General features: G+C 38.6%; 114 protein-coding genes and 7 riboswitches (2 of these 121 running past the window's edge). Of the genes, 77 read left to right on the plus strand and 37 right to left on the minus strand.

What is annotated here, in order from left to right:
* Nucleotides 1-308: the 5' portion of an iron-sulfur cluster biosynthesis family protein gene (locus tag NST66_RS04545; protein ID WP_013055888.1), read on the minus strand. It extends 10 nt beyond the left edge of the window; the window shows 308 of its 318 coding nt (coding positions 1-308); it begins with the start codon at nucleotides 306-308; its stop codon lies off the left edge, out of view.
* 507 nt (nucleotides 309-815) lie between these two features.
* Between NST66_RS04545 and NST66_RS04550 the strand changes: the two genes are divergently transcribed.
* The 4 genes from NST66_RS04550 to NST66_RS04565 are packed head-to-tail and all read left to right on the plus strand — an operon-like array spanning nucleotide 816 to nucleotide 5,597.
* Nucleotides 816-2,510: a DUF6583 family protein gene (locus NST66_RS04550; protein WP_033578334.1), complete on the plus strand. Its 1,695-nt coding sequence runs from the start codon at nucleotides 816-818 to the stop codon at nucleotides 2,508-2,510.
* A 14-nt stretch (nucleotides 2,511-2,524) separates the two neighbouring features.
* Nucleotides 2,525-3,748, plus strand: a complete 1,224-nt coding sequence (locus tag NST66_RS04555; protein ID WP_340843155.1) for an ABC transporter permease — start codon at nucleotides 2,525-2,527, stop codon at nucleotides 3,746-3,748.
* Nucleotides 3,745-4,890, plus strand: a complete 1,146-nt coding sequence (locus NST66_RS04560; RefSeq protein ID WP_340843156.1) for an ABC transporter permease — start codon at nucleotides 3,745-3,747, stop codon at nucleotides 4,888-4,890. Before NST66_RS04555 ends, NST66_RS04560 begins: the two co-directional genes overlap by 4 nt.
* Nucleotides 4,887-5,597 (plus strand): ABC transporter ATP-binding protein, encoded by a 711-nt coding sequence (locus tag NST66_RS04565; RefSeq protein ID WP_340843157.1) that lies wholly within the window; start codon nucleotides 4,887-4,889, stop codon nucleotides 5,595-5,597. The genes NST66_RS04560 and NST66_RS04565 overlap by 4 nt, the downstream gene beginning before the upstream one ends.
* A 52-nt stretch (nucleotides 5,598-5,649) precedes the next feature.
* Here NST66_RS04565 and NST66_RS04570 read toward each other — a convergent pair whose 3' ends face one another.
* The 3 genes from NST66_RS04570 to NST66_RS04580 form a co-directional block, all read right to left on the minus strand.
* Nucleotides 5,650-7,005 carry a hemolysin family protein gene (locus NST66_RS04570; protein WP_028414214.1) on the minus strand — a complete coding sequence of 452 codons (1,356 nt, stop codon included), beginning with the start codon at nucleotides 7,003-7,005 and terminating at the stop codon, nucleotides 5,650-5,652.
* Between the two features lie 59 nt (nucleotides 7,006-7,064).
* Nucleotides 7,065-7,430: a MerR family transcriptional regulator gene (locus NST66_RS04575; RefSeq protein WP_033578339.1), complete on the minus strand. Its 366-nt coding sequence runs from the start codon at nucleotides 7,428-7,430 to the stop codon at nucleotides 7,065-7,067.
* A 227-nt stretch (nucleotides 7,431-7,657) separates the two neighbouring features.
* A complete protein-coding gene (locus tag NST66_RS04580; RefSeq protein ID WP_028414212.1) occupies nucleotides 7,658-7,858 on the minus strand; it encodes a hypothetical protein in 201 nt (66 codons plus the stop codon).
* 147 nt (nucleotides 7,859-8,005) lie between these two features.
* Here NST66_RS04580 and gloA2 point away from each other — a divergent pair, with 147 nt between their 5' ends.
* Both gloA2 and NST66_RS04590 read left to right on the plus strand, forming a co-directional pair.
* Complete coding sequence (gene gloA2, locus NST66_RS04585) at nucleotides 8,006-8,404, plus strand: SMU1112c/YaeR family gloxylase I-like metalloprotein (RefSeq protein ID WP_340843159.1); 399 nt, start codon at nucleotides 8,006-8,008, stop codon at nucleotides 8,402-8,404.
* Between the two features lie 5 nt (nucleotides 8,405-8,409).
* Complete coding sequence (locus NST66_RS04590; protein WP_140450289.1) at nucleotides 8,410-9,276, plus strand: gamma-glutamylcyclotransferase; 867 nt, start codon at nucleotides 8,410-8,412, stop codon at nucleotides 9,274-9,276.
* 156 nt (nucleotides 9,277-9,432) lie between these two features.
* Here the strand turns inward: NST66_RS04590 and NST66_RS04595 are convergent, their stop codons facing one another.
* Nucleotides 9,433-10,308: an aldose 1-epimerase family protein gene (locus NST66_RS04595; protein ID WP_098627410.1), complete on the minus strand. Its 876-nt coding sequence runs from the start codon at nucleotides 10,306-10,308 to the stop codon at nucleotides 9,433-9,435.
* A gap of 141 nt (nucleotides 10,309-10,449) precedes the next feature.
* On the opposite strand from NST66_RS04595, the gene NST66_RS04600 reads away from it, so the two are divergent.
* A complete protein-coding gene (locus NST66_RS04600) occupies nucleotides 10,450-10,896 on the plus strand; it encodes a YndM family protein (RefSeq protein WP_016763336.1) in 447 nt (148 codons plus the stop codon).
* 35 nt (nucleotides 10,897-10,931) lie between these two features.
* Here the strand turns inward: NST66_RS04600 and lepB are convergent, their stop codons facing one another.
* The 3 genes from lepB to NST66_RS04615 all read right to left on the minus strand — a co-directional run bounded on the left by lepB (nucleotide 10,932) and on the right by NST66_RS04615 (nucleotide 13,052).
* Nucleotides 10,932-11,483 carry a signal peptidase I gene (gene lepB / locus NST66_RS04605; protein ID WP_028407847.1) on the minus strand — a complete coding sequence of 184 codons (552 nt, stop codon included), beginning with the start codon at nucleotides 11,481-11,483 and terminating at the stop codon, nucleotides 10,932-10,934.
* A gap of 190 nt (nucleotides 11,484-11,673) precedes the next feature.
* Nucleotides 11,674-12,009 (minus strand): LapA family protein, encoded by a 336-nt coding sequence (locus NST66_RS04610; RefSeq protein WP_033578342.1) that lies wholly within the window; start codon nucleotides 12,007-12,009, stop codon nucleotides 11,674-11,676.
* A gap of 290 nt (nucleotides 12,010-12,299) precedes the next feature.
* Nucleotides 12,300-13,052: a M48 family metallopeptidase gene (locus tag NST66_RS04615; protein ID WP_028414208.1), complete on the minus strand. Its 753-nt coding sequence runs from the start codon at nucleotides 13,050-13,052 to the stop codon at nucleotides 12,300-12,302.
* 261 nt (nucleotides 13,053-13,313) lie between these two features.
* Between NST66_RS04615 and NST66_RS04620 the strand changes: the two genes are divergently transcribed.
* From NST66_RS04620 to NST66_RS04640, 5 genes are all read left to right on the plus strand, one after another.
* A complete protein-coding gene (locus tag NST66_RS04620) occupies nucleotides 13,314-14,558 on the plus strand; it encodes a methyl-accepting chemotaxis protein (protein ID WP_194273203.1) in 1,245 nt (414 codons plus the stop codon).
* 207 nt (nucleotides 14,559-14,765) lie between these two features.
* The gene (locus NST66_RS04625) at nucleotides 14,766-15,272 is read left to right on the plus strand and encodes a GNAT family N-acetyltransferase (RefSeq protein WP_048020280.1); all 507 of its coding nucleotides are present in this window, start codon (nucleotides 14,766-14,768) and stop codon (nucleotides 15,270-15,272) included.
* Between the two features lie 47 nt (nucleotides 15,273-15,319).
* Complete coding sequence (locus tag NST66_RS04630; RefSeq protein WP_028414205.1) at nucleotides 15,320-16,474, plus strand: amidohydrolase; 1,155 nt, start codon at nucleotides 15,320-15,322, stop codon at nucleotides 16,472-16,474.
* A gap of 63 nt (nucleotides 16,475-16,537) precedes the next feature.
* Nucleotides 16,538-16,639: riboswitch (SAM riboswitch) on the plus strand.
* Nucleotides 16,640-16,707: 68 nt separating this feature from the next.
* Entirely contained in the window at nucleotides 16,708-16,950 is a 243-nt protein-coding gene (locus tag NST66_RS04635; RefSeq protein WP_028414204.1) for a hypothetical protein, read from the plus strand.
* A 465-nt stretch (nucleotides 16,951-17,415) separates the two neighbouring features.
* Nucleotides 17,416-19,029, plus strand: coding sequence for a M20/M25/M40 family metallo-hydrolase (locus NST66_RS04640; protein WP_155017121.1), 1,614 nt, complete (start codon nucleotides 17,416-17,418; stop codon nucleotides 19,027-19,029).
* Between the two features lie 18 nt (nucleotides 19,030-19,047).
* Here NST66_RS04640 and NST66_RS04645 read toward each other — a convergent pair whose 3' ends face one another.
* Both NST66_RS04645 and NST66_RS04650 read right to left on the minus strand, forming a co-directional pair.
* A complete protein-coding gene (locus NST66_RS04645; protein ID WP_049163510.1) occupies nucleotides 19,048-19,845 on the minus strand; it encodes a VOC family protein in 798 nt (265 codons plus the stop codon).
* A 147-nt stretch (nucleotides 19,846-19,992) separates the two neighbouring features.
* Nucleotides 19,993-20,340: a CotG/ExsB N-terminal domain-containing protein gene (locus NST66_RS04650; protein ID WP_340843160.1), complete on the minus strand. Its 348-nt coding sequence runs from the start codon at nucleotides 20,338-20,340 to the stop codon at nucleotides 19,993-19,995.
* 113 nt (nucleotides 20,341-20,453) lie between these two features.
* On the opposite strand from NST66_RS04650, the gene NST66_RS04655 reads away from it, so the two are divergent.
* Complete coding sequence (locus NST66_RS04655; protein WP_033578349.1) at nucleotides 20,454-20,900, plus strand: GNAT family N-acetyltransferase; 447 nt, start codon at nucleotides 20,454-20,456, stop codon at nucleotides 20,898-20,900.
* A 256-nt stretch (nucleotides 20,901-21,156) separates the two neighbouring features.
* Here the strand turns inward: NST66_RS04655 and NST66_RS04660 are convergent, their stop codons facing one another.
* Nucleotides 21,157-22,326 (minus strand): MFS transporter, encoded by a 1,170-nt coding sequence (locus NST66_RS04660; RefSeq protein WP_048020291.1) that lies wholly within the window; start codon nucleotides 22,324-22,326, stop codon nucleotides 21,157-21,159.
* Between the two features lie 175 nt (nucleotides 22,327-22,501).
* Here NST66_RS04660 and NST66_RS04665 point away from each other — a divergent pair, with 175 nt between their 5' ends.
* Nucleotides 22,502-22,696: a hypothetical protein gene (locus NST66_RS04665; RefSeq protein WP_033578351.1), complete on the plus strand. Its 195-nt coding sequence runs from the start codon at nucleotides 22,502-22,504 to the stop codon at nucleotides 22,694-22,696.
* Between the two features lie 32 nt (nucleotides 22,697-22,728).
* Here NST66_RS04665 and NST66_RS04670 read toward each other — a convergent pair whose 3' ends face one another.
* The 3 genes from NST66_RS04670 to NST66_RS04680 all read right to left on the minus strand — a co-directional run bounded on the left by NST66_RS04670 (nucleotide 22,729) and on the right by NST66_RS04680 (nucleotide 25,916).
* Complete coding sequence (locus tag NST66_RS04670) at nucleotides 22,729-24,030, minus strand: NCS2 family permease (RefSeq protein WP_013055916.1); 1,302 nt, start codon at nucleotides 24,028-24,030, stop codon at nucleotides 22,729-22,731.
* A 219-nt stretch (nucleotides 24,031-24,249) separates the two neighbouring features.
* A complete protein-coding gene (locus NST66_RS04675) occupies nucleotides 24,250-25,200 on the minus strand; it encodes a sensor histidine kinase (protein ID WP_098627233.1) in 951 nt (316 codons plus the stop codon).
* A gap of 17 nt (nucleotides 25,201-25,217) precedes the next feature.
* Complete coding sequence (locus NST66_RS04680; RefSeq protein WP_176344405.1) at nucleotides 25,218-25,916, minus strand: LytR/AlgR family response regulator transcription factor; 699 nt, start codon at nucleotides 25,914-25,916, stop codon at nucleotides 25,218-25,220.
* A 175-nt stretch (nucleotides 25,917-26,091) separates the two neighbouring features.
* On the opposite strand from NST66_RS04680, the gene NST66_RS04685 reads away from it, so the two are divergent.
* The 7 genes from NST66_RS04685 to msrA all read left to right on the plus strand — a co-directional run bounded on the left by NST66_RS04685 (nucleotide 26,092) and on the right by msrA (nucleotide 31,542).
* Nucleotides 26,092-26,829: an ABC transporter ATP-binding protein gene (locus NST66_RS04685; protein WP_340843161.1), complete on the plus strand. Its 738-nt coding sequence runs from the start codon at nucleotides 26,092-26,094 to the stop codon at nucleotides 26,827-26,829.
* 1 nt (nucleotide 26,830) lies between these two features.
* Nucleotides 26,831-27,997: an ABC transporter permease gene (locus tag NST66_RS04690; protein WP_257041127.1), complete on the plus strand. Its 1,167-nt coding sequence runs from the start codon at nucleotides 26,831-26,833 to the stop codon at nucleotides 27,995-27,997.
* Between the two features lie 114 nt (nucleotides 27,998-28,111).
* Complete coding sequence (locus NST66_RS04695) at nucleotides 28,112-28,300, plus strand: hypothetical protein (protein ID WP_080754392.1); 189 nt, start codon at nucleotides 28,112-28,114, stop codon at nucleotides 28,298-28,300.
* Nucleotides 28,301-28,375: 75 nt separating this feature from the next.
* Nucleotides 28,376-29,008 carry an aminoglycoside phosphotransferase family protein gene (locus tag NST66_RS04700; RefSeq protein WP_340843162.1) on the plus strand — a complete coding sequence of 211 codons (633 nt, stop codon included), beginning with the start codon at nucleotides 28,376-28,378 and terminating at the stop codon, nucleotides 29,006-29,008.
* 286 nt (nucleotides 29,009-29,294) lie between these two features.
* Nucleotides 29,295-29,795, plus strand: a complete 501-nt coding sequence (locus NST66_RS04705) for a MerR family transcriptional regulator (protein WP_033578357.1) — start codon at nucleotides 29,295-29,297, stop codon at nucleotides 29,793-29,795.
* 202 nt (nucleotides 29,796-29,997) lie between these two features.
* Nucleotides 29,998-30,426 carry a MarR family winged helix-turn-helix transcriptional regulator gene (locus tag NST66_RS04710; RefSeq protein WP_028414193.1) on the plus strand — a complete coding sequence of 143 codons (429 nt, stop codon included), beginning with the start codon at nucleotides 29,998-30,000 and terminating at the stop codon, nucleotides 30,424-30,426.
* Nucleotides 30,427-30,579: 153 nt separating this feature from the next.
* Nucleotides 30,580-31,542: a peptide-methionine (S)-S-oxide reductase MsrA gene (gene msrA / locus NST66_RS04715; protein ID WP_340843163.1), complete on the plus strand. Its 963-nt coding sequence runs from the start codon at nucleotides 30,580-30,582 to the stop codon at nucleotides 31,540-31,542.
* A gap of 24 nt (nucleotides 31,543-31,566) precedes the next feature.
* Here msrA and NST66_RS04720 read toward each other — a convergent pair whose 3' ends face one another.
* The 3 genes from NST66_RS04720 to NST66_RS04730 are packed head-to-tail and all read right to left on the minus strand — an operon-like array spanning nucleotide 31,567 to nucleotide 35,324.
* Nucleotides 31,567-32,691: a GerAB/ArcD/ProY family transporter gene (locus tag NST66_RS04720; protein WP_340843164.1), complete on the minus strand. Its 1,125-nt coding sequence runs from the start codon at nucleotides 32,689-32,691 to the stop codon at nucleotides 31,567-31,569.
* 12 nt (nucleotides 32,692-32,703) lie between these two features.
* The gene (locus NST66_RS04725; protein ID WP_221832899.1) at nucleotides 32,704-33,789 is read right to left on the minus strand and encodes a Ger(x)C family spore germination protein; all 1,086 of its coding nucleotides are present in this window, start codon (nucleotides 33,787-33,789) and stop codon (nucleotides 32,704-32,706) included.
* Between the two features lie 14 nt (nucleotides 33,790-33,803).
* Complete coding sequence (locus NST66_RS04730) at nucleotides 33,804-35,324, minus strand: spore germination protein (protein ID WP_221832901.1); 1,521 nt, start codon at nucleotides 35,322-35,324, stop codon at nucleotides 33,804-33,806.
* Between the two features lie 202 nt (nucleotides 35,325-35,526).
* Here NST66_RS04730 and NST66_RS04735 point away from each other — a divergent pair, with 202 nt between their 5' ends.
* The 5 genes from NST66_RS04735 to sigI all read left to right on the plus strand — a co-directional run bounded on the left by NST66_RS04735 (nucleotide 35,527) and on the right by sigI (nucleotide 44,015).
* The gene (locus tag NST66_RS04735; RefSeq protein ID WP_340843165.1) at nucleotides 35,527-37,182 is read left to right on the plus strand and encodes an alkaline phosphatase; all 1,656 of its coding nucleotides are present in this window, start codon (nucleotides 35,527-35,529) and stop codon (nucleotides 37,180-37,182) included.
* Between the two features lie 750 nt (nucleotides 37,183-37,932).
* Nucleotides 37,933-38,676, plus strand: a complete 744-nt coding sequence (locus tag NST66_RS04740; RefSeq protein ID WP_028414187.1) for a LytR/AlgR family response regulator transcription factor — start codon at nucleotides 37,933-37,935, stop codon at nucleotides 38,674-38,676.
* Between the two features lie 144 nt (nucleotides 38,677-38,820).
* A complete protein-coding gene (locus NST66_RS04745; protein ID WP_340843166.1) occupies nucleotides 38,821-41,859 on the plus strand; it encodes a PAS domain S-box protein in 3,039 nt (1,012 codons plus the stop codon).
* Between the two features lie 76 nt (nucleotides 41,860-41,935).
* Nucleotides 41,936-42,031: riboswitch (yybP-ykoY riboswitch) on the plus strand.
* A gap of 96 nt (nucleotides 42,032-42,127) precedes the next feature.
* Nucleotides 42,128-42,943, plus strand: a complete 816-nt coding sequence (locus NST66_RS04750; RefSeq protein WP_340843168.1) for a TerC family protein — start codon at nucleotides 42,128-42,130, stop codon at nucleotides 42,941-42,943.
* 361 nt (nucleotides 42,944-43,304) lie between these two features.
* Nucleotides 43,305-44,015, plus strand: a complete 711-nt coding sequence (sigI, locus tag NST66_RS04755; protein ID WP_335563657.1) for an RNA polymerase sigma factor SigI — start codon at nucleotides 43,305-43,307, stop codon at nucleotides 44,013-44,015.
* Between the two features lie 51 nt (nucleotides 44,016-44,066).
* Here sigI and NST66_RS04760 read toward each other — a convergent pair whose 3' ends face one another.
* The 3 genes from NST66_RS04760 to phaQ form a co-directional block, all read right to left on the minus strand.
* Nucleotides 44,067-44,264, minus strand: a complete 198-nt coding sequence (locus NST66_RS04760; protein WP_013055933.1) for an alpha/beta-type small acid-soluble spore protein — start codon at nucleotides 44,262-44,264, stop codon at nucleotides 44,067-44,069.
* Between the two features lie 143 nt (nucleotides 44,265-44,407).
* Nucleotides 44,408-44,920, minus strand: coding sequence for a polyhydroxyalkanoic acid inclusion protein PhaP (phaP, locus tag NST66_RS04765; protein WP_014461097.1), 513 nt, complete (start codon nucleotides 44,918-44,920; stop codon nucleotides 44,408-44,410).
* A 172-nt stretch (nucleotides 44,921-45,092) separates the two neighbouring features.
* Nucleotides 45,093-45,533 carry a poly-beta-hydroxybutyrate-responsive repressor gene (phaQ, locus tag NST66_RS04770; RefSeq protein ID WP_013055935.1) on the minus strand — a complete coding sequence of 147 codons (441 nt, stop codon included), beginning with the start codon at nucleotides 45,531-45,533 and terminating at the stop codon, nucleotides 45,093-45,095.
* 392 nt (nucleotides 45,534-45,925) lie between these two features.
* Between phaQ and phaR the strand changes: the two genes are divergently transcribed.
* The 6 genes from phaR to NST66_RS04800 all read left to right on the plus strand — a co-directional run bounded on the left by phaR (nucleotide 45,926) and on the right by NST66_RS04800 (nucleotide 50,966).
* Nucleotides 45,926-46,525 carry a polyhydroxyalkanoic acid synthase subunit PhaR gene (gene phaR, locus NST66_RS04775; RefSeq protein WP_340843170.1) on the plus strand — a complete coding sequence of 200 codons (600 nt, stop codon included), beginning with the start codon at nucleotides 45,926-45,928 and terminating at the stop codon, nucleotides 46,523-46,525.
* An 81-nt stretch (nucleotides 46,526-46,606) separates the two neighbouring features.
* The gene (gene phbB / locus NST66_RS04780; protein ID WP_014461095.1) at nucleotides 46,607-47,350 is read left to right on the plus strand and encodes an acetoacetyl-CoA reductase; all 744 of its coding nucleotides are present in this window, start codon (nucleotides 46,607-46,609) and stop codon (nucleotides 47,348-47,350) included.
* A gap of 76 nt (nucleotides 47,351-47,426) precedes the next feature.
* A complete protein-coding gene (locus NST66_RS04785) occupies nucleotides 47,427-48,515 on the plus strand; it encodes a class III poly(R)-hydroxyalkanoic acid synthase subunit PhaC (protein WP_013055939.1) in 1,089 nt (362 codons plus the stop codon).
* A gap of 369 nt (nucleotides 48,516-48,884) precedes the next feature.
* Nucleotides 48,885-50,264, plus strand: coding sequence for a TrkH family potassium uptake protein (locus NST66_RS04790; protein WP_255256020.1), 1,380 nt, complete (start codon nucleotides 48,885-48,887; stop codon nucleotides 50,262-50,264).
* Between the two features lie 367 nt (nucleotides 50,265-50,631).
* Nucleotides 50,632-50,790 carry a hypothetical protein gene (locus NST66_RS04795; protein WP_025749458.1) on the plus strand — a complete coding sequence of 53 codons (159 nt, stop codon included), beginning with the start codon at nucleotides 50,632-50,634 and terminating at the stop codon, nucleotides 50,788-50,790.
* A 2-nt stretch (nucleotides 50,791-50,792) separates the two neighbouring features.
* Entirely contained in the window at nucleotides 50,793-50,966 is a 174-nt protein-coding gene (locus NST66_RS04800) for a hypothetical protein (protein WP_014461091.1), read from the plus strand.
* Between the two features lie 27 nt (nucleotides 50,967-50,993).
* Here NST66_RS04800 and NST66_RS04805 read toward each other — a convergent pair whose 3' ends face one another.
* Nucleotides 50,994-52,763 (minus strand): B12-binding domain-containing radical SAM protein, encoded by a 1,770-nt coding sequence (locus NST66_RS04805; RefSeq protein WP_340843171.1) that lies wholly within the window; start codon nucleotides 52,761-52,763, stop codon nucleotides 50,994-50,996.
* Nucleotides 52,764-52,956: 193 nt separating this feature from the next.
* On the opposite strand from NST66_RS04805, the gene NST66_RS04810 reads away from it, so the two are divergent.
* The 8 genes from NST66_RS04810 to NST66_RS04845 all read left to right on the plus strand — a co-directional run bounded on the left by NST66_RS04810 (nucleotide 52,957) and on the right by NST66_RS04845 (nucleotide 62,316).
* Nucleotides 52,957-53,676 carry a FadR/GntR family transcriptional regulator gene (locus tag NST66_RS04810; protein ID WP_340843172.1) on the plus strand — a complete coding sequence of 240 codons (720 nt, stop codon included), beginning with the start codon at nucleotides 52,957-52,959 and terminating at the stop codon, nucleotides 53,674-53,676.
* Between the two features lie 138 nt (nucleotides 53,677-53,814).
* Nucleotides 53,815-55,335: a nicotinate phosphoribosyltransferase gene (locus NST66_RS04815; protein WP_033578365.1), complete on the plus strand. Its 1,521-nt coding sequence runs from the start codon at nucleotides 53,815-53,817 to the stop codon at nucleotides 55,333-55,335.
* 35 nt (nucleotides 55,336-55,370) lie between these two features.
* On the plus strand, nucleotides 55,371-56,201 hold the full coding sequence (gene nadE, locus NST66_RS04820) for an ammonia-dependent NAD(+) synthetase (protein ID WP_098627241.1): 831 nt from the start codon (nucleotides 55,371-55,373) through the stop codon (nucleotides 56,199-56,201).
* Between the two features lie 282 nt (nucleotides 56,202-56,483).
* Nucleotides 56,484-57,203 carry a (Fe-S)-binding protein gene (locus NST66_RS04825; protein WP_028414177.1) on the plus strand — a complete coding sequence of 240 codons (720 nt, stop codon included), beginning with the start codon at nucleotides 56,484-56,486 and terminating at the stop codon, nucleotides 57,201-57,203.
* A 17-nt stretch (nucleotides 57,204-57,220) separates the two neighbouring features.
* On the plus strand, nucleotides 57,221-58,660 hold the full coding sequence (locus NST66_RS04830) for a LutB/LldF family L-lactate oxidation iron-sulfur protein (protein WP_014461085.1): 1,440 nt from the start codon (nucleotides 57,221-57,223) through the stop codon (nucleotides 58,658-58,660).
* Entirely contained in the window at nucleotides 58,638-59,351 is a 714-nt protein-coding gene (locus NST66_RS04835; RefSeq protein ID WP_034264005.1) for a LutC/YkgG family protein, read from the plus strand. The genes NST66_RS04830 and NST66_RS04835 overlap by 23 nt, the downstream gene beginning before the upstream one ends.
* A 285-nt stretch (nucleotides 59,352-59,636) precedes the next feature.
* Nucleotides 59,637-61,793: a PAS domain S-box protein gene (locus NST66_RS04840; protein ID WP_340843173.1), complete on the plus strand. Its 2,157-nt coding sequence runs from the start codon at nucleotides 59,637-59,639 to the stop codon at nucleotides 61,791-61,793.
* 19 nt (nucleotides 61,794-61,812) lie between these two features.
* Nucleotides 61,813-62,316: a methylated-DNA--[protein]-cysteine S-methyltransferase gene (locus NST66_RS04845; RefSeq protein WP_028414173.1), complete on the plus strand. Its 504-nt coding sequence runs from the start codon at nucleotides 61,813-61,815 to the stop codon at nucleotides 62,314-62,316.
* Here the strand turns inward: NST66_RS04845 and NST66_RS04850 are convergent, their stop codons facing one another.
* From NST66_RS04850 to NST66_RS04870, 5 genes are all read right to left on the minus strand, one after another.
* Complete coding sequence (locus tag NST66_RS04850) at nucleotides 62,317-62,481, minus strand: hypothetical protein (protein WP_014461081.1); 165 nt, start codon at nucleotides 62,479-62,481, stop codon at nucleotides 62,317-62,319.
* Nucleotides 62,482-62,555: 74 nt separating this feature from the next.
* A complete protein-coding gene (locus NST66_RS04855; RefSeq protein ID WP_154991552.1) occupies nucleotides 62,556-62,795 on the minus strand; it encodes a hypothetical protein in 240 nt (79 codons plus the stop codon).
* A gap of 124 nt (nucleotides 62,796-62,919) precedes the next feature.
* Complete coding sequence (gene mtnA, locus NST66_RS04860; protein WP_033578368.1) at nucleotides 62,920-63,978, minus strand: S-methyl-5-thioribose-1-phosphate isomerase; 1,059 nt, start codon at nucleotides 63,976-63,978, stop codon at nucleotides 62,920-62,922.
* A gap of 35 nt (nucleotides 63,979-64,013) precedes the next feature.
* Entirely contained in the window at nucleotides 64,014-65,186 is a 1,173-nt protein-coding gene (gene mtnK / locus NST66_RS04865; RefSeq protein WP_028414171.1) for an S-methyl-5-thioribose kinase, read from the minus strand.
* A 135-nt stretch (nucleotides 65,187-65,321) separates the two neighbouring features.
* Nucleotides 65,322-65,473: riboswitch (SAM riboswitch) on the minus strand.
* A gap of 91 nt (nucleotides 65,474-65,564) precedes the next feature.
* Complete coding sequence (locus NST66_RS04870; RefSeq protein ID WP_340843174.1) at nucleotides 65,565-66,347, minus strand: carbon-nitrogen family hydrolase; 783 nt, start codon at nucleotides 66,345-66,347, stop codon at nucleotides 65,565-65,567.
* Nucleotides 66,348-66,459: 112 nt separating this feature from the next.
* Between NST66_RS04870 and NST66_RS04875 the strand changes: the two genes are divergently transcribed.
* From NST66_RS04875 to NST66_RS04920, 10 genes are all read left to right on the plus strand, one after another.
* Nucleotides 66,460-67,632, plus strand: a complete 1,173-nt coding sequence (locus tag NST66_RS04875) for a pyridoxal phosphate-dependent aminotransferase (protein ID WP_028414169.1) — start codon at nucleotides 66,460-66,462, stop codon at nucleotides 67,630-67,632.
* 130 nt (nucleotides 67,633-67,762) lie between these two features.
* Nucleotides 67,763-67,869, plus strand: a riboswitch (SAM riboswitch).
* An 81-nt stretch (nucleotides 67,870-67,950) separates the two neighbouring features.
* Complete coding sequence (gene mtnW, locus NST66_RS04880) at nucleotides 67,951-69,195, plus strand: 2,3-diketo-5-methylthiopentyl-1-phosphate enolase (RefSeq protein ID WP_033578371.1); 1,245 nt, start codon at nucleotides 67,951-67,953, stop codon at nucleotides 69,193-69,195.
* A complete protein-coding gene (locus NST66_RS04885) occupies nucleotides 69,192-69,857 on the plus strand; it encodes a 2-hydroxy-3-keto-5-methylthiopentenyl-1-phosphate phosphatase (protein ID WP_033578372.1) in 666 nt (221 codons plus the stop codon). Before mtnW ends, NST66_RS04885 begins: the two co-directional genes overlap by 4 nt.
* Complete coding sequence (locus NST66_RS04890; RefSeq protein ID WP_028414166.1) at nucleotides 69,854-70,492, plus strand: methylthioribulose 1-phosphate dehydratase; 639 nt, start codon at nucleotides 69,854-69,856, stop codon at nucleotides 70,490-70,492. Before NST66_RS04885 ends, NST66_RS04890 begins: the two co-directional genes overlap by 4 nt.
* Nucleotides 70,493-70,507: 15 nt before the next feature.
* The gene (locus tag NST66_RS04895) at nucleotides 70,508-71,023 is read left to right on the plus strand and encodes a 1,2-dihydroxy-3-keto-5-methylthiopentene dioxygenase (RefSeq protein WP_013055961.1); all 516 of its coding nucleotides are present in this window, start codon (nucleotides 70,508-70,510) and stop codon (nucleotides 71,021-71,023) included.
* Between the two features lie 122 nt (nucleotides 71,024-71,145).
* On the plus strand, nucleotides 71,146-72,222 hold the full coding sequence (locus tag NST66_RS04900) for a sugar ABC transporter substrate-binding protein (RefSeq protein ID WP_028414165.1): 1,077 nt from the start codon (nucleotides 71,146-71,148) through the stop codon (nucleotides 72,220-72,222).
* A 16-nt stretch (nucleotides 72,223-72,238) separates the two neighbouring features.
* A complete protein-coding gene (locus tag NST66_RS04905; RefSeq protein WP_028414164.1) occupies nucleotides 72,239-73,744 on the plus strand; it encodes a sugar ABC transporter ATP-binding protein in 1,506 nt (501 codons plus the stop codon).
* On the plus strand, nucleotides 73,741-74,775 hold the full coding sequence (locus tag NST66_RS04910) for an ABC transporter permease (protein ID WP_028414163.1): 1,035 nt from the start codon (nucleotides 73,741-73,743) through the stop codon (nucleotides 74,773-74,775). Before NST66_RS04905 ends, NST66_RS04910 begins: the two co-directional genes overlap by 4 nt.
* An 86-nt stretch (nucleotides 74,776-74,861) precedes the next feature.
* A complete protein-coding gene (locus tag NST66_RS04915) occupies nucleotides 74,862-76,202 on the plus strand; it encodes a CoA-disulfide reductase (protein WP_340843175.1) in 1,341 nt (446 codons plus the stop codon).
* 476 nt (nucleotides 76,203-76,678) lie between these two features.
* Nucleotides 76,679-76,918 carry an aspartyl-phosphate phosphatase Spo0E family protein gene (locus NST66_RS04920; protein ID WP_013082228.1) on the plus strand — a complete coding sequence of 80 codons (240 nt, stop codon included), beginning with the start codon at nucleotides 76,679-76,681 and terminating at the stop codon, nucleotides 76,916-76,918.
* A 64-nt stretch (nucleotides 76,919-76,982) separates the two neighbouring features.
* On the opposite strand, the gene NST66_RS04925 is transcribed toward NST66_RS04920, so the two are convergent.
* Nucleotides 76,983-77,714 carry a ZIP family metal transporter gene (locus tag NST66_RS04925; protein ID WP_028414161.1) on the minus strand — a complete coding sequence of 244 codons (732 nt, stop codon included), beginning with the start codon at nucleotides 77,712-77,714 and terminating at the stop codon, nucleotides 76,983-76,985.
* 156 nt (nucleotides 77,715-77,870) lie between these two features.
* Nucleotides 77,871-78,638: a DUF4931 domain-containing protein gene (locus NST66_RS04930; RefSeq protein WP_028414160.1), complete on the minus strand. Its 768-nt coding sequence runs from the start codon at nucleotides 78,636-78,638 to the stop codon at nucleotides 77,871-77,873.
* A 199-nt stretch (nucleotides 78,639-78,837) separates the two neighbouring features.
* Between NST66_RS04930 and NST66_RS04935 the strand changes: the two genes are divergently transcribed.
* Complete coding sequence (locus NST66_RS04935) at nucleotides 78,838-79,308, plus strand: MarR family winged helix-turn-helix transcriptional regulator (protein ID WP_013082231.1); 471 nt, start codon at nucleotides 78,838-78,840, stop codon at nucleotides 79,306-79,308.
* A 171-nt stretch (nucleotides 79,309-79,479) separates the two neighbouring features.
* The gene (locus NST66_RS04940; protein ID WP_033578376.1) at nucleotides 79,480-81,174 is read left to right on the plus strand and encodes a M3 family oligoendopeptidase; all 1,695 of its coding nucleotides are present in this window, start codon (nucleotides 79,480-79,482) and stop codon (nucleotides 81,172-81,174) included.
* Between the two features lie 25 nt (nucleotides 81,175-81,199).
* On the opposite strand, the gene NST66_RS04945 is transcribed toward NST66_RS04940, so the two are convergent.
* Nucleotides 81,200-82,783 (minus strand): PAS domain S-box protein, encoded by a 1,584-nt coding sequence (locus NST66_RS04945; protein WP_340843176.1) that lies wholly within the window; start codon nucleotides 82,781-82,783, stop codon nucleotides 81,200-81,202.
* 340 nt (nucleotides 82,784-83,123) lie between these two features.
* Here NST66_RS04945 and NST66_RS04950 point away from each other — a divergent pair, with 340 nt between their 5' ends.
* Nucleotides 83,124-83,402 (plus strand): hypothetical protein, encoded by a 279-nt coding sequence (locus tag NST66_RS04950; protein ID WP_033578378.1) that lies wholly within the window; start codon nucleotides 83,124-83,126, stop codon nucleotides 83,400-83,402.
* 50 nt (nucleotides 83,403-83,452) lie between these two features.
* Here NST66_RS04950 and NST66_RS04955 read toward each other — a convergent pair whose 3' ends face one another.
* Complete coding sequence (locus NST66_RS04955; protein WP_034268219.1) at nucleotides 83,453-85,567, minus strand: ATP-dependent Clp protease ATP-binding subunit; 2,115 nt, start codon at nucleotides 85,565-85,567, stop codon at nucleotides 83,453-83,455.
* Nucleotides 85,568-85,986: 419 nt separating this feature from the next.
* Between NST66_RS04955 and nhaC the strand changes: the two genes are divergently transcribed.
* The 3 genes from nhaC (at nucleotide 85,987) to NST66_RS04970 (ending at nucleotide 88,757) form a co-directional block, all read left to right on the plus strand.
* Entirely contained in the window at nucleotides 85,987-87,369 is a 1,383-nt protein-coding gene (gene nhaC, locus NST66_RS04960; protein WP_154973291.1) for a Na+/H+ antiporter NhaC, read from the plus strand.
* A 293-nt stretch (nucleotides 87,370-87,662) separates the two neighbouring features.
* A complete protein-coding gene (locus NST66_RS04965; RefSeq protein WP_014461062.1) occupies nucleotides 87,663-88,544 on the plus strand; it encodes an alpha/beta hydrolase family protein in 882 nt (293 codons plus the stop codon).
* An 87-nt stretch (nucleotides 88,545-88,631) separates the two neighbouring features.
* On the plus strand, nucleotides 88,632-88,757 hold the full coding sequence (locus NST66_RS04970; RefSeq protein WP_013082238.1) for a DUF6254 family protein: 126 nt from the start codon (nucleotides 88,632-88,634) through the stop codon (nucleotides 88,755-88,757).
* Nucleotides 88,758-88,822: 65 nt separating this feature from the next.
* Here the strand turns inward: NST66_RS04970 and NST66_RS04975 are convergent, their stop codons facing one another.
* A complete protein-coding gene (locus NST66_RS04975; RefSeq protein ID WP_028414153.1) occupies nucleotides 88,823-89,542 on the minus strand; it encodes a 3-ketoacyl-ACP reductase in 720 nt (239 codons plus the stop codon).
* A gap of 207 nt (nucleotides 89,543-89,749) precedes the next feature.
* Here NST66_RS04975 and NST66_RS04980 point away from each other — a divergent pair, with 207 nt between their 5' ends.
* The 9 genes from NST66_RS04980 (at nucleotide 89,750) to NST66_RS05020 (ending at nucleotide 97,506) form a co-directional block, all read left to right on the plus strand.
* Nucleotides 89,750-91,348, plus strand: a complete 1,599-nt coding sequence (locus tag NST66_RS04980; RefSeq protein WP_028414152.1) for a spore germination protein — start codon at nucleotides 89,750-89,752, stop codon at nucleotides 91,346-91,348.
* Between the two features lie 24 nt (nucleotides 91,349-91,372).
* Nucleotides 91,373-92,572, plus strand: coding sequence for a Ger(x)C family spore germination protein (locus NST66_RS04985; RefSeq protein ID WP_028414151.1), 1,200 nt, complete (start codon nucleotides 91,373-91,375; stop codon nucleotides 92,570-92,572).
* Nucleotides 92,573-92,583: 11 nt separating this feature from the next.
* Nucleotides 92,584-92,820 carry a hypothetical protein gene (locus NST66_RS04990; protein WP_033578382.1) on the plus strand — a complete coding sequence of 79 codons (237 nt, stop codon included), beginning with the start codon at nucleotides 92,584-92,586 and terminating at the stop codon, nucleotides 92,818-92,820.
* 22 nt (nucleotides 92,821-92,842) lie between these two features.
* A complete protein-coding gene (locus tag NST66_RS04995; protein ID WP_028414149.1) occupies nucleotides 92,843-93,964 on the plus strand; it encodes a GerAB/ArcD/ProY family transporter in 1,122 nt (373 codons plus the stop codon).
* A gap of 72 nt (nucleotides 93,965-94,036) precedes the next feature.
* Nucleotides 94,037-94,080, plus strand: a riboswitch (PreQ1 riboswitch).
* 230 nt (nucleotides 94,081-94,310) lie between these two features.
* Nucleotides 94,311-94,976, plus strand: a complete 666-nt coding sequence (gene queC, locus NST66_RS05000) for a 7-cyano-7-deazaguanine synthase QueC (protein ID WP_028414148.1) — start codon at nucleotides 94,311-94,313, stop codon at nucleotides 94,974-94,976.
* Nucleotides 94,976-95,416, plus strand: coding sequence for a 6-carboxytetrahydropterin synthase QueD (gene queD / locus NST66_RS05005; protein WP_340843178.1), 441 nt, complete (start codon nucleotides 94,976-94,978; stop codon nucleotides 95,414-95,416). The genes queC and queD overlap by 1 nt, the downstream gene beginning before the upstream one ends.
* The gene (gene queE / locus NST66_RS05010; RefSeq protein WP_025749424.1) at nucleotides 95,409-96,140 is read left to right on the plus strand and encodes a 7-carboxy-7-deazaguanine synthase QueE; all 732 of its coding nucleotides are present in this window, start codon (nucleotides 95,409-95,411) and stop codon (nucleotides 96,138-96,140) included. Before queD ends, queE begins: the two co-directional genes overlap by 8 nt.
* Before the next feature lie 98 nt (nucleotides 96,141-96,238).
* Nucleotides 96,239-96,736 carry a preQ(1) synthase gene (gene queF / locus NST66_RS05015; protein WP_013055985.1) on the plus strand — a complete coding sequence of 166 codons (498 nt, stop codon included), beginning with the start codon at nucleotides 96,239-96,241 and terminating at the stop codon, nucleotides 96,734-96,736.
* A gap of 68 nt (nucleotides 96,737-96,804) precedes the next feature.
* Nucleotides 96,805-97,506: an NAD(P)H-binding protein gene (locus NST66_RS05020; protein ID WP_028414147.1), complete on the plus strand. Its 702-nt coding sequence runs from the start codon at nucleotides 96,805-96,807 to the stop codon at nucleotides 97,504-97,506.
* A gap of 31 nt (nucleotides 97,507-97,537) precedes the next feature.
* Here the strand turns inward: NST66_RS05020 and NST66_RS05025 are convergent, their stop codons facing one another.
* Entirely contained in the window at nucleotides 97,538-97,759 is a 222-nt protein-coding gene (locus NST66_RS05025; protein WP_047751404.1) for a hypothetical protein, read from the minus strand.
* A gap of 316 nt (nucleotides 97,760-98,075) precedes the next feature.
* Nucleotides 98,076-98,261 (minus strand): YkvS family protein, encoded by a 186-nt coding sequence (locus tag NST66_RS05030; protein WP_013055988.1) that lies wholly within the window; start codon nucleotides 98,259-98,261, stop codon nucleotides 98,076-98,078.
* Between the two features lie 308 nt (nucleotides 98,262-98,569).
* Between NST66_RS05030 and NST66_RS05035 the strand changes: the two genes are divergently transcribed.
* From NST66_RS05035 to NST66_RS05050, 4 genes are all read left to right on the plus strand, one after another.
* A complete protein-coding gene (locus NST66_RS05035; RefSeq protein ID WP_340843179.1) occupies nucleotides 98,570-99,415 on the plus strand; it encodes a patatin-like phospholipase family protein in 846 nt (281 codons plus the stop codon).
* 17 nt (nucleotides 99,416-99,432) lie between these two features.
* Nucleotides 99,433-99,627 carry a hypothetical protein gene (locus NST66_RS05040; RefSeq protein ID WP_033578384.1) on the plus strand — a complete coding sequence of 65 codons (195 nt, stop codon included), beginning with the start codon at nucleotides 99,433-99,435 and terminating at the stop codon, nucleotides 99,625-99,627.
* A gap of 147 nt (nucleotides 99,628-99,774) precedes the next feature.
* Entirely contained in the window at nucleotides 99,775-100,101 is a 327-nt protein-coding gene (locus NST66_RS05045; RefSeq protein ID WP_013082248.1) for a hypothetical protein, read from the plus strand.
* A 312-nt stretch (nucleotides 100,102-100,413) separates the two neighbouring features.
* The gene (locus tag NST66_RS05050; RefSeq protein WP_033578385.1) at nucleotides 100,414-101,127 is read left to right on the plus strand and encodes a cell wall hydrolase; all 714 of its coding nucleotides are present in this window, start codon (nucleotides 100,414-100,416) and stop codon (nucleotides 101,125-101,127) included.
* 161 nt (nucleotides 101,128-101,288) lie between these two features.
* Here NST66_RS05050 and NST66_RS05055 read toward each other — a convergent pair whose 3' ends face one another.
* Entirely contained in the window at nucleotides 101,289-101,648 is a 360-nt protein-coding gene (locus NST66_RS05055) for a YueI family protein (RefSeq protein WP_014461047.1), read from the minus strand.
* Nucleotides 101,649-102,323: 675 nt separating this feature from the next.
* Between NST66_RS05055 and NST66_RS05060 the strand changes: the two genes are divergently transcribed.
* The 5 genes from NST66_RS05060 (at nucleotide 102,324) to NST66_RS05080 (ending at nucleotide 105,405) form a co-directional block, all read left to right on the plus strand.
* Nucleotides 102,324-102,605: a hypothetical protein gene (locus NST66_RS05060; protein ID WP_033578387.1), complete on the plus strand. Its 282-nt coding sequence runs from the start codon at nucleotides 102,324-102,326 to the stop codon at nucleotides 102,603-102,605.
* A gap of 230 nt (nucleotides 102,606-102,835) precedes the next feature.
* On the plus strand, nucleotides 102,836-104,134 hold the full coding sequence (locus NST66_RS05065) for an NCS2 family permease (RefSeq protein ID WP_340843180.1): 1,299 nt from the start codon (nucleotides 102,836-102,838) through the stop codon (nucleotides 104,132-104,134).
* A 173-nt stretch (nucleotides 104,135-104,307) separates the two neighbouring features.
* Complete coding sequence (locus NST66_RS05070; RefSeq protein WP_328141369.1) at nucleotides 104,308-104,682, plus strand: cytochrome-c oxidase; 375 nt, start codon at nucleotides 104,308-104,310, stop codon at nucleotides 104,680-104,682.
* Between the two features lie 204 nt (nucleotides 104,683-104,886).
* A complete protein-coding gene (locus NST66_RS05075; RefSeq protein WP_013055998.1) occupies nucleotides 104,887-105,150 on the plus strand; it encodes a hypothetical protein in 264 nt (87 codons plus the stop codon).
* A gap of 48 nt (nucleotides 105,151-105,198) precedes the next feature.
* A complete protein-coding gene (locus NST66_RS05080) occupies nucleotides 105,199-105,405 on the plus strand; it encodes a hypothetical protein (RefSeq protein WP_013055999.1) in 207 nt (68 codons plus the stop codon).
* Between the two features lie 57 nt (nucleotides 105,406-105,462).
* On the opposite strand, the gene NST66_RS05085 is transcribed toward NST66_RS05080, so the two are convergent.
* The 3 genes from NST66_RS05085 to NST66_RS05095 all read right to left on the minus strand — a co-directional run bounded on the left by NST66_RS05085 (nucleotide 105,463) and on the right by NST66_RS05095 (nucleotide 111,909).
* Nucleotides 105,463-106,260: a Cof-type HAD-IIB family hydrolase gene (locus NST66_RS05085; protein WP_028414140.1), complete on the minus strand. Its 798-nt coding sequence runs from the start codon at nucleotides 106,258-106,260 to the stop codon at nucleotides 105,463-105,465.
* A 366-nt stretch (nucleotides 106,261-106,626) separates the two neighbouring features.
* Nucleotides 106,627-110,070: a methionine synthase gene (gene metH / locus NST66_RS05090; protein ID WP_328141370.1), complete on the minus strand. Its 3,444-nt coding sequence runs from the start codon at nucleotides 110,068-110,070 to the stop codon at nucleotides 106,627-106,629.
* Nucleotides 110,071-111,909 (minus strand): bifunctional homocysteine S-methyltransferase/methylenetetrahydrofolate reductase, encoded by a 1,839-nt coding sequence (locus NST66_RS05095; protein WP_328141372.1) that lies wholly within the window; start codon nucleotides 111,907-111,909, stop codon nucleotides 110,071-110,073.
* 107 nt (nucleotides 111,910-112,016) lie between these two features.
* Nucleotides 112,017-112,123, minus strand: a riboswitch (SAM riboswitch).
* A gap of 332 nt (nucleotides 112,124-112,455) precedes the next feature.
* On the opposite strand from NST66_RS05095, the gene NST66_RS05100 reads away from it, so the two are divergent.
* The 3 genes from NST66_RS05100 to NST66_RS05110 form a co-directional block, all read left to right on the plus strand.
* A complete protein-coding gene (locus tag NST66_RS05100; RefSeq protein ID WP_318282993.1) occupies nucleotides 112,456-113,490 on the plus strand; it encodes a YkvI family membrane protein in 1,035 nt (344 codons plus the stop codon).
* 107 nt (nucleotides 113,491-113,597) lie between these two features.
* A riboswitch (FMN riboswitch) is annotated at nucleotides 113,598-113,748 on the plus strand.
* A 278-nt stretch (nucleotides 113,749-114,026) separates the two neighbouring features.
* Nucleotides 114,027-114,686 (plus strand): riboflavin synthase, encoded by a 660-nt coding sequence (ribE, locus tag NST66_RS05105; RefSeq protein WP_028414136.1) that lies wholly within the window; start codon nucleotides 114,027-114,029, stop codon nucleotides 114,684-114,686.
* Nucleotides 114,687-114,702: 16 nt separating this feature from the next.
* A protein-coding gene (locus tag NST66_RS05110; RefSeq protein ID WP_028414135.1) for a bifunctional 3,4-dihydroxy-2-butanone-4-phosphate synthase/GTP cyclohydrolase II crosses the window boundary here: on the plus strand, nucleotides 114,703-115,343 show its 5' portion. The gene runs 553 nt beyond the window's last position; only the first 641 of its 1,194 coding nucleotides appear in the window; its start codon is at nucleotides 114,703-114,705; its stop codon lies beyond the right edge, outside the window.

The raw sequence follows: 115,343 nt of genomic DNA on the forward strand, positions 1-115,343 counted from the left end.
ATATAGCGTAGTCCTACGCGGTTATTAAAAATTTGGTTATGATTTTTGAAGACAAAAGCACCTGCTGCGTGATCAATCACCAGCTCATTGTCGTACACTTCTTCCATGTCATCATCAACAATAAATTCTAGGTCTTCAACCGTTACAACTTTTTCATAGGGTTGAAGGCTGCGCTTTGAGATGATCTTCATTTCATAAATCGTATTAACAATATCGCAGCTTCCCCGATCAAAAGAAAGCTGAATCATTTGATTTTGTTCCACGTTCTGCAACGCTTCTTTTGCAGAAGGAGTGACGCGTATATTCATAAATGATATCCTCCTTTTTCTATCCTCAAATTAAATTGTGTGAAATGTATTTAGGAATACTTTATTCGATTTTTATGTCACGGGCAAGAAAAAAGCTTTCTCACTATTATTATTTCCCTTTCAAAACAGAACAAAACGCTGATGTTTTTATCATGTTTTCATAAAGACGTACATAGATATCACCTGTATGTGATGAAAGGAAAGAGGAAAAAACTGCGCTTTGTAATTCTTAGGTGTAAATACTTAATTATAGGAATATATTGTAAAAATACAAGAAGATAAGTCATTTACGTATTTTAATAGTTATTGAGATAGTTTTGAATAATTGGTTTTATTTTCAATATATTGGGTACTTAAGTAGAGTACTTTGCACACGATATTGCACCGAAAGACATCGGTTTATCGGACTAATTATTGTCTTATTTTGTCGAAGTAGTAGAATTTATGGAAACCATTCCTTATCATGTACAAAGTGACTAACAAAATACATAGGAGGTTCTGGTGTAGATGAGTGAGAAAGATCAAAACAGAACAACAGACGAAACAGCGGCTTCGCTAGAAACAGCGCCCGCTCCCAAAAAAGCGCCAGCTAAATGGATTATCATTTTGGCAGCTTTAATTGTGATTATTGGAGGAGTAATTACATTTGCTACGGTATTTAAAAAATCTCCTAAGCAGTTATATTTAATTTCTGAAGTAAATACGTATCAAAAAGCAGCAGATGAATTAGAAACGAAGTACAGTGAAACGATGGCTTATCAGGAAAAAGCGATGAAGCAGCCTTCTACCACAAATGCTACTGTCAAAGGCGGCTTTAACATGGATTCACTTTCGTATGATCCAAGCTTTAAAATGATTCAAGATCTTATCAGTAAAGCTGAAATTAAAATTAAAGCGGAACAAGATCCGAAAAAAAGTGAAGCATACGGTTCACTGGCTCTTAATATCGGCGGTTCAAAAGCGCTTGACCTAGAAGGTTTTCAAACGAAAGAAAGAATAGGCTTTAAAGCCCCGATTCTAGCAAATGAATATTTCTATTTAAACTTAGATGAATATGGACAGGTAGCGCGTAAGTTCGATCCTTCGTATTCAGGTCCTGAAACGCTTGATATTAACACGAGTAACGTAAGTTTAGAAGACTTAAAGTTAACGGAAAAAGAAAAAACCTACATTGCAAAAGAGTACGGAACGTTCATTTATGATCAGCTAGACAGCGATTATTTTACAAAAGAAAAAAATGTGGATTATAAAACAAATGGCAAAACGCTTCAGTTAACAAGCGTGACGCTTAACATGTCTGACAAAGAAACAAAACAATTTATGGATAAGCTTATTGCAAAGGTAGCAAAAGATGACAAGCTTCATACTATCTATGCAAATCACGTGTCTAAGCTGTTTAAATCTTCGGCAGCAACGAATCCAGAATTAAAAGATATGGCAGATCCAAAAGAATTGAAAAAATCAGTAAAAGAAAGTCTTCAAGACTTCCAAAAAGAAGCAAAAGATACGACTTACCCTGGCGGTGTTAAATCAACCGTGTACGTTCAAGATGATGTTGTTGTAGCTCGCGATATGAACATGGGCGTAAAAAATGCTTCTAACGATAAAGGAAAACTTAACGTCGTAACTAAAAATATTCCGTATGAAGATAACAAAACGGCTAAGCAGTTCAAAGCAGTCCTAACCGATAGCACTACCGATGATGCATTTACGTTTGATATGAAAAATGACGTAACAACGGAAAGTGAAAAGAGAAAAGAAAACATGTCTATTCATTTGTTAACAAAAGATTCAAAAGATGAAGACACGAATATGACGTTTAAAATGAATTCAGTAATCAACGGTAAAACCGATGCAAAACAGACGGCTGACCGTACTTTCTCTTTAGACTTAGGTGATCAAGAAGATCTAGTAGTAAACGGAGAAGTAAAGCAGAATCAAGCAATAAGTGCTTCAAAAGGAAAAGCAGATTATTCGTTTGATATTCGTACAAAAATAGGACCAAAAGCAGATCCTGCAAACGTTACGTTAAAAATTGACTCTGCTTCTCAATTAAAAAAATCAGCCTCTATTCCAGAGCTTGACGCATCTAATGCGACAAACGTAAAAGATGTAACGCCTGAAGATATGCTGTCGATTCAAGAAAATTTTGCTAAAAATGTTCAAGGTCTCATGATGAATATGGGAACCGCTGGTTACTAAAAGGTGCAAAGCAGATGAAGATATATTTCTCTTTGACTCTTTTTACATGTAAAGCTCTATTGAAAAATATAAAATCTCTCATACTGCTAATAATGATCCCTGCTCTGTTTTTACTTGGAGCAGGGATCATTATTAGTCAGACCATGCAAGGTGAGGAGAAAGTCAATCGGTTTCCCGTGGCCATTGTGGATAAAGATGATACTGCACAGACGAAGTACGTCATCGAACAGCTGACTGAAGGTAAGCTTCGCAAGATCATGAAGCCGCTTTACACGAATGAAGAGAAAGCTAAACAGCTGCTGCGAGAAAATAAAGTGGCAGCCATTGTAACACTGCCAAAAGGTTTTAGTCACGATATTGCTCATGGGAAAAATCAGCCTTTACACGTCATTGGAAACAGCAATAAGCCGCTTCAGTCACAGCTGTTTCGCTACGTGATGGAAAGTGCAGCCGACTACACGTCAGCTGCTCAAAGCGGTATTAATACGGTTGATGCTTTTTTAGAAAAAGAAAATGTTTCCGATGAAAAGAGACGCGCAGAATTTAAGAAGAGCTTAGTAACGTTTGGGCTTCATGTATTAGATAGAGGAAGTTTATTTGATGAACAAGTAGAAACGAGTTTCTTTCAACAGGATATGAAGCAATATTATGTGCTGTCTTTTGCTGCTTTGCTGCTTATGATTTGGAGCTACGGCGGATGGCTGCTTGCTAGTGAAACGCAGACTTCTCCCGTGCTGGATCGAATGAAAACAAGAGGTGTATCGTTTCTTCGCATTTATTTAGCGCAGCTGACGGCTCTGTTTGTTCTTTTGCTACCGGTATCTGTCGTATTGTTTGGAAGCCTCATTAAAGGACTGAAACTGCCTGTAACCGGTACGTACGGAGAGCTTTTTCTAGGGATAAGCGGAAGTTTGTTTGCTTTTTTATGTTTGTTTTTACTTCTTCGGGTTCTTTTTTTATCACAAAAAGCTTATCAACTAACCGGCATGCTGTTTATTTTGCTGAGTGCGATTTTAAGCGGACATGTTGTGCCGGTCGTCTATTTACCAGACTGGGCGAGTGGTTTTCAGAAATGGTCACTCAACACCCGTGTCTTGGAGCTGTTATTTTATGAATTTGATGGATATAACACAAACGAAGCTTTTCTTTACCTTAAGTCTATTCTCATTACGGCAGCAGGAAGTTTTGTTTTTGCTGTTGGCTACGTGATGACTTTGCAAAGGCGGTGGAGAAAATGATCAGTGAAAAAATAAAGCAGCTGCTGAAGCGTCCTATGCTTATTGTCATGATCTTCTTTTTACCTTTAATAGGAACGGTCATCAGCAGCTCATTTTTAGCAAAAGTACAAAGTGATTCAAAAATACCCGTTGCTCTTGTCGATCAAGACCACAGCAACATGTCTAAACAAGTGATGGATCGACTGCGGAAAACAACAGAAATTCAGTTTCTTTCTATGAATGAAGAACAAGCGAGAAAGCAGCTGGCAAAAAATAAAATTGACAGCATTTTTGTGTTTCCTAACGGATTTCAGCAAGGAGTAGAAGCGGGGAATTATCAAGGAGTCATTGATTTGCTTAGGCTGCCTTCTTCTGTTGCGACAGAAGCGGTTCGAGAAGTCGTGGCCAGTGAAGTGACACGGTTAACGACAAATGTTAAAGCCGCAAATGAAGTGCGTTTTTTATATAAAGTTTATAACATTCATGCAGGACCGGATTTATGGAAAGAAGCGTATCACTATACCGATAACCAGTGGAAACCGAAGCCGCTGATGACAATTGATTACGAGGCGCAAGGAACGAAGAAGCATAAGAAGCAAGGGAGCGTTCAAATGACCGGATACGTGCCGCTATGGGGATTTTTTACGCTTTTACTTTGCTGCATTACATCAGATTGGATGATTAGAGAGCGGAGGCACCTTTTCAAACGAATGAAAACGATGCAAAAAGGACTTTACGGTTATATTCGAAGCGTCAGCGCCGCTTATGCTGTGCTATACGTGCTTCAAGCTTTCATCAGTTTTGCTCTATTTAAATGGCTGTATGGAGCAGAGTCTTACGGTGTGCTGCTGTATATGTGTATCTATGTGATCACATGCGTTGCTTTTAGCACGTGGCTTGCAAGTGAAAGTCAGCGAGTTGGCTCTTATTATATGATCAGCGTCGTCACAGTCACAGGACTCAGCATAATAGGAGGGAGCTTTTTCCCGGTAGGAGAGCTTTCTGCAACGATTGAAAGAATAAGTCAGTGGCTTCCGCAGCATCTGCTTCTGTATCAGCATGCACTGCCGCTTACGTTCATTTGGAAAGAGATAGCTGTTTCCATTGGATGCATATGTTTGTGCACGTTTAAAATAGTGTGGAATGTGAGGAGCATTAAATGATTGAAATTAACAATGTTAGCAAAACATACGGAAAAAAACAATCGTTAGCAAATGTTACGCTGACCGTAGAAAGTGGAGAAGTCATTGGTCTTTTAGGACCAAACGGCGCTGGTAAGTCAACGCTTCTGTCTATTTTGTCTACCATTACGGCTCCTTCAAGCGGGAATGTCACGATTGGAGGCTTATCGCTTAAGAAAAATCAAAAAGCGATACGAGAAGTCATTGGCTACGTTCCACAAGACATAGCGCTGTGGGAAGAGCTTAGCGTAAAAGAAAACATGAAAATGTGGAGCAAAATGACTTCACGCTCTCTGTCGAATGAACAGCTTCAGTCTCTTTGCTCAGCTGTGCAGCTCGAAGGAAGATGGAAGGAAAAAGTGAAAAATTTATCAGGAGGCATGAAGCGAAAGCTGAATATAGCCGTTTCACTTATTCATGAACCGTCCGTTTTGTTAATGGACGAGCCGACAGTCGGAATTGATTTGCAGTCCAAGCTTGAGATCATTCGTTATATTAAACAGCTGGCGGCAAAAGGAAAGACGATTATCTATATCACCCATGATTTGAATGAAATTTTAGGCGTGTGTGATCGGTTTGCCGTCTTAAAGAAAGGAAAGCTGGAGTTTGTCGGCACGATGGACCAAGCGAAGGAAAAGACTGGGGAAGACGCAGAAGAGAACGTTGTGTATAAGCTGCTGCATGATTAAGTGTAAGCAATCATAAAAAAAGAGCCGCTTCGTGAAGAAGTGGCTCTTTCTATTATGCTTGTGTAACTTCTTGTTCTGGTGAATGGCTTTCAGGCTGCACGCGTTCTTCCTCAGGAAGGGCACGTACTTCCACTTCTTTCATTTGGTGACCGTCCATTTCTTTTGCAATAAACTCGTATCCAAAAAGTTTGAACGATTCGCCTTCTTGAATATCGATATTTTGCATCAGCATCCAGCCGCCGATTGTATCGATATCATCGTTTTCAATTTCGATATGAAGCACTTCGTTGACTTCTTCAAGCAGTACTTTTGAGTTAAAGACAAAGTGCTGATCGTTGATTTTTTGAACAAGCGGCTTTTCATCTGTATCAAACTCATCTCGAATTTCTCCAACGATTTCTTCTAAAATATCTTCAACGGTAACGATACCAGCCGTACCGCCGTACTCGTCAATCAACACGGCCATATGCGTACGTTTCTTCTGCATCGAGCGCAGTAGGTCTTGAATCGCTACGGTTTCAATTACTTGAATAATAGGATTCATATAAAGCTTCACGCTTTGCTTTTTTAACGCATCGTTAATTACGACATCGTTTAGAATCTCTTTGACGTTGACTAAGCCGATAATGTTATCTTTGTCTCCGTCAACGGTAACAGGGTAACGGGTGTAGCGGTCTTCTACAGCAAGCTTTAAGAAATCTTCAATGCTGTCGTCTTCAGAAACAGCTGAAATTTCTGTTCTTGGTACCATGATTTCGCGAGCAACACGGTTATCGAATTCAAAAATGTTGTTCACGTACTTATATTCAGACTGGTTAATTTCCCCGCCTTTAAAACTTTCTGATAAAATAATGCGCAGCTCTTCTTCACTGTGCGCAAGTTCATGCTCTGAAGCTGGCTTTAATCCAAACATGCCAGTTAACAAACGGGCAGAACCATTTAGTAACCAAATGAAAGGGAACATGATTTTATAGAATAAAATTAACGGACGAGCAAACAATAACGTAACTGTTTCAGCTTTTTGAATCGCAAATGTTTTTGGCGCTAATTCACCAACGACTACGTGAACAAACGTTACAAGCGCAAATGCGATAATGAATGAAAGAATATGTGTTAAAGATGCAGCAACACCAAGTTCTTCAAACAGAGGTTCCAAAATCTTCGCAACAGTCGGTTCTCCTAACCAACCGAGTCCTAAAGCAGTAATCGTAATACCAAGCTGACACGCAGATAAATACTCATCTAAGTGTGTCGTTACGGTTTTAACCGCATTCGCTCCTTTTTTGCCTTCAGCAACAAGTTGATCTACCCGTGAACTACGAAGCTTCACAATTGCAAACTCTGAAGCAACGAAAAAAGCAGTGAGTACAATTAAAATCGCAAAAATAATTAAGTTAATGGTTATCAATGAATATACTTACTTTATAGTGCTATAAAGTAAGTAAACACCTCCTGTAAATAATAAATTTACGACAGCAGCAGCAGTAAAGAGTGCAAAAGAGTGACGCTTTCTGGTGAAAGCCGATTCATCATTACTTTTCGATCTTCTTCATTCAGCTTTTCCATAAGCGGTGCAACTTCTTTTAAACTGTCGTTTAGTACGTAAAATTTGGATGCTAATTCGTCTTTGGAGTGGCTATTCTCGGATTGCTCTACAGAAAAGAGAGAAGAAATCTCTTCAAGAGAACGGCCTTCGCTTTTTAATTTTTCAATTAAGTAAAGACGTTTCAGCGCTTCTTCGTTATAAAAGCGATAGTTAGAAGCAGAGCGTTCTGCTTTTAACAACCCAATGTTAGTATAATAGTCAACCGTGCGCTTCGTTACATGTGCCATCTCTGCAAGTTCGCCAATTTTGTATGTCGCAACCCCATCAGAATACCACCTCCTTTAACTATGTCAACCATCACGTGATGGTTTTTATCTACGCAACTATTTATCTTTTATCCTATCGTAATTAAGTATACGCGCGTAAGATCAAAAAGTTTCATTTTTTTATTAGCATTCAGTATATCTCAAAATAAGGTAGTTTGACAAAGATTTTATAAAAAAACTCGCTTATATTAAGCGAGTTTTTTAGTAGGATGACGTACGATAATGTGCATGCGTTCATACACATATTGAATACGTTCAGTATATTCTATGAACTCAGAGCTCATTGGAGATAGCTGATCAGCAATACGGTGCATAATAGCAGCTTCTTCTTTTAACGAATCTAAATTTTGAGTTCTGTCAATTCTAGATTTAAATGTTAACGAAATCATGTTATTCACCTCGTTGTTATATTACTTGTTATGAGACACTATGTCCGTGACTTTTATCACTCTAGTCAAAGGTGATAACGTAATTATTTGATGTTTGCCGGCATTTTGTGTAGGATGATTAGAAAAGGGTTTTTATGGGAGAATGAAATGAATTTAAAACGAATGCACCACGTAGCCATTATAGGAAGTAATTATGAACGTTCAAAAGCTTTTTATGTAAATGTGTTAGGATGCAAGATTATAGAAGAAACATATAGAAAAGAAAGAGATTCATATAAGCTAGATTTAGAAGTAGCTCCTGGCTATCAAATTGAGTTGTTCTCGTTTCCAAATCCGACACAGCGTCCTTCAAGACCTGAAGCGTGCGGCTTACGCCATTTAGCTTTTGCGGTTGAAAGCGTAGAGGATTCCAAGCGTGAACTAGAGCAGCAAGGGATTGATGTGGAACCTATTAGGGTAGATGAACTAACGGGAAAAAAATTCACATTTTTTGCTGATCCGGACGGGTTGCCGCTAGAGCTTTATGAAGAGAAAGAGGGGGAATAAGGAGTATGTGCAATTATTTATTCGTATACGGAACGCTTCTTGAAGGAGAAGGTAATCACGGGTTGCTGCATCATGCGCGCTCAATTGCCAAGCAGGCAAAAACGAAAGGGAAATTATATGATACTAAGCAAGGCTATCCGATGCTTGATATCGACAGTGAACACATTGTATACGGAGAAGTATATGAAGTGACCGATCAGCTTATGTGGAAGGCGCTTGATGAATTAGAAGGGTACATTCATGAAGGTCATAAAGACAATGAATATGATAAAGTTGTGCAAACGGTTGAAACGGACCAAGGTGAATTTGAAGCCGTTGTATATGTAGCAAGAGACCGTTCTCTGCTGCAAGAATTTATTCCAGGCGGAAACTGGCGCGTATGGAAAGAAGATTTATTAGAAGGCATGCTGTATTTTGCTTACGGTTCATGTATGGATAACGATCGTTTTATTAAGCACGGCGTTGATCAGCATTTCCAAGACTGTCTTGGCAGAGCTGTTTTTAAAGGCTATACGCTTCGATATAACCACGTTATTCATGACGGAGGACGTGCAGACATGGTTGAAGAAGGCGGAGTTGTTGAAGGCAAACTGTACCGCGTACCGCCTGAAGCGATTACGTACCTTTACGGCAGAGAAGGGGTAGATAATAACGGCTATCGTCCTGCTATTATTTCTGTCGAGCATGAAGGTAAGATGGTGGATCATGTTCTTACTTTTTTTGTGTTAAATAAAGAAAAAGAAGTTGCACCTCCGGATCACTATTCGACTGAAATTATTCGAGGAGCAACAGGTGTACTCAGCGAAGAATACGTTCAGAAGCTAATAGAGCAAGTACATGCGCTAAAAAATAGCGATGTTGTAAATAATTAATATAAAAAGACGCAGAGACAAAAGTAGTTTAGCTGAAGAAAGCTCCGAACGAGTAATCGTTCGGAGCTTTTCATTGTTATGGTGAACGCAGTCCAGATCATTGACCCCATTTGTTCGTCTCAAGGTTGGATTGATTTTGTTATGTTCTCTGTTGCATTAGCTAAAGGAAACAGAGAATTCTGTTTGAAATACACCGTCTTTTGATAAACGGTTGATGCCTAATTTTTCTTTGAAATTTCCGTTGTGGTCATGCGTATCTGCAATTCCAAACCAAGGTTCGATGCAAAGAAAAGGAGCGATTGTATGATTTTCTGCATCATATTTTGACCAAATACCGACATAAGGGAAATCATTAAACTGAACGTTAATTTGATTTTCATTAACCGGTGATTTAATTGTAATTCCGTCAATATGGCTAAAAATTAACGCGTCATTTGCAAATAAATCTGCGCTTAGCGGCAGCTTGTGCAAGTTTTCTGCAGCCCCTTTTTCATGAATAAGAGCGTCTTTTAATACAAATTCCTTCGGCGTAGTTTCAGAAGGCTCTATTTCTAAAAAGTAATCAGAAATCTGCTCGTTTTCACGTAGCGGAATACGAAAAGCAGGGTGGGCTCCAATTGAAAAATACATATCCTCTTTATCTTCATTTACTACTTTCCACTGAAACGTTAATCGATTGTTTTCCAGACGGTAGCTAATTTCAACTGAACATTCAAATGGATATACGTCTTTAAACCGGCCGTTTGTGGCAAATTTCAGCCGTGCTGTTTCGTTTGTTTGCTCAATCACGCTGAAAGTAGAATCACGTAAAAAGCCGTGCTGAGGCAAAGAGTATTCGCGCTGATCAACGGTATACTGATCATTTTTTAATCGGCCTACGATTGGAAACAATACGGGCGATACTCGTCCCCAATAAGCGGGGTCTCCGCTCCACATAAACTGCAGGCCTTTTTCTTTATGAAATACTTCTACAACTTCCGCTCCTTTTTCTTCAATGCTGACTTTCATTTCGCTATTTTCTAGTACAATCATTACAACATCTCCCAAATCGTTGTTGTACGCTAGAGCTGTCTCAAACGTACTGGCTTTGCTTATATTATACCCTTCTTGGCAAAAAAGGTATTAATTTCCCTATTTTTGTTCAAATTAATATAGAAAAAGGAGGGTTCAAATATGAATCATGCAACATTATTGCTCATTAAATTTGCAGCGGCACTTATTGCGTTTGGTATAGGCCTTGATTTGTTTTTTGATGCAACCATCGGAGACATTATTTCTTTTAGCTTGTTAACGACAGTTGTGACATATCTAGTAGTGGATCGAATTGTACTGCCTCGAGTGGGAAATCGCGATGCCATTATTGTTGAATTTGTTCTAACGTATATGAGCGTATGGATTTTTGGAACATTGTTATTAGACAGTTACGTTCAAATTGCTTGGGGAAGTATTATTTCTGCAGCTATTATTACATTTGCTGAAGTTTTTGTTCACCGCTACTTATTCAACCATATTGAAACGAAACATACAGCGAGAACGCGTCCGGCTTTTAAGCGAAAACTAGCGTATGACACAGAATTTGCAGAAGAACAGCATGTAGAAAACAAAGAAAATCCAAAATAAAAAGAAAGCTCAATTTTGAGCTTTCTTTTTATGTGTTAATGCATAAAAGTCATTTCTTTTAAAGGCCAGTATTTCATGTTGACTTCTCCCATGATTGAAGAGATAGGAGTAAGGCCAAAATGCCTTCCATCTCGGCTGATACGTCTGTTGTCACCTAGCACTAATACGTATCCATCGGGTATCGTGCCGTCTGGAGACAGTTCGTACGTTGAAAAATTTTCGGTGAATCGCTCGTAAACGGGCACTTTGGACAAGTATTTATGAAGATGCGGCTCTTTTTTGACCTTGTTATTTATATACAGAACATCATCTTTGTATTCGACCGTTTCTCCAGGTAAGCCCACAATCCGCTTTACTAGAAAATCACTGCTATAGGGAGCTTGTAACACGACAATATCAAAGCGCTCCAGCTTGCTGTGTTTGTTAATAATAATTCGATTGCCTTCGTGCAAAATAGGCTTCATAGAATCGCCTTTTACAGTGTAGGGCTGAAACCAATAGTGCTGAACGACAACAGAAAGCAAAACGGTGCCGAGGATGACGCTTGTGTATGTAAGAATTTCACGCTTTATTTTTTTATTGATCATAATGGATGAACACCTTCTTAACGGTAAGACTATCAATTTAGGTTTTTCATAGAGATATAACAGTGTTGATTGTACCATTCAGAACTAAAGTTTTCCATATCTATCTGTTTATGCGTGTATCCCGAAAATATGCTTGGCGGAACAAAAAATGAAAAAAGCCGTTATTCTTTAAAATAACGACTTTTCTTTATTATAACTGAGCGCGCTCAGTTCGAGTAGCTGGTTGATTTGGTTCTTCTTCTATAACAGGCTCAACAGGCTTATGCTGCTTGATTTCTTCTTCTAGTTCAGCAATTCGCTTGTTTTTCTGTTTCACTTGTCCTCTTAGTTGAACAATTTTTACAAAGCTCAATGAAGCAGCAACAACTCCTCCAAACACAGCCGTTGTTAAGATGATTAAAATAAGAGGCCATTTTTGTGAACCAAATACATAGTTAAATTGTACAGGATCGTTGTTAATTACAGCTAAAACAGCAATGATAAGAGCAAATATAAGTCCTAAAATAAAAAAGCTCTGTCCTTTCATAAGCTGCACTTCCTTTCTTTACATGGTCATTACAACTTTTATAGCGTAACCACTCATCTTAAGTGTTTGCTATCTTGCTTATAGGTATACGTATCCACATTTAAACAAAATCAAACATTTTCTTGATTATATATATCTTTCTTTTAAAACACAATATATCAATTGGTGTAGAAGCTTTGACATGTCCAAAGACCTGATAGAGGGGGATTTTTGAGGGAAGGGAGTAGGTATAAGGCTTCATTGTCATAAAAAAAGCACGCGTTCGCCGCGTGCTTTTTTTATGTATAAACTTAAAATGCGTTTAGGGTGTTATCGCTTAACCACTGTTTGCGTTCAGCTGCATCTTCGAATAACTCATCTGCATTTGTAAATTGAGAAGCAATGACATATTCAATTGTTGCAAGAGGAGCTGTTAGCAAACGCCAGTTTAATACGATTGTATTATCTTGAGTCGTAGCGTATTCTTCACCTAACTCGTCCCACTTAACAGATTCAGGAGCATTGTCAGCTGCTTTTTTAACAGATTTCAAAGCTTCTTGGAATTTTTCACCTGCGCGGCCTTGGTACCATTCTGTTAATAGTTGTCCAATACCTTCATTTGTTTGCTGCTCGTTCCAGCTTTCAGGTACTGTAGCAATGAATTTTGCACGGAATGTCATTTCAGCTTTTGCTACATCTCCACGAACGATGTTTAAGCGGTATTGACGCCCTAGGTAAGGGAATTTGTCTCCTTCTTCAAAAGAACCAGTTTTAGCTGCAGAAGCTGCTGCTTTAGGAGCCTCTTTTTTAGCTGTTTCTTTTTTTACTGCTTCTTTCTTTGGAGCAGCTGGCTTTTCCTCAGCTGGTTGTGAACCGTTTAGTTGTTTTAAAATCCATGTTGCTTTGCGTGCGATGATTGAACGCACATTGTTTTCATTAAGACCTCTTGGGATAATAACTTTTACCCCTTCTTTGTCACAAATTTGCACCGTGATATCGGTTCTATTTGGAACGACTTCAATTTTGTAGTCAATTGTTTGATTGCCTGTTTGATACGTATACATAAAATTTTTCGTACTCCTTTCTACAAATCTTCATTTTATAAGCAAAGGTAGAGTTTGGTCAAATGAAAGAATAATCAGACAGTTATCAACTGCTGTTGCAGCGCCTTGCAGGAAGATATGTATTCCAATATTTAGTGGAAAAGCGCCAATAATAATTGTTTCAATTCTTCTTTAGTTTTTACAAAAAAATATAAAAATATGCCGATACTACTAATATAGATTAGACATTCTATGTCTTTAGATTGTATAGGGGATGAAAAAATGAAAAAAGCTTTTCAAAGTTTACGCATGAAAATGCTATGTATGATTGCAGCCATGATGGCCATAACATCTACTGTAATTGAAGTAACCAATTATTATCTTATTGTGAAACAAGAGCAAGCAGCTTCGATTACGCTAGTGATTACATTTCTGTTTGTTTCTTTTACAACTACCGTGTTCTATTTTATCATACGTCGCTACATAATTGCGGTTGAAAATTTGTCAAAAACAATGAAAGGGATTTCAAACGGCGATTTATCTGTAGATGTTGTTCCTTTGAAAGGGAAAAATGAGATTAGTACACTCATATCTTCACTTAATGAAATGATGACTCACATGAGAATACTGCGTCAGAAAATAAGTAAAACAAAGAGCACGGTCAGTCATTCCTCAGAGCAATTGCTTGTAAGCATGGAGGAAACAAAAACAGCTGTGACAGAAGTTACGATGTCTATTCAAGAAATTGCTGCGGGTTCTGATAAGCAGTTGCTAAGTGTGGTTGAAACCGAGCAGGCTATGGTGGATATGGCCAAGCTGCTTCAGAAAATGACTGATCATTCTTCAAAGGTACAACAATCGATGAACAGAGCCTCTGAACATGCTTCTACCGGAAATGTTGCGGTGAAAGATGTGACGAATCAAATGAATAAAATCTATGAAACCGTTAAGATATCGACCAGTGAAGTAAAGGGACTCGAAGATCGTTCCGCAGAGATTGGCCGCATTATTAATACGATTACAAGAATTGCTGAACAAACAAATCTTCTTGCACTTAATGCTGCTATTGAAGCTGCAAGGGCTGGAGAACATGGAAAAGGTTTTGCTGTAGTGGCAGGGGAAGTACGTAAGCTAGCGGAAGAATCTAAAACGTCCGCTATACAAATCAGTCATTTGTTAAAAGAAATTGAAGTACAGGCAAAGCGGGCTTATCGAAACATGGAAGTGAATACGGAAGAAGTCACGCTTGGTATTGCCACTGTCGAAGATGTAACGCAACAGTTTTCCATAATTATGGAAGATGTCTTTGCCGCTCAAGAACAAATGAACAAAATGACAAAAGCAACAGGAGAGATTGATGGGTATTCGTTTAAGGTAATGGAGTCTGTCATGGCCCTTTCGGAGGTTGCTAAACAAGCAGCTGCTTACGCTGAAGAAGTAGCTGCGGCTTCACAAGAGGAGTTAGCATCTATAGAAGAACTTGTGATGTTGGCAGCTAATTTAAAATCTACGGTAAGTGAGTCCTGAAGTCTATCTTGATATGTACGTAATACGCGCAGTTTTCTGCGTGTATTTGTTTTATTTATATCTTTTATAGAAAACGATAAATAGAATTGACACGTTATCAAAGCAGTTGTATAGTGAGTACGCAAGGCGGCAGTCTGCCTTTTTTTAATTCTTAGTAAACTTATAAGTTAAATAAAATATTTAAGTACTATATAAGGAGACAAAGAGATGAAAAATGAATTCCGTTTGGCAACAAATGACGACGCGGATAACTTATTGAACTTAACTCTACAAGCATATAAGCCTATTCGAGAGCTAGGCATTCCTTTCTTAGCAGCTACTGCTGATCTTGCCCTCGTTAAGAAAAATATTTCTCAAAACCTTTGCTATGTATATGAAGAAGATAAAAGAATCGCTGCCACTGTATCTATACGAATGCCTTGGGGAGAACATCCAGGTCCGTTTGCTGTTCCGCATTTTTGGTGGTTTGCAGTGGACCCGTCGCTTGCCAGGAAAGGCGTTGGATCTAAGCTGCTGCATCTAGTAGAGGAAGAGGTAATAAAGAATACGTTTAAATCGCCAGGTGTGTCTTTAGGAACAGCAAAAGAACATCCTTGGTTAGTTGAGATGTATGAACGAAAAGGATATGTTCAAGCTAAAGAAAAGCACCTTGCACAAGGCTATACGACCGTATTTCTTTATAAAAAATTCAATGAGGTACACTCTTTGTCGTAAAAGATAGAGAAGTGGTCTAAATTAAGAAATGTGAAAGAGTGATAAATATGACAGATCAATTACTACTAAATACGCTAATAGACATACGCCGTGAGCTGCACCGGTTTCCAGAGCTTTCAATGAAAGAATATGAAACAACTAAACGTATTAAAAAGTGGTTAAAGCACTACGATATTTCTATAGCGGATGCATTCCATTTAGACGTGGGAGCAGTAGCGGAAATTGTGGGAGGAAAGCCGGGACCTACTATCGCTATTCGAGCTGATATTGATGCGCTGCCAATTGAAGAAAAAACCAATCTGCCATTTGCTTCTGAAGTGAACGGTGTTATGCACGCATGCGGACATGATTTTCATACGGCTTCTATAATCGGAGCAGCCATTCTTCTCAAAGAGCGTCAGCAGGAGCTTTGCGGTACGGTTCGATTTATCTTTCAACCGGCCGAAGAAACGGCTTCTGGGGCAAAAATGCTCGTTGAAAAAGGTGTGCTCGAAGGAGTAGAAGCGATATTTGGAATGCATAACAAACCGAATCTTCCTGTAGGAACCATTGGTGTCAAATCGGGACCTTTAATGGCAAGCGTTGATCGTTTTGAAATTGACGTCAAAGGAGTAGGCGGTCACGCAGGTATTCCAGAAAAAACAGTAGATCCGATTGCTGCTGCTGGTCAAATTGTTACTAGTTTACAAACCATTGTCAGCCGTAATCTCAGCCCATTTCAAAATGTTGTTGTCAGCATAACTCAAATCCACGGAGGGAGCTCGTGGAACGTCATTCCTGACAAAGTAACGCTTGAAGGAACGGTGCGTACCTTTCAAGAAGAAGCGAGAGAAAAAATACCGGCTCTTATGAAACGAACTGCTGAAGGGATTGGAGCAGCTTTCGGGGCTTCAGTAGACGTTAAATGGTATCCGTATCTTCCTGTAGTAAACAATGATGATACGCTGGAAAAATTGGTTATTAACGCTGCAGAGAATCTTAGTTATCAAGTCGTAGAAGCTGAACAATCGCCTGGAGGAGAAGATTTTGCCGTATATCAGCAGCGTGTACCAGGATTTTTTGTATGGATGGGTACGGCTGGAGAATATGAATGGCACCATCCTTCTTTTTCATTAAATGAAGAGGCATTACTTGTAGCAGCTTCTTATTTTGCTAATCTAAGCTTTGACTTTTTGAATTCATTCCATTACCAAAAAAATTAAAATATTTTTATTTTTCTATTTACGCGGATGGAATTGTTTGATAAAATAAATTTTAAATTAAAAAAGTTATCACGAGTGGACGAGAGATCTGGCTCTTTGACTCCACAGCAACCTACGAATGTAAGGTGCTCCTACCAGCAAAGCATGTGCTTTGGGTGATAAAACGGGTGAAAAACTCATTTTGCATCAAAGCAAAATGAGTTTTTTTTATTTTTCTAAAAGGAGAGGGTTTTATGAGTCATACAGCAGTTGCAGCACATACAGGAGAGAAAGCATTAAAGGAAGCCGTAAAATTATTAGGAAAGCATTATCAAGTAGCTTATCGTGAATTAGAAACATTTTATGAAATTGTGGTCGAAAACCATGTTCGTACATATGCTGTAGGCATAGATATTAAAGATGTACAAAAAGCAAATGAACTAGAAATTTATTCATCATGCTGTTCCAAGCTTGAGCGAGTAGGCTGTCTTTTATAGAAGTCTGCTCGCGCCTCTATTTTTAAAGTGTTTTTAAATAGAAAGCATGTTTTTTGACAATTGAAGAATCTGGTGGGTATAATCATTACTCACTAGGTTTTAAAATTAATCATAAATTGTCGAAATTTTTACACAAATTAAAGGTTACATTCGAAATGAATTGTGGTATGTTATAAAACAAGAATATTTTATGAAAGGAGCATTGAAATGGAAATGTCTCTTGAACATGGAAACGATGCAGGAAGCGAACAGCTTATTGATCGTATCCTAGACTTTTTAGAAGATGACGAAAAGTAAAAAAAGAGTGTGCGGTGCTAGCCCTAGCCGCGCACTCTTTTTTTATCATGTGCGTCAAGGAAGCGCATACTATGATACATAGGGATAGAATGAAAGGGTCTCTGTCAAAGGGATTGACGAATCGTTTTGTTTGATGGAAAATTTAGAAAAAGGAAAGAGATGAAGGGTATGTCGAACAAAACATCTTTGTATCAAACAAAAGAACAGTTAAAGAAGCTTGTAAGCGAATTGGTTTCTATACCTAGCGTGACAGGAACGATGGCAGAAGTGGAAATGGCTGAATCGATAGCGGCGTATTTATTGAAGCTGCCTTACTTTCAAAAAAACGAGCAAGTTGAGCTTCATTCAACAGGAGACGGGCGATCGATTGTCACAGCTTTTGTTGAAGGGAAAAATACGAATAAAACAGTTGTATTAGTCAGTCATTACGACGTAGTGGATGTACAAGATTATGGACAGTGGAAAAAGGATGCTTTTCACGCTGATACGTTAACGAGTACTTTTTATAATGATATGGAACAAGTTCCGGCGCACGTACAAAAAGATATGATAAAAGGAGACTGGCTTTTTGGCCGAGGAACGATGGACATGAAAGCAGGTATTGCTCTGCATATCAGTATGATTGAACGAGCATGCAACGGAGAGTTTGACGGAAACATCCTGCTTCTGTCGGTACCGGATGAAGAAGTAAATTCGCTCGGAATGAGAAAAGCAGTGCCTGTTCTTTTAGAACTTGCGTGCAAACATCAGCTGGATTTTTCTCTCATGCTAAATGCAGAACCAGTGTTCAGCCGCTATCCTGGTGATCAAACGAACTATGTGTACTCAGGATCGATTGGCAAGATCATGCCAAGCTTTTTGTGTTATGGAAAAGAAACTCATGTAGGGGAACCGCTAGCTGGTTTGAATGCTAATTTACTAGCTTCTTATTTAACAACAGAAATAGAACTAAACGTTGATTTTTGCGAAAAAGTAAGAGATGAAACGAGTCCACCTCCTACTGTGCTGATACAAAAAGATTTAAAAGAAGAGTATTCCGTTCAAGTTCCGCACTCTGCCGTTGTATTATTTAATTTATTTATGTTAAACCGCTCTCTTAAAGAAGTAACAGATCTGCTGTTGAAATCGGCTGACAAAGCGGCTTTGAATGTAAAAAAACATTATAATAAAGCTGCTCGGCAGTACGCTGTGGGAATGGAGGGTTCATCCCTTGACGTGAACGTATGGACGTATGAAGAACTTTATACTCATGCAGTCAAACAGCATGGTGAAAAATATGTGCAAGAAATGGAAGCGGCACTTTTGGCACAAGAAGATGATGACAGAAATAAAACCATTAAATTAGTAAACTCTTTAGCTGGTTTATGTAAAGAAGCAGCTCCGATGATAGTCTTATTTTTTACGCCGCCTTTTTACCCGGCCGTTTGTTCACATGATGATCTCTTTGTACAAAAGATTTTGTCAAACGTACAGGCAACTGCCAAAGAGCAATTCCAAGTGGAGCTAGTTGAACAAAGTTATTTTGGCGGAATTTCGGATTTAAGCTATGCCAGCCTGCAGCACCCGCTTCATACATTTAACACGTTAGTAGCCAATATGCCTCTATGGAATAAAGGATATCATATCCCGCTAGAAGAGCTAGAGGAGCTGAAGATGCCGGTGCTGAACATTGGACCGCTGGGAAGAGATGCGCATCAATGGACCGAAAGATTAGACGTTCAGTATTCCTTTGAGATTTTGCCTCACTTCATTTATCAAGCTATAAAAGAAGCACAGAAATAAACATCCGCCCGCGGATGTTTATTTGTTGAATTTAAAAGAAGCTCCTTGTACGGTAATTTGTTGCGGTGTTAGAGCGTGATCCAATTCAACCAAAAATGGACGCTCTCCAACTTTTTTTAATGTATCGTGGACAACACCTTGTGTTCCGCTGCAAAAAATAAGGTTTCCTTTATTGACATATAGTTTTTGACAACGTGCATCAAGTAAAGAGTCTTTGTAGCTTTCGCCAGCCTGAACGTCCAGCAGTTTTGTCCATTTGCTGATGGATTCTTCAAGGTTATGTACAGCACAGTAAATGTTTTTTAGCTGCAGCTGACCGGCTTGATGGGAAGAAAGAGCAGCTAGCTTTGGCTTGCGTTTTTCTTCTGGTTCACCCCACTCAATAAAGAAAGGAAAAGGGAGGGCATCATGGTCATCTTCAATAAAACACATTTGCCATTGAAGTCTTTCTCCATCATTAGTTTGACGAGACCCCGCTACAGGGCCTTTTACAGTGTAGCCCTTGTCTTTCAGCTCGGTTATGAGCAAATCCATATCATCTGTACGAAGGGCAAATCGCCCAAAATGACCAAACGGCGTATGTTCGTTAACAAGCTGCTGAATAAGATCATTATCTGTAACTGTTTGAGCTAATGCGATATCTGTAAGCCCAAGCCACTCAATATAGCTCAGGTGAAAATAAGCCAACGTGTTAAAAGTGCCCCATTTTTCATGGGTACCGCCTTTAATAACATTGATTCCGTATTCGTTTAGTTCTTTCTGAGCTTTAATAGGATCAGGTGAAAAATGAACAAGATGATCAAAAGATAAGTGCATGGGTAGGCCTCCTTTTAAGAGAGATTCTTTCCCACTATTATACTTTGTTTTCTTTTTTAAGAAGAGTAAAACGAATGATTATGTAAAATAAAAATCTTGAAAAAAGCAAGCCGCGTATGTTTTAGACTCGGCTTGCTTTAGAGTTAGTTAGCGACGGCAGCCATGCCCTTTAAAGCAGCAGCCAAATGATTTATTAAACCATGGATATGAGCAGCAAGGTGAACCGCAGCGACAGCGGCGACGGCTAGAACGGCGAGTAGAACGGCGAGTAGTGCGACGAGTAGAACGGCGAGTAGTGCGACGAGTAGTGCGGCGAGTAGTGCGACGAGTAGTGCGACGAGTAGTGCGGCGAGTAGAACGGCGAGTAGAACGACGAGTAGAACGACGACGAGAACGTCTGTGAAGAGCAGTTGGCTCTTGGTACATAAATGTTTCAAGCTCAGTAGAAGCAAGTGCTTCTGTTGCTTCTCTAATTCTTTCAGCAGTGATATGCATATAAACACCTCCTGGCTAATTCGGTACATAATACAATATGTACAAGGAAGGTGTTTGGATATAGTGAAAACATGGAATTTGTCTAAATTTGTGAAAGAAATGGAGTGGTTTTCATGCTTCAAATCCTCGAACATCAAAGAGTGGATATCGCTCTTCAAATAGTAGCTGTGCAAGTAGAAGCTTATCAAGAAGAAGCAAGGCTCATTAGCTTTTCAGATATTCCTCAGCTTACAGAAAGCAAAGAAGATGTTATGAAAAGCAAGGAAGTGTTTATCGGAGAAATAATTGAAGGTAAGCTAGCAGGCGTGCTGTCGTTTGAAAAAGAAAATGAGCGATTAACGATTTGCCGCCTTGTTGTGCGTCCTCGTTACTTTCGAAAAGGAATCGGAAGCCGTCTTTTAACATATGTACTTCAAAGATATTCAGAATGTGAGTGTATGGTTTCCACAGCCGAAAAAAATACACCTGCGATTAAGCTATACGAAGCTCATCGGTTTTCAATTATAAAACACACTGCAGCTGCGGATAATCTTGTGTTAGTAACGATGAAAAGAGATTGAGACATAGCTAGATTAATCCAAAGACTAACAAATTGGCTACATGAGCTAGTAGGAATCGGCTGTTGATTTCCCTACAAGGCTTCGCTTTCCGCAGGAGTCTTCGCCTTGCCCTCCAATCACCAGCTAGAAGTACCTACATACATGAAACTTACGTTTACCATAGCAATAAAAAAATCCGAACGCGTTGGATTCTCCATCAAGAATCTCGATTCATCGTTCGGATCTTCCTTCAGCTAAAATACTTTTGTTTCAGCCTCTATGATGATAGTGTTTGCTCAGAATAATCTAGAGCTGTATGACGCTGAATCAGCAGTAAAGCAGCTAAAGTGACAACTGCTCCGATAATAAAAGGCAGCGTCATATTGAGTTTAAAGGCAAATGCACCAAGCAGAGGGCCAAAAATACGCCCTAAGCTATCCATTGAGGCAGTTAACCCTGAAGCAGAGCCATATCCTACTTTGGTTCTCATCGTAATTAATGAGAGGACACAAGGACGAATAAGGGCATTTCCTGCTGTAAATATGCACAGAAATAAGGTAGCATTAACGGCACTAGAAGATAACAAAATAGACGTAAATCCTATTGCTGAAACCAATAAGCCAATAGCCATCAGTTTTTTTTCATTTCCTTTTTTAAATCGCTGCAGTACACCGCCTTGAATCAGGGCTTGAGTTAAACCGCTCGCCATAAACATCCATCCGATTGTCGTGGGAGTAGCATTGATTTTCGCTATTTGAAAAAATTGAAAAGTAGCTTCTAAACCAGCGAGCGTAAAAGTAGCTAAAAATGAAAGAACATATAAATACTTCATAGCTCCTTGAAAATCTGACGTGAAGTCATGCCATCTGGATGTCTGTATTTTGGCAGGAGGTTCTTTTCGTAACGATTCTTTTAACGTAAAGAATGAGAACGCTGTCATAATCAGTGACAAGATACCAGAGATAACGAAGGGAACAAACAAGCCGAAAGACGAAAGGACACCGCCTAATGCCGGTCCAAAAATAAAGCCTAAGCCAATTGACATCCCTAACAGTCCCATTGCTTTCGTGCGGTTTTCTTCATCTGTACTATCAGAAGCGTATGCAAAAGCACAAGGAATAACAGCTCCTGCAAACAAACCTCCGATGATGCGTGACGTATACATCAGAGTCAGAGAGTTTTCTGCCACCGAAAAAAGAAAAAAGCTTGCGCTAAAGCCAAGTAAGCCCCAAAGTAAGATGGGACGGCGGCCTTTTATATCGGAAAGCTTCCCCCAAAAAGGTGCGGTAATAAAAGATGCGATCGAATAGCTAGCCATTAGTATCCCTAAATTGACCGTGCTTGCACCCGTGGCACGAATAACTTCAGGTACGATGGGGATGATCACGCCAAAGCCGACAAATACCATAAAAATAACAAACATTAACGTTCCAAGCTGTTTGTTCATATGCAATTAAGCCCCTTTCTCTGTAGAACATGCCGTGAGTTTAGTATACCAAATACAAAGACGTTTTTTACGTATATTTGGTAAAAAGCGCTTTATTTATAAGTGAAGAAAACATGTTAATATTTACCTGTTGCGCTGAAACTGATACAATTAAAAGAAAAGGGACGTGAAGCAATTGCCAATATGGATTGTATTTGCTGGGATTATAGGCGGTCTTTTAGGATTTGGGGCGCTAGTGGATTATATAGCTAAAAAGAGAAGTGTCGAGCTAAATCCAGAAGAAGGGATAAAGAATGCTTCTGATGCAGAACAAATCTATGTGGAAAATTACCTTTATCAAACAAAAGAAAATAACAATCACTTTCAATAAAAAAAAGCTTGGAGAGAAATCTCCAAGCTTTTTTAATGCGGTAAAAAGATGAGCTGATAGAGAAATAAAACAGCAAAGACATACACAAGCGGATGAACTTGTTTGCCTTTTCCTTTTACCAGCTTCATTAACGGATAAGAAATGAAGCCAAGCGCAATTCCTGTTGCAATACTTGATGTAAGAGGCATCGCTAGAACAACTAAAAAGGCAGGGAACGCTTCATCAAAGTCATTCCAATTAATTTTAGCTACAGCACCCATCATCAAGCTTCCGACAATAATTAATGCAGGTGAAGTAATAGCTGCTACGCCAGAAACCGAGCTTACAACCGGGCTAAAGAATGCTGCCACGATAAATAGAATGGCTACCGTCACGCCCGTTAGACCTGTACGTCCGCCTGCTGCTACACCAGATGAAGATTCAACGTAAGCGGTTGTTGGGCTTGTACCAAATAAAGCGCCAATCGTTGTACCAAAGGAGTCAGCAAGCAATGCTTGACGCACGCGAGGCATCTTATTACCTTTCATAAGACCGGCCTGTTGAGCTACGCCTACCATTGTACCTGTTGTATCAAAAATCGTCACAAGTAAGAAAGAAAAAACAACTGTGTACAAATCATGATGAATAACATCTCCAAAAGCAGCAAAAGGATTTGAAATCATTAAGCCATCTGGAAGGTGAGGGGAAGCAAACAAACCTTTATCAAATGAAAGCTGTCCTCTAAAGAAAGCAATTAATCCGGTAATAATCATACCGAAGAATAAAGCGCCGTTTACATTTAGCGTATATAAAATGATTGTAATCGCAAGTCCAATCAGTGTTAAAACTACTTTCTCAGACTGCAAATCACCAAGTCCAATTAAATTTGATTTATTTGCAACAATAATACCGGCTGAACGAAGCCCGATAAAAGCAATAAATAAACCGATACCAGCACTGATCGCGTGCTTTAAATTGTTTGGAATAGCTTCAATTAATTTTTCACGAAACGATGTTAACGATAGGATGATAAAGATAATACCCGCTACGAATACAGCTGAAAAAGCAGTAGCATAGTCGATACTTCCATTTGAACCAACAACTAAAGCAGCAAAGTATGCATTCATTCCCATACCGGGAGCAATAGCGATTGGATAGTTAGCTGCAAGAGCCATCCATAGCGTAGCTACGACTGCTGAAATAATAGTAGCTGTAAATACTTGATCAAAAGGAACGCCGGCGCTGGACAAAATAACTGGGTTCACAATGACGATATAAATCATGGTTAAAAACGTTGTAATACCAGCTAAAATCTCCGTTTTAGCATCCGTGTTATATTCTTTTAACTTAAACATAAGTAACCTCCAAAAATAACGAACATTAAAAGCAACATGATATATAATATTCGTTTTTTACTTGAAATGCAATAGATATGCATATAAAAAATCAAAAACTAAAAAAGTGACGATAAAAGAGCTAAAATAAGTGTGAAATATTTCTTTTTTTCGGTGCTTTTTATAGTGTGCGCGTATAGAAGAGGCTCATACGAAAAAAAGCCGCTTAGGCTATAGCGGCTATGTTGCTTGTTTTGAGGAAACGACTATCGGAAATTTTATTTTAATGGAAAGAGTTAAATCGTGATAGGTATATTCCAAGCGTCCGTGGTAGTTGGAAACAAGTTCAGAAATGATCCACGTGCCAAGGCCTTCGTGGCGTTCTTTCTTTTCTGTCACATGAAAAGAAGTAAACAAGTGATCTTGACGCTCTCGTGATAAAGGAGCGGTAGAATTGCTGACTTCTAAAATGTAAATGCCACTTCGAATCATACTCGAAACGGTTATCTCTTTTTTCTCAGAAGAATGAGCGGCTTCTAAAGCATTATGCAGTAAATTCATGATGAGATTCATTTGGTCAAGGTGCTTTAAAGGCAGCTGTGATAACGGTGAATCTAATTGAACATTCATATGTATTCCCCACGTATGTGCTTGATTCTTGCTTTGATGTACAACAGAAGCAACGTGCGAATGTTCACCTTGAATATATGAATGGGTATCATTCAAAGCTTCAACGTAATCTTGAATATACTCTTGTGCCTGCTGTCTTTGGTTTGTTTCTAGAAGATAGGATACGGCGCTGACATGTTTAATAAAATCATGTCTTTCAGCTCTTAACGCTTGAAAAAGCTCATTGTTTTTTTGAATTTCACGTGAAGCACTGCTTTCCCGGTTGGTTACGAATATGTATTGTTGATAAGACGAAAACATGTCGGTCATGTAACCAATCATTGCGATAACGGTTAGGCCAATACTAAGAGGTGAAGATAGGCTAAATAAAAGCAGGAAAAAAGACGTCAGCACGATTGCTTTTTTTATCGTTAGTGAAGGAGCCGTTTGATATTTCTTTCTCCATATAAAAAATGAACCAATTATAAAAGAACTAAGTAGGAGATGTAAACTAACAGGCAGGTCTTTAAAAAAGAGGAGCACGAAAACAGTTAGTAAAACTAGTGTGTAAAATAGTTTCATTTTAAATAGTGCCTCCTTTAAAAGTACTCTTTTTGCAAGATGTCTAAATTTGTTTTCGTGATTAAAGCTGTTTTTTCGGTGCTTTGAAACATCACGGAGTAGGAGTGCTTAGTATACAGGGAGAAATTTTGAATATAGGAAATGTTGATAATAAAAGCTCGATGCGACCTTAGAAAATGACTCGCTGTTAATTCTTTTTCAATTTCGTTTAATGATTGATAGGTACTAAATTCTCCATTTGTCGTTATGATGGTGGTAGAGCGACCCGTTCGCTCTGCAAATATAATATCTTGTTTGTTCAGCACTTGCATTTCGGTTTTTTGTTTTAAAATAAGCTTATCTCTTGTATGAGTTGATTGTTTTTTTTGATGAAAACGCTGAATGCCTTTTAACAGACGCTCTTTAGAATAAGGCTTCATAATGTAGTCTAAAACGTTGAGTTCAAATGCATGAACGGCAAAGCCGCTGTGCCCAGTGACAAAGATGACTTGAATATCAAGCGCGTAAGCATTGATAAAGTCTGCAAGCTCATAACCTGATAGCTTTGGCATTTCAATATCTGTAATTAATAAATCAATTTCATTTTTTTTAATTTCGTTATAAGCTTCCTCCGCGCTGCTAGTCGAAAAAAGTATGTCTATATCATCTTCTCTTTCTAAAGAAATCCTCAATTTTTCTAAATCATATGAATGATCATCCACTAATCCTACCTTCATAAATAAAAACCCTCTTTGTTTCATTCTATTGGATATTACCACACTATTTTACCATGATTTACAAGATGGAAAGGACGTTTCGCGACATAAAAAACCCTCTTTATGACAAGATGGAAGATGCTGTATAAAAAATAAGCTAAGATATAGTCAATCACAGTAAAAGGGGAGAGCGGATATGATTGAAATCAAAGGTGTTACGAAATATTTTAAAGAGAAAAAGCAAACAATTGCAGCTGTTCAAGATATTCATGTAACCATCGCACAAGGAGAAATTGTAGGACTATTAGGGGAAAATGGAGCGGGGAAAACAACTCTTTTACGTATGCTGTCGACTGTACTTGAACCATCGGAAGGCCATATGTTCATTCACGGAATTAACATTCATAAACAGCCCGATAAAATAAAGCAAAAAATCGGCGTGCTTTTTGGCGGTGAAACAGGTTTATACGACCGTTTGACAGCGCGTGAAAACTTAGCTTATTTTGCTAAGTTTTATGGAATGAGCAAACATGAAACAAAGATAAGGATTGAGGAACTGGCCAAACGTTTTGGAATGAAAGACTACTTGGATCGCCGCGTCGGAGGCTTTTCAAAAGGAATGCGTCAAAAAGTAGCCATTGCACGCACTATTCTTCATAACCCAGACGTTATCCTATTTGATGAACCGACTACAGGATTAGACATTACATCAGCAAACATGTTTCGCGAGCTTATTAAAAGTCTGCAAAGAGAAGGAAAAACGATTGTTTTTTCCAGTCACATTATGGAAGAAGTGGAGATGCTGTGTCAGTCTATCATCATGATTCATAAAGGAAAAATGATTTATCGAGGAACAAATGAACAGCTGTATAAAGAAGAAGAAAGTACAGACTTAAACTACATCTTTATGTCGCGTATCGTGAGGGGGGCTTAATATGATTTGGCATATTTATAAAAAAGAGTTGATTGATTGTTTGCGAGATCGCAAAACGATTATCTTTAGCGTGTTGATTCCTATTTTGTTAAATGTAGGGATTATCTTTTTTGCAGACAAAATGATGGCTAGTGATCAAACAGATTCCATGTCTGTAGCTGTTACAAAAGATTCTGATGCCAGTGTGATCGACTGGTTAAAAAACGATGACAATATTAAAGTAATTGAAAGCAGAAATCCACTCAGTGCTGTAGAACAAGGGAAAGCGTTAGCGGCGTTAAAGCTACCAGACGATTTTTCTTCAGAAGTGCGTAAGATGAAATCGCCAGAAGTCACTGTTTATACGGATTCAGCGAGCATGAACTCAGGTGCTACCGCAGAGTATATACAAAATATACTGAATAAACATCGAGAAGCTATAGTTAGCGAACGCTTAGACCAACTAAATGTGAATAGTCAAACGATAGCTCCGTTTAATGTGGTTGAAAAAGGAGTGTCTAAAGAAGATGACGGCTCTTTAACAATGATTGCGATGTTTGCGCCAATGATTATCATTATGGGCGTTTTAGGTGGCATTCTTCCTTCTGCCAATGATATTTTTGCAGGTGAAAAAGAACGGAAGACGATGGAAGCTCTATTGATGGCTCCTGTCAAACGAACGCAATTACTGGTTGGAAAATGGCTTACGATCTCTACATTCGGTATCGTAAGCGGCCTTTTGTCTACATTGGCATTTGTTTTCTCTGTACGTTATTTAACAACTATATTAAATGATGCACTGCAGCTTAAGGGTCATGTTACAACCTTTATCTTCTCGTTTTTAGTCACCCTTACCCTGCTAGCGCTGCTAGGAGCCATAGTATTATGTATCCTTAGCCTTTTAGCAAATTCGGTTAAAGAAGCGCAGAGCTATACATCTCAAATTATGATGGTAGCGATACTTCCATACTTTTTACTGATGGGAAAATCCGTACACGAACTGCAACCAAGCGGATTTTTAATTCCTATTTATAACGTATTTGCACTTATGAAACAGCTTCTCTACGGTGTCTACGACATGCAGAGTCTCGTCTATACAATAGGAAGCTTGTCGGTTTGTACGGTTGTTTTATTTACGATTGGTTATACGATGTTTACGAAAAGCCGCTGGGTGCTTGGTAAAGGGTAAGAGACTGGGCAAAAGTAGTTTAGTTGAAGGAAGGTCCGAACGAGTAATCGTTCGGATTTTTTTACTGGAATAGTGAACGTAGGTTTCAAGTATGCAGTTAGTTGCTTTTAGCTGTTGATTGGAGGGAAAGACGGAGACTGCTGCGGGGAAAGCGGAATAGGTGAGACCGAGCAGGAGCGGAAGCGACGAGGAGGCTCACCCGCCGCCCGCGGAAAGCGAAGTCTTGCACGGAAATCAACAGCGGTGTCACAAGCGCTTCATAATAGCTCACTTACTCCATTTGTTTGTATTAAATTGAAGTGATTTCGTTATGTCTCAACTTTTTTGTAGGGAAAGAGCAACAAAAAGAGAATGTAGAAAGAAAGGGGAGTGGAACAATTGCATCCTATTATAGTAGAAGAAATTCCTCATTCGATAAAAGAGTATGTAAAGCAAATCGAAAAAGTGACGTTTCCGAAGCAAGGGTGTACATCGGATGTCGGTATTCTTCATACCGCTAAAGGGAGATATGTTTTAAAACGGGCAAAAAGGGAAAAGTACAGAAAATGGTTATATAAGGAATATTATGTATTAAAAAATATACGCGCTCTGGAAGAATGTCAAAGCCCGATCGCTTACAAATTCGTTCAAACAGCAGAAGAGAGCTGGATGCTGCTAGAATTTCTTGAAGGAAAGACGGTAAGAGAGTATTTAGAGAAGGAAGATAATGAAAAAAAGCGTGAGCACGTTGTCTATGAAATGGGGCGTCTTCTTGCTCGTATTCACAATGCTGAGTGTCCAGAACGATTAGTGAGTAAGCAGCCGTGGATCCACCGAATGCTGCAAGAGGCAGAGTACAATTTAACTCACTATGAGGTAGACGGAAATCAACGGCTGCTAAAACAACTGCAGAAGCAAAACATGATATGCAAACAAGAGGTACTTATTCACGGAGACTACACGATTGATAATGTACTTGTACACGACGGTCAGATAACAGCTGTTATTGACTGGAGCGGAGGAACTTTATGAGACGCTCGTTATGATATGGCGCTGGCTGTTCGTTTTGAAGACGGAATCTTTACAGGTAAAGAGCGCGCGTCTTTTTTTAAGGGATACGGCAAGGGGATTTCACAGAGCGAATTTTGTTATTTTGCAGAAGGTTTATACGAGTTTTTCTAGGGAATAATGACATCATTTTCTTCATTTGTTGAACGTCCACTTTCTTTGACGAATTCATACTAGTTTTGTCACGTATGAAGGGATTTAAAGATTTCTCTCGAAATGGCTAGTAAATGAAAAAATGGAGGGATGGAACATGACGATGAAAACGGTGGATGTGGCAAAGTCGCTGGGAATACATCCAAGTACGGTATTAAAATGGGTTAAAATGGCGGATATCGAGCTAGAGAGAAATGAATCGGGACACTGTGAGTTTACAGAAGAAAATATTGAAGCACTTAGAGACTTTCAAAAAAACCGCAATCGTCAAGCCGTCGTCAAAGTGGTAGAAAAAGTAGTAGAAAAAGAGGAAGTCGTTATATCTGATGAACGTGCACAAGATATGCAAAAGCAGCTTGATCAGCTTTTTTTAAGACTGATTGAAAATGAAAAGCGTACAGAAGAAAAAGCGGGAGAAGTAGTGACCTTTCAAATTTTAGAGCATCGTTCAGAAATCGATCGATTAAATAAAGTTATTACGAAATTAGAAAATCGAGTAGCGGAACTTGAAAGTCAGTTGAAAAGTGAAGACAGCTTAAAAGGTAAAAAGCCTGTTCCGAGATGGAGAAGCTTTTTAACCGGTATTTTTAGCTATTAGCAGCGATTTACCATAACGGTAAATCGCTTTTTTTATGGAATTTTACGAAAAATACATCAATTCGTACAGACTTGTGGAAAAAAATCTCAATAATAGTTGACGAAACGCTTAGTAATTTGATAAAACTAATTAAGTTAAGAAAGTGAAATACTTTCGTAAATACATATTCGTTATCATGCGATAGCGTTAAGGAGAGTGACAAGTGAAAAAAAGAGAAGAGCTCGTTCAAGAAATGGAGACGCTGTTTCGCTTTGTGTTCAGACAGCTTCGCCAAGAAATTAATGAAGTATACAATTCAGAGCTATCAACAAATGAATTTATGGTGCTTCGTATGCTGGTTGATTCCGGCAGGCAGCGATCAACTGATTTATCTAAGTATCTTCAAGTGTCAGCAAGCCACATTACGGCGGTAACCGACTTGCTTTTGTCAAAAGGCTACATTGCACGCAAACGGTCTGAAAATGATCGACGTATTATCGATATTGAACTGACCAAAGAAGGGCAAGATATTTTTAATGTGATTCAAGAAAAAAAACGAGCGTATTTCCTTGAGCGGTTTGAGCACTTTACAGATAAAGAAATTGAAACGATGAATAAACTGTTTCACAAAATTAAAGGTGATCAAAAATAAAGCGCTTTAAATGCGGAAGAATAATCAGTGAAGATGAGCTTCACTGATTATTTTTTTGTCTTAAAACGGAAAGAGTACAAGAAGCAAGTTAGTTGGTGAGAACATCAAATCAGCGTATAATAATAGAAAGAATACATGAAGGAGGTCATCTTTTTGACAGAACAATATGAAGTAGCAACTTTTGCTGGAGGCTGTTTTTGGTGTATGGTGAAGCCCTTTGATGAACAGCCAGGCATTATAAAAGTTGTATCTGGCTATACAGGCGGTCACAAAGAGAACCCGACGTACAAAGAAGTATGCTCAGAAACAACGGGCCACTATGAAGCGGTCCAAATTACATTTGACCCAGAAGTTTTTCCATATGAAAAGCTTTTAGAACTATACTGGCCTCAAATTGACCCAACGGATGCAGGCGGACAATTTGCGGATCGAGGCGATTCATATCGAACAGCTATCTTTTATCACAATGAGCACCAAAAGGCACTAGCTGAAGAATCCAAGCAACAATTAGAAGCAAGCGGTCGTTTTTCTGAACCAATTGCCACACAAATTCTACCGGCAAAACCGTTTTATGAAGCGGAAGAATACCATCAAGGTTATTATAAGAAAAATAAATTCCGCTATGCTATGTATCGACGAGGATCTGGACGTGATCGTTTTATTAAAGAAAACTGGAAAGACTTTGGCCGCGACGAGCAGCTAAAATCGACATTAACGCCTATTCAATATGAAGTTACTCAAAATGACGCAACGGAACCCCCGTTTCGCAATGAATTTTGGGATCATACAAAAGATGGTATTTATGTAGATATCGTATCAGGAGAGCCATTGTTTAGTTCAACGGATAAATATGATGCCGGATGCGGATGGCCGTCTTTCACAAAAGCGATTAATAAAGATGAAGTAAAAGAAAACATGGACGTTAGTCATAATATGGTTCGTACAGAAGTACGAAGCAAAACGGCTAACTCTCATTTAGGTCATTTATTTGATGATGGTCCGCAAGATGCAGGCGGCTTGCGTTATTGCATCAACTCAGCAGCTCTTCGCTTTGTTCCGAAAGAAGATTTAGAAAAAGAAGGATACGGGGAATACGCTGTTTTATTTAACAAATAAAATAATATGAAAAAAGAGCGTGATTCAACTTAAAGTTGGCTCACGCTCTTCTTTTTGTGTTTTCTTTTGTTTTACTTTGGCTCGAATGAAGCTATATAGAAAAAGGAAAGGAATATAGCCATAAATAAAGTAAAAGCCGGTCATAGATAGTCGTGTATTAAGTTGATCAATCGTTTCTCGGTCATCAAAGAAAATAGAAAAGCCAAGGAGCGCAATTAAGGCTAATATGAGAAAAATAGTAGGCGGTTTATTAAATGTTTTACTAAATCCGCGAATTGTACACCACAAGCTAACAGCAATAGTAGGCAGAACAACTAAGAGCCACAGAGCAATTAAAATATATTCAAAACGCTGTAAAAATGGAATTTCAATAATTTTGGCCATCGTTAAAGTTGGCCATATGGTATGAGCTAACTGTCCTTGACTAAAGTAAGCAAATGACACTAATGCTGTGCAAAAATATAAAAAAGTGCTGAACAAAATGCCAAGTTGCCCCCACTTCTGACTAGTAGCGCCATTTTTTATAAAAGGATAGAAAAAAAGCACGGATTCAAATCCCAAATTCTCAAAAGTCATCATTTTAGTTGAAATTAAAAATTCCCATATCGTGTGGTCAAATAAAGGAAATAAATTATTAAGGTGCCCGTATTTCAGCGGGTAAATCAATGCAAGTGCGAGCGGTAAGGGAAGCATAACCCCAAAAAAAGCAATTCCAGTAATCACACGAAACCCACCGGAAACTGTATAGTAAATAATAGGTAAGTAAACAAGGGATACAATCCATGTTTCCAGCTGTGGAAACATCCATATTTGTAAAATTTCTACGTACGTTCGGTAAATGGTTAACGCAAAAATAAAATAATAAGCCGATGCCGCAAGAGTTAAAGCTCCTCCAAGGTATTTACCGAAATATAACCGGTGAATATCAACAATATCGCTGTTTTCACGAGTTAAGATATTAAAAATCATCGCTAATAAAATACAGACGCTGACTGCAGCAAGGAAGATAGATATCCACGCTTCATATCCAGCTCCTTTAATAATGTAACGCTGAAACCCTAGTATTCCAACGCCAATCTGAGTAGAGTGAACTAAGAAAAAAAGAAAAGAAGGGGAAACTTGATTTTCTTCTTTAATTGTATTGTGCATCTTTTCTTCCTCCTAGTTGCTAATACCGGTTTGAATAAGATGAACGCGAGCTTTTACTTCAATATTCATATCCGGATATTGCGCTTTGAATTTTCCACTGTTAAACCCTCGCGTTTTACTTCGAACATAATCTGTAAAACAAATGGGGTCGATTTTGTGCCGCTGAAGCTTCTTAATAAAGGCATCCCCGTCTTTTTCAATATCTTTTTGAAGCGTTTTTTCAACCATTTTAATACGAGTCGGGTCTGTTAAATCTATCCATCCAGGAAATTCTTTTACAAGGCCGTCAACAGTTAAGTGCGCAACAATACTTGGATGCTGATGATTTCCTTTAATTTCATACTTTGTTTTGGTGCGCAAGTTTTGCAGTATAATTTCGCCTTTACGGTCACTTTCTTTAATTTTTACTGAGTAGCGGCCGTGCTTTGTTCCGCTCGTTAGCAGCTTAAATAAAAATGTTTCTTTCATTCCGATGGTTGTAACGACTTTTTGTTCTTTAAAAAGCGCCAGCCCCTTTAATTTAATAGCATCCTTTTCTTGGGATAAAACAGGAAGATAAGGGTCGCGGTCGTCGCTAAAAAAACTGAATAAAAAAATTTGTAAATTGGTGTTAGGCAAGTTTTCTGTTCGGATATTTTGTTCAATCAAATTAGAAATAAACTGATAGTCTTTAATTTTCTTTTTTGTAACGGAGCTCAATAATTCATGTGCGTTGCCATCTGCAATGCTTAATTTAATATTACGTCCAAGGTCTGGATTTCTAGCAATTGTATTTACTAATTCATCCACGCCGTGTGTTGCAAATTCTTTTCCCATGACGATGCTCCGTAGCTGCCCAAAAGCAACTGGAAGAGATGATTTATTGTTTAAGCGAAGTGGAATATCAAATGATGAATTAGCAGTAGCCGCAATAATACTAGGTTCTTCCGTTGGTCCGTACTTATAGATAGGGTATAAAATGGTTCCTCTGACTTTATTGCTTTGAGGAATATAATCATATCCTATGGAGTTAACTACTTGAATTTCGTCAATTGTTTCACGGTCTGCACAGCTCGTTAAGAAAGTAAGGCAAGTGCATAAAATAAGTATTCTCTTCATAACGTTTCCCCGCTTTACTCATTATCTAAATTACTTTTTCGTTTAGTCTTATTCGCTTTATTAGGGTTATAGCGAAAGCGTTCTAAAGGACGCAAGTAGCTTGGACGCTTTGCTGTATGACTATAGGGCAATCGCAGAAAGGTATCCCTATACTCTGTTGGACGAAACGGAAAAAGCGGAACAAGATAAGGCATGCCCAAAGATTTTAAACGAAGCAAATGAACCAGTAAAAAACAAAAACCAAAGGTGATGCCGACTAAACCGAACGCAGTGGCAAACAAAATAAACGGAAAACGTAATAACCGGATGGTATTAGACATTTTAAAAATAGGCGTTGTAAAAGAAGCTAAAGCTGTCAGTGAAACAATAATAAGCAAAATATTGCTTGTTAACGCCGCTTCGACTGTTGCTTGCCCAATAACAATCCCGCCTACGATTCCCAGTGTTTGACCTACTTTTGTTGGAAGCCTGGCTCCGGCCTCTCGAAGCAGTTCAATGGTGATTTCTAAAAAAAGTACTTCAATGACCGGTGGAAAAGGAACGTTGGTCCTTGAAAAGATAATAGGTCCGAGCAAATCTTTTGGAAGCATCTCATAATGATACGTAACAATGGCTACATAAAGAGGTGTAGCAAAAATAGAGAAAAAGACGCCTAAAATACGAATAACTCGGAAAAATGACCCTAGAACCCACGGTAAATAGTAGTCCTCAGGTGAAATAAAGAAGTCAAGCAGCGTTGACGGTCCCGTAACTGCGTAGGGTGAACCGCTCGAAAAGAAGGCAGCTTGCCCGTTTAACAGACTAAACAGAACTCGATCAATCCGCTCTGTTGTTAAAAAAAGCGGAAACGCCGTAGAAGAATTATCGGAAATTAATTGATCAAGCATTGTACTATCAAAAATGACGTCGAAATCTATATCTTCCAGGCGCTGCGTCATAGTGTCCACGTGCTGAGGGTTCGTTACGCCTTCTAAATAAACAAGAACGACGCGCGTTTTCGATTTATTTCCTACGGTGAGTTCTTTAAAAATAAGGTTTTCGGAAATGACCGTTTTTCTCATTAAATAGAGATTGACATCTAAATCCTCTACAAAACCAATTTTAGGACCAACGACGCTGAACTCATTTTCCGTTTCATTTTCTTTTCGAAACCCCGTATCAAAGCTTTGAACTTTAATAAGCGCTACTAGCTTATCGTCTTTATGCAATTGAAACATCACATAGCCGCGCAGCATCTTTTCTAAAATTTCTTTTGTATCTTTTGTAACAGAAATATCTTCAATCGGCAGAACGTTTTCAACTTCATATACACTGCTTAACGTGAAGTCTAGTTTTTGAAAAGGCTCAAGTATTTTATCTTCAACACTTTGCATGTTTACAAGTTGCTTAAAATACGTAATGATGTATTTTCGATGCTGCGAGCCAATAGCTAATGTTGTAAAATCACTTGATTTTTTAAATTGTTTAATCAGTTCGTCCAATGTTTTTTTGGGCTGATCGTCTGCATTCTTTTTTTTAAATAAATGTTTAAACATAACCGTGCCCCTCGCATGACTTTCTATTACTGGTAGTTTGTTCATGTACTTCCTTTTTATTCGACTATTTTTTCTCAAGAAGAAAGGAAGAATATAAAGACAAACTTTACACTCTTTTACAGTAGATAAACAGTAGATTTACGTTTGAATGGTAACTTTAGACATGTCGAAGATAATGAAATAAAGGAGCGGGTACATTTATATGAAGAGAAAATTAGCAGGTATTACACTGGCAGGAGCAGTAGCATTGGCCTCGTTTGGTGTAGGAAACTCTCTTATTCAAACGGAAGCAAAAGTGGAGCATAAGTCAGCTAAGAAACCTCAAAATGTCATTATGATGGTAATGGACGGGACGAGCTCAAATGCTACTACACTTGCAAGATGGTACAAAGGAAAACCGTTACATATGGATCAGCTGATGGCCGGGGGAGTACGTGCGTATTCGGCAGAATCTGCTATTACAGATTCCGCTCCGGCAGCTACTGCTTTAGCAACAGGAAATAAATCAAATTCTGGTTATGTAGGTGTGCTCCCTTCAGTAGTGAATACACCTGGGGTTAAACCCGTAGAAAAAGAAGATCAGTTTCGTCCCGTAGCAAACGTTCTAGAAGGAGCAAAGCTTTCGGGGCGCGCGACAGGAATTGTGGCTACTTCTGAAATCCAGCACGCCACACCAGCTGGTTTTTCAGCCCACAACTACAGCCGTGATGATTTTCAAACGCTAGCGGAGCAGCAAGTGTATCAAAACATTGATGTAGTACTTGGAGGAGGTAAGCAATCTCTTCTGCCAGGAAAAGAGGAAAAAAGCCGAAAAGACGGTGAAAACTTAGTCAATGTATTAAACAAAAGAGGATATGACTTTGTAGAAAATAAAAAGGAATTAGAGCAGTCGCGCGCCAAAAAAATCTGGGGGAGCTTCGCCGACCGAGACTTAGCGTATGATATGGACCGACCGCAGACAAAAGCAGAACAGCCGAAGCTGTCTCAGATGACAAATAAAGCAATAACAACACTCTCCAAAGATAAAGACGGTTTTTTCTTATTTGTTGAAGGAAGCAAAACGGATTGGGCAGCTCATGCAAATGATCCAATAGGCATGATTAGCGATGTATTAGCGTTTGATGAAGCAGTGGGCAAAGCAGTAGAGTTCGCTAAAAAAGATGGAAATACGATGGTTATTGCGATTGCCGATCACGGAAACAGCGGTCTTTCAATCGGTAATGCAAATACAACAAAAGGATACGATACCACACCTGTTTCTGCTTATATTGATCCATTAAAAAAAGCAAAAATGACGTTAGAAGGTGCTACGTCTAACTTAAAAGAAGATTTATCAAACAAAGAAGAAGTAGCTGCTTTGTACGGTTTATCAAATCTAACTTCAGAGGAAAAAGCGCAGCTGACTAAAGCAAGAGATAAAAAAGAAATCAGTGCTACACTATCGAAGCTATTAGCCAACCGAGCAAACCTTGGATTCACAACGGGCGGTCATACGGGTGAGGATGTATTTCTGTATTCATACGGCGTCAATCGACCAACGGGGCACTTTGATAATACGGATATTGCTAAACATATGGCTAAGTCAATGAATATTAACTTAAACGAGTTAACAAATGAATTATTTATTGAAGCAAATAAAGCTTTTAAAGGCTCAAATGTAGCGGTGGACTCAAAAGATAAAAACAACCCTGTGCTCGTTGTTACAAACAATAAGCGAACGGTACGTTTTCCGGTAAATAAAAATATTGCAATTGTAAATGGAAAAGAGATGCAGATGGACAGCGTGGTGGTACAGGATAAAAAAGGTCGCTTCTTTGTATCTAAACAGGCACAGCAAATTGTAAAAAATGCAAAATAAGAAATGAAAGTAAAACAGGCCGAAGTATAACTTTAGGCCTGTTTTTTTACAGATAATAGATGGATAATTAGATGTATTAGCCTTTAGAGAGGAATGAATTGATTTATTTTACAAATAAATAGCTTTGAACTCTTAAAGGAATGGAAAGTCTTCACCTTTAAATATATGTGATTTATACTATGAAATGGTATAATAATCATAGTTCTAAAAGGAACTAGTTCGGAATACATATGTAAGTTCATAACGTTATATGCTAGAATTTTTATAATAAAATGAATAAAAAATACATAAATTTCTTCAAGTGAAATTACAAATACAGGGTTATTAAGGGTTGTATGTAAGTAATTACCTTGAATAAAAAGTAAAAAATGAATAAAAGTATGGGTGGAAGAACGTAGAACATGTTTTAATAGTAAGAGAAGACAAAATGATTGAAAATAGCGTGTCGCCTTTATTAAAAATATTAAATAAAGATTGTGGCATGCTGATTTACAGATTATAAAAAGGGTATTAAATCATTGTTAGGAAAATAAATGATAATAGATAAACGGTTTTATTTCTTCTTCTAGAAAACCTACAATTATTGCAATATTCCCCATGAACAATCGTTGTGCGTTCCATTAACGATTAGCGTCCGTGTAGATCATTCATCTCAACATAAAAACACTATAAAGATGTGTAGACATGCATAAAACAGAATGGGCAATAGTTCGTACTATACTTTAACATTGTATCCTAGGGGGAGTCAGGATGAACAAAATCAACTTAATTATTGCCGATGATAACGAAGATTCGGTTGAAATTTTAGATTATTTTATAGAACAGCTTCCGGAATTTGAAGTGATTGGCATCTGCAAAGACGGAGAGCAGCTTGTACAGGAAGTGATGGCTAAGAGTCCAGACCTTTTGCTCGTAGACATTAATATGCCTACAATTAACGGTGTAGATGCCATAAAAAAGTGCCTGCGCATTAAGCCGAATTTAAACTTCATTTTTATCACCGGTTATGATGAATTTGCTGTGAAGGCATTCGAGTTGTCAGCACTGGATTACATTGTAAAACCAATTGAAAAAACCAGACTTTATATGGCGCTAGAGCGGGCAAAAAACTCCATTGGAATTGATAAAAATCAGTCAAAAAAGCCAGGTGAGCAATTAAAAAGACTGCCTGTAAAATTTAATGGATCTACTTATTACATTCCAATTGATCAAATTATTTTTATTGAAAAGTCCGGAAAAAAATGCTTAATCTATACTCAATCACGTGTCTATGAGACATATGAAAATATTAGTGATATCTATATGTATTTGAACCCTTCTGTATTCAGTCAAACACATCGGTCTTATATCGTAAATTTGCAGAAAGTTTCGCACATCACACCAAAAAATGAAACATATCTTGTTTATTTCTTAGAAATTGATGAATATGCTCATATCTCAAAATTAAAAATCCAAGACGTTCAAAAACAGCTGCATCAGTTAATGACAAATTAAGAGATGCTGCTTCTTCTAAAATAGTTATGCTGATGAGAGGACGAAGCTTATGTAAGTTTCGTCTATTTCATGTGTCTGCTTTCGGAATAAATGATCGTAATATAGTTCTTATAAGGAGAGTTAGATAGAAGAAGTAACGTTAAAGTGAAAGGAAAGAAAATGATTTCAATTACTGGTCACTATAATGAATTTACCGTATTTCTTGCTGTCATTGTAGGGATTCTTGCCTCTTATACAGCACTTGATATTGTGAGCAAAATGATGAAAAAACAGCGGAACAATTATTTGTGGCTCACATTGTCAGCAACTTCAATGGGGCTTGGAGTGGGGGCGATGCACTATATTGCGATGCTTGCTTATTATGTTCCTGTTAGCTTTCATTTTGATGCTGTACTTTCTGTTGTTGCTTTAATAATAGCGATTAGCGGATCATTAGTTGCGTTTTGGACATTCTGGAAATGGCGCACGTCGGTATGGTCAGGACTCATTTTAGGAAGCAGTATTCTGGGTACACATTATATTGCAATGGCAGCAATCGAAACGGAAGCACACATTCATTATGCTGTGCTATCTGTTTTGCTTTCCATCATCATCGCCCTGGTCGTTGCCTTTTATGCGATGCACTTGTTTTTTCGTTCGAAAAGCGTGAAAGCTAATCCATTTCTTAAACTTGTTAGCTCCATTTTGCTAGGCATTGGCATTTCAGCTATGCATTTCATTAGTATGTATGGAATGAAGCTGCATATTGCACATTCAGTTGCTAGAAGGTGGGGCCAGTGGCTGCCGTATCAAGCGCCGTTTTCCAATATTATTGCAAGCATCACAATTACGCTACTCATTGTCTTCCTGCTCGTTGCAGCTTTTAAGCGGCAGGAAGAAGTGAGGGAAAGTCAATTAAAAGAAGAGTATTATCAATCTCTTTTTAACTACAATCCCAATATTGTGTGTGCAGTTGATTTGTACGGCAATATTCAAACGATTAACCCAAAAGGAATCGAGCTAACAGGATACACGTTAAATAAAATGGAGAAAATCCCGTTTCCTTCTATGTTCAGAGAAGCTGAAAGAGCTGAAGAATATATGTGGAAATCCCTGAGCGGAGACTCTGTATATTATGAGGCAACGCTGATTCGAAAAGATAATCAGCCTGTATACGTTGAAGTCACGCAAATGCCCATTATTGTTTATGATCAAATTAAAGGAAGTTACGTTATCGCCAAAGATGTGACAGATCGAAAAAGGGCTCAACAGCAGCTTCTGGATTTACAAAAAGATTTAAAACGCACGCTTTCACAGCAAGATGGTACTATTTTTAAATTTGTGAAGAACAGTAAAGGATATGTCTATACGATGTGCGAAGGCAAAATGATTCGTGAAATGGGATATGAGGAAATAGATGTTGTCGGAAAAACACCTGAGGAATTTTTACCTGAATCCTACGCAAGAGATAATAGGAGGTACTATGATAAAGCATGGGCGGGAGAGAAAGTGTCGTATGAAGTACTTTTGAACGACTTTGCTTACTATACGAAATTAACACCTCATATCTACAAAGGAGAAGTACAAGAAGTTATTGGTTCTATAGTAGATATTACTGATCTTCACGAAGCAAGAGAAAAGCTGGCTAAAAGTGAAAGCATGTATCGATCCGTTCTTTCTACAATGTCAGAAGGCGTGGTGTTTCATGACCTTGAAGGTAACTTAATTGCTGCCAATGCATACGCTGCTAAGATTCTAAACGTGCCTTATGACCAAATGCTATCGGTTAACCCGTTTGGTTTAGACTGGGAAATTATTCATCCTGATGGCACAGCTTTTGCACTCGAAGATATTCCATCTGTCCGCTGTCTTCATACAAAAGAGCCTGTGCGAAATACAGTCATGGGCATTTATTTAAATGAGAAAAAGTTGACTTGGCTTTCGGTGAATGCTGAACCTCTGCAAGAAAGCAAATATTATAAAGGCGTAGTTGTCACATTTTATGATATTACAAAGCAGCAGGAACAAGAACAAGACCTGCTTCATTCCAATCAGCAAATGATTATAGCCAAAGAAGAAGCCGAAAAAGCAAATCAGGCTAAGTCAGAATTTTTATCAAAAGTAAGCCATGAACTTCGAACGCCTTTAAACAGTATTTTAGGCTATGCACAGATATTGGAAGAGCAAGGAGAAAAAGATTTAACAGAAAAACAATTGAATCGTATACGAAAAATTTTAAAAGCAGGTAATCATCTTCTTTATTTAATAAATGAAACGCTTGATTTATCGAAAATTGAATCAGGTCACTTAGCGATTAACCTTGAACCAGTGTCGGTAAAAGAAGCAATTGAAGACGCGCTTAAAATTATGAAACCATTAGCAAAAGATAAGCATAGTATATTTTATACTCGCTTTCACGCATACCAAGAAGTCTTTGTTGAAGTAGATGAACTTCGGTTTCAGCAGATCTTATTAAATCTGCTTACAAACGCCATTAAATATTCACCCGCTTATCGCGATATCATTATCTATACAGACATCACTCAGCATCACGTAACCATATTGATTGAAGATAGTGGCTTTGGAATTCCAGCTTCAGAATTAAATCGGATTTTTGAGCCTTTCTACCGTGTGAATAGATTAGAAAAAGACGGAACAGGGATTGGGCTGGCGCTTGTAAAGCAGCTTGTTGTCTTAATGAATGGAACGTGCGGAGTGCGAAGTGAAGAAGGAAAAGGCAGTACATTTTGGGTTCGTTTTCCGTTAGTACACCCACCTGTTCCTAAACGCTTATCCAATGAAAGGGAAGCCGAGTCATTTTTAGGTTTTTCCATGCCGATCTCAATTGTGTATATTGAGGATAACGATACAAATATTGAGCTTATGCAATCGATTCTTTCTCCATATAAAAACGTTAAGCTCTTAGTTGCCAAAACAGGAGAAAACGGCATCGGGCTAATCAAGTCCATTTCACCGGATATTGTTTTAATTGATATTGATCTACCTGATATGAATGGTTTTGAGGTATGCACACAGCTTCAGCTGGAAAAAGAGTTGAAGCATATTCCGCGAGTCGCCTTGAGTGCAAGCGCGATGCAAAGCGACATCGATCAAGCTTTTTTAGTCGGTTTTAGTGAATACGTAACAAAGCCAATTCATATTGCCACGTTTTTAAATGTATTAAATCGCTTTACAAAAGCTTAACAAAAGTTTAGAAGGCTTTTCATTGACTTATTAGTGGACCTTTTGTAAAATAAAAACAACTTAATACATTTACTTCTTACGGAGTAAAGGGGAGTAGCGTCAGGGAAACCTGAAACAAAGTCGTCATTACATGGAGTATTCCATCGGCTTTGTTGGCATAATGATTATGCTTAGCAAGACCTTTGCCATATTTGGCAAAGGTCTTTTTGTGTTTTATTCCGGTAATGAGAATAAATCAACTTATACAAAGAAACGAGAGGGGATTTTTATGGATGCATCGCTTTTGTTAGAATATGGATGGGTATTGCTGGTGCTGGTTGCATTAGAAGGAATTTTGGCGGCGGATAATGCTCTTGTAATGGCCATTATGGTCAAACATTTACCGGAAGAAAAACGCAAGAAGGCATTGTTTTACGGATTAGCCGGTGCCTTTATTTTTAGATTCGGTTCATTGTTTTTGATTTCATTTTTGGTAGATGTATGGCAGCTTCAAGCAATAGGAGCCATTTACTTATTGTTCATTTCCATTAATCATATTGTGAAGCGATATGTGAAAAAAGGTGATCATGAAAAAGTAAAAGAAGCGGACGGAAAAAAGGGCTCAGGTTTCTGGATGACGGTCTTGAAAGTAGAAGTAGCGGACATTGCTTTTGCGGTTGATTCAATTTTGGCTGCTGTGGCTCTTGCCGTTACGTTGCCAACAACCAATCTTCCTAAAATTGGCGGACTCGATGGCGGACAATTCTTGGTGATCTTTGCCGGAGGAATTATGGGACTAATCATTATGCGTTTTGCTGCAACTTGGTTCGTCAAACTATTAAATACGCGCCCGGGGCTAGAAACGGCGGCTTTTGCTATCGTAGGCTGGGTAGGGGTTAAGCTAGCAGTTTACACTCTTGCTCATCCGGAGTTAGGTATTATTAATGAACACTTCCCTGAATCAAAAGCATGGAAAATTACGTTTTGGGTTGTGTTACTTGGCATAGCAGCTTCAGGCTGGTTCTTATCTAAAAACAAAGAACAAACTGATCTTGAAGGTTCAGAGAAAGAAAAAGACTCATTAAAGAAAATTGAAAATCAATAATACAAAAAAACGCGCTTTTAATGCGCGTTTTTTTGTATTAAGATAAAATACCTAGTTTAAATTGTTTTGGGAAAGGGTAAAAGAACTAACTGATGTTTAATTACTGTATATCCGAATGTTTTGCTTTTTCGTTCATATTCTGTAAAGAACAGAATCAGCGTTGGATAATTCAGTTCAATGAAGTTTATTTCAGTTCATAAACATATATTTCAAATGTATGTTAATTGGTAAAATTGAGCTATTATGGGTTATAATAAAGAGAATTAAAAGGAGCAGAGCGCTTCTTTACCCTGTTCGTCATCAAAAGAATGGATATTAACATGGTATAAAGCAACTGAGTATAGTAAAAGAGGTGAAGCCAATGCTCACAAAAGTTCAAACGCCTCCATCGCTTGAAACGCTTGTACTGACGATTCAGCAAGGGGATAAACAATTACATAACGAAATGATTCAACAATATAAACCGTTTATTGCTAAAGTTGTTTCAGCTGTATGTAAACGTTATATAAGTGAAGCTGACGATGAATTTAGCATTGGTCTGATTGCGTTTAATGAAGCCATTGAAAATTACACAATCCAAAAAGGTCGATCCCTTCTTGCATTTGCGGAACTGATTATTAAAAGAAGAGTCATCGACTATATTCGAAAAGAAAAGCGAAACCAAACGCTTCTCTATAGCCGAATTGAAAATGAAGGTTTTATTCAAGGTAAGATAGAAAGGGATATATCGCTTTCTAACTATAAAAGGCAAAGTGAAACTTCATATATTCAAGAGGAAATGACTTATTTTTGTCAGACGCTAAAATTGTTTAAATTAACTCTTGAAGACATTATTAACACGTCTCCTAAACATAAGGATGCAAGGGGAAACGCAGTGGAAGTTGCATCTTTTATCGTCAATGAAAAAGAATTAAAAGATAAGCTGTTTTTAAAGCGGCAGCTTCCCATTCGCTTGATTGAAAAACATGTCAAAGTGAGCCGGAAAACAATTGAAAGAAACCGGAAATATATCATCGCAATGGTTATTATATTAGCGGGGGACTACGTGTATTTAAAAGACTATATTATGTAAGAAAAAGGCACACGCAGGTGCCTTTTTTTAGCCATGTTATGAAGTTGTGTTTTATTTTTGTGTGCTGCCGCTTAAGTGAGCTTGAGCTTGTTGCACCAAGCGTTTTGTGATTTCTCCACCTACTGAACCGTTGCTGCGTGCAGCAGTGTCAGAACCTAGAGTTACCCCAAATTCTTGAGCGATTTCGTATTTATATTGATCTAAAAATTGTTCTACTCCTGGTGTTAATAGTTTATTTGTTCTAGCCATGATTAGTCATCTCCTTTTTTAGTTGTACAGCAGTTCACTGCTGTACCTGTATTATTTGCTGTTTACTATTTTGCATACTGGTAATGGTTTGCAAGAAAGTATAAAAAAGCCCAGCTTTCAAAGAAGCTGGGCTTTTTTATATATTATTTTACAACTGCATATTGCTCAAGAGACTGAGCAAATGATTTTTGAAGAGATTTTACTTGCTCTACGTATGCATCAGATACGTGTTGGAACTCTTGACGCGTTTTCTTTTGCTCTTCTACTAATTGTGTTACTACTTGATGATATTGTTCTTGAGCTTGCTTTACTAAAGAATAGCTTGATTTGCTTTGGTTAAGAGAAAGCTCTTGTAATTTATTTAATGCTTCATGCGTGCGGTTTGTCCATTCTTCATAAGAATCGGCAACAGCGTTACCAGCTGTTTTACGTAAGTTTTCAACTGTTTTTTGTTGAAGATCTTCTAATTCAGCTTTCCACTGTTTGTCTGTTGCTTGAAGTTGTTCAACTGCTTTTGTTACAAATTCTTGCTGTTGCTCAAGTGCTTTTAACGTCCATTGCTCAATTTGTTTGTTTCCGTCTGCAATGTTTTGTAACCCCTTTGTCCATTGTTCCCACATTGCATCAATTACTGTATCATACTTTACTGTTGACATAATCAAATTCCTCCTTGAATAATTTGGTCTGGCGAACAGTTATCGTAATGAACAAAACGTTAAAGAAGAAATTCGTAGTTGTGTAATAAACCTAACATTCCGCGCTCGCTGGTTGACCGTGAAATTTATTTAACATTATATTAGGAAACGCAGATGTACTGCGTGAATCCCTTTAATCGTTTTCTTCCTCTTTTGATTCTTTTGACTTTTTAGAAGAAGAAGAGCTAAAAGGGAACAACATGTCGGTATACATGTGAAAAAATGAATCTAACATGTTTTGATACTGTTCAAGTGAATTAGCCCACATGCTTAAATATTGTTCACCGGCGTCTGTTAATGAGTAAATCCGGCGTGCAGGTCCTTCAGCTGACGTATCCCATTGCGATGTAATCAAGTTGTCTTTTTCAAGCTGTCTCAGCGTGCGGTAGACATTTCCTTGATCAACTGATGTGAATCCAAAGCTCATTAGTTGCTGAATGAGCTTGTAACCATGTAGATTCCAACCTCTTAAACTTAAAAGAAGAAAAGGAACCATCAAGTTTTTTGGTGCACCGCTAATCGATTTTTCTAAGTTGTTTGAATTAGAGGTGTTATCTTTTTCACTTGATCCCAAGGTAATCACCCCTTCGAAAAAAGAGAATTTGTTTTCTATATGTGTAATTTACACCTAGATGAAAAAATTGTCAACACTTTAAAACAGGTCTTTCAAATACAGGAAAAAAGAACGATTTTTTGAATTTCGACAAAAAGCGTCAAAAAAATTCAAAAATAAACAAAGATTTAGAATTGTTTATTTTGGAAAACGAATTTATAATAGTACATGTAGGTAATTTTTATAACATTTATAATTTGTTGGTAAGTGAATTGTGAAAAGATTTACATTATCCAATAAATAAACGCAAAATTGGTTGCGTTTACTTAGAGCTTCTAATATGTCGCTTGTCACATTAAGTGTCCATATTGAAAGCCATCACTTTTAACGTACACAAGAAAGGAGATGGAGTTTTGGAACAGCAAAAAGTATTTGATCCGTTTCAAGCATGGAAAGACGTATATGACAAAACCGAATCTTACTGGGGTAAAGTTATTGGGGACAATATGAATCGTGAAGAATTTTCCCAGCTCATGGGAAATGTGCTAAATATGAACCTTCAATATCAACAAGCAGTAAATGAAGTAACGGGGCGCTATCTGCACCAAGTAAATGTACCCACAAAAGAAGATGTAGCAAACGTTGCGTCATTAGTCATCAATGTGGAAGAAAAAGTAGAATTATTAGAAGAGCAATTTGATGATCGTTTTGATGAATTAGAAGCACAGCAAGAAAGTGCATCCGCTTTGAAAAAAGATGTAACTAAGCTGAAATCTGATGTCAAATCATTAGACAAAAAACTCGACAAAGTTTTATCTCTTCTTGAAGGGCAGCAAAAAACACAAGACGAGTTAAAAGAAACGATTCAACAACAAATTAAAACTCGAGGTGAGCAGCTTCAGGCTCAGCTGTTAGAAAAACAAGAAAAATTAGCTGAAAAGCCAAAGGCAGAAGCTAAAGCTGAAGCAAAACCATCAAACGCTCAAAAAACTGAGCAGCCGGCTCGCAAGTAGGGCATAGGGGATTTTAAAACAACATTAACTGCTGTATTTACAGTAAAAATCATCGCTGAAGAAGCAAGGGGGAAATTTTTCATGACAACATTACAAGGTAAAGTAGCAATCGTAACAGGCGGATCTAAAGGTATCGGGGCAGCAATTACACGTGAGCTTGCTTCTAATGGAGTAAAAGTAGCAGTAAACTATAACAGCAGTAAAGAATCTGCAGAAGCAATTGTAAAAGAAATTAAAGACAACGGCGGCGAAGCTATTGCGGTTCAAGCTGACGTGTCTTATGTAGATCAAGCAAAACACCTAATCGAAGAAACAAAAGCTGCGTTTGGTCAATTGGACATTCTAGTAAACAATGCTGGAATTACGCGTGACCGTTCATTCAAGAAGTTAGGCGAAGAAGATTGGAAAAAAGTAATTGATGTAAACTTACATAGCGTATACAACACAACATCAGCTGCGCTAACGCATCTTTTAGAATCTGAAGGCGGTCGTGTTATCAATATTTCATCAATTATTGGTCAAGCGGGCGGATTTGGTCAAACAAACTACTCAGCTGCTAAAGCAGGTATGCTAGGATTCACTAAATCATTAGCTCTTGAACTAGCTAAGTCAGGCGTAACAGTTAATGCAATTTGCCCAGGATTTATTGAAACGGAAATGGTAATGGCAATGCCGGAAGAAGTTCGTGCAAAAGTTGTTGCGAAAATTCCAACTCGTCGCTTAGGCCACGCTGAAGAAATTGCACGCGGAGTTGTTTACTTAGCAAAAGACGGCGCGTACATTACAGGACAACAGTTAAACATTAACGGCGGCTTATACATGTAATAGATGCTGGCCCTGACTTTTGTCGGGGCTGTGCTTGTTAACTAACTACTAATGAAATGAAAGGGTGTGTATATTCGTGGCAATTCCTTACGTGCAAGAGTGGGAAAAATTAATCAAATCAATGCCAAGTGAATATAAAAGTTCTGCAAGACGTTTTAAGCGTGCATATGAAATTATGACAACAGAAGCGGAACCGGAAGTTGGATTAACACCAAAAGAGGTTATTTGGAAAAAGAACAAAGCGAAATTATATCGCTATACGCCAGTAAAAGATAACCTTCACAAAACACCAATTTTACTCGTATATGCACTGATCAATAAACCGTATATTTTGGATTTGACACCTGGAAACAGCCTTGTTGAATACTTATTAAACCGCGGTTTTGACGTGTATTTACTTGACTGGGGAACTCCTGGACTTGAAGACAGCAATATGAAGCTAGATGATTATATTGTGGATTATATTCCAAAAGCGGCGAAAAAGGTGCTGCGCACTTCTAAATCTCCTGATTTGTCTGTTCTTGGTTACTGCATGGGCGGAACTATGACATCTATTTTTGCTGCATTAAATGAAGACTTGCCGATTAAAAACTTAATTTTTATGACAAGTCCATTTGATTTCTCGGATACAGGTTTATACGGGGCATTCCTAGACGACCGCTACTTTAATTTAGATAAAGCAGTAGATACATTCGGAAACATCCCTCCAGAGATGATTGACTTTGGAAACAAGATGCTAAAGCCAATCACAAATTTTTACGGTCCGTATGTAACGCTGGTGGATCGTTCGGAAAATCAGCGCTTTGTTGAAAGCTGGAAGCTAATGCAAAAGTGGGTTGCTGACGGAATCCCATTTGCTGGTGAAGCTTATCGTCAGTGGATTCGCGACTTCTATCAACAAAACAAATTAATCAATGGTGAACTTGAAGTTCGCGGCCGAAAAGTAGATTTGAAAAATATTAAAGCTAATATTTTAAACATTGCTGCTAGCCGTGATCATATTGCGATGCCGCATCAAGTGGCAGCTTTAATGGACGCTGTTTCAAGTGAAGATAAAGAGTACAAATTGCTGCAAACAGGTCACGTATCTGTTGTATTTGGTCCAAAAGCAGTGAAGGAAACATATCCTTCAATCGGCGATTGGCTAGAAAAACGTTCTAAATAAAATAAAGACGCGGCTGGGACAAAAATATTTTAGCCGAAGTAAAAAACGAACCACTGATATTAGTGGTTCGTTTTTTGTTATGGTGAACGCAGGTCTCAAGTGTCCATACGAACTCATGTATCCCATTTATTTGTCTTTAGATTAGATTAATTTAATTATGTCTCGACCTCGTTTTTTTGTATAAACAGACAATATTGAGTGACGGTTCTTGATGCAGGCTGCTGGGATTTATGATATCTAATGACAAGTGAGGTGACTTCTTTTATACTAATGTAGTCACCTTCTTGAACATGGGATTTTTTACATGGATATTGCGATCCATGTAACAATGAGTATGCTTTGGGAAGAAAGAAGAAAACTATTAGTATTATAACAAAAAAGGAATGTCAGATTATGCCGCAACCATGGAAACGACGAGTAAGGCAGATGTCTTCAGCTCAAATTATTGTTACATTTTACATAGTGGCTGTTACGCTTGGATTTCTATTGCTTAGTATTCCAGAAGCTTTAAAGCCGGGAGTGAAGTTAGCATTTATTGATCGCTTATTTATTGCCGTTAGTGCGGTAAGTGTAACAGGGCTGACACCTGTTTCTACTCCGGATACATTTAGTACGACGGGCTATTTTTTGCTCGCCTTTATCTTTCAAATCGGTGGTATTGGTGTGATGACACTCAGTACATTTATTTGGATGATTTTAGGTAAAAAAATTGGTTTAAAGGAACGTCAGCTCATTATGACAGATCATAACCAATCCCGTTTATCAGGATTAGTTGACTTGATGAGAAATATTTTATTTATTATTTTTGCTATTGAACTAGTTGGTGCCATTATTTTAGGATTACATTTTCTCCGTTACTATTCGAGCTGGACAGATGCGTTTCTGCATGGTTTCTTTGCTTCTGTCAGCGCTACAACAAATGCCGGCTTCGATATTACAGGATCTTCATTTATTCCGTATGCCCATGATTATTTTGTACAAGTGGTAACTGTCATTTTAATTACGCTTGGAGCGATTGGATTCCCTGTGTTAATTGAGATTAAGCACTATTTTTTAACATTTAAAGATAAGCGTAAATTTCAATTTTCTCTATTTACGAAGCTAACGACCATTATGTTTTTTCTGCTGTTGGCAGGGGGAACAATTTTAATTCTTGTGCTAGAGCATTCAGGGTTTTTAGCAGATAAGTCTTGGGATGAATCGTTCTTTTATGCGTTTTTCCAATCCGCTGCTACAAGGAGCGGAGGAGTGGCGACCATGAATATTAATGAGTTTTCACTTCCTACGTTAATTATGATGAGCGCGATGATGTTTATCGGGGCTTCACCGAGCTCAGTAGGAGGAGGAATTCGTACGACGACGTTTGCATTAAATATTCTTTTCCTGTTTTATTACGTAAGAGGAAATAAGACGATTAAAATCTTTCGCCGCGAAATTCATGAAGATGACATTATCAAATCAGTAGCCGTGTCGATGTTAGCCGTGATCATTTGCTCGATTTCTCTTCTTATTTTAAGTATTACAGAACATTTTTCTCTCATTGAGCTTATTTTTGAAGTGTGTTCAGCTTTTGGGACAACCGGTTTATCAATGGGCATTACAGGAGGACTTTCTGATATCGGAAAATGCGTTATTATGATTTTAATGTTCATTGGCCGAATTGGCATGTTTTCATTTATCTTAATGCTTCGCCGTCCAACGTCTGGACCGGATTATCACTATCCGAAAGAACGTATCATTATTGGATAAAAGAGGCTGGGACAAAAATATGTTAGTTGAAGGAAGATCCGAATGAGTTTGTTTCTTGATTAAGAATCCAACTCGTTCGGATCTTTTTATTATGATGGTGAACGTAGGTTTCATGTAGCTGCTTCTAGCTGTTGATGGGAGGGCGAGGCTTATCGACCGCCCGCGGAAAGCGAAGCCTTGCACGGAAATCAACAGCGGTGTCACAAGCGGTTCAACGCATTTATCCTAGTTGTTCGTATTTAGAGTAAAGTGATTTTGTTATGTTTCAACCGCTTTTTTACAGCTTTTTCTGCTTATATTGCTTAGCAAAACGCGCATTCTAAGAAAAGGAAGTTCAATGGACTTCCAAGCATAGGAGGGATAGATGATGGCAAAGCGTAAAGTAGGGTACAAATCAGCACTAACTAACAACAATACACCAAAAGAGAGCCTTTCAGATGCAGAATTTGCTGCTGAATATGCTGGCGGCGAGGAGCCGGCTAAAGGCGCGAATCGCAATTCTAAAAAAGGAAAGCAAGGTAAGTAACGATGAGCAAACATAAACAAAATAATAAGCACATCGCGAGCACCGAAGCAAAACAAAAACAATTACTGCAAGAAGAGTTTGGAACGGAAATGGGCGATCCGAACGCAGCTAAAATATATGAATCCCTTGGAAAGACAAAGTCTGATAAAGAGCATGAAAAGAAAAAAGAATGCTAAAGAAAAAAACCTCGGATATCCGAGGTTTTAGCTTACAACTGGAAGACCAAATGCTTCTACAGGTGCTGAATAAAGTTTTGTATCATTTGCTTTTTGATCATAATAAGCAAGAAGAACAGATGGTTGTTCATTGATTTGTCCTGTTTGTTTATAATACATATAATCAAATGGAAGAATCTCTAAAACAGTGTGCTTGTATAATTCTTTTTCAGCAAGCTGTTCAGCTTCAAAAGCCTGTCCCATGGTAGAAGGATTAGCAAGCATTTGCTGATAGTAATGAGAGCGGACTTGTTTTTCTACTTTATCGTCCCACCAAGGCTTACGAGGCTTATGCTTTTGGTTTTGTAAATAATCAATTTTCATAAACCCTTCAATTACTTCTTCATTTGAAAAACTTTCTGTTTCAATATACTGTTTAAGGCGTCTGAATAAATCTTCAAGCTGATGACCGATTCGAACCCAGCCCATTTCATCCCAATACGTCCCAAAGTTTTGGAAAAAATCAAAAGGCGTATCATAGCAGTGTTCTACTAAAAACTCGATCGTTTCATCCATTCGGTGGTCATTCCAAAACTTTTCTAAAATATCTTCTACATGCTTGATGCGTACGACATCTGAAAATGGCAAGACGTTATTGCTTAAAATTTCATAAGGCGACTGATCCATGTATTGATAATTATAGCGAGGCGCACTTAAACGTAAGCCAGTGCCGCGAAGCATTTTTAAAAAGCCTAGCTGAAGCTCTTCAGGACGAAGTGCAAATACATCATTAAACGTATTTTTAAATGAGTTGTAATCTTCGTCTGGCAGTCCGGCGATTAAATCTAAATGCTGGTCGATCTTTCCGCCTTCTTTTACCATTGTTACGGTACGCGTTAATTTTTTGAAGTTTTGTTTGCGTTTGACTAGCTCATTAACGGCATCATTTGTAGATTGAACGCCAATTTCAAAGCGGAATAATCCTTTTGGCGCGTTATCGTTTAAGAACTGAATAACTTCTGGGCGCATAATATCGGCAGTAATTTCAAACTGAAATACGGTACCTTCACGATGTTCATCAATTAAAAATTGGAACATTTCCATGGCGTAGCTGCGGCTGATGTTGAACGTGCGGTCTACGAACTTAATTGTGCGCGCTCCGTTATCCATCAAATAGCGAATATCTTCTTTTACTTTTTCTCGGTCGAAATAACGAACGCCTACTTCAATAGAAGAGAGACAGAACTGACAGCTAAACGGACAGCCGCGGCTTGTTTCAATATACACAACGCGTTTTGAAAGTTCTTGGCGGTCTTCTTCAAAACGGAAAGGAGAAGGCATTTCGCGCAGATCAATTTTATTGCGCTGTGGGTTAACAACTGGTTTTCCTTCTTTTCGGAAAGCCACGCCGCTTACGTTTTCAAACTGACGCTCGCCGTGAAGTTCATCTAACAGCTGCTTGAATGTTTCTTCACCTTCACCAATAGCGATAAAGTCAGCTTCAGGAATACGCTCTAACCAGTGAGTTACATCATAGGTTACTTCTGGTCCACCGAATATAATGATGAGCTCAGGATTGATCTTTTTAAGCATTTGTGCGACTTTAATCGTTTCTTCAATATTCCAAATGTAACAGCTGAAACCAATAATATCTGGGTTGCGTTTATATAAATCCGTGACAATGTTCATAGCAGGATCTTTAATCGTATATTCGGCCATATCCACTTTATAGTCAGGCTCGGCATAGGCTTTTAAACATCGAAGGGCTAAAGAAGTATGAATATACTTCGCATTCAATGTACTGACAACAATGTTCATTCAAAAAGCTCCTTTTAACTCGTAATATGAAATCAATTTACTATTTTAGCACATTTGAGAAATAAAGTATAAATACCTTTGCACTTTTGTTGTGGCGGGGAAAAGATTTCGGTAAAATGTAACAGAAACGTAAAAGAAGAAAGAGTCTCGGTTAATGTGAACCTTGGTGAACGAAAAAAATGAGGTGGAAAACGTGGAATATAAGCGAATTAAGCCAAAAAAAATATACGAAGAAGTAGCCGAAACGCTTCTTGAGAATATAAAAGAAGGCAGCTTGAAGCCTGGAGACCGTTTGGATTCAGTGCAGCAGCTGGCGGAAAACTTTCAGGTAGGACGCTCAGCTATTCGTGAAGCTCTTAGCGCTTTGCGGGCGATGGGGCTTCTGGAGATGAAGCAAGGAGAAGGCACATTTGTACGCGAATTTAACTCAGATATGCTGTCTTTGCCTGTAACTAGCGCTGTATTAATGAATAAAAACGATATTGAGCATTTGCTTGAAGTGAGAAAAGTATTAGAAATTGGAGCTGTTCGAGCGGCAGCTCAAAAGAGAACGGATGCGGACCTTAAACAGCTGTCTAATAGTCTGGAACAAATGAAAGGAGCGTTTGGCAATGAAGAACTGGGAGAGAAAGCAGATTTTGCTTTTCATTTAGCCATTGCCAAAGCCTCACAAAACCCTCTTTTAGTGAAGCTTATGAATAACGTATCAGAAATGATGATTGAAACGATGAAAGAGACAAGACGCATCTGGCTTTATGCAGAAGAGAAAACGGCTGAACGGATTTATAAAGAGCATCAGCAAATTTATGAAGCTATTCTCTCTCAGCATGCAGAAGATGCTCAGCATTTTATGATGAGTCACCTTGGTAATGTTGAACATGTACTAATGAAATACATACCGGAAGAAAAATAACGCCATTTCAGGCAGAAAAGTGCGCTCTAAACAACAGAAAAACTAAAATTCAAGCACCTTCCGATAATTTATGCTTGCTCTATTGTGAAAAGATTTACATAATAGAAACTAGGATTGTCAAATGGAGGGTTACAAAGTATGAAAAAGCAATATAGAGATGATAGTCTAGCTTTGCATACAGATCTATACGAGCTGAATATGGCGCATACGTATTTTCAAGACCAGATTCATAAACGTCGTTCTGTATTTGAAGCTTACTTTCGTCGGATGCCGTTTGAAAGCGGTTATGCGGTGTTTGCCGGGCTAGAAAGAGTAATTGATTTTATTGCTAATTTCAGATTTAGCGAAACGGACTTAGATTATTTATATGAAGAATTACATTATGAAGCGGAGTTTATCGACTATCTAAAACAGGTTCGATTTAGCGGTAATATTCGTTCGGTCGTAGAAGGCGAAATGATTTTTGCTAATGAACCGATGCTGCAAATTGACGCTCCTTTAGCAGAAGCGCAGCTTATCGAAACGCCGCTTTTAAATATTTTAAATTTCCATCCGCTGATTGCCACAAAAGCATCGCGTATTCGCTTAGCCGCGGGAGAAGATAATTTATATGAACATACGGGTACAAATCAGCTTATGGAATTTGGTTCAAGAAGAGCACATGAGCTGGATGCTGCTTTTTACGGGGCAAGAGCTGCTTATATTGGAGGCTTTGACGCAACCAGTAATGTAAGAGCGGGAAAAGTGTTTGGAATTCCTGTGTCCGGCACTCACGCCCACGCGCTTGTTCAAGTCTATCGTGATGAATATAGTGCGTTTAAAAAATATGCCGAATCACACCGTAACTGTATCTTTTTAGTAGATACATATAATACGTTAAAATCAGGTATTCCAAATGCTATTAAAGTAGCAAAAGAAATGGGAGAACGAATTAATTTTATCGGTATTCGATTAGACAGCGGAAGACTTCCATATCTTTCTCAAGAGGCAAGAAAAATGCTTGATGAAGCTGGCTATCATGATGTGAAAATTTTCGCTTCCAATGACCTTGATGAGTACAGCATTCTAGATTTGAAAGCGCAAGGTGCCAAAATTGATGGATGGGGAGTTGGAACAAAACTCATGACGTCCTTTGATCAGCCGGCGCTAGGAGCGGTGTACAAGCTGGTTTCGATTGAAGATGATCATGGAAACATGGTGGATACGATTAAGCTGTCAGAAAACCCGGAGAAAATTTCAACTCCCGGTCTAAAAGAAGTATATCGAATTGTAAATCAAGTGAATCACAAATGGGAAGGCGATTATATTACGATGCAAGACGAAGTGCCGAATGAAGAGCAGCATTTAAAAATGTTTCATCCTATTCATACGCACGTCAGCAAGTTTGTCACGAACTTTAACGCACGTAAAATTCACCAGCCAATCTTTGCACAGGGAAAGCTTGTGTATGAGCAGCCTACCATTGAAGAAATGAGAGCCTACTGCTTACAAAACTTAAAGCATCTATGGGATGACTACAAAGTTATTACAAAATCGAACGAAGATGTATTTCGTCCTACAGAGTATCCAGTAGACTTAAGTACAAACTGCTGGGATAACAAAATGCAAAATATCGAAGAGACTAGAAGCAAGTTACTATCTGATACCGTACTTGTTTAGATTCCGTCAGCTAGTAATGAGAGGAGAGTTTTTTTATGAAAGAGCTACAAAAGCAAATTATTGAAGAAATGCATGTGCAAAAAGAAATTAATCCCGCGGAAGAAATTCGCCGCAGCGTTGATTTTCTGAAATCCTACATGAACAAATATCCTTTTTTACGTTCGTTTGTACTAGGTATTTCCGGCGGCCAAGATTCTACGTTAACTGGAAAGCTGGCGCAGCTAGCGGTTAATGAGTTGAATGAAGAAGCCAAAGAAGAGCGCTATCAGTTTATTGCTGTTCGTCTTCCATACGGTGTGCAGGCAGATGAAGCAGACTGTCAAGATGCACTTGCTTTTATTCAACCAACAAAATCTATTTCTATTAATGTAAAACCAGCAGTAGATGCGATGCTTTCTGCTGTTGAAGAAGCGGCAGATGATAAAGTTTCCGACTTCAACAAAGGAAATGTAAAAGCACGTGAACGAATGATTGCGCAATATACGGTAGCAGGCATGTACAGTGGAGTCGTACTTGGAACGGATCACTCCGCTGAAGCTGTTACAGGATTTTATACAAAATTTGGTGACGGAGGAGCTGACTTAGTGCCTATCTTCCGTCTAAACAAGCGACAAGGGAAACAAATGCTAAAAGAATTAGGCTGTCCCGAGCATCTATATATGAAAAAACCAACGGCTGATTTGGAAGAAGATCGTCCACAGCTTCCAGATGAAGAAGCGCTTGGCGTAACGTATGAGCAAATCGACGATTATTTAGAAGGCAAAGATGTAGGTGAACATGCAAGTAACGTCATTGAAGGTCACTTCTTAAAAACGCAGCATAAACGCCAATTGCCAATCACAGTGTTTGATGATTTTTGGAAATAAATAAGTAAGAAGCTGAGACAAACGTAGTTTAGTTGAAGGAAGATCCGAACGGTTTTGATTCTTGATGGAGAATCAAAACCGTTCGGATTTTTTTAATAATAGGGCAAACGTAGGTTTCACGTGTCTCAATTTCTTATTATTTTGTGGGAAAAATCTCAAACAAAGAAATGTATTTTTGAAAAACTAGTGAAATTAGAAAAACATAGGAGTATAATAGCATTAAGTCATCTGATGACCTGTTAACTAAAAGAAGTAAAATGATCAGCTTGGAGGGAGCAAATGATGAAAGTATCTTTATTTGCCACATGTTTGATTGATATGTTTCAAACAAATGTAGGAAAAGCGACGGTAGAATTGTTAGAACGATTAGGATGCGAAGTGGATTTTCCAAAGAGTCAAGTATGCTGCGGGCAGCCTGCGTATAACAGCGGTTACGTAAAAGAATCAAAAGAAGCAATGAAAAACATGATAAAAGCGTTTGAGCATGCAGAGTACGTTGTATCTCCATCAGGCTCGTGTGTGACAATGTTTAAAGAGTATCCCCATCTTTTTAAAGGTGATGCTGCATGGCATGAGTCTGCCGTGAAGCTTGCTGATAAAACGTATGAGCTAACGGATTTTATTGTAAACGTTTTAAAAGTAGAAGACGTGGGAGCCAGCTTAAATGGGAAAGCCACTTATCATTCTTCCTGTCATATGACGCGTTTGCTAAACGTAAAAAAAGAACCTTTTACACTATTAAACAATGTAAAGGGTCTTGAAATGGAGAATCTTGAAAACAGTCATAACTGCTGCGGATTTGGCGGGACGTTTTCGGTTAAGATGGGGCAAATCTCTGAACAAATGGTCGATGAAAAAGTGGGCTGTATAGCTAAAACAAACGCGGAGTACTTAATTGGAGCTGACTGCGGCTGTCTTATGAATATTGGAGGAAGAATTGAACGAAAAGGACAGCCTGTAAAAGTGATGCATATCGCTGAAGTGTTAAATAGCAGAATGTAAAGAAAGGAGAATACCGAATGTCTATGAAAATAGGAAACGATCAGTTTAAAAAACGCGTCGATGACGGAGTCAATAATGCGTTTATGCGCTTTGCGGTTTCAGGTGCTCAAGAGCGCTTAAGAAGCCGTAGATTAGATGCGGCGGAAGAGTTAGGGAACTGGGAAGAATGGAGAGCGCTTGGCGAAGAAATTCGTCAGCATACGCTTGAAAATTTAGATTACTATTTAGAGCAGCTCACGGATAATGTAGCTAAACGCGGAGGCCACGTTTTTTTCGCTCAAACAGCTGAAGAAGCGAATGAGTACATAAAAAATGTAGCGAGGCAAAAGCAGGCAAAGAAAGTCGTTAAATCCAAGTCAATGGTTACAGAAGAAATTCATATGAACGCTGCTTTAGAAGAACTGGGCTGTGAAGTTATTGAAACGGATTTAGGAGAATATATCCTGCAAGTAGATGATCACGATCCGCCTTCTCATATCGTAGCTCCTGCACTTCATAAAAATAAAGAACAAATTAGAGATGTATTTCAACAAAAGCTTTCTTATAAAAAAACAGAAAAACCTGAAGAACTAGCTCTTCACGCCCGGGAAATGCTGCGAAAAGAATTTTTATCAGCTGATATTGGCATCACGGGATGTAATTTTGCGATTGCAGAATCTGGGTCTATTTCACTTGTAACCAATGAAGGAAATGCAAGGTTAACAACTGCCCTTCCTAAAACGCAAATTACGGTTATGGGAATGGAAAGAATTGTGCCAACGTTTGAAGAGTTTGAAGTGTTGGTAAGCCTGTTAACTAGAAGTGCAGTAGGTCAGCGGCTTACAAGTTACGTAACAGCGCTTACAGGACCTAGACTTCCAGGAGAAGTAGACGGACCGGAAGAATTTCACCTAGTGATTGTAGATAACGGACGATCTGCGATTTTAGGAACTGAGTTTCAATCTGTTTTACAGTGTATTCGCTGTGCGGCATGTGTGAATGTATGTCCCGTGTATCGCCATATTGGAGGGCATTCATATGGATCTATTTATTCAGGTCCGATTGGAGCTGTATTATCCCCTTTGCTTGGAGGCTATGAAGATTACAAAGAGCTTCCATATGCTTCAACTCTATGCGCAGCCTGTACGGATGCCTGTCCGGTCAAAATTCCGCTGCATGAGCTATTACACAAGCACCGTCAGCGAATTGTCGAAAAAGAAGGGAAAGCACCTATTTCAGAAAAGCTGGCGATGAAAGCATTTGGCTTGGGAGCCGCTTCTTCTTCTTTATATACAGTGGGCGCTAAAGTGGCACCGGCGGCTCTTACTCCTTTTATGTCAGGAAGCAGTATTTCAAAAGGACCTGGTCCATTAAAAGCGTGGACAGAAAGCAGAGAGTTTCCGGCGCCTACAAAAGAGCGCTTACGAGATTGGTTTGATAAAAGGAGTGATGATGATGAACGGAAGCATTCAAAATAGAGACAGTTTTTTAGATAATATTGCAGCTAATCTTAAGCGAAGCAGGCGAACAAGCGGCGTAGTAAAGCCACAATGGAAGCATGCTCCTCAGCATGAGGTCTACCGCAGCTATTCGCCGGATCAACTAAAGAAAGAGCTTGAAAACCATTGCGAACGTATTCATACTCGCTATGTAGAAACATCATCACAACACTTGCCAGCTGCGCTTGAAGAAGCCGTAGCGAACTATGGAAATGGTCTTGTCTGCACGTGGGATGATCCTAGGTTTTCCGAATATGGATTGAATCTGCTGATGGAGAAATGGGAAACAAGCAGTAGCCTTCACGTATGGAATTCGGTAAAAGGCGATGAGAATATTAAACTAGCTGAACAAGCAAATGTAGGCATCACATTCAGTGATTTGACTCTAGCGGAATCCGGCACAGTTGTTTTGTTCAGCAGCGCTGCAAAAGGACGATCGGTCAGTTTGCTGCCGGCCACTTATATTGCGATCATTCCTCAAAGTTCCATTGTCCCTCGCATGACACAAGCTGCTGAAATGATTCATGAAAAAGTAGAGCGAGGAGAAACGATTGCTTCTTGCATTAACTTTATTACGGGACCGAGCAATTCAGCTGATATTGAAATGAATCTAGTCGTTGGCGTGCATGGACCTATTCAAGCCACTTATATTGTAGTGAATGATCGATAGAGGCTGGGGAAAACGTATTTTAGCCGAAGTGAAAAACGAACCGTGAATCAAACATGTTGATTCACGGTTCGTTTTCTTTGTTATGTTGAGCATAGGTTTCATTTTGTTATGTCCCAGCCTCTGTTATTCATGCTCCTTTTTTAAATAACGGGAGAATGTGAAGAAATGTCGCATTTTGAATAAACGTGACTAATTTTAAAAAGGTAAAAAGCAAATCTTGTAGAATACTAAGTCTATAGATAAAAGGTGGGGAAATGGGAAGTGCAAAAGAAAGGAGCAATGAGCATGTCACCACACAGAGAATTAACATCTGAAGCTGCGCAAAAGCAGCAAGGTGAATTAGAGCAGCTACGAGCTATTTTTAATGACGTATTAGATGCCATTGTCGTATTTGATGAGTATTTTCAAGTTATAAATGCCAATGAATCAGCCTGCGGGCTGTTTGAAAAAACAAAGGATGAGCTATTAACGTATCAAATGAAAGATTTTCTCATATATTTTCCGTATGACATGATTGAAGCGTACTATCCAGCGCTTTTAGAAGAAAGCTATTTCAAATATGAAGGCGCGATGACGCTTCAAAGCGGCATGATGAAACATGTTGAATTTACTTCACACAAACATAGTCACATGTCGGGCATTATTGTGTGTACATTTCGAGATATTACGCAGCACAAGATGATGGAAAATGAAAGGTTTATTAGTCATCATATGTTTATGGATGTATTTAATGAAGCGGTAGATGGAATTGTTATTTTTGATCGAACTGGTCAGCTTATCGACGCGAACCCTTCATTTTGCGAGCGATTAAATTATACAAGAGCACAGCTTTTAACTAAAACGTTAGAGGAGCTTGTAGAACCTACTTATCATTATAAAGTGAAAAAATTATGGAGAACTCTGCATCAAGAAGGAAAGACAAGCGGCGAGCTGCCGATTAAGCTCGAAAATGGAGACGTTACTTTTTTTGAATTTACCACAACGGCTAATATATACAGTCAATACTATATGTCCATTATGAGAGACGTGACGGAAAAACGGCTGATGGAGCAGCAGCTGTTGAGAAGCGAAAAAAATTTCAGGGCTATTTTTGAAAATGCGATTGAAGCCATTTTGATTTGGAAAGACGATGGGGAAATTTTAAACGCTAATCTTGCTTCGTCCCGTACATTCGAGCTGCCGTTGAACAAATTGATTGGAAGTAATTTGTATACGTTTATCGATAAGCAAAGCTTTAGTGCATTAAAAATGCTGCAAACATTTCAAAAAGAAGGAGAAATTCGCAATCAGCTTCCTTTTTACATGCCAAATGGAGAAATCAAACAGTTGGAATTCACAGGGAAAAAAGGCATTATAGAAGGAGACCATTTAACCATTTTTCGAAACATTAGTGAACGTACAAAAATCGAACAAGAGCTTCGGAATAACGAAGAGAAATTCAGACAGATTTTTAATGGTTCGATCGATGGGTTAGTTTTATGGGACGGCAAGCGAAATATTATTGATGTGAATTCTTCTCTTTGTGATATTCTCGAACTCAGCAAAGAGGAGATTTGTGCGCATTCCATGGAGGATTTTATTTCTTCAGCGAATTTAGATGCGGTCATTGAGCATAAAGAAACAATTGAGCAAAAAGGGGAAGCTGAAGGAGAGATTACGTACGTTACGGGGAACGAAAAAGTTAAAAACATCGAATTCTCTACGAAAAAAGATATCTTGCCAGGTCTATATATGACGCTTTTAAGAGACGTAACGGAACGAAATCAAATGCAGGAGCAGATTCGGAAATCGGATACGCTTCAAGTAGTCGGACAGTTAGCAGCTGGGATTGCGCATGAAATCCGCAATCCGATGACGGCTTTAAAAGGGTTTGTTCAGCTGCTAGAAAGCAGCATTCAAGAAGATCACTCTCTTTATTTTGATATTATTAAATCCGAATTAAAAAGAATCGAAACTATTATTACAGAGTTTCTAGTACTCGCTAAGCCACAGGCCGTAAAGTTCGAAAAGAAAAATCTAGCTGCGGTTGTTAAAGAAACGATTGATTTATTAAATGCTCAAGCGCTTTTAGAAAATATTCAGTTTGAACTAAGTGTGTCCCCTCAGCTGCCAATGGTATACTGCGAGCCGAACCAAATTAAACAAGTACTAATAAATGTAATTAAAAACGCAATTGAAGTCACGTCAAACGGGGGAAGAATTTTTGTTGAAGTCTATTCTACAGAGCCGCACTACGTGACGGTCTCCATTCGAGATCAAGGAGACGGAATGCCCGAAGAGCGCATCAAGCGCTTAGGGGAACCATTTTATACGACAAAAGAAAAAGGAACGGGGCTTGGTTTGATGGTCTCATATAAAATTATCGAAGAACATAAAGGGCGAATTGAAGTGGAAAGCAAAATAGGAGAAGGAACGGCTTTCCGTGTTATTCTTCCAGCCTAATTAGAAAGGATAAGCGAGTATGTACTATGGAGAAATGAACTTATTTTCTGATTTGAAAATTTATATTGTAGCCTCGGAAAAAGGGGTTCAACATATTTGGTTTGATAGCGATGATCACAACGAGCAGCTTAAAAAACTTGTCCATGACGAGAATTATCACCTTGTGAAAGAAGCGAAGCGGCAGCTTCAGGATTATGCTGAAGGGCGCACGCTAACATTTGATGTGCCTTTGGATATAAAAGGAACAGACTTTCAAAAAGAAGTGTGGTTAACGCTTAAAGGTATACCTTATGGACAAACGTGGTCTTATAGTGATGTAGCGGAGTCTGTTAATCGCTCTAAAGCCGTAAGGGCTGTGGGACAAGCGAATCGTCGAAATCCACTGCCTATTATTTTACCTTGTCACCGTGTTATTGGTAAAAATGGAGCTTTAACAGGTTATGCAGGTTCCCAAACTCATATAAAAGAAAAACTATTAATGCTTGAAAGAAATGTAGCAAAAGGCGCTCTGGAGTTAAAATAACTATTCACCGTCTAATTTCCAGCCTTCTCCCTGCACAAAAACACCGTCAATTTGCTGAGGAGAAGGGAGGGAATTTAGTTCTTCATCTTTGGATAAATCGAATAGCTGATATTGCTGCTTGCGATTTAACGCTTTGTTTTTATCCGTTTTTTGCTCTGCACTCATTTTTACTCCTCCTTATTCAAAAAGAATCCCCTATAATATATGTAGAAAAAGCAGAGAGTACTGTTACAATTGTGTTACAAATGCAGCCAAAAAGCGCTGTTTAATAAAAAAGGTTGAGACATAACAAAATCAATGTCATCTAAAGATGAACAACTCGTATAGATGAACTGAACCGCTTGTGACACCGCAGTTGATTTCCGTGCAAGACTTCGCTTTCCGCGGGCGGCCGCTGAGCCTCCTCGTCGCTTGCGCTCCTGCGGGGTCTCACCCCTTCCGTTTTTCCCGCAGGAGTCTTCACCTTGCCCTCCAATCAACTGCTAGAGGGAACGAAACAGATAAAACGATATTTACCATCACAAAAAAACGAACCACTAATCAACATGTTGATTAGTGGTTCGTTTTGCAGTGGGGCTAAAATACTTTTGTCCCAGCCTCTTGTTATTGAGCAGATTGCAGCAAAACTTTTTGAATGGATTCAAAAGACGGGGAATGGATAACTCCATGCTCTGTAATAATGGCCGTAATCAGTTCGCTTGGCGTCACATCAAAAGCTGGATTGTACACAGAGATTCCGTCTGGAGCAATTTGCGTATCTCCAATGTGCGTTACTTCTTTAGGTGAACGTTCTTCAATAGGGATGCTGCTTCCGTCTTGAATAGATAAATCAAATGTGGACTGCGGCGCTGCTACGTAAAATGGAATACCGAATGCTTTCGCTAAAAGAGCAAGTCCATACGTTCCAATTTTGTTAGCCGTATCGCCATTTGATGCAATGCGGTCAGCACCTACAATGATCCCATTAATTCCTTTTGTTTTAATGGTATGAGCAGCCATATTATCCGTAATCAGCGTAACGTCTACTCCCGACTGCTGAAGTTCCCATGCTGTTAAGCGAGAACCTTGAAGAACGGGTCTTGTTTCACAAGCAAATACTTCAAGCGGAATATCGCGCTGCTTAGACAAGTGAAAAGGTGCTAATGCTGTTCCATAATAAGCTGTAGCAATTGAACCAGCATTACATATTGTCATGATTTTATCTTTCTTTTTAAATAAAGAAAGGGCATGATCTCCAATTCGGTAGCACGTTTCTTCATCTTCTACTTGAATTTGAATCGCTTCATGAACAACTTTTGTTTTAGCTTCATTAACGGACGAAGCGGATTCAGCGCTTTTCGCTACGCGGTCCAATGCCCAAAATAAATTGACGGCAGTCGGGCGTGAACTAGCTAAATACTGTTGATCTAGAGCTAGCTTTTTGTTAAATTCCTTGACTGAATCCGTGTCATAGCTAAGCGCAGAAAGAGCAAGACCAAAAGCCGCCGTAATGCCAATTGCAGGGGCTCCGCGTACTTTCAAGGTAGTGATAGCATCCCATACGTCTTTAATGGTTTGCAGCTTAATATATTCAACTTTGCCAGGAAGCTGCTGCTGATCTAATAAAGTAATATATGATTCATTCCATTCCACTGAGCGCGGAAGTGATAGTGTATTTGTCATGCTGATACCGATCCTTTCATTGTGTACATTATTCGTTATCGAAGTAAATGTTCAAATTCATTTGGTGAAACGTCTTGTTGGTGCAGAAGTAAATAGCGTCCAATTTTTAACGCAGTACGTTTAGCGTTAATTTTTCTTTCCTCTGAAGAAATTTCGTCTAAGTCCGCCACGTGAGCTAAGCCAATCGTACGTCGAATGATTTCACACCCTGCATATCCAACAGCATCTTGCCACGTTTGCGTTAAAATTTCATGTAACAAGCGCTCATCTTTAGCGAAAGGTTCAGTGTTTTCAGAATGCCAAAGCGCAGTAAAGGTATCTTTAAATACGTTCCATGTGTTCGTAATGTGTGCAAATAACGGTTCGCGATCTGTTTTTCGAGAAAGAGCATTTAAAAATAAATTTGCAACAAATTGGCCTAAATCGAATCCAAACGGACCGTAAAAAGCAAACTCTGGATCAATCACTTTCGTTTCTTGACTGCTAGCAAATATGCTTCCTGTATGTAAATCACCGTGAATTAGCGTTTGGGCATTTGTTAAAAATTTATATTTTAATTTTGCTGCTTGTAACTTTACATCTCCATCGTTCCACAATTCTTCTACATCAGGACGCAGCGCTTCTTCAAATTCATTTGTATCGATATCAAAAAAAGGATCTGTAAAAACTAAATCTTCCGTAATATTGCATAAGTCCGGATTGCTGTACTTGACGACTTCTTCTTTTTTATCCTGAGGCTTTAAGGCAAAATCCGACGTTTTGAACGCAATATGTCCTAGAAAAGAACCGATATGCTGTGAAAGCAGGGGATAACTTTCTCCTTGAATAAGTCCGGCGCGGGAAATCGTTAAATGAGACAGATCTTCCATGACCGTAACAGCAAGCGTTTCATCGTGGTAATACACAGCTGGTACGAGTTCAGGGGTAAATGCACCGAATTGCTTGAGCGCATTGCTTTCAATCGTGGCACGGTTCAAGGATAGAGGCCAGCTCTCGCCTACAACTTTTGCATAGGGAAGTGCTTGTTTGACGATAATGGATTTATTCGTTTGATCATTTATGATGTGAAAGACGAGATTTAAGTTGCCATCACCGATTTCACGGGCAGTCAGTGCTTCTGTGGCATCAAAGAGACCTAGCTTTTTCACAAGTTTGATTGCTGAAATTTCTGTTAAAGGCTGATACTTCTCTGTTTTTGTTGTTGACATTAGAATCCCTCCATAGTTTATTAAACTGATTTGTTTACTAAGTTAATAGGTTTAAGAATGTATGGAGGCTTTTATAATTTTAGAAAATATAAAAGCCTCTTTCGTTGGAAAGAGGCTTGATTGTAGTGTTCAAACCTCTTATCTGCCAGAAAGAATTACTTTCTGTTGGAATTAGCACCGTGCCTTTGTAAAAACATGTTTTACGGGTGTGATCCATCTTAGGATGGAATGACGGTCGGTTGCTGGGCTTCACAGGGCCAAATCCCTCAGCCAACTCTTGATAAGAGTACGATTACTTATTCAATTTTGATTTGTTTGAAAATTTTATGTTATCTGGTGAAAATCGTATCATGCAAAAAAACGGCTGTCAATACATAATTAATAAAATTCTGTGCGGCGATCTGTAAAGACAGGAATTTGTTTACGAATTTCTTTTACAAGTTCCAGGTTAACGTCGGCACTTAAAAGTTCTTCGCTATCGCCAGCTTCAGTGATTATTTCTCCCCACGGATCGATGACTAAGGAATGTCCGGCAAATGTGTTATTAGGATCTTGGCCTACACGATTACACGCGATTACATAGCATTGATTTTCGATTGCGCGGCTAATGAGCAGTGCTTTCCAATGGGCAAGTCTTGGAGCCGGCCACTGAGCAACAACAAATAAGACTTCTGCTCCGCTGCTAGTATGCACGCGAATCCATTCTGGAAAACGAATATCGTAACAAATAACTCCTGCGCATAAAGACTGTTCAAGTGTAAAAAGATTTTTTGCTGTTCCTGCTTCTAGATAGAGGTGCTCATCCATTAATTTAAATAAGTGCAGCTTACTGTATTGTGACACTTCACGACCTTTTCGGTCGAAAATATACATCGTATTTGTGACGCCTTGCTCTGTTTTTTTCGCGATCGAACCTGCCACAATATTTACTTCGTTCGTTTTAGCAAATTGAGAGATTAATTGCTTGGCCTGCTGTCCTTCATCATCGGCAATTTCATCTAGCCGCGTCAAATCATAAGCTGTATCCCATAGCTCAGGAAGCACAAGGATGTCAGGGTTTTCTTTTAGAGCTTCCGTCATTTTTTGTTGAATATATTTTCGGTTTTTAGTTGGGTTTCCAAACGCAATATCAAGCTGCAAACACGTGATTTTTACACTCACTTTATCATCCGTCCTTTTTTTAGTAGTTGAAAAAAATGACTTTACAAGTTGAGTATTACAATATATTATTTGTGACTAGAATTTCAAGAATTTTTTGAGAAGGTGTGCGATGATGAAACAATTTGAGCAATCGGAACTATTAAAAAGTTTACCAAAACAATTTTTTGCATCACTTGTAGGCAAGGTAGGAAAAGTAATGGCCCAAGGGCACGACGTTATTAACTTAGGGCAGGGAAATCCTGATCAGCCTACTCCTTCACATATTGTAGAAACACTCCAAAAAGCAAGTGCTAATCCTATGCATCATAAATATTCTCCATTTCGGGGGCACCAGTTTTTGAAAGAGGCCGTTGCGACTTTTTATAAACGAGAATATGGCGTTGATGTGGATCCTGAAAAAGAAGTAGCTATTTTGTTTGGCGGGAAGGGTGGACTTGTTGAAATCCCGCAGTGCTTATTAAACCCTGGAGATACGGTGCTGGTTCCGGATCCTGGATATCCTGATTACTGGTCTGGAGTAGAGCTTGCAAAAGCAAAGATGGAAGTGATGCCGCTCACGGCTGAAAATCATTTTCTGCCCGTATACGAAGAGATAGGTGAACGTGCTAAAGAACAGGCAAAGCTCATGTTTTTAAACTATCCGAATAATCCTACCGGTGCAGTGGCAACGGCAGAATTTTTTGAAGACACCGTGGCGTTTGCTGCCAAGCACGATATTTGTGTGGTACACGACTTTGCCTACGGAGCCATTGGATTTGATGGTAAAAAGCCAATCAGCTTTTTACAGACTCCTGGTGCAAAAGAGACGGGAATTGAAATTTATACTCTTTCTAAAACGTATAACATGGCGGGATGGCGAGTTGGATTTGCTGTAGGAAATGAAAGTGTAGTAGAAGCTATTAATCTTCTTCAAGATCATATGTATGTCAGCCTCTTTGGGGCGGTTCAAGAGGCAGCAGCGGCAGCTCTGTTAGAATCTCAACAATGTGTGAATGATTTAGTTAAGCGCTATGAATCTAGACGCAATACCTTTATTCAAGGGCTTCAAGAAATTGGTTGGGACGTTACATCTCCAGCGGGCTCCTTTTTTGCATGGCTAAAAGTTCCTAAAGGATATACTTCTGAACAATTTTCAGATTTACTTCTTGAAAAAGCCCACGTTGTAGTGGCACCTGGAGTAGGCTTCGGAACATATGGTGAAGGCTATGTGCGCGTAGGACTGCTGACGGATGAAGAGCGCATGAGAGAAGCTGTATCTCGAATAAAAAAATTAAATTTATTTTAAAAACGCATTGACAATCCTTTTTGAGTTGGCTTAATATGTAAGAAGTTAACGAGATTAATAACCGATAAATCCTAGCGGTATTTTTTATTTAGTATATAATCTACGAATTCAATTTAAATAAATAGCAACTTTCTTATTAAGAGTAGGTGGAGGGACTAGCCCGATGAAGCCCGGCAACCGACTTAACGCATGTTAAGCACGGTGCTAATTCTTGCAGCAGCAGCTGAGAGATAAGAAGAGCAACGAAAGCCTCTTCTTAATCACAGAAGAGGTTTTTTTTTATTAACGATATTAAACAGCAAGGGAGTTTTTAGCATAATGAGTGAAATCGTTGCAAGCTACTTACTACATGACAATAAAGGAAATTTTCATAAAAAAGCGGAAGGAATCGCTTTAGGACTAACCGTCGGCTCATGGACAGATCTGCCGCTTTTAGATCAACAGCAGCTTCAAAAGCATAAAGGGCGCGTCGTATCCGTAACTGAGCTTCAAGACTGCGAACGTGTTAACGGATATTTAGGCGGAGAGGTTAAGCAGGCTATTGTCAAAATTGCTTATCCTACTGCCAACTTTTCAAGAGATTTACCGGCTATTTTAGTTACGGTTTTCGGAAAACTATCACTTGATGGAAAAGTGAAATTATTAGACTTGGATTTTCCTGATGAATTATTAGCTGAATTCCCAGGACCGCGCTTTGGAATAGAAGGTATACGAGAGAAACTAGGCGTTTATGACCGTCCGCTTGTGATGAGTATTTTTAAAGGCGTGATTGGAAGAGACATGACGTACTTAACAACTCAGCTGCGTGAGCAAGCGCTTGGCGGAGTGGATTTGGTTAAAGACGACGAGATTTTGTTTGATAGTGAACGAACACCTTTTGAAACTCGCGTTACAGAAGGAAAAAAAGTACTGAATGACGTATACGAAAAAACGGGACACCGCACGCTGTATGCTGTTAATTTAACGGGACGAACGTTTGAATTAAAAGAAAAAGCGAGAAAAGCAGCTGAGCTAGGAGCCGATGCTCTTTTATTCAACGTATTTGCTTACGGGTTAGACGTACTGCAGGCACTTCGAGAAGATGATGAAATTAACTTGCCGATTATGGCACACCCAGCTGTTAGCGGAGCGCTTACGCCATCAGAGTTTTACGGTTTTTCAAATTCATTACTGCTTGGAAAACTATTGCGCTTAGCCGGAGCAGATTTCTCACTGTTTCCATCACCATACGGAAGCGTAGCGCTTTCTCTTGAAGATACGACAGGCATTGCCTACGAATTAACGCGTCCTGTGTACAAATATAAGCAGACTTTCCCGGTTCCTTCAGCAGGAATTCATCCTGGGATGGTACCGCAGCTTGTGAAGGACTTTGGAATCGACAGCATTATTAATGCAGGAGGCGGAGTTCACGGTCATCCAGACGGCGCTATCGGAGGAGGAAAAGCATTCCGTGCGGCGATAGATGGAGTACTCTCTCATCAAACACTAGCCGAAAAAGCGGAAGAATCAAAAGAGTTGCAAAAAGCTTTGCAACTATGGGGAACAGTAGAGGTGAAAGCATGACATCGTTAAAAATCTTTTGTGACTTTGATGGAACAATCACAAATAGCGATAACATTATTGCTATTATGAAACAATTTGCTCCTCCGGAGTGGGAAAGTATTAAAGACGACGTGCTAGCACAGCGCGTCTCCATTCAAGAAGGAGTAGGGCAAATGTTTGCCTTGCTTCCCGTGGAATTAAAGGAAGATATTATTTCTTATATTTTAGAGACGTCTGCTATTCGAGATGGATTTGATGATTTTATTGCCTATACAAAAGAGCATCATATTCCGCTTTATATTGTAAGCGGAGGAATTGACTTTTTTGTAAAACCGCTTTTGGGAAATCGAATTGCAGAAGAAATGCTCTACTGCAACGGATCTGATTTTTCCGGTGAGCATATTTCCATTACGTGGCCTCATACATGTGATAAACAGTGTACAAATGACTGCGGCTGCTGTAAGCCAACGATTATTCGCCATCTTGCAGATGAAAGAGATCATACGGTTGTTATTGGCGATTCAATTACAGATTTGCAGGCTGCCAAATTAGCTGACACTGTCATTGCGCGTGACTTTTTAATTAAAAAATGCGAAGAGCTATCTCTACCGTATCGTCCTTTTTCTACTTTTTATGATGTGATTCACCATTTACAAGAATTAACAGAAGAGGTGAAAGCATGAGTATTATGGCTCAGCAAAGATTACACGAGCTTGCAGATATAAAAGATGAGTTGGCAGAGCGCGATTGGTTCTTCGGTACAAGCGGAAACTTAGCGATTAAAGTGGATCAAAATCCGACAACTTTCTTTGTATCAGCAAGTGGAAAAGATAAAAGAAAACGCACAAATGAAGACTTTTTGTTAGTTGATCAATACGGGAAGCCTGCAGAAGAAACGCATTTAAAGCCTTCTGCTGAAACGCTTTTACACGTTAAGATTTACGAGTCAACGAATGCTGGGTGCAGCCTTCATGTACATACAATCGACAACAACGTGATCTCTGAACTGTACGGAGATGAAGGGTTTATTTCATTCAAAGGCCAAGAAATTATTAAGGCACTGGGTATTTGGGAGGAAGATGCGGAAATTACTGTTCCGATTATTCCGAATTACGCGGATATTCCGACACTAGCAGAAGAATTTTCTCATCATATAAAAGGCGATCAAGGCGCGATTTTAATTCGTAACCACGGAATTACGGTATGGGGCAAAAATGCGTTTGAAACAAAAAAAGCGCTAGAAGCCTATGAATTTCTATTTAGCTACCATGTGAAATTACTATCACTTAAAGGCATTAAGCCAAAGGTGCATTTATAAAAGGAGGAAATAAAAATGGCGCAAATTCGCTTACATGTAAATAATAAAAGAATTGAAACTCAAGAGGAAGTATCAGCTTTTCTGGCAAACAATGAAGTTATTTATGAAAACTGGGATATTACAAAACTTCCAGAAAATCTTCGTGAAAAATATGATTTAACTGATGAAGAAAAAACAGAAATTTTAAACGCTTTTGGTGAGGATATTAAAGATATTTCTGAACGCCGCGGCTATAAAGCGCAAGATGTTATCTCGTTATCGGAATCTACACCAAACATTGATGAATTGTTAAAAAACTTTCAGCGCAAGCATATTCATACAGATGACGAAGTTCGCTTTATCGTAAGCGGTCATGGAATCTTTGTTATTCAAGGAAAAGACGGTGAATTTTTTGATGTTGAATTAGAGCCGGGCGATTTAATTTCAGTACCAGAAAACATTCTTCATTACTTTACACTAATGGAAGATCGTAAAGTAGTCGCTGTGCGAATTTTCGTGACAACTGAAGGATGGGTACCTATTTACGCATAACAACTACTTGTAAAGCATAGGTCATGATCACCCCGCTTTTACATCTAAAAGCGGGGTATTCTTTGGATTATTATAAAACTAACTATTTTTATATGAATAATAAGTTTAATAGGAGGAACACCATGAAAAAGAGTAAAAAAATGCTGTGGCCACTTACTTTGCTCGTGCTTCTAGTTTTTGCGCTGGCTGCCTGCACGAAAGAACAGCCAAGTCTAAACGAGAAAGCACAGGCAGCTCCAGCGCAGCAAGCGGCTTCTGCTAAGCCTGTACAGCAAGAAGGAAAAAAGATTACGAAAGATACAAAAATTGCTCTTATTTCTGAATTTACGTCAGGCACTCACGCTGCTCAGTACATAACAGGTGTGACAAAAGCGGCTAAAAAAGCAGGAGTACAGCTATCCGTTTCTGATTCTAATAATGATCAATCTAAAATGGCGGCGTATTTAGACACGGCTATTAACCAAAATGTTGACGGTATTATGATTGACCACGGCCGGGCTGAAACCCTTGAACCTGGCGTGAAGCGCGCGATTGCAAAAGGGATTCCCGTTATTGCAACAGACGTAGAATTAAAAGTAGAAGGCGTTACAACGATTGACCAAGATGATTATATGCTTGCGCTCCAGGGGCTAAAGCAAATGATGCAGGACATTAACGGAAAAGGAAATATTGTATATGCGTTTGTTGGAGGCTTTGCACCGATGGAAAAACGCGACAGCATTTATAAAATTATGATGAATCGCTATCCAGATGTAAAACAAATTGCCACGTTTGGAAGCGCAACAGACAACACCTCTCTAGACACTCAAAATAAAATGGCGGCTGTATTAAAGCAGTATCCAAATAAAGGAGACATTGCAGCCGTTTGGGCACCTTGGGACGAATTTGCAAAAGGAGTCACAAGAGCGATTAAAGAAGCAGGACGAGATGAGATTAAGGTATATGGAGTGGACTTATCTGATGAAGACCTGCAAATGATGCAGGCAAAAAACAGCCCGTGGAAAGCGTCAGCTGCTGTAAACCCAGCTTCAGTAGGAGAAAAGCAGGTTGACCTGCTTCTTAAAAAGATTTCCGGTCAAGAGATCCCTCGTTATTATTCCTTTGATCCGGTTTTAGTCAAACAAACTGACTTGCCTAATCAAACGATTAATATGGACCAGCTTAGTCAGTACGTAGAAGAATGGGGTAAAAAAGAGTAGAAGTGGAGGGACAGACATGACGAACGAGCTTTCAATGAAGAACATTACAAAAAACTTTGGTTCTTTTCAAGCGCTGAACAAAGTTGATTTTACTGTTCAAAAAGGGGAAATTCATGCTTTATTGGGAGCCAATGGTGCCGGTAAAAGTACGTTGATGAAAATATTGTGCGGAGCTTACGACGAGTACGAAGGAAAGATTTACAAAGACGGAGGAGAAATCTCTATTTCTTCTCCTAAAGAAGCGAAGAGCCACGGCATCGGCATTGTACACCAAGAAGTCGATGTAGCGCTGATTCCTTCGCTATCAGTAGCTGAAAACATTGTGTTAGACGTGCAGGTTTCTAAGAAAAGTAAGACATTTGTAAACTGGAAATCTATTTATAAGAAAGCGGAAGAAGCTCTTTCTTTACTTGGTTCTTCTTTATCCGTTAAAAAAAATGTTGTTGATCTAACTCTATCAGAAAAACAGCAGGTGCTTATTGCACGTGCAATTGTACAGAATGTTGATTATTTAATTTTGGATGAACCAACCGCACCTCTTAGTGTGGAAGAGACGAAACAATTGTTTTCTGTGATGAGAGAGCTGAAGAAAAGCGGAGTAGGCATTATTTATATTTCACATCGCCTTCAAGAAGTGGTTGATATTTGCGACCGCTTAACGGTTTTAAAGGACGGACGCTATGTAGCTACAAAAGAAACTTCACATACATCAATTGAAGACGTGATTACGCTCATGTTAGGAACGTCTTCTGTAAAACAGTGGGTCAAAAAATCAGTAGAAGTTGGAAACGAACTTTTACATGTAGAAGCATTATCCCTTCCAGGGCGCCTTTCGAATATCTCTTTTCATGTAAAAGAAGGAGAGGTAGTCGGTATTGCAGGGCTTGTAGGAGCAGGGAAAACGGAGCTTTGCCGAAGTCTATTTGGTTTAGAGCAATATGTCAGCGGCAGCGTTCGGTTAAAAGGCAAGAAACTAAAGTTGAATAAGCAGCCGTATTATTATATTGCACAAGGTCTTTCTCTTGTTCCTGAAGAACGAAGAAAAGAAGGAATTTTTGTTCATGAATCGATTGCCGATAACTTAGTTTTGCCAAGTCTGTCCCGCTTTACAAATTATTCGTTTCTAAAGCGAGGAAAGATCAAAGAAAAAGCGCAGAAAACGACTGGGCAAGTTGGCGTAAAGTCTCATTCTATCGAGCAGTCAGTTGGAACGTTAAGCGGTGGAAATCAGCAGAAAGTAGCAATCGGAAAATGGCTTGTTACGGATTCTGACGTACTGTTGTTCGATGAGCCTACTAAAGGGGTTGATGTGGGCTCTAAGCGAGAGATATTCGACTTAATTACAGGTCTTGTGTCACAGCAAAAAGGCGTTGTTTATGCAACCTGTGAATTCGAAGAGCTGCTAGGGGTAGCGGATCGAATTTATGTTATGTACAACGGGAAAATCGTGAAAGAATTATCCAAAGAAGAAGCAACTAGTGAAAAATTATTTTATTATACAGCAGGAGGAGTAAAAGGATGAGTGCGGAGTATGTAACAGAACCTGTAGCGAAACCAAAGAGAAAAATAAGCGTTTTCGACTTTTTTTACAAATATGGGACAGTCTTAATGATTTTTGTTATTATGATTATTTTTTCCATTGCCACACCTAACTTTTTAACAGGAGAAAACATTAGTGATATTCTGCGCTCTATTTCCATTGTTACCTTAATTGCGCTTGGTGTAACGATATCGTTAACGGTCAACGGACTCGACTTATCTGTAGGATCTACGGCTGGTTTAGCCACTATTTTATCAGCTTCTATGCTCGTTTTACACAGACAAGAAATTGCAGTTGCGATCATTGTTCCGATTATTGCATCGCTTCTCATCGGGTTAGTGAATGCTTTTTTAGTAGTGAAAGTAAAGATTCCTGATATTTTAGCCACGCTTTCAATGATGTTTATCGTACAGGGGATTTTATTAACGTATACAAAAGGCTCAGCTATTTATACCAATATGCCTTTACCAAGCGGAGAAAGAGCTCCGGGAATTTTCATTCCTTCTTTCCTTGCGCTGGGGCAAGGTCACTTTCTAGGTATTCCCGTCCCTGTGATCATTATGCTGCTGACTGTGCTGCTTGTTCATATCGTTTTTTCCTATACAAAGTTTGGTCGTTTTTTCTACGTAACAGGAGGTAACATAGAAGCAGCAAGACTTTCGGGTGTACCGGTTAATCGTTATCGTATGTATGCCTATATGTTTTCAGGTTTGCTTGCTGGAATTGGAGGAGTCGTTTTAGCTGCCCGTATTGGAGTAGGAGAAGTGAACGCAGGCTCACCATTTTTAATGGATGCCGTAGCTGCTACATACATTGGCTTTTCCGTATTTGGAGCAGGGAAACCGAATGTATTCGGGACGCTGATTGGCTCTATTTTAATTGGTGTGCTGTTAAATGGATTAACGATGCTAAATGTTCCGTATTATATGCAAGATATTATTAAAGGAGCTGTATTAGCAGGAGCCTTGGCTTTAACGTATTACCGCTCGAAACAAACATCTACGGCTGTGTAAACAGCCGTTTTTTTTCGTTTGAAATCGGGAAGAATAAGGAAAAACAATAGTATAATCTATTATTTATGTAGAAAGAGGGAGTATAGATGAAACGTGTCGTCATTATAGGAGGAGTAGCCGCCGGAATGAGCGCAGCTTCACAGCTTCGCCGGATGAAAGAAAAAGAAGAAGTGGAAATCCATGTGTTTGAAAAAGGTGGAGATATCTCTTACAGCGCATGTGGCATGCCTTACTATCTGTCAGGTGTTGTAAAAGAAAAAGACGATTTGATTGCTCGTACGAAACAAGAGTTTGAAGAGCGAAATATCTCCGTCCATCTTTTTCACGAAGTTAAAGAAGTAAACCATACAAAGAAATACATAGTAGCACAAGATGTCAAAACGCACGCTGAAAAAGAGATAACATATGATGAACTCATCATTGCAACTGGAACAACGGCTGTTAAACCTAATTTTATGAGTGATAACATGCCGAATGTATGCACATTAAAGTCATTAGAAGACAGCGAAAGAATCTATACATATCTACAGGCTCACTCCGTAGAAAAAGTCACTATTATTGGTGGAGGATATGTCGGAATGGAAGTAGCTGAAGCAATGAAGGCTTTGGGAAAAGAAGTACGGGTCATTGAACAGGGAAAGCAGATTCTATCTATTTTAGATCAAGACATGGCAGAGCATCTACAAAAGCAGCTAGATGACGATATTTTATTTCATTTCGAAGAAGAAGTGGAAGCATTGCTGCATTCAGATGGTTCCGTCACTCACGTTCAAACAAACCGTCAAACGTACCAAACGGATTTAGTGATTGTAAATGTAGGAGTTCGTCCGAATACGCAATTCTTAGAAAGAAACGGACTAAGAATGCTTGAAAATGGAGCTATTTTAGTAAACGAGAAGTTGGAAACCAACGTGCCTCATACCTACGCAGCGGGAGATTGTGCAACGAGCTATCACCGCGTATTAAAAAAAGATGTTCATATTGCTCTTGGAACCATTGCCAATAAGCAGGGAAGGGTTCTTGGTTACCGATTAGGGGGAGAAAATAGAAAATTTCCGGGTGTTTTAGGTACAAGCATTGTCAAAGTGATGGACTATGAAATCGGAAAAACCGGTATTTCAGAAAGAGAAGCAAGAGAAAATTCTCTTTTATACAAAGCCATCACAGCCGAGGCTCCGAGTCATGCTTCTTACTATCCAGGAGCTGAGAAGATGGTCATAAAACTTGTTTATCATCCTGAAACAAAAGAGATTCTAGGAGTTCAAATGATTGGGAAAGAAGGAGTTGCAAAACGAATCGATGTATTTGCGACAGCTATTACTTGCCGCCTCACAACAGATGAAATAACCATGCTAGATCTTTCATATGCCCCTCCTTTTGCTACGGTATGGGATGCTGTACAAATCGCTGCTCAAAAAGCTGAATAAAAAAGAGGCTGGGACAAAAGTAGTTGAGTCCAAGTAAAAAACGAACCATTCATCAACCTGTTTGATGAGTGGTTCTTTTTTTTTGTGATGGTGCACATCGTTTTATTTGTTTCGTTCCTTCTAGCAATTGATTGGAGGGCAAGGAGAAGACTCCCGCGGAAAGCGAAGCCTTGCACGGAAATCAATTGCGGTGTCATAAGCAGTCCAGCTCATGTATCTCATTCGTTCGTCTTTCGATTGGATTTATTTCGTTATGTCTCAACCTCTTTTTTATTCGACAAGCAGCATCTTTTGTCGAAAAACAACTTGTAAAAAAAAGATAAACGGTATTCCTATAGTAATGTAAGCGTTTGTAAATTCCGACAAAATAATTTTTTTGCGAAAAAAATGTCTATTATTGCGACTCTATTTACATATTTAGTAGAATTTGTAATAATGCGTTATAAGCTAATTTCTTTGTCATAGGAGAGGATTTTGTGTTTGGAGTGAGAAATAGAACGAAATCAGAGAGATTATTAGTGGAAATCGTCCAAAAAAGACAAAAGATGGTGCAGCTCGGAGAAGAAAAAGGTCTGACTAATGAAGAAACCGTTACCTGTAGTCAAGAGCTTGATCAGCTCTTACTCGTTTATCAAAAGCAGCGTTTAAAAGAAGAGGAAGAAAAGACATCGTTTGCCACACTGATTAGCCGCTTTTTATCTTTTTCAAAGCTGTAATGCAGGACAAGCATTCGGGATCGGGCAGTGAAACAATTACGCTGCCCGTGGCCTCTCTTCAGCTTTAAAAAATGTTAATTAAAAAAATCATAAACAAAATACCAAAAATAAACGAATAAGTAGCAAATCTTTCGTTTCCATCGCCGTGACTTTCCGGAATTAACTCTTTATAAATAATAAAAAGCATGGCTCCAGCAGCAAACGCTAATCCATATGAAACGAGAGACTCCACAAAATTAGTTAAATAAAACCCGAGTAAAGACGTTACAATTTCAACTGATCCTGTAAGGGTAGCAATTAAAAAGGCTTTTATTTTACTGATATTTTGCTGAGCTAAAAATAGCGCGACCAACAGTCCTTCAGGTGCATTTTGAAGACCGATTGCAAGGGCAATTAAGTTCCCTGTATTTTCAACATTTGAAGCGTAGCTCACACCAACAGACAGTCCTTCAGGAAGGTTGTGCAACGTAATAGCGGAAACAATTAAAAGTGCTTTTTCATCAAACTGTATGCCGGTTTTAGAATGCTCAAGATCAATGTGAGGAATATTCTGCTCCAAGAGTGTTAATGTTACCACGCCAAGCAGTAAGCCAATCGCTAAGGAAAAAAAACCGCCGCTTTGAAGAGATTCTGGAATCAAGCTCATAGTAGAAGCTGCTGTCATAATGCCTGCAGTGAGCGCAAGAAGTATATCTTTCCAGCGATGAGTGAGTTCTTGATTCAAAAATAGAATAGGCAAAGCGCCTACTCCAGTCGATAGCGCAGAAAGAATGCTTCCAATTAGTACCTCAGTCATAAACCGTCTCCTTTTACGTATTCTTCTTTTTATCCTCAATTCACATCGTTCTTTTAGTGTATGTTTTTTTGTTTTCTATGAGCATGACTATTTTAAAAATGAACAGCTTTATGCAATAATTTTACAAAAAAGTTGAACCAGTGAAGGTTCAACTTTTTAGGTGAAGTACAGCTCCTGAACTTGGTTAGCAATGTGCTCAAGCTTATTGGAAACTTGAGGAATGCCATATCCTACATACAAAGGAGATGTGGCAAAGCGAGGAATGATTTTCGCTGCAATTTTGCCGTTTTTAAGATTATAAAAAAACAAGTTGTAGCTCGTGCAGCTACGATGAAAATGATTTAATAAATAGTGAGCAGCCGTTTGAAGATAATCTGCAAACGTGTGCAGCTCTTTGTCAAGCTGATCTGTTATCACGTTAAATTCAAAAAAGCCCATTCGAGGTTTTACAGATAAATTAAATGTGACGTGTTCATTTTTGGCAATTGTGACTCCTTCAAACTGCTCTAGCTTCACATTTTCATTTACATCCATCTCATTTAAACCAATAATTTGCATATGAGGATGTCGTAATGATCCTCCAGACATGGGGCCGTGGTTTTTAAAGAAAAGAACAGAAGCATATTCTCCGCTGTTCATCATCGATATCCATCGTTCAGTAGCAAAACTCAGCAAGGTATACAGATGTTCTTTTGGATAAATAGATAGTTCTGACGAACACTCATCGGTCTCAATAATAACCGTCTGATAAGCATCTTGCAGAACGGGAAACTTATTTTTTAGCCAAATGATAGGTCCTTGTTTTTCAATGATGCCTGTAAGAGATTCTACGTCGCAAAAGGGACAGGGGTTTTGCCGGTTAACGATTGTTTCAGGCTTTTGCGAACCAATCGCGGAATTAAATAATAAATGGGTTGGTTTCATAATCATTCACCTTTTTATGTAATGTTCATATGTTTATTGTATTAAAAGCATATGTATAAATCCACTTATATACATTTTTTATCAAAAAAATTGTACAAGCAGAGAGAATAACCGATGAAATAAGCCTGCTTTGATTGACTTTGAAGGGAAATTTTAGTATTATCTTGATATCAAGATAATATCAAAGGAACTGATTAAAATGACGAATGATGTAACTAGAGAAGAGTTAGACCAATCTCTTAAATTATTTATTGTACTATCTCGTGCCAATCGTTCAATTAATGATCATGTGCATAAATTTATTCAACAGCATGGAATGAATCCAACCGAATTTGCTGTCCTAGAGTTATTGTACCACAAAGGCCAGCAGCCTCTTCAGCAAATTGGCGGAAAAATTCTGTTGGCAAGCGGCAGTATTACGTATGTAGTAGACAAGCTTGAGAAAAAAGGCTTCTTGGAGCGCGTTGCTTGTCCGAACGATCGTCGCGTAACCTATGCAGCTATCACCAAGCAAGGCAAGGAAATGATTGAAAGCATGTTTCCGAGTCACGAAAAAAGAATTCATGATATTTTATCCGTTTTATCTAGCGAAGAAAAGGAAGTTGCCATTTCGATGCTTAAGAAACTAGGGCACTATGCAGATGAATTTTTGCCGGAATCGACTAATTAAGTAAGGAAAGCTCGTTTGTTTCTGTTGAACAAACGAGTTTTTTCTATGACTTCTTTCATGACCAATCGACATAAAAAATAAAAAGTGACAAAAAATTGAAATTAACAGGAATACAGCTGGATAAAAACGAATTAGGTTACATACAGACATATAGAGGAAGGGGAATAAATGATGAAATTTGAGAATTATACATATACGCGACCTGATATGAATGAAATTGAAAAGCAGTTTGAAAAGGCCATTACACATTTTACGGAAGCAGGGTCAGTCAGTCAGCAAAATGAGGCAATTCGTCTAGCAAACGATGCATATTCTCAGTACAGTACAATGGGGAACATCTGCTATATTCGTCATTCTATCGACACAGCCAATGAATTTTATAAAGAAGAACAAGACTATTTTGATGAAACACAGCCGCTTTTAGAAGGATACGTAGAGAAATTTTACAAAGCCTTAATCTCTTCACCTTTTAAACCGGAACTAGAAGAAAAGTGGGGAAAGCAGCTGTTTTCTCTTGCTGAAATGCAGTTAAAAACGTTCTCTCCTGAAATAGTAAAAGAGCTACAGGAAGAAAATAAGCTATCATCTCAATATACGAAGCTAGTGGCGTCAGCTAAAATTGTATTTGAAGGAGAAGAAAGAACGTTAGCTCAGCTCGATCCGTTTATGGAGTCATCTGATCGAGAAATGAGAAAAAAAGCAGCAGAAGCGAAGTTTCAATTTTTCACTGATCATGAAGAGGAATTTGATGATATTTACGACAAGCTTGTAAAAGTGCGGACTAAGCTTGCTGAAAAATTAGGCTATAAAAATTTCGTAGAAGTGGGCTATGCTCGTATGTCTAGAATAGGGTACGATGCTGAAATGGTTGCCGCTTTTCGCCAACAAGTGAAAGAGTATATTGTTCCCCTTACTGAAAAACTAAAAAAGCGTCAGCAGGAAAGAATTCAAGTAGAGAGCTTAACTTATTATGATGAACCGTTTCAGTTTGAAACAGGAAACGCAGTGCCAAAAGGTGATGAAAAGTGGATTATTGAAAATGGACGGGTTATGTATAAGGAGCTTTCTAAAGAAACGGACGAATTTTTTTCCTTTATGCTTGAAAATAATTTAATGGATTTAGTCGCTAAAAAGGGCAAAGCAGGCGGAGGCTACTGTACGTTTATTGAAGAATACAAAGCGCCGTTTATTTTTTCAAACTTTAATGGAACATCAGGCGATATTGATGTGTTAACGCATGAAGCAGGGCATGCTTTTCAAGTGTATTCCAGCCGAGATATGGAAACCAATGAGTATCACTGGCCTACGCATGAAGGAGCTGAAATTCATTCGATGAGCATGGAGTATTTTACATGGCCTTGGATGGAGTTGTTCTTTAAAGAGGACAAAGATAAATACCAGTTTTCTCATTTAAGCTCAGGCTTAACTTTCTTGCCTTACGGGGTAGCAGTTGATGAATTTCAGCATGCTGTATACGAACGCCCTGAGATGACGCCTTCGGAACGAAAACAAACGTGGCGAGAAATTGAAAAGAAATATATGCCTTCTAAAAACTATGACGGCCATCACTATCTAGAAAGCGGGGGCTTCTGGCAGCGTCAGCTTCATATTTACACGTCTCCGTTTTATTATATTGATTACACGCTCGCTCAAATTTGTGCATTTCAATTTTGGAAAAAAGATCGGGAAAATCATGAACAAGCATGGCAAGATTACGTTCATTTGTGTAAGCTTGGCGGAAGTAAGCCATTTTTAGAATTAGTAGAGGAAGCGAATTTGATCTCTCCATTCGAAGAGGGCTGCGTGCAGTCTGTAGTAGATGAAATTGAAAGCTATTTAAATAGTATTGATGATAAAAAGCTATAAAAAAAGCCGCGTTTGCGGCTTTTTTTTATTGACATGTTCCTTCTTTCCATAAAGGAATCGTAAGGGTAACGCTGGTTCCTTCGCCCACAGTGCTTTTAATCTCAAATGTTCCTTTATGCTGATACAGAATGTTTTTAATCACAACAAGTCCAAGACCGGTGCCTGATGGCTTCGTGGTAAAAAAGGGCTTTTGAATGTGCGTAAGCAAATTTGAGGGAATACCCACTCCTGTATCTTTAATGAAAATAGTAAGGCCTTTAGTATGCTGAGTAACGTTTAAATGAATTTCTCCTCCGCTAGGCATAGCTTCGAGCGCATTTTTTAATAAATTAATGAGTACTTGCTTAATTTGATTGGCATCACAGCAGATGTATGTATGCGGAGCTTCCACCTGCGTTTTAACTACGACGTTTTTTAATACACATTCTGATTCATACAGAAGAATAACGTCATTTAAAATAGTAGAGAATGCATGTTTTTTCATAACCGTATCATGAGGTTTAGCGAGCAATAAAAATTCTCCAACGATTGAGTTAATACGATTCAGTTCACTCAGCATGATGGTTGTATAAGAATGGTAGCGGCTGCTGTCTTCATGAATAAGCTGAATAAATCCATTCAGGGAAGTAAGCGGATTTCGAATTTCATGAGCGATGCCCGCTGCCATTTCGCCGGCTAAAGATAATTTATCGGTTTGGCGAAGAAATTTTTCTGTTTCCTTTTCTTCTGTAAGATCGCGTGAAATACCAAAAAGCGCAACGACTTGCTGATCACGATTAAAAATAGGTGAAACAGTAATTTCTACGTCAATTATTTTTCCGTCTTTTCGCTTATCTTGGGTTTCAAAGGCTACCAGCTTTTCTCCTTTTTTAACCCTTTCTAATCGGTTTTCAGCGTCGCCTTTTAAGCCAGCAGGAATAAATGGGATGGCTTTTCCGACAATTTCTTCCGCTTTCCATCCGTATATTTGCTCAAAAGCATCGTTTACTTTAATCACTTTGCCGTCTAGACTGAATACGGAAATGGCGTCGCGATTGTATGTGAAAAAAGATTGTAAATACTCTTGAGCTGAGTAAAGTTCATCTTCGGTTTTGTTCATTTTGACCGTCGTAATAGCAATCAATTTTTTAGAGAAATGAGCACAATACAACAAAATAATCATTGTGATCAGCGTAAACAAAATGAAATAAACGATATCTAATTTCACGAAAGTCACAGATGTAAAAAGAGTGTTGCTTACATAAAAGTACAAAACAATTATTATGGACATTAATGTAGAAGTTACAATAGCGATATAGCTATAGTAAATAAAGCTAACAATTATTCCAAGAAACAAAAACAAATAATTAATAACAGCAGGTTCAATAGATGTTATGTACGTAATATAGGCATAATAGCATATAAAAAAAGAATACATAATGATAGCAGGATGAAAATGAAAGTAATACATAGCCGTCACTACCAATAATAAAACCCCTCCGCTTATAAAAACAATCAGATGAGGATCAGCTGCAATAAAGTGGTATAACACAATGTGGACAAAATACAGCAGCCAAAAAATAAGTAAAAGAATAAAATTACGTTTTTTTATGAGGTTGTGTGATTCCATAAAAAATCCCTTTCTTAAATGGTGAATAACTTTATAGGAGAATAACTTCATAGTCAGCTAGTCGCACGATACAGTAATATATCACTCATATTAGCATAGTTACAACTATGTGAATAGCCGAATTGAGCACTTAGACCAAGGAAGATAGATCTAGAATGTGGCTGGTCATAAACTATTAAGGAAATATGAGGGGAATATGAACGAAATGAAGGAGATGTAAAGCTTTTGTGATAACCTTGTAAAAGTGAACTTTTTTCCAATTGGATAGGCTATACTGCCAGTAGAGCCATATGAATGGTGACTACATAGAGGCTCAGATGATTCGAAAGGAGACGGTAAAATGAACAAAAGTTTATTAGTCAAGTTATTTGGATCACTTCTAGCAATTATGTTAATCACAGCATGCAACTCACAAACGGATGAAAAAGATGCAACAGAACAGCAAACTGAACAGTCGGATGATACTCAATCGGAGGATACAACAACAGATGATTCACAGGAAACAATGAAGCAAGACGAAGCAGATGACTCATCTGGGGATGAAGCAGCTGATGATCAAGAAGAATCAACGGATAGTGCGGACGAAAAAACAGATGAAAAAACAGATGAAAGTAAATAAACGAAAGTATTTCTATAAAAAAAGCGACTCAAGTAGAGTCGCTTTTTCTATTAGTTTTGTACGGTGATTTCGCTCGCTTCATTTAACGTTACGTTCACTGTTGATACGTCCGCATCATCTAACAGTAAATCTGTAATTCGATCTTCAAGCTGTTCTTGAATTGCTCGGCGGAGTGGTCTAGCACCGAATGCAGGGTGATAGCCAAGTTCAGCCAGTTTTTCTTTTACCTCATCTGCTACGCTCAGCGTGATGTTTTGTTCTTGTAATGTTTCTTTTAATTCAGCAAGCATAAGGTCAACGATTTTAATCAAGTTATCTTTTTCAAGGTGATTAAATTCAATGATTGTATCAAATCGATTTAAAAACTCTGGTTTGAAATAAGATGAAAGTGAATCTAAAACGGATGCCTGCTTAAGCGCATCATTTTCTGCGTCAAACCCAACCGTAATTTTCTTTTCACCTACACCAGCGTTACTTGTCATAATGATAACCGTGTCTTTGAAGCTTACTGTGCGACCTTGACTATCCGTTAGACGTCCATCTTCTAAAATTTGCAAAAACATATGCTGAACGTCTGGATGAGCTTTTTCAATTTCATCTAGTAAGATGATGGAATAAGGGTTACGGCGTACTTTCTCTGTTAATTGTCCTGCCTCTTCGTGACCTACGTAGCCAGGAGGTGAACCGATTAATTTAGACACCGCGTGTTTTTCCATATATTCACTCATATCTAGACGAACCATTGCATCTTTTGAGCCGAACAGTTCTTCAGCTAATGTTTTGGTTAACTCTGTTTTACCGACACCTGTTGGACCGACAAATAAGAATGAACCAATTGGGCGATGCTTCGCTTTTAATCCAGCGCGAGAACGTCGAATTGCTTTTGCTACTTTTTCGACAGCTTCCTGCTGTCCGATTACTTTTTGAGCTAAGTGCTCTGCTAAATGCTTCATTTTTGCTGATTCATTTTCTTGAAGTTTACCAACAGGGATACCCGTTTTCTTTTCAATAATGGCTTGAATGTCAGCAATATCCACATTCATTTTTTGCTGTTCTTCGTTTAGTTGTTTTTCAAGAGCAGCTTCTTCATCGCGCAGTTTTGCCGCTACTTCATATTTTTCATCCTTTAGCGCCTGCTCTTTTTCTTTTGTAATTTCTTTTAAGCGAGCGGCTGCGTCGTCTTTATTTGTAATGCCTGCCTGTAAGTTCATTTTTGAACCTGCTTCATCTAGCAAGTCAATTGCTTTATCAGGCAAGAAACGATCTTGAATGTAGCGGTGTGATAAATTTACACAAGCGCGGATCGCTTCATCTGTATAGCTAACGCCGTGATAATCTTCATATTTACTTTGAATTCCTTTTAGAATTTCAACGGCTTCTTCTACAGACGGTTCGTGAACCATAACCGGCTGGAAACGTCGTTCAAGAGCCGCATCTTTTTCAATGGAACGGTACTCTTTTAAAGTTGTAGCTCCGACTACTTGAAGTTCACCTCGTGCAAGAGCAGGTTTTAAAATATTGCTTGCGTCCATTGAACCTTCCGCTGAACCTGCTCCTACAAGAAGGTGGATTTCATCGATAAATAAAATCACGTTTTTTCGCTGTTGAAGCTCAGAAATTAACTGTTTCATACGCTCTTCAAATTGACCTCGCACGCCCGTATTAGCTACGAGTGATGCTACATCTAACAGATATACATCTTTATTTAGCAGCTTTGCAGGAACTTTTCCTTCCGCAATTTTTAAAGCTAACCCTTCGACTACAGCTGTTTTACCAACACCGGGTTCTCCAATTAGTACCGGGTTGTTTTTGTTTCTTCTATTTAAAATTTCAATGACGCGCTCTACTTCTTCTTCGCGGCCAATAACAGGGTCAATTAATCCCGTTTTCGCAATTTGAGTTAAGTTTCGACCAAATTGATCTAAAAAGCCTCCGCCGCCGTTTCCTTGCTGTGGCTGCTCCGGTGCAGCTTGTTCGTGCGCCATTTGCTTGAATAAATCATCGATGTTCATAAAGCCGCCACCTCCAAAGCCTGATGGGATTTTATGTTCTTTCATTAGTGCTTGATAACATGTATGACATAAACGATATTGAGATTTTTGATTATTTGTTTGTACATTTAATTGAATAGATGCTTCACGTTTATTACAGTTTTGACAAATCATTTAATTAGCCTCCCTAAATGATTTTAATCGAAGATCAGCAGGTGTTTGACCTTTCTTGACCTTTCGTAATCTCATTATACTTTGACCTTTTTTGACTTTCAAGTCTTTTGCTTAAAAATTTTTTGAGGGAAGTTCCTCGCTTATGTGCAAAAGGTAGTACATTAAAAAAACGTGTGTTTTGTGTGTACCCGTTTTATATATATAAAAACATTAGAAGCATTTTGTACAATGATTTGCTTAGATAGAGAATAAATATTAATAAGAAGAAAAGTGGAAAAATGAGTGCAGAGCCTGCCGTTGGATAAAATAAGTTATTGACAGCAAGAAGGATAAAAATTATACTCAAGAAGGTTTGCACTTAACTGCGTAAAAGCATAAAAGCGTTTAAGTGAAAAAGAAAGATAGAAAGGGAATCCCTCATGAAAAAAGAAATTTCATTTATACAATCAATAGCGGTGGTTTTGGTGCTATTAGCTATTATTTTTGTTTCATTATTTATGTTAAAGCTCCCGCCTCATATTCCGCTAATATTTGGTGTAGCATTTATTAGTGTGATTGGCTTTTTGTTGAAATATAAGTGGACAGAAATGGAGAAAGGCATTTTAGACGGTGTTAGACTTGGCATTAAGCCTATCCTTATTCTAATGCTGATCGGGATGCTCATTGCGATTTGGATGGTAGGAGGAACGATACCGACGATTTTATCCTACGGCTTCCACTGGATTTCACCGCAGTACTTTTTAATTAGTGCTTTGGTTATCACCGTGTTAGTTTCAACATTCACGGGAAGTTCATTAACAACCGTCAGTACGGTAGGAGTCGCTTTATTTGGCGTGGGAACTGCTATTGGTGTACATCCAGGGCTAGCAGCAGGGATGATTGTTTCAGGAGCTGTGTTTGGAGATAAGATGTCTCCATTGTCTGATACAACAAATTTTGCTTCTGGTATCGTTGAAGTACCGCTCCCTAAACATATTCAGCATATTACGTGGACGACGGTTCCAAGTATTGTTATTACAGCAATCATTGCATTGGTAATCGGAATGAACGGAAATCATGAAAGCGTCAATTACGGAGAAATTCAAGGAATTCAAGAAGCATTAAAACATACGTTTAATTTACACGTGTTAACGTTGCTTTCTCCACTCTTAGTTCTTATTTTTTCGATGAGAAGAGTCGATGTATTGCCAACGTTAGTTTTAGGGATTGTAACGGCCATTATTACAGGAATGATTACACAGCATGAATTTACGCTGAGTCAATTGCTAGGGGTTCTTCAAAGCGGGCCAGCAATCGAGTCAGGAAATAAAGTAGTCGATGCGATTGTAAACAAAGGCGGATTACAGTCCATGATGTTTTCTATTTCTCTTATCATGATTGCCTTGTCGCTAGGTGGCTTGATGAGAGCGGTTGGAATTATTGATGCTTTATTAGAAGGATTAGCAAAACAAATCCGCCGCAGCGGAGACGTTATTTTTGCTACGCTTCTATCTTCAATTGGAGTGAACGTTATTACAGGAGAACAGTATTTATCAATTCTTCTGCCTGGGCAAACGTTTAAGCCGCTGTATGAAAAGTGGAACTTAGACCCGAAAAACTTATCACGAACGCTTGAAGACGGTGGAACGGTTATTAATGCTATTATTCCGTGGGGTGTCAGCGGAGCTTTTATTTCAACTGCATTAAATATTCCAGCGGCTGACTATATTCCATTTACATTCTTTAGCATTTTATGTCCGATTTTTTCAATTATTTTAGCATATACAGGCATTGGTATTGCCAAGAAAAAAGCTCAGTCTTAACTGGGCTTTTTTCTTTTTAAAAAAGGACAGGTAAAAAACGACAAAAAAAGTATCATTCCACTTTTCAAATCTATAATTTAATAATACAATTTACTATACGTCTTTCCTGTTCATGTACTTGTATGAATTCTTATTTCTTTATTAATGAAGAAATTTGGGTTTTGCGGTATGATAAATAAGCTGTATTGGCGATGGGATGAATGCCCTTTTTAGCAAACATTTAAGAAGGGTAAAGGCAAATGAAAACACTCATTATAAAAGAGAAAAGATATTTATTGAGGAGAGGGTTTCTGTTGAAAAAATGGGGCATCATTGCATTAATCACTGTAGCTGTGCTCGGTGTGACAGCGGTTTTTAACCGAGCTGAAAGTGATGATGTAAATAAAGAAAAATTGAATTTATTATCGCCTTATTCAAATAAAGTAGATGTATATAGCATTACGTATCCTAGTGATAATTTAAAGATAAAAGGGTTTTTAGTACAGCCTAAAGACATTGCAGACAAACATTATCCGCTTTTAGTATATAATCGCGGAGGAAATCGCGAACATGGCATGATTCGCGCAAAAACACTTCAGTATTTGTCATACTGGGCAAGTAAAGGCTACGTCGTTGTTGCGACTCAATACAGGGGAAATGGCGGAAGTGAAGGAACAGAGACGTACGGCGGTAAAGATATTGACGACGTATTAAATCTTATTAAATGGGGAGAACAGCTTCCTTATGTAAATCACCAGCAAAAGGTAGCGCTAGGATATTCACGCGGCGGTATGATGACGTATTTAACGATGAAAAACGGCGTTAAATTTGATGCTGTTGTCGTACAATCAGGTATTACAGACATGTTTCAATTCTACGACCAAAGAGGGCCTGAAATGAAACAAGTGCTGCGGACAATTGTAGGAGATCCGGCGCAGTATCCAGAGAGGTATAAAAGTCGTTCTGTTGTCTACTGGAGCGATAAAGTAAATTCACCTCTTTTAATTTTACAGGGTGATCATGATCGTAAAGTTCATCACACTCAGGCTGAAAAGCTTGTGAAACAACTAGATGAGCAGGGAAAAGAATACAAATATGTACTGTATAAAAACGGAGACCATCCGCTAACTGCTTATTATGATCAATATAACGCGGAAATTGATAAATGGTTTAAAATACATTTAGCTAAGCAGTAAAGAAATTGGAAGCAGTTTTGATGAATGGAAAAGAGCAGCTTGTTTTATCCTACTACATGTAAGCATATAAAAAGGGGATGAAGCAAAATGACTCAGTCTAAAAGTCAAAAAGAGCGTCAGTGGAACGTACGAAAGCAATCACAAAACCCATCGCATGGAAAAGTAAAGTCTTTTGAAGAACTATCAGAAGAAATCACGCCTAAACGTAAATAAGCTAACCATCATATAAAAGAAGACACAAAAAAGGAGAGCTGAAGCTCTCCTTTTTCTATGTTTGTTTATGGATTTGTAGACCACATGCCCGCAGATTTGATAAAAATACGTGGATGCAGCTTTAATTGTGCTACCATAATTTCTGCTAGGTCTTCAGGCTGCATCACTTTATCAGGATTGCCATCCGTTAAGTTTTCTTTATATGCTAATTCCGTTGCTACTGTACTTGGTGTTAGAGCTGTTACACGAATATTGTGTTTGCGCACTTCTAGCGCTAAAGATTCAGTTAAGCCAAGCACGCCAAATTTTGAAGCGCTGTAAGCACTTGTAACGGGAGCGCCTTTTTGACCAGCAGTGGATGAAATATTGATGATGTCTCCACCATTTTTTTCGATTAATTGAGGTAGAACGGCGCGCGTTACGTAGTAAACGCCCATTAAATTCACATCAATGATTTGTTTCCACTCAGCTGGGTCTAGCTCTAAAAAGCCTCCGAATTTACCGATTCCCGCATTGTTGATTAAGATATCCGTTGCCCCTAATTTTGTATGTAGATGCTCAACTGCTGCGTTTACTTCTTCCATAGAAGAAACGTCTGCTGTTGCATAAGCAACTTGTACATCAAATGCTTCCAGTTCAGAAGCAACAGCCTTTAAATCTGCCTCTGTACGAGCAATTAAACCGATATTTACGCCTTCTTTTGCTAATTCAATTGCAGTTGAACGACCGATGCCTTTTCCTGCTCCTGTAATAAGAGCTACTTTGCCTTTAAGTGATTGTGCCATGTATAGACTCCTTTCAATGTTCCGTATAAACATTCTTCATAATAACGAAGAATTATCCATTACTATCCTATAGAAATGCACAAATGATGTCAAAAATAAAGATTATTAAAATGGCTTCAAGTATAAATTTCCTTTTCATACAAAAACTATAGAGACTAAAAAGAAGAAATTCCGTTTCTTTTCGTTCAATGTAGTGGAGGATGAACAATGCGTATTAAAAAACTATCGGAGTTAACGAATAAATCCAAACAGCGGAAAGAAAAAGCTGGTGAATCGAAGGACTCTAAGGCAACTAGTGCTTCTTCCACTGAGGAAGAGCAGAAATTGTCGGAGAGAGTGGGAGATAATATCTTCCACATGAAAAAAGCATTGGGACAGAGCACGGACTTAGTGACAAGAGAGTTTCGAATTTCAATTGAAGAAAAATTCACTTTAGGTGTTGCTTACATCGACGGATTGGTAAATAAAGATGAAGTTGAACACTATGCGCTGGACTCCATTATGCATTATCACGATGAGCATTTAACTCATGATGACGGTGTCGTTAATATGTACGAGTTGATTAAAAGCTATAGTTTGGCGGCCGGTGAAATTATGGAAGCCAAAACATTGGATGATGCTCTTCTTCATGTTTTATCAGGAGATACCGTGCTGTTTTTAGAAGGGTATCAAACGTGTATTGTGGCAAGTACAAGAGGGTGGAGAGACAGGGCTGTTTCTGAACCACAATCTCAGACCGTTGTAAGAGGACCTCGAGACAGTTTTACAGAAACACTGCGAACGAATACCGCATTGATTCGGCGCCGAATAAAATCTCCAAAACTTTGGATTGAATCTCAGCAAATAGGAGAGTTTACAAAAACGGATATTGCGCTCGTTTATATAGACGGCATTGCGGATGAACAGGTCATTCAAGAGGTAAAAGAGCGTCTTTCTAAAATTGATATAGACGGTATTTTGGAGAGCGGATATATCGAAGAGTTGATTCAAGATGAAGATTATACACCTTTTCCTACTATGCATAACACGGAGCGTCCAGACTCCGTGGCAGCAGGTCTTTTAGAGGGGCGGATAGCCATTTTAGTAGACGGTACACCTTTTGTATTGATGGTTCCTGCCCTATTTATTCAATTTTTTCAGGCGGCCGAAGATTATTACCAGCGCGCAGATATTAGTACATTGATTCGCTTAATGCGCTACATGGCATTTTTCTTAGCCCTTTTAACACCTTCTGCTTATATTGCTTTAACTACTTTTCATCAAGAGATGCTTCCTTTTGCTTTGTTAATTAGTATTGCAGCTCAAAGGGAAGGTGTGCCTTTTCCAGCTATTATTGAAGCGTTTATTATGGAAATCACGTTTGAAATTTTGCGAGAAGCGGGAGTCCGATTGCCTCGAGCAGTAGGTTCAGCTATTTCAATCGTGGGAGCACTCGTTTTAGGAGAAGCCGCCGTACAAGCTGGATTAGTATCGCCTGCAATGGTTATCGTTGTATCCATCACCGCTATTAGTAACTTTGTTTCACCGGTGTATGATATGGCCATTGCAGTAAGGATGCTGCGCTTTATTTTAATGGTTTTAGCAGCTACTTTTGGCTTGTTCGGTATTATCCTCGGGCTAATTTTAATGATTTTACATTTATGCAGCTTAAGGTCATTTGGAGTCCCTTATATGACACCTATGGCTCCCTTTGTGAAGCGTGATCAAAAGGATGTTCTAATTAGACGTTCGATCAAAAAAATGAAAACAAGGCCAAAGCTTATTAACGAGAAGAATATTTCACGTCAAAAGACGCAAAAAAACTAAACTGTGCAAAGGTGGCCGGTTACTATGAAAGCATTTCTGATGTTATGTATCTGTTCATTGCTGTTAAGCGGCTGCTGGAGCAGTCGAGAGTTGAATGAGCTAGCCATTACGGTTGCTGTCGGAATTGATAAAGCAGAAGATGGCATTATTGTTACAGTTCAGCTGATTAACCCTGGTGATATTCAGGCCAAAACCCCTACAAACGGGCCTTCTGTTACCACATTCTCTATTAAGGCTTCATCTGTAATGGAAGGGTTAAGAAAAATAACGACAAAATCCCCGCGGAAAATTTATCTTTCTCATTTACGAATGCTAGTCATTAGCGAAAGCATGGCGGAAGAGGGTATTGCTGAAGTGCTTGATTTCTTTGCTCGGGATCATGAAGTGCGTACCGATTATTTTGTTGTTGTTGCTAAAAACACGAAAGCATCGAGCGTTCTGAACGTATTAACAACAATTGAAAAAATACCAGCTAACCATATGTTTGCTTCATTAGACGTCTCTCAGCGTATTTGGGCACCCACTAGAGGCGTAAAGTTAAATGAACTGATCAGTAACTTAACGAGCGAAGGAAAGCAGGCGGTGTTATCGGGAGTATTGGTCAAAGGCGACGTGAAAAAGGCAGGAGATATGTCGAGCATTTCCCGGACCAATCTGTCCACCCTGCTCAATTTTAAAGGATTAGGTGTCTTTCAAAATGATAAGCTGATCGGCTGGTTCAATGAAGACGAAAGTAAAGGATATAACTATATTACAGGAAATGTAAAAAGTACGTTAATTGTTATTCCATGCGAAGGAAAAGAAAAACAGCACGATATCATCGGAGTAGAAATGCTTCGAACGAACGTGAAGGTAACGGCTTCTATGAAAAACCATAAGCCTCATATTCACGTGGATTTAAAAGGTGAAGCAAACGTGGCAGATGTAGAGTGTCAAGTAAACTTACAGGACCCAGCTGTAATCAATATGCTCGAACGAAAAACAGCAGCGGACGTAAAAGAAAAAATGAATGACGCAGTGGAAAAAGCTCAAAAAGATTATAAAAGTGATATCTTCGGTTTTGGAGAAACGTTTTACAGACAAGATGTAAAGAGATGGTACAAAATGAAAAGAGACTGGAACAGAATTTACGCAGAAGATTTAACCGTCGATTTAGATGCCAAAGTTCAAATCCGTCGCTTAGGCACGTTAAATAACTCATATATGAAGCAAATGAAGCATTAAGGAGAAAGAAAATGGAGGGATTTATCGCCTTACTCGTACTTCTTGCTTATTTGACTAAAAAAATTATGATTAACTTCCGAAAGGAAAAGTATTACCGTGAAATCGTTGTCTATCTTTGTCTTATAGGTATGGGTTTATTCTTTTGGGGAGCCATTACACTCCGTAAAGAAGTACCTACGCCTCTGTACTTTTTAGAGGAACTCATTAAGCCTCTTACTAAAACCGTTCATCATCTGTTATTTACGTAAGCATGTAGGAGAGAAGGGGTGTATGATGCAAATAAAAGAATTTATTACTCCGAAACAACTTCTTTTTCTCATTTATTTTTTTTGTATCGGAAGCGCTATTTTGGCAGTTCCGGCTACGTTATTAGAAACGAATAGACAAAATGCCTGGGTATGTAGTGTGCTTGCTATTGGCTTTGCCCTTTTAATTGTTGCGGTGCTGTTATGGCTGATGCACCGTTACCCTCAGCAAACGTTCATTGAAATAGCTAAAAAAGCGCTAGGTCCTTACGCCGGAGCGTGTATGTCTCTTATTTACATTTTTTTTATGTTCATTCAATCTACGTTTTCCCTTCGAGATATCAGTACATTTATGACGACGCAAATTGTCCCTGAAACGCTGCCTACGTGGATTCATGCTCTTGTGATTTTAGCGGTTATATACGGAGGGTATTTAGGCATTGAAGTGATAGCGAGAACAGCGGAAATCTTTTTACCGTGGATCGTCGTCCCTTTTTTATTGTTAATTTCGTTAAATATTCCTCAGATGAAACTGGATCGTCTTTACCCTTTGTTTGAATTCCGCATGGATGATTTAGTGTTAGGGACCACGTATTTCTTAGGAAATCCGTTTATGGAATTGATTTTTGTGCTAATGATTACGCCTCATATAAAAGATGGCAAAAAGGTAAAAAGAATGATTGTTATCGGCACTGTGGCATCGGGCTTGACGATTACGATTGCAGTTGCGGCTTGTATATTAGCTCTTGGCGCGAATATTGCATCAATGCACAGCTACCCAGTTTATTTATTAGGAAAAATGATTTCGTTAGGTGCAACGATACAGCACGTTGAAGTATTAGTAGCTATTATTTGGATGTTATCTATCTTTTTTAAAGTTGTCATTGTGTTCTATGCTATTCAGTTAAGTATCGCTCAATTATGTAATTTACGGGTGCGCAATTTTTTGAGCTTTCCTTTAGGTCTAATCATTACAGGCGTGGCGTATTACATTATTCCAAATACAGCATACTTCAATTATTTTGAAAAATATTACTGGCCGTTTTATTTATTTGTACTAAGCGTCTGTTTTCCGTTGTTATTTATTGCGCTTTCTTATATAAAGAGAAATAAGGCAGCTAAAGGTGATAGAAGCCAACAAACATAGCATTATTTATACGTATGTGGTATAGTATACGATGACAATTCAAGAAGAAACGCCGTACACGTTTGTATATGTACGGGAGAGGTTCGAAAACTCCCTCTATAAAAAACTAAGATCATCGTTGATGACAAAAGACACGGTTTTAGCGTGTCTTCTTTCACGTGCTTTTCTATCAACACGTCTTTTTGACGTGTATGCTGGCGAGGACGTGTATCTTAGTTGCTTTTTAGGGAGATTGCTGGAAAAGAGCAGTCTCTTTTTTGTGTTATAAAATTAGTCACAAAGGGAACGAACGGTTCAATAAAGTTTCTTCTTCTTTTGATTTCAATCAAAAAGGAGACGAACAATAATGATGAAAAATGAAAAAGCTATTGTTGTATTTAGCGGAGGTCAAGATAGTACAACATGTCTATTTTGGGCTTTGAAAAACTTTAAAGAAGTAGAAACGGTTACTTTCCAATACGGTCAGCGTCATAGTCAAGAGATAGAGGTAGCAAAAGCTATCGCAGCTGATTTAGGTGTGAAGCATACCGTCCTAGATATGTCACTTTTAAATCAATTAGCACCAAATGCCTTAACGCGAGATGATATTGAAATTGAGCAAAAAGAAGGAGAGTTGCCTACAACGTTTGTGGATGGCCGCAATCTGTTATTTTTATCATTTGCTGCCGTACTGGCTAAAAACAGCGGAGGCCGTCATATCGTAACAGGCGTTTGTGAAACTGATTTTTCGGGATATCCAGACTGTCGAGACGTATTTGTGAAATCGTTAAACGTCACGCTTAATTTATCAATGGACTTCGAGTTTGTGATTCATACGCCGCTTATGTGGATTGATAAAGCAGAAACGTGGGCGTTAGCGGATGAGCTAGGAGCGCTTGAATATGTGCGTGAAAAAACATTAACGTGCTACAACGGTATTGTTGCTGATGGGTGCGGCGAATGTCCCGCATGTCAATTGCGAAAACGCGGGTTAGATCAATACTTGCAAACAAAAGAAGGAGGAGAAAAATAATGCTGCAACAAATGTATCCTCAAGTCTTTCATGACTATGAATATGAATTGAACAAAGATATGCAGTTTGCTGCGGCACATTTTGTTCCTCATAAAGAAGCAGGAAAATGCCGTCAAGTCCATGGACATACGTATTTTGTAAATTTAACTGTTGCCGGAGATACATTAGACGAAGCGGGCTTTTTAGTAAACTTTGCGCTATTGAAAAAAATTGTTTCTGGTCAATTTGATCATACATTATTGAACGATCATTCTATCTTTAACGAAGAAAATCCAAATGATTTTCCTACAACTGAAGTTGTTGCTCGTAAAATTTATGAGTTGGTTCAAGAATATCTAGACACACTACCAAATAAGCCTTCTTGCGTACAAGTATTCGTGCGGGAAACGCCGACAAGTTACGTAGTTTACCGCCCAAAGAAGGTGAAAAAACGTGGCTAATACAATTCCAGTACTTGAAATATTCGGCCCAACGATTCAAGGGGAAGGAATGGTTGTAGGACGTAAGACGATGTTTGTTCGTACCGCAGGCTGTGATTATTCCTGCAGCTGGTGTGATTCAGCTTTTACATGGGATGGATCAGCTAAAAACGATATTCGTCAGCTAACAGCAGAACAAATTTGGACGGAGCTTAAAGAAATTGGAGGAGAGTGCTTTGATCACGTCACCATTTCTGGAGGAAACCCTGCGCTTATCAAGGCGATTGGTTCACTTGTAGAGCTTTTGCACAGTCATGGGGTAAAAGCAGCTCTTGAAACACAGGGAAGCCGTTATCAGGATTGGTTCCTAAAGATCGATGATTTAACGATTTCTCCTAAGCCTCCAAGTTCATTAATGAAAACAAATTTCTCCGTATTAGACGATATTATAGAGACATTAATAAAGGAAAAACGCATGGCGCACATAAGCATAAAAGTCGTTGTATTTAATGATGAGGACTTTGAGTATGCAGCGTCTGTTCATGAACGTTATCCTGAGGTTCCATTTTTTGTTCAAGTAGGCAACGAGGACTTAACGACAATCGATAATGCGTCGTTAACACAAGAATTGCTTAAAAAGTATGAGTGGTTAATCGACAAGGCAGTGGCAGCTAAAAACATGAACGATGTAAGAGTTCTGCCGCAGGTTCACGCCCTTGTTTGGGGAAATAAACGAGGCGTGTAAGCGCATAGCAAAAAATTTACAAAGAAAAATAAAAACAGATATATACAAAATAAAAAAACGCTGTTAGAATGACAATCGTAGAAAGAGAGGAAATGCAAATGAGCGGTCGAAAAGATGAAGAATTAGAAGGTGTATCACTCCTTGGAAATCAAGGAACAAACTATTTGTTTGAATATTCACCAGAGATTCTAGAAGCATTTGATAACAAACATCCAAATCGTGATTATTTTGTGAAATTTAACTGTCCGGAATTTACGAGCTTATGTCCAAAAACGGGTCAGCCGGATTTCGCAACCATTTATATTAGTTACATTCCAGATGAAAAAATGGTGGAAAGCAAGTCGTTAAAGCTTTATTTGTTCAGCTTCCGTAACCATGGAGATTTCCATGAAGACTGTATGAATATTATTATGAATGACTTAATTAAACTGATGAATCCAAGATATATTGAAGTATGGGGAAAATTCACACCACGCGGCGGGATTTCAATTGATCCATATACAAACTATGGCCGTCCTGGTACGAAGTATGAAGAAATGGCTAATTATCGCCTGATGAATCATGATTTATACCCAGAAACAATTGATAATCGTTAATTCGAACAAACAGGTTGTGTATGCAACCTGTTTTCCATTGCAAAAACAACAGATGAGAAGGTGAAAGAATGTCACAGAGATCAGCATTAGTATTAGGTGCAAGCGGACTTGTTGGTCAAGAACTTTTAAAAATGTTATTAAGCAACAGCTTATATAACCATGTGACAGTGTTTGTTCGAAAAAAGCTACCAATCGAACACACAAAGCTACGTCAGCTTGAAATTGATTTTTCAGAGCTTGATAAGCACGAAGAATGCTTTGCAGTTGATGATGTATATTGCTGTTTAGGCACGACAATGAAAAAAGCAAAAACAAAAGCGAAATTCATTAAAGTTGACTACGAATTTCCTTTAAAAGCGGCTAAATGTGCAGAAAAATATCGCTGCAAAAACTTTTTAACGATTACAGCAATTGGTGCTGATCTTCGTTCGCCATTCTTTTACAGTAAAGTAAAGGGGCAAGTAGAAGAAGATATCGCAAGCTTGTATATCCGTTCTACTCACTTTTTCCGCCCATCGTTATTATTAGGCAAGCGCCAAGAGTTTCGCCTATTTGAAAAGCTTGGGGGATACACGTTAAAGTCGTGTTCATTTTGCCTTGTAGGAAAGTGGAGAAAATATCGTCCAATTAAAGCGTATAACGTAGCCAAATCCATGATGAAAGCTGCACTTGAAGATAAATGTGGTGTTCATGTACATGAAAGCCAAGACATCTATACAGGTGAATGCTATTATTCGTTTACCAACGGCAAGCGCGTGTTATCAAAATAAAAAAAGCCTCTTCATAAGAAGAGGCTTTTTTCTATCTTCCGTCAGCATCCGCGTTCCCATCACCATCACCATCGTGATCGTGATTAGAAGCAGATTCACTCCAGCTTGTGTAGGAGTTAGAATCTTCTTCGGCATAATTCATGGGTTCAACGGATGTTTTTTTATTTGAAGTTTGCTTGCGTTTAAAAACGAACTGCACGATGAAAAAAAGAATGACAATAAGTGCAACGATAAACAATACAGTATCAAACATGCTAGTAATTCCTTTCAGTAAGTAGGTAGTAGTAGCTTGTTCTTATTGTCACACGAAAATAAGACCCTTTCAAGAAAAAATGGGGCCTGGTTTTGTTTCTTTAAGGAAACTTTTTTTATCTTAGCCATATATTATTGTATGAAGAAACATTTTAGAAAAGAGGGAGTACAGTGAAAAAAAGTTCGAAGGATGTTAAGGTTCAACAGTATATTTATCTCATGTATAAGCTGGGAATTATTACAGAAGAACAAAAGAATCAGTTCTTTCAAAACCACTAAAAAAGCAACCGTTTTTGCGTTCCGGTTGCTTTTTCCCTTTACATAGCGGGATTAATAATCGTGTAGTTTTTGTGATTGACAACAGTTCGCTGTTCTAAGTCTAAATCCCGGTAGTTTGTCATGTAAGTCAAATCAACAATCACGGAGTTTTCATTTACTTTTTCGACAATGCCCTGTAAGCCATTTTTAAATTCTATCAAGTTTCCTACCTCTGCTATTTTCATCATTCATCGCTCCTTTGTTTTAAATTAGTTCATTATTAATTTTTTAAATAATTTTAATTTTGAAAATAGTAAAACTAGTTAGCGTTTTCTTTTTTTACAATTTTGCCTTAAAACTGGGAATTAGTAAAGGGTTTTTTGAAAAAATATAAAATAAAATTGAAAAAACAAGTAAAATGTGCTGAGGAATAAAAGGAATTGGTAGCTTTAACGAAAGAGAGAAGCAACACAGTTCCATCTTTGTTCATCTTTCGTTATAATAAACGAGGTATAATCTTGTCATAAATTATAAGAATTAGAAGGTGTAGAAATTGAAAGATACTGGACTCGTGCTCGAAGGAGGCGGTATGAGAGGCCTTTATACAACCGGAGTTTTAGATTACTTTATGGAAAGAAATCTGTACCTTCCGTATGTAATTGGCGTTTCAGCCGGCGCTTGTCATGCCACTTCTTATTTATCTAGACAAATAGGAAGAAGTCGCAAAGCTAATTTAGATTTTTTAGAGGATCCTCGCTACTTGTCGTGGAAAAATTATTTTAAAACAAAAGAGATATTTGGAATGGATTTCGTTTTTGATGAAATTCCTAATCAGCTTCTTCCATTTGACTTTGAGGCATTTGCTGAGCGTACAGAGAAGCTTGTAGTAGGAGCAACGGACTGCGTGACGGGAGAACCCGTTTATTTTGATGAGTATGATCGGGATATTTTGACAGCGGTTCGCGCTTCTAGTTCCCTTCCATTTTTAGCACCTGTCGTTACATATAAAGGAAAAGAGCTGTTAGATGGAGGAATCAGTGATCCGATTCCAATCAAAAAAGCAGTGCAGGATGGATATAGAAAAAATATTGTTGTGCTAACGCGAAACGAAGGATATCGAAAAAAGAAATCAAATATGCTTTGGTTATTGAAGCGCAAATATCGTCATTATGATGGGCTGACTCGTGCGCTTGAGAACCGCTATAAATTGTATAATGAAACATTGTCATATATTGAAGAGCAGGAAAGACAGGGGAATATCTTTGTGATTCGTCCGCAATCCCCTCTTGTAGTAGGGCGAATTGAGAAGAATCGTGAGCGTCTCGACGCTCTTTATAACCAAGGATATAAAGAAGCTGAAGCTCAATTTGCGTCTCTGCAAAATTGGATGAACAGCTAAAAACGAGGTGGAACTGAATGGATGAACAAACAGTAATCAATATGTTAAATGAGTTAAGTGAAGGAAAAGTAACCGAAATTAAAGTTAAAAAAGAAGACTTTCTTGCTTTTCGCCCTTTTTTAGTAAATCGCCCTGATTTCAAACATTTTCGTGGAATCGCCGGACGCGGAGGCGATTTTACCTATACGTATCTAGAAATTCCTAGGAGTTAAACGAAATGATGGCATTATTTGATTATGCCTTATATAATGGATGTATGAGCCTGTACAGTAGAGAATATACTGTTACAAGTGCTTGTGCGTTTATTTAGTAACGTATAGTAAGAGCGAATAAACGTGTTTAGTTATAGGAGGGATATTATGGATGAGTTTCGAAAAAGTACAGCACCTTTTTATTTTGCAGATCATATATGGAAAGATAAAAATGGAATGACGACTTATGGGATGCTGTTAACGAACCGGCCCGAAGATGACGGGGACTATGACCTCCATTCGTTATTAGAAGAAGCATATGTAGATCATAAAAAAATTCTAATTACTACTGTTTACGACAACAGTGAACAGCAGTTGACCGGATACGTGATACATTTATCAGATGATCAAGACGTTTTTACGTTTATGGATGATACGGGTGCTAAGCTAGTGATTGATTTCTATGATGTTGTAGAAATTGAGATCGAAGATTAAAAAGAGCTGAATGTTGATTACAACATTCAGCTCTTTTGTGTAAAAGTAGATGAATTTAAATGTTTATCATAAGAATTATAAGGGAAAAACGAATGAAGAAATTTCTGATTAAACTGAAATAAGGCGGGAAAATATACCTGTATTTTAGAAAAATTACCGTGATTATGACAAAAAATAAGGTACAATGTCACATTTGTGTTCCGAACGTAATTTTGTTCATCAAACTTAAAGAAATGTAATTGAATCGTTCGGTGAAACCCCCATATAGCTATGATAGAGTAATACCATACGAAATTTCAGGAGGTATTACCTATGAAACATAGTTATATGAAATCAATGGTAGTAGCTTGTTTAGCTACTCTTTCATTTATAGGTTTTAATGCAACAGCTACGGCTGCAACTAATTATAAAGTAGTCAAAGGCGATAGTCTTTGGAAGTTAGGTAAAAGATATAGTGTAACAATTGACGATATTAAAAAATTAAACAATCGTCAAGGAGATATGATTTATATTGGTGAAACATTAGCTATTCCGAGTAAGACAAAAGTGCTGGCTGCTGAAACAACGGAACCTTCAACGGCAGCACCTGCTAATACGGCTAAGCCAGAACCAAAACCAGAAGCCAAATCTGCGAACCAGGAAACACCTGCAGTTTCGATTTCGGCAAGCGAAAAAGATTTATTAGCTCGCTTAGTAGAAGCCGAAGCAAAAGGCGAATCGTATGAAGGAAAAGTAGGGGTAGCAACAGTAGTGTTAAACCGTGTAGATTCTCCGAAGTTTCCAGATACGGTAACAGGAGTTATTAAACAAGTTGTCGGAAAAGCATACGCTTTTTCACCGGTTCAAAACGGATCAATTAACAAACCTGCTTCAGAAGATTCGAAAAAAGCAGTAGAGCAAGCGTTGACTAGAAAAGATCGTTTAGACGATTCCATTTACTTTTATAATCCAAAAACAGCTACCGATAACTGGATTCGTTCACGTGCTGTAATTAAAACAATTGATCATCACGTGTTTGCTAAATAAAAAAGAGGCTGCAACAAAAGTATTTTAGACGAAGTGAAAAACGAACCATTGATCACATGTTGATCAATGGTTCGTTTTTTTTGATGGTGAATATAGTTTTATCTGTCTCGTTCCTTCTAGCAGTTGATTGGATTCATTTCGTTATGTGTCAACCTCTTTTTTTAGTCTAAAAAGATATCTCGTTCCAAACTGCCTTCAGAACCCGTTAAAACTAGACCAATATCGGTATCAGCTTCTAAGTTCTGAACGATGGTAAAAGGCACTTTATGTTGGTTAGCCGCTTGAATATAAGGGGAGAGGTATGAATAAGACAAAGAGCCATTTAAAAACAAATGACCGTCTTTCACTTTTTTTAAAAGAGGCTTTATTTTTGCTGCATCCTTTTTCATGACTTGCCCTTTTTTTAGCGCAATTTCAATATTCTCACGTAGAGCAGTTAAGAAATATCTTCTTTCGTCTCTTTTTGTTTCCTTTGCTCCGTACATTCCTCGTTCTAAGTATTCTTCTAGTTGATCAGACATTATGTCACTTCCTTTCGTTATAAACTATAAACGATTATGGATATAAGTAAAAGGGACAGGAAAAAAGGAAAATCATTGTGCTATATCACCTGTTTTTTTGCTGAGTACAAAGAAAAACAAAAAATGTGTTGAAATTTAGCCTAAAATATTGTTTAATGTAAATAGATAGAAAATCATATCGGTTTTTTATTAAAGGTTTGTAAGCGATTACAGATATACATACATAGCAGCGTTTGGGGAGACGCTCCTATGATTTTATGTTCAAAGCGCATTGTATAAAAAGGGGATTATATAGCTTTAGGGCATATACGGTCAAGCAAAGGGTCAGATAAATTAATAAAAAATCGCTATGTATTTTCATAAGAAGAACGGTCAACATGTTTGTTGAGCGTTCTTTTTATGCGTTCATATTATATTTATTCCTCATTGCAGCAGCTGCTGAAAATTATAAAGGTACATTCCTCCTTTGCTCTCTCTTATTTTACATAAGTTACATGTAGTATGTTTCAAAGCCTTAAAAAATATATGGCTGTACGCTTGTTTGATCCTAACGAGGTGATAGAAAAAGAATATTTTTTAAGAAATCACAAAAAAAGAGGCGATTGCCTATGCAAGAAGTAGGTGAATAACATATGTAATAAAGAGAATGAAATATAATTTGAGGAGGCATGTATCATGCAAGAATTTGATATTAATGACATAAGAAGACCATTTGGTGGTTTTGGAGGCTTTGGCCGTCCAGGATTCGGTTTCGGTCGCCCGGGTTTTGGTTTCGGTCGTCCTGGTTTTGGCTTCGGCCGCCCGGGGTTCGGTTATGGCTTTGGTCGCCCTTGGGGTTGGGGCTTTGGAGCTCCATTTCTTGGAGGATTAGTTCTTGGAAGTGCATTAGGAGGTCCAGGTTATTACGGTTATCCAGCACCATATTATCCACCGTACCCACCATATTATTATTATTAAAACAGTGAGCGCTGATAAAGCGCTCTTTTATTATGTCCAATTCAAGGTATATATAGAATGCATGCAAGACGCTACGTTTAGAAAATGATAACAGTTTTAAATAAGGAATGAACGCTTAAGCTAAAGGAGACAAGTTTTCCTTGCAACAATTGTTGATTTTGCTATAATAACTTCGGTGGCATTTTTGGTCACTGGGTGGGCGAGGGATAGATGAAAAGAAGGAAATTAGATTGAACGCATTATTTGAAAAGTTGTTTCGTTTAAACGACCACCAAACAACTGTCGGAAAAGAAAGCTTAGCTGGGGTCATTTCATTTCTTTCCATCGTGTATATTATTGCTGTTAATTCAACCATTTTGTCTGATGCTGGTATTCCGCTTGAAGCAGGAATATTCGCAACAGTGGCTTCGGCTTTTGTAGGCTGTGTTATTATGGCTTTTTGGGCAAATGCGCCTCTCATTCTGGTGCCAGGTATGGGGATTAACGCATTGTTTACGTATACGATGGTTCAATCAATGGGGTTATCTTGGCAAGAAGGGTTATTAGCAGTAGTGATATCCGGCTTTCTTTTTATAGCATTAGCTTTTTCACGACTGTCTGCCAAAATTGTTTCTTCGATTCCGCATTCGTTAAAAGAAGCGATAACAGTCGGTGTTGGCTTATTTTTAACATTTATCGGTTTGCAAAAAGGGAAGCTTGTAGTTCCAAGCGAAAACACTTTTGTAGCACTTGGAGACTTGTCAGATCCGTTTGTTATCAGTACGCTGTTGACGTTAATTATCACAATCGTACTGTTTATCCGAAATGTGAAAGGTAACTTTTTGTTAAGCATGATTGCTGGATCCGTCCTTGCCTTCTTACTTGGTGTAAGAAGCAATGTAGAAAATGGACAGTCCGCTGCGAGCGTGAACGACTTTTTTAGCAGCTTTGGCACATTGTCTTTTGGAGCCATTGGAGACGTTGCGTTTTGGGCAGCTGTCTTTTCATTAACAATGGTATTGATTTTTGAAAATATTGGTTTGCTTCATGGTCAGCTAGGTATGATGAATCAAGATAGCAAATTTCCGCGGGCCTTTCAAGCAACAGCCGCCTCAGCTTTGCTAAGCGGGGTGTTTGGAACAAGTCCAACGGTGTCTTCTGTAGAAGGAGCATCTGGTATTGCAGCTGGAGGGCGAACGGGTTTAACATCGCTTATTACAGGAGTTTTATTTTTAAGTTCACTTCTGTTTATTCCATTTATCAAGCTGGTTCCAGATAGTGCTATTGCACCTATTCTCATTGTGATTGGAGCACTAATGATTCAAAATATCAAAAACATCAATTTACAGGACTTAACAGAAGGTTTCCCTGCATTTTTAATTATTGCGCTTATTCCTCTTACGTACAGCATTGCTGATGGAATTGCATTTGGGTTCATTGCGTATCCACTGCTTAAATTATTCCTTGGTAAAATGCGTGAAGTATCGATGTTTATGTATGTAAGCGCGCTATTGTTTTTCTTGAATTTTGTGCTGCATTATATTGCTTAAAATAGACGGCTGAGTACTTTTGCTCAGCTGTTTTTTGTGTTTGCGGTAAAGAATCCTCTTTTTAGATATCATACTCCGTATTTCGTGTCCTTTGGTTAATCAGCCGCTTCTAAAATGGCGTTTCCTGCGTAAAGTAGTACAGAAGTCGGAGGGGATATAAGGGGGAGAAAACAATGGGAATTAAATTAATTAAAATATCAGCCGTTTATTTTGGAATTGGCATCATATTGGGGTATTATATGTCAATTGTTCACAGCTACGCTTTGACGCCTGTTCACGTGCACATTAATTTATTAGGATGGACGTCGCTTACGTTAGCGGGACTTATTTATTATTTGTTTCCTGCGTTTAGCGAAAGTAAATTAGCTAAACTGCACGTATGGTTGCATAATATAGGATTACCGGTCATGATGATTGGTTTATTTCTCATGATCGTACTAGAAAACCAAGCTTTTACACCCATAGTGGCAGTAGGAGCAACACTTACGGCTATTGGCGTTTTAATTTTCGTATATCACATCCTTAAAAATTTGAAATCTGAACGATAAACCAAGAAGGTCGTTGACGATGGTTGCTAATTTCAAAAGGAAAAAGAACCAGCTATAGCGAATATACATGTAAACAAGGTGAAAGTGCGATTTACATAAAGGTGTGCTAGGCATCTTTATAAGGAGGGGTAAGCTGCAGGGATTTCTAGCTCTTATAAAAGCCAATAAAAGGGCTGATTATAAGTTTCTTGCGGCGGAGATACTATGGGAGAACATCAACAATTAGTGCGTGTTAGGGAGCTAGCAAATGAAATTATTCGACTTCGTCTTCAAGACCGTACGACTTATGACGAATTAGAGTTGCAAAATAATGTAGAGTTGTTGTCTCGTTCTGTGGTTGACTTAGTAAACATTATGTTAGCCGAAGATGTGGATTCGTCTACGTCTTTAAAAGCTACAGCTTCTAAAATGAAAATGGTGTATAATAACATGCATCAAGCTGAGAAAAAAGATTATTTGCATTTCTAATTGCTAGGCTCCTTTTCGCCACAAACGAAATGGAGGTGTACGAGGCAGATGCTATCGTCACTAACGACTTCTGAAGCTATTGTAGCATCCGTTCTTGCACTGGTTGTCATTGCCGTTTCCATTATCTTTTTTGCCACTCTTATTATGGTTGTTGTACGACGAGAAAGAATCAGCAGCTTGGTTAATCATGGAGAGCATGCAGATGGGAAGCAAAAAAGCTTAGGTGAATTTTTTCGTTCTTTACGAAAAAAATAACTACCGTTTTCTTATTAAATAGATAAAAGCGGTCAATTTAAACGTTGACCGCTTTTTTTAGATTGTTTGCTTATTTTTTTCTAAAACAATACGCGCTGCTTCACTAACAGATGACACAACAGCAGAGGCGTGGCGCTGAACAGCTTCAGGAGCTGTAGCCATAGCGAAACTGTTCGGTGTTAATTGAAACATAGGAATATCATTAAATGAATCCCCCACACATGCAATTTCCTCTGGTTTTAGCTGAAGATGATTTAATAAAATTTCAATGGCATTTCCTTTGCTGATATGTTTAGGCATAATATCCAAACACTGCTTGGCAGAAATATATGTATCAATATAATCACCAAACTCTTCGTTCACTTCTTTTTGCAGAGCTACCATTTCATCATGATCTCCAAGAACCGTGATTTTAGATGGAGAAAGAGCGTGACCAAATGAATCTGTCATTTCAATTTGTTCTTCGATAGGGAAAAACATGTGAGTTTCAATTGCTTCAATAATTTCATTTCGCTGCTCTACATAATTCGTGTCGTTTGAACAGACAAGCGTAATACGGTTAGGATCTATCGTTTTTTTATAAAGTTGAACCGCTAAATCATCTTCAAACACTTTTCCATGAAGTTCTTGATTTTCTTTGGTCCACACAAATCCTCCGTTTTGGCTAATGCGATGAAATGTATTATTAATATCAGTAGAAATCTTTAAAATTTCCGTATCCATTCGTCCAGAAGCAAGACAAACCTCTACTCCTTGGCGCTGAAGTTCACTAAGTGCGTCTGCATTATGCTGTTCTACGTATTTTTCTTCGTGTAAAAGAGTTCCATCTAAGTCGCTTACAAATAATTTAATCATCTCTTGAAAATTCCTTTCCCTAAAAAAATTACCTTGATAAGAGTGTTACAAATTTATTACATTCCTTATTCTATCAGTGTTTCCCAAGAAACTCATAAAAAAAGCTCAAACCGGCGGTGAATTCAAAGAGATTAAGACATAACTACATCACTTTTTTTCGCAGGAGTCTTCGCCTTGCCCTTTAATCAACAGCTACATGAAATCTAGTTCACCATCATAATGAAAACAATCCGAACGGAGTTGATTCTCAATTAAGAATTAACTCCGTTCGGATCTTTCTTCAACTAAAATCCATTTGTCGCAGCCTTTTTTTAGGTTTGTTCACTGTAAAAAAACAGCCGCGGTCTAAAAGACCGCAGCCATGTTTTACAATACGTTAAAATATTTCGCTTCAGGATGTGCAAAAACAAGGGCTGTAACAGAAGCTTCTGGTTCCATCATGAAACCGTCTGTTAACTGAATGCCGATGTCTTCAGGTTTAATTAATTTAAACAGTTTTGCTTGGTCTTCAAGGTCTGGACATGCGGGATATCCGAATGAAAAACGCTGACCTTGGTATTTGGCTGAAAAACGCTCCGCCATTGTAAAGTCAGGCGAATCGGGGAATCCCCAGCGGTCACGAATTTGCTGATGAACACGTTCTGCTAATCCTTCAGCTAGTTCAAGCGCAAGAGCTTGGAACACGTGACTCTTTAAAAACTCGCCGTTTTCTTTGAATTTCGCCGCGCGTTCGCGAATGCCTGTTCCTGCTGTTACAGAGAAGAAACATACATAGTCCATCTCTTTTTCTTTAGGCTTTGCAAAATCAGATAAGCACAGGAACTGTCCTTTTGCTTGTCGAGGGAAGGTAAAGCGTTCAATTTCTGTTTTTTCATCAGCAGGATCATAAATAATTAAATCATTTCCGTCTGCTTGAGCAGGGAAGAACTGATAAATAACCGCTGGTTTAATTAAGTTTTCTTTTAGTGCCAGTTCGAGAAGGTCATCAACGGTTTCTTTTAATTGAACAGCACGCTCGTCTTTTTCAGCAAGCAGCTTATTCACTTTTCCTTTTAGTCCTAAGTGATGGCCTAAAAGCATCTGCCAGTTAATATACGGAAGAACCTGTGCCAAATCGTAGTGTTTGACAACGTGGCGCTTTAAATCAGCCGGTACAAAAACAGGAACATCCGTTGAAATGGCGGATCTTTCTAAAACAGCCGTAGCTGCTTGAGCGGTTTGAGGCTGGCGTTCTCGAACCGTTACTTTCTTTTCTTGACGCGTTTTTAAATCTGCTAAAAGCTGAATAACTTCTTCTTTGTTCTGCAGCTTATTTGCTAACGCTAATCCGTCCATCGCATCTTTGGCGTAGAGGACGGCACCTTCATATTCCGGGGCAATTTTAAAGTCAGTAAATTTACGGGAAAGGGCAGCGCCTCCTACCATAATTGGAACATCAATGCTTGATTGCGTTAAATCTTGTGCAGTTAAAACCATTTGCTGAGCTGATTTTACTAAAAGACCTGACAGGCCAATGATGTCTGGCTTTTCGTCTTTTACTGCTTCAATCAGCTGCTGCGGCGTTACTTTAATTCCTAAATCAATGACTTTAAAACCATTGTTGCTTAAAATGATGTCTACTAAGTTTTTACCGATATCGTGCACGTCGCCTTTAACCGTTGCAAGAATCACTTTTCCTTTTCCAGAATCATTTTCAGTTGCTTCCATATGAGGTTCTAAAAAGGCAACGGATGCTTTCATAACTTCCGCACTTTGAAGCACTTCTGCTACAATCAGCTGGTTGTCATTAAACAAACGTCCGACTTCCGCCATCCCCTTCATAAGCGGTCCGTTAATAATATCTAACGGATCATCATATTGAGCTAAAGCCTGTTCTAAATCAGGAAGCAATCCTTCTTTTGTACCTTCGACAATATACATTGCCAATCGTTCTTCAAGTGTTAACGTAGAAATTTCTACTTTTGCTTCTTTCTTTTTATCACGATAAAAGTCTGTAAACGTGCTTAGCGTTTCATCAGTTGTGTTAAATAATAACGCATTAGCAAGCTCAATTTCAGCTTCTGGAATAGAAGCATAGCGCTCTAATTTTTCTGTATTAACAATGGCATAATCGAGTCCAGCCTGCGTACAGTGATAAAGGTAAACCGCATTTAGTACTTCACGTCCGACTGGAGGAAGACCGAATGACACGTTACTTACGCCAAGAATGGTCAGGCAATCAGGCAGGGCTTCTTTAATCATTTTAATTCCCTTAACTGTTTCTTCAGCAGAACCAATATATTGTTCATCACCAGTCCCTACAGGAAACACAAGAGGGTCAAAAATAATATCTTTTGGATTAAAGCCATGTTTTTCAACAAGCAAATCATGTGAGCGTTTAGCAATCTCTACTTTTCTTTCTGCAGTAACGGCCATGCCTGTTTCATCGATTGTACCGACAACCAGAGCTGCACCGAATTTTTTTACTAGCGGCAAGATTGCATCAAAACGCTCTTCACCATCTTCTAAGTTAATGGAGTTGATAATGACCTTACCTTGCGAGTACGTTAAAGCTTTTTCAATAACTTTCTCGTCAGTTGAATCGATTACAAGAGGAACCTTCACTTTTTTTACAACTTCTTGAATAAATTCCTCCATGTCTTCCATTTCTTCACGGTCTGGATCTGCTAAGCAAATATCAATAACGTGAGCACCATTTTTAACTTGAGCACGCGCAATTTCAGATGCTTCTTCAATTTTCCCTTCCGCAATCAGACGCTTGAACTTGCGAGAACCGATTACATTCGTACGTTCTCCCACAAAAAGAGGGCGCATAGAATCGTCATATACAAGCGGTTCAATACCGGTTACAGCATGATTATGCTCGGAGCGATCAAGCGAACGAGGAGCAACCTCTTTTACCGCTTCAGCAAGTGCTTTAATATGAGCAGGCGTTGTACCACAGCATCCGCCTACAAAGTTCAGCCAGCCTTTATCAGCAAATCCTTTAATTTTTTGAGCCAGCAGCTCAGGAGACTCATGATAATTGCCTTCTTCATCCGGAAGTCCAGCGTTTGGATAACAGCTAACAGCTGAAGTGGCTAGGTCTGAAAGAGAGCGAATATGATCCGTCATAAATTCAGGACCTGTCGCGCAGTTAAGTCCGACTGAAAGAGGCTTCATGTGTTCCAGTGATAAGTAAAAAGATTCGATATCTTGACCAGCGAGAGTTGTTCCCATTGGCTCAATCGTTCCTGAAATCATAATTGGAACTTCTATTTTCAGTTTTTCAAACGCCGCTGTAATCCCTAAAAACGCAGCTTTTACGTTCAGCATGTCTTGACAGGTTTCGACTAGAAGTAAGTCAACGCCGCCGTCTAACAAACCCCGAGCTTGCTCTTCGTACGATTCTACTAACTCAGGGAATGTAATACCTCCCGTAACAGAGAGAGTTTTAGTGGTAGGACCGATAGCTCCAGCTACGAACCTAGGCCATTCGGGAGTTGAATATTTATCGCGGGCTGCACAAGCAAGCTTCACAGCTTCGATATTCAATTCATACGCCAAGTGGCCTAAATCGTATTCATCAAGTACGGTAGATGTTGAGCCAAACGTATTGGTTTCAATGATGTCAGCACCCGCTGCAAAGTACTCTTCATGAATGTGCTGAATCACATGAGGCGCTGTTCGGGTCAAATATTCGTTGCAGCCTTCATATTCTTCGCCGCCAAAATCTTCAGCGGTTAAATCAGCATCTTGAATCATCGTTCCCATTGCTCCATCGATGACGAGTATTCGCTTCTTTAGTTGTTGTTCGATAAGTGAGCTCATTTATATCTTCCTTTCTGATGTAACGAGTTGCTTGTCATGAATATAGCGTGTTAGAATTTCGGTCATTTCATAGCGCATAAACGGCGTAATTAAGTAAATACCGTCAAATAGCTCATATGCTGTATCAATTAAGTGTTTTGCAATCGCAAGGCCTTCGACTTCACCGCGAATCCGGTCATTTCCCGTTGCGTCCATACGTTCTAGAATATCTTCTGATAATTTAATTCCAGGTACTTCATGGTGAATAAATCGAGCATTTCTTGCGCTTGTTAACGGCATGATCCCGATGTATACCGGTGTTGTTAAATGTTTGGTTGCTTCATATACCTCTTCAATTTGCTTAGTTGAATAGAGAGGCTGAGTAATGAAATAGTGAGCCCCGCAGTCGATTTTCTTTTCCAAGCGCTGAACGGCTCGGTCTAAGTGACGCACGTTTGGGTTAAAGGCAGCTGCAATGGAAAAATTGGTTTTTTGACCAAGCGGTTTGCCGGAATAAGATAGTCCTTCATTAAACTGAGCGATTAAACTAATCAAGTCAAATGAAGATAAATCATAGACCGAAGTGGCGCCAGGGAAATCGCCAACTTTTGACGGATCACCGGTAATTGCAAGCACTTGATTCATTCCTAGCGTATGAAGTCCCATTAAATGAGATTGAAGTCCAATTAAATTTCGGTCGCGACAGGTAATATGAATAAGCGGTCGTGCTTTTGTTTCTTGTTGCATCAGTGTTGCCATTGCCAAGTTGCTGATGCGAGGTGAGGCAAGAGAATTATCAGCTAATGTAATAGCATCTACGGCGACTTTATCAAGTGCTTTTGCGCCTTCTAAAAATTTCGTCGGACCAAGCTGTTTAGGCGGATCCAGCTCGACGATAACCGAGCGGCGCTTCTTCACAATTTCGTGCATATGAGGTTTATCCTGCTGCTCACGCTCTTGAACCGTAACGGCTGGTCTCATTTTAACGACTTTGCTTGTAATCGGAGGCAGGTCTTTTAAGGCAGACGACATGGCGCGTACGTGAGCTGGTGTTGTACCGCAGCATCCTCCAATTAAGCGAACCCCTTGTTCGCGGAATAAACGCGCGCTTTCTACAAAGTAGTCTTCATTCGTTTCATATTCCAGCTTGCCTTCCACATACGCCGGAAGGCTGGCATTAGGGTAAGCAGATAAGAAAGCACGATCAGGAAGCGGTACTTCTTCAAGAGACTGAATCATATGATAAGGACCTAAACGGCAGTTTAGCCCGACAACATCTGCTCCCAAGTCTTCTAATTCTTTTAATGCATCTGCTAAAGGACGCCCATCTTGCAGTACGCCAATATCATGCAGGGAAACGTGGGTAATAATAGGCTTATCCGTTTCTTTTCTTGCCAGTGTAAGAACGGTCTTTAATTCTTCGAAATCATAGTATGTTTCAAATAAAAGGCCATCCACGCCTTCATTTAAAAGCCAAAACATTTGTTCACGAATGCTTCGCTTAACCTCTTCTAAACTAATAGCATTTTTTTGGAAAGAACGAATTCCGCCGAGTGTACCAACCACGTAAGCCTGATCTTTTGCAGCTTGTTTCGCTAATTTTACACCAGCAACATTGATGTCTTTGACTGAATCTTCTAATCCATAACGGGCAAGTTTTTGATAATTAGCAGCGTACGTATTTGTTTGAATAACGTTTGCACCAGCTTCTACATAGGCTCTGTGAATACGAGAAACCTCTTCTGGTTTGGTGATGTTTAGTTCTTCAAAACAGCTGTCAATACCGTGTGAGTAAAGGAGGGTACCAGTGGCACCATCCCCAATTAAAATTTTAGACTTTAAATCTTCAAGTAACCCCATGTCAAAACCTCCTTAAATTGTTCCGCTTCTATTTCACGAGTGATTCGTTTTATGCAATATGCCGATAAAATAGAAAAAGTCTTCTTAAGAAGAAGACTTTTTTCGCCTTCTTATCTTCCAAGCAATAAATTGCTTGCTGGATTTAGCACCATGTCTCTAACGACTGGTTGCTGAGGTTTCAAAGGGCCAGTCCCTCCACCTCTCATGATAAGAATCAATTGTATATAATTGAAACATATTTTTTTAAATAGAAAGAATACTTATTTAATAATTTATCTGATTTTTAGAAATTATACAACAGTAAATTGTGAATTTCCAGCAAATATTGAGGAAAATTTAAAAGCTAAAGGGAAAATATCCGTATATTTTGTTTGAAAACTGCCGTTATGTTAAGGGATAAAGGGTTTTCATGAAAAAAACAAGAAGGAAATAAAAAAACGAAAAAGGAACAGCACCGGGTGAGGCGAGGATTTACATATAAAAGGCTCGTCTTTTTTTAACCGTTTCTACATATAGTGAACTATGAAGGGTAGAAGGGTGATGGGCATGAAAAGGTGGAAACTCACGCTGCAGGTTGCTGCTACGTATGTAGGCACCGTTGTAGGAGCCGGTTTTGCAACAGGCAAGGAAATTGTTCAATTTTTTACACAGTACGGGGAACTTGGAATGGTTGGAATTTTGGTCAGCGGCTTGTTTTTTATTTGGCTAGGTTCGAAAATGATGCTGCTTTCGCACGCAATTGGGGCTTCTTCTTATCAGCAGCTTAATACATATTTATTTGGTGATGTACTTGGAAAAGCGGTAAACGGTGTAATGATCGTCATTTTATTTGGAGTAACTTCAGTCATGCTGGCGAGTACGGGGGCAATAGGAAAAGAACAGTTCGGGCTGTGGCCTCCTGTTGGGATGATTTGTACAATTGTTTTAACTTATATATTTATCGCAAGAGGAATTAACGGTATTTTAATGGTTAATTCTCTTGTTGTGCCGATGATGCTTTCATTTGCTTTTATCATCTTTGTGCCAAATGTCAGCTATTTCTCACTGATTCAAACGAAGCCGGACTTAACGCTCGTCACACAGTGGAAGTGGGCGGTTAGTCCCTTTTTATATATTTCCCTAAATCTAGCTTTGGCTCAGGCCGTTTTAGTTCCATTAGGAAGCTCCGTGAAAGATAAGAGCGTGATCAAAAAAGGGGCCGTAATAGGAGGATGTGTACTTACGTTTATGCTTGTTTCTACTCATCTTGCCCTTTCCAATTTGCCTTATTCATTTCAACTTGATATTCCTATGAGTGCCGTTGTTAAAAATATCTCAGCGTGGGTGAATGTTTTATTTACGGTAGTTGTGTTAGGTGAGATTTTTACTACATTGATTGGAAATGTATTTGGAATCGCTAAACAGATTCAATCATTTCTTCCCCTGAATGACAAACAAGCTTTTGCGTTTATTATCTTGGCATGCTTTATTATCGGGCAATTTGGATATGCTCAGCTTCTTGAGTTTTTGTATCCGATATTTGGCTATATTGGACTAGCTTTTGTATGGATGCTATGTATTAAAAAAGAAAAAATAAGCTAAAAGCTGGATTTTGCAGAACAGATGTGAAAAAACGAAGTTAAATGATGTGACAAGTCGATTTTACTTTGCTATAATGTAAAACAAATAAGACTCTAGCAGTCGAATATATTATCCTTCGGGGTCGGGTGTAAGTCCCAACCGGCGGTGATAAAGCATATGCTTTTAAGCCCGTGACCCGTTTTCATACGATGTATGTTAGCGGTGGATCTAGTTAAAATCTAGAGCCGACAGTAAAAGTCTGGATGGGAGAAGGATCAGGAAGCACAGTTGTTTTTTTGTGTTGTATTAATAAGGGACAGGTTTGCCTTTTTTAAAGCTACCCTTGTTTTTGTACACAAAATATAACTGTTTATTTCGTATACAATTAGCGGAATTTTGCATAGATAAAACTGATTCAGCTCAGCCGACCCCTTGGACATTTGTTCAAGGGGCTTTTTTATTTTCAGTGGTTGGGGGAAAGATAAATATGAAAAAAAAGCAGCTGCTATTTCAAAACGGCATAAGAAGTTGGAATAGCGCCAAAGCAGGTGAAGAAAATGTTCACAGGTATTATTGAAGAAATTGGAAAAATAAAACGTATTCAAAAGGCTACAGAAGCAATTGTTCTTACGATTGATGCGAAGACCGTGTTAGAAGATGTGAACTTAGGGGACAGTATTTCAGTTAACGGCGTTTGTTTAACCGTAACGGCTTACTCTCAAAATGAATTTACGGTCGACGTCATGCCGGAGACGATTAAAGCAAGTACCCTGCAGCTTCTAACCGTTGGATCACGTGTTAACTTAGAACGGGCAATGGCTGCAAATGGCCGGTTTGGAGGGCATTTCGTCAGCGGACACGTTGATGGAATTGGAACCATTGTAAGCAAAACACGTAAAGGAAATGCCTTTTATTATGAAATTCAAGTGGATCCTGAACTTCGTGAATTTATGATGTTAAAAGGATCTGTTTCTGTAGACGGAACAAGCCTTACTATTTTTGATGTCAGCAACCAATCATTTACTATCTCTCTTATTCCTCATACGGTACTTCACACAGTCGTGGGAGACAAACAGCGAGGAGACAAGGTGAATATTGAATGCGATATGTTAGCTAAATATATGCATCAGATGATGGCTAACAAGTCAACTCCTGGCGCCTCGAATCGGTCAGGTAATATGAAGGATTTATTGCAGCAGCATGGTTTTACAAATTAACAGTGAGGTGAAAGAGATGTTTCATAAAGTAGAAGAAGCCATTGAAGAGTTAAAAAAGGGAAAAGTGGTTATTGTATGCGACGATGAAGATCGAGAAAATGAAGGAGATTTTATTGCATTAGCCGAAAAAACGACGCCTGAGGTTATTAACTTTATGGCTACTCATGGAAGAGGATTAATTTGTACACCTGTTAATGAAGAAATTGCGCATAAATTGAATCTTCACCCAATGGTAGTGAACAATACGGATGTACATGGAACAGCATTTACAGTAAGTATTGATCATATTTCAAGTACAACAGGTATCAGTGCGTACGAACGTTCTGCTACCGTTATGGCTCTTGTAAATGAAGCAACGGTAGCAAGTGATTTTCAACGACCAGGACACATTTTTCCGTTGATTGCAAAAGACGGGGGCGTTCTGCAGCGTGCGGGTCATACAGAGGCCGCTGTTGATTTAGCCGTGTTAGCAGGAGGAAAGCCTGCGGGTGTTATTTGTGAAATCATGAATGAAGATGGAACAATGGCACGTGTACCGGATTTAACAAAGATTGCAGAGCAATTTGATTTAAAAATGATTACAATAAAAGATTTGATTGCCTACCGCCGCAAACATGACCAGCTGATTAGCCGTGAAGTAGAAGTAAGCTTACCTAC

This window comes from Priestia sp. FSL W8-0524, from assembly GCF_038005965.1.
Lineage (GTDB): Bacteria > Bacillota > Bacilli > Bacillales > Bacillaceae_H > Priestia > Priestia zanthoxyli.

Coding starts and splice junctions, on each gene's coding strand:
- NST66_RS04690 (WP_257041127.1), top strand. CDS start 26,831: ATGATTTGGCATATTTATAAAAAAGAGTTGATTGATTGTTTGCGAGAT.
- nadE (WP_098627241.1), top strand. CDS start 55,371: ATGAAAGAGCTACAAAAGCAAATTATTGAAGAAATGCATGTGCAAAAA.
- NST66_RS04685 (WP_340843161.1), top strand. CDS start 26,092: ATGATTGAAATCAAAGGTGTTACGAAATATTTTAAAGAGAAAAAGCAA.
- NST66_RS04725 (WP_221832899.1), bottom strand. CDS start 33,789: ATGAAGAGAATACTTATTTTATGCACTTGCCTTACTTTCTTAACGAGC.
- sigI (WP_335563657.1), top strand. CDS start 43,305: ATGCTCACAAAAGTTCAAACGCCTCCATCGCTTGAAACGCTTGTACTG.
- NST66_RS04730 (WP_221832901.1), bottom strand. CDS start 35,324: ATGTTTAAACATTTATTTAAAAAAAAGAATGCAGACGATCAGCCCAAA.
- NST66_RS04650 (WP_340843160.1), bottom strand. CDS start 20,340: ATGCATATCACTGCTGAAAGAATTAGAGAAGCAACAGAAGCACTTGCT.
- NST66_RS04720 (WP_340843164.1), bottom strand. CDS start 32,691: ATGCACAATACAATTAAAGAAGAAAATCAAGTTTCCCCTTCTTTTCTT.
- NST66_RS04595 (WP_098627410.1), bottom strand. CDS start 10,308: ATGATTGTACTAGAAAATAGCGAAATGAAAGTCAGCATTGAAGAAAAA.
- NST66_RS04740 (WP_028414187.1), top strand. CDS start 37,933: ATGAACAAAATCAACTTAATTATTGCCGATGATAACGAAGATTCGGTT.
- mtnA (WP_033578368.1), bottom strand. CDS start 63,978: ATGACAAATACACTATCACTTCCGCGCTCAGTGGAATGGAATGAATCA.
- NST66_RS04615 (WP_028414208.1), bottom strand. CDS start 13,052: ATGTATACGTATCAAACAGGCAATCAAACAATTGACTACAAAATTGAA.
- NST66_RS04890 (WP_028414166.1), top strand. CDS start 69,854: ATGAGTATTATGGCTCAGCAAAGATTACACGAGCTTGCAGATATAAAA.
- queC (WP_028414148.1), top strand. CDS start 94,311: ATGATGAAAAATGAAAAAGCTATTGTTGTATTTAGCGGAGGTCAAGAT.
- NST66_RS04825 (WP_028414177.1), top strand. CDS start 56,484: ATGAAAGTATCTTTATTTGCCACATGTTTGATTGATATGTTTCAAACA.
- NST66_RS04955 (WP_034268219.1), bottom strand. CDS start 85,567: ATGATTTGTCAAAACTGTAATAAACGTGAAGCATCTATTCAATTAAAT.
- NST66_RS04560 (WP_340843156.1), top strand. CDS start 3,745: ATGATCAGTGAAAAAATAAAGCAGCTGCTGAAGCGTCCTATGCTTATT.
- NST66_RS04800 (WP_014461091.1), top strand. CDS start 50,793: ATGAGCAAACATAAACAAAATAATAAGCACATCGCGAGCACCGAAGCA.
- NST66_RS04760 (WP_013055933.1), bottom strand. CDS start 44,264: ATGGCTAGAACAAATAAACTATTAACACCAGGAGTAGAACAATTTTTA.
- NST66_RS05060 (WP_033578387.1), top strand. CDS start 102,324: ATGCAAGAATTTGATATTAATGACATAAGAAGACCATTTGGTGGTTTT.
- NST66_RS04840 (WP_340843173.1), top strand. CDS start 59,637: ATGTCACCACACAGAGAATTAACATCTGAAGCTGCGCAAAAGCAGCAA.
- NST66_RS04900 (WP_028414165.1), top strand. CDS start 71,146: ATGAAAAAGAGTAAAAAAATGCTGTGGCCACTTACTTTGCTCGTGCTT.
- queF (WP_013055985.1), top strand. CDS start 96,239: ATGAGCGGTCGAAAAGATGAAGAATTAGAAGGTGTATCACTCCTTGGA.
- NST66_RS05045 (WP_013082248.1), top strand. CDS start 99,775: ATGGATGAGTTTCGAAAAAGTACAGCACCTTTTTATTTTGCAGATCAT.
- NST66_RS05030 (WP_013055988.1), bottom strand. CDS start 98,261: ATGAAAATAGCAGAGGTAGGAAACTTGATAGAATTTAAAAATGGCTTA.
- NST66_RS04600 (WP_016763336.1), top strand. CDS start 10,450: ATGAATCATGCAACATTATTGCTCATTAAATTTGCAGCGGCACTTATT.
- NST66_RS04550 (WP_033578334.1), top strand. CDS start 816: ATGAGTGAGAAAGATCAAAACAGAACAACAGACGAAACAGCGGCTTCG.
- NST66_RS04875 (WP_028414169.1), top strand. CDS start 66,460: ATGAAACAATTTGAGCAATCGGAACTATTAAAAAGTTTACCAAAACAA.
- NST66_RS05050 (WP_033578385.1), top strand. CDS start 100,414: ATGAAACATAGTTATATGAAATCAATGGTAGTAGCTTGTTTAGCTACT.
- NST66_RS04620 (WP_194273203.1), top strand. CDS start 13,314: ATGAAAAAAGCTTTTCAAAGTTTACGCATGAAAATGCTATGTATGATT.
- NST66_RS04950 (WP_033578378.1), top strand. CDS start 83,124: ATGAACAAAAGTTTATTAGTCAAGTTATTTGGATCACTTCTAGCAATT.
- NST66_RS04945 (WP_340843176.1), bottom strand. CDS start 82,783: ATGGAATCACACAACCTCATAAAAAAACGTAATTTTATTCTTTTACTT.
- NST66_RS05025 (WP_047751404.1), bottom strand. CDS start 97,759: ATGTTTGATACTGTATTGTTTATCGTTGCACTTATTGTCATTCTTTTT.
- ribE (WP_028414136.1), top strand. CDS start 114,027: ATGTTCACAGGTATTATTGAAGAAATTGGAAAAATAAAACGTATTCAA.
- NST66_RS04830 (WP_014461085.1), top strand. CDS start 57,221: ATGTCTATGAAAATAGGAAACGATCAGTTTAAAAAACGCGTCGATGAC.
- NST66_RS04680 (WP_176344405.1), bottom strand. CDS start 25,916: ATGAAGGTAGGATTAGTGGATGATCATTCATATGATTTAGAAAAATTG.
- NST66_RS05100 (WP_318282993.1), top strand. CDS start 112,456: ATGAAAAGGTGGAAACTCACGCTGCAGGTTGCTGCTACGTATGTAGGC.
- metH (WP_328141370.1), bottom strand. CDS start 110,070: ATGAGCTCACTTATCGAACAACAACTAAAGAAGCGAATACTCGTCATC.
- NST66_RS04910 (WP_028414163.1), top strand. CDS start 73,741: ATGAGTGCGGAGTATGTAACAGAACCTGTAGCGAAACCAAAGAGAAAA.
- NST66_RS05095 (WP_328141372.1), bottom strand. CDS start 111,909: ATGGGGTTACTTGAAGATTTAAAGTCTAAAATTTTAATTGGGGATGGT.
- phbB (WP_014461095.1), top strand. CDS start 46,607: ATGACAACATTACAAGGTAAAGTAGCAATCGTAACAGGCGGATCTAAA.
- NST66_RS04630 (WP_028414205.1), top strand. CDS start 15,320: ATGACAGATCAATTACTACTAAATACGCTAATAGACATACGCCGTGAG.
- NST66_RS04635 (WP_028414204.1), top strand. CDS start 16,708: ATGAGTCATACAGCAGTTGCAGCACATACAGGAGAGAAAGCATTAAAG.
- NST66_RS04640 (WP_155017121.1), top strand. CDS start 17,416: ATGTCGAACAAAACATCTTTGTATCAAACAAAAGAACAGTTAAAGAAG.
- NST66_RS04795 (WP_025749458.1), top strand. CDS start 50,632: ATGGCAAAGCGTAAAGTAGGGTACAAATCAGCACTAACTAACAACAAT.
- NST66_RS04670 (WP_013055916.1), bottom strand. CDS start 24,030: ATGTTTAAGTTAAAAGAATATAACACGGATGCTAAAACGGAGATTTTA.
- NST66_RS04750 (WP_340843168.1), top strand. CDS start 42,128: ATGGATGCATCGCTTTTGTTAGAATATGGATGGGTATTGCTGGTGCTG.
- NST66_RS04975 (WP_028414153.1), bottom strand. CDS start 89,542: ATGGCACAATCACTTAAAGGCAAAGTAGCTCTTATTACAGGAGCAGGA.
- NST66_RS04575 (WP_033578339.1), bottom strand. CDS start 7,430: ATGGCACATGTAACGAAGCGCACGGTTGACTATTATACTAACATTGGG.
- NST66_RS05040 (WP_033578384.1), top strand. CDS start 99,433: ATGGATGAACAAACAGTAATCAATATGTTAAATGAGTTAAGTGAAGGA.
- nhaC (WP_154973291.1), top strand. CDS start 85,987: ATGAAAAAAGAAATTTCATTTATACAATCAATAGCGGTGGTTTTGGTG.
- NST66_RS05020 (WP_028414147.1), top strand. CDS start 96,805: ATGTCACAGAGATCAGCATTAGTATTAGGTGCAAGCGGACTTGTTGGT.
- NST66_RS04935 (WP_013082231.1), top strand. CDS start 78,838: ATGACGAATGATGTAACTAGAGAAGAGTTAGACCAATCTCTTAAATTA.
- NST66_RS04930 (WP_028414160.1), bottom strand. CDS start 78,638: ATGAAACCAACCCATTTATTATTTAATTCCGCGATTGGTTCGCAAAAG.
- NST66_RS04905 (WP_028414164.1), top strand. CDS start 72,239: ATGACGAACGAGCTTTCAATGAAGAACATTACAAAAAACTTTGGTTCT.
- NST66_RS04590 (WP_140450289.1), top strand. CDS start 8,410: ATGTGCAATTATTTATTCGTATACGGAACGCTTCTTGAAGGAGAAGGT.
- NST66_RS04990 (WP_033578382.1), top strand. CDS start 92,584: ATGGAGGGATTTATCGCCTTACTCGTACTTCTTGCTTATTTGACTAAA.
- NST66_RS04850 (WP_014461081.1), bottom strand. CDS start 62,481: ATGAGTGCAGAGCAAAAAACGGATAAAAACAAAGCGTTAAATCGCAAG.
- NST66_RS04705 (WP_033578357.1), top strand. CDS start 29,295: ATGACGATGAAAACGGTGGATGTGGCAAAGTCGCTGGGAATACATCCA.
- NST66_RS04555 (WP_340843155.1), top strand. CDS start 2,525: ATGAAGATATATTTCTCTTTGACTCTTTTTACATGTAAAGCTCTATTG.
- NST66_RS04980 (WP_028414152.1), top strand. CDS start 89,750: ATGCGTATTAAAAAACTATCGGAGTTAACGAATAAATCCAAACAGCGG.
- NST66_RS04735 (WP_340843165.1), top strand. CDS start 35,527: ATGAAGAGAAAATTAGCAGGTATTACACTGGCAGGAGCAGTAGCATTG.
- NST66_RS04660 (WP_048020291.1), bottom strand. CDS start 22,326: ATGAACAAACAGCTTGGAACGTTAATGTTTGTTATTTTTATGGTATTT.
- NST66_RS04655 (WP_033578349.1), top strand. CDS start 20,454: ATGCTTCAAATCCTCGAACATCAAAGAGTGGATATCGCTCTTCAAATA.
- NST66_RS04805 (WP_340843171.1), bottom strand. CDS start 52,763: ATGAACATTGTTGTCAGTACATTGAATGCGAAGTATATTCATACTTCT.
- mtnK (WP_028414171.1), bottom strand. CDS start 65,186: ATGTCAACAACAAAAACAGAGAAGTATCAGCCTTTAACAGAAATTTCA.
- NST66_RS05055 (WP_014461047.1), bottom strand. CDS start 101,648: ATGTCTGATCAACTAGAAGAATACTTAGAACGAGGAATGTACGGAGCA.
- NST66_RS05085 (WP_028414140.1), bottom strand. CDS start 106,260: ATGATTAAATTATTTGTAAGCGACTTAGATGGAACTCTTTTACACGAA.
- NST66_RS04580 (WP_028414212.1), bottom strand. CDS start 7,858: ATGATTTCGTTAACATTTAAATCTAGAATTGACAGAACTCAAAATTTA.
- mtnW (WP_033578371.1), top strand. CDS start 67,951: ATGAGTGAAATCGTTGCAAGCTACTTACTACATGACAATAAAGGAAAT.
- NST66_RS04940 (WP_033578376.1), top strand. CDS start 79,480: ATGAAATTTGAGAATTATACATATACGCGACCTGATATGAATGAAATT.
- NST66_RS04985 (WP_028414151.1), top strand. CDS start 91,373: ATGAAAGCATTTCTGATGTTATGTATCTGTTCATTGCTGTTAAGCGGC.
- NST66_RS04675 (WP_098627233.1), bottom strand. CDS start 25,200: ATGAAACTATTTTACACACTAGTTTTACTAACTGTTTTCGTGCTCCTC.
- NST66_RS04645 (WP_049163510.1), bottom strand. CDS start 19,845: ATGCACTTATCTTTTGATCATCTTGTTCATTTTTCACCTGATCCTATT.
- NST66_RS04915 (WP_340843175.1), top strand. CDS start 74,862: ATGAAACGTGTCGTCATTATAGGAGGAGTAGCCGCCGGAATGAGCGCA.
- NST66_RS04970 (WP_013082238.1), top strand. CDS start 88,632: ATGACTCAGTCTAAAAGTCAAAAAGAGCGTCAGTGGAACGTACGAAAG.
- NST66_RS04815 (WP_033578365.1), top strand. CDS start 53,815: ATGAAAAAGCAATATAGAGATGATAGTCTAGCTTTGCATACAGATCTA.
- lepB (WP_028407847.1), bottom strand. CDS start 11,483: ATGATCAATAAAAAAATAAAGCGTGAAATTCTTACATACACAAGCGTC.
- NST66_RS05070 (WP_328141369.1), top strand. CDS start 104,308: ATGGGAATTAAATTAATTAAAATATCAGCCGTTTATTTTGGAATTGGC.
- NST66_RS04835 (WP_034264005.1), top strand. CDS start 58,638: ATGAACGGAAGCATTCAAAATAGAGACAGTTTTTTAGATAATATTGCA.
- NST66_RS04565 (WP_340843157.1), top strand. CDS start 4,887: ATGATTGAAATTAACAATGTTAGCAAAACATACGGAAAAAAACAATCG.
- NST66_RS04625 (WP_048020280.1), top strand. CDS start 14,766: ATGAAAAATGAATTCCGTTTGGCAACAAATGACGACGCGGATAACTTA.
- phaP (WP_014461097.1), bottom strand. CDS start 44,920: ATGTCAACAGTAAAGTATGATACAGTAATTGATGCAATGTGGGAACAA.
- NST66_RS04845 (WP_028414173.1), top strand. CDS start 61,813: ATGTACTATGGAGAAATGAACTTATTTTCTGATTTGAAAATTTATATT.
- NST66_RS05075 (WP_013055998.1), top strand. CDS start 104,887: ATGGGAGAACATCAACAATTAGTGCGTGTTAGGGAGCTAGCAAATGAA.
- NST66_RS04995 (WP_028414149.1), top strand. CDS start 92,843: ATGATGCAAATAAAAGAATTTATTACTCCGAAACAACTTCTTTTTCTC.
- queD (WP_340843178.1), top strand. CDS start 94,976: ATGCTGCAACAAATGTATCCTCAAGTCTTTCATGACTATGAATATGAA.
- NST66_RS04610 (WP_033578342.1), bottom strand. CDS start 12,009: ATGAAAGGACAGAGCTTTTTTATTTTAGGACTTATATTTGCTCTTATC.
- NST66_RS04885 (WP_033578372.1), top strand. CDS start 69,192: ATGACATCGTTAAAAATCTTTTGTGACTTTGATGGAACAATCACAAAT.
- NST66_RS05080 (WP_013055999.1), top strand. CDS start 105,199: ATGCTATCGTCACTAACGACTTCTGAAGCTATTGTAGCATCCGTTCTT.
- gloA2 (WP_340843159.1), top strand. CDS start 8,006: ATGAATTTAAAACGAATGCACCACGTAGCCATTATAGGAAGTAATTAT.
- NST66_RS04895 (WP_013055961.1), top strand. CDS start 70,508: ATGGCGCAAATTCGCTTACATGTAAATAATAAAAGAATTGAAACTCAA.
- NST66_RS04925 (WP_028414161.1), bottom strand. CDS start 77,714: ATGACTGAGGTACTAATTGGAAGCATTCTTTCTGCGCTATCGACTGGA.